The organism is Dyadobacter sp., assembly GCF_017744695.1.
In the GTDB taxonomy this organism is placed as follows: domain Bacteria; phylum Bacteroidota; class Bacteroidia; order Cytophagales; family Spirosomataceae; genus Dyadobacter.
The window spans coordinates 634,384-749,726 of record NZ_JAGIAS010000002.1 but is presented as its reverse complement, the minus strand read 5'-3'; the positions used below and the strand labels follow the sequence as shown (position 1 = coordinate 749,726).

Annotated in this window: 86 protein-coding genes (2 of these 86 only partly in view); 52 read left to right on the top strand and 34 right to left on the bottom strand. The window is 52.0% G+C overall.

The features are described from left to right. From J7619_RS10685 to J7619_RS10675, 3 genes are all read left to right on the top strand, one after another. Positions 1-1,236, top strand: partial view of a TonB-dependent receptor gene (locus tag J7619_RS10685; RefSeq protein ID WP_291197770.1) — the 3' portion only. It extends 1,140 nt beyond the left edge of the window; only the last 1,236 of its 2,376 coding nucleotides appear in the window; its start codon lies off the left edge, out of view; it ends in the stop codon at positions 1,234-1,236. Positions 1,237-1,272: 36 nt separating this feature from the next. Then, the gene (locus tag J7619_RS10680; protein WP_291197768.1) at positions 1,273-2,508 is read left to right on the top strand and encodes a DUF4374 domain-containing protein; all 1,236 of its coding nucleotides are present in this window, start codon (positions 1,273-1,275) and stop codon (positions 2,506-2,508) included. A gap of 125 nt (positions 2,509-2,633) precedes the next feature. Continuing rightward, entirely contained in the window at positions 2,634-3,503 is an 870-nt protein-coding gene (locus tag J7619_RS10675) for an AraC family transcriptional regulator (protein WP_291197766.1), read from the top strand. 121 nt (positions 3,504-3,624) lie between these two features. On the opposite strand, the gene J7619_RS10670 is transcribed toward J7619_RS10675, so the two are convergent. Beyond that, on the bottom strand, positions 3,625-4,065 hold the full coding sequence (locus J7619_RS10670; RefSeq protein WP_291197764.1) for a hypothetical protein: 441 nt from the start codon (positions 4,063-4,065) through the stop codon (positions 3,625-3,627). Positions 4,066-4,336: 271 nt separating this feature from the next. Then, positions 4,337-4,534, bottom strand: coding sequence for a hypothetical protein (locus J7619_RS10665; protein WP_291197762.1), 198 nt, complete (start codon positions 4,532-4,534; stop codon positions 4,337-4,339). Between the two features lie 103 nt (positions 4,535-4,637). Between J7619_RS10665 and J7619_RS10660 the strand changes: the two genes are divergently transcribed. The 6 genes from J7619_RS10660 to J7619_RS10635 all read left to right on the top strand — a co-directional run bounded on the left by J7619_RS10660 (position 4,638) and on the right by J7619_RS10635 (position 15,073). Then, the gene (locus J7619_RS10660; RefSeq protein WP_291197760.1) at positions 4,638-5,189 is read left to right on the top strand and encodes a hypothetical protein; all 552 of its coding nucleotides are present in this window, start codon (positions 4,638-4,640) and stop codon (positions 5,187-5,189) included. Positions 5,190-5,291: 102 nt separating this feature from the next. Next, positions 5,292-7,547, top strand: coding sequence for a CRTAC1 family protein (locus J7619_RS10655; protein ID WP_291197759.1), 2,256 nt, complete (start codon positions 5,292-5,294; stop codon positions 7,545-7,547). A gap of 165 nt (positions 7,548-7,712) precedes the next feature. After that, a complete protein-coding gene (locus J7619_RS10650) occupies positions 7,713-8,294 on the top strand; it encodes an RNA polymerase sigma factor (RefSeq protein ID WP_291198306.1) in 582 nt (193 codons plus the stop codon). Positions 8,295-8,397: 103 nt separating this feature from the next. Further along, positions 8,398-9,384, top strand: a complete 987-nt coding sequence (locus J7619_RS10645; protein ID WP_291197757.1) for a FecR family protein — start codon at positions 8,398-8,400, stop codon at positions 9,382-9,384. Positions 9,385-9,680: 296 nt separating this feature from the next. Further along, the gene (locus J7619_RS10640) at positions 9,681-13,163 is read left to right on the top strand and encodes a TonB-dependent receptor (RefSeq protein ID WP_291197755.1); all 3,483 of its coding nucleotides are present in this window, start codon (positions 9,681-9,683) and stop codon (positions 13,161-13,163) included. Positions 13,164-13,288: 125 nt separating this feature from the next. Continuing rightward, entirely contained in the window at positions 13,289-15,073 is a 1,785-nt protein-coding gene (locus tag J7619_RS10635) for a RagB/SusD family nutrient uptake outer membrane protein (protein ID WP_291197753.1), read from the top strand. Positions 15,074-15,282: 209 nt separating this feature from the next. On the opposite strand, the gene rsgA is transcribed toward J7619_RS10635, so the two are convergent. Further along, positions 15,283-16,347 carry a ribosome small subunit-dependent GTPase A gene (gene rsgA, locus J7619_RS10630; protein ID WP_291197751.1) on the bottom strand — a complete coding sequence of 355 codons (1,065 nt, stop codon included), beginning with the start codon at positions 16,345-16,347 and terminating at the stop codon, positions 15,283-15,285. A 597-nt stretch (positions 16,348-16,944) separates the two neighbouring features. Here rsgA and J7619_RS10625 point away from each other — a divergent pair. Continuing rightward, complete coding sequence (locus J7619_RS10625; protein ID WP_291197749.1) at positions 16,945-17,766, top strand: DUF4349 domain-containing protein; 822 nt, start codon at positions 16,945-16,947, stop codon at positions 17,764-17,766. A gap of 5 nt (positions 17,767-17,771) precedes the next feature. On the opposite strand, the gene J7619_RS10620 is transcribed toward J7619_RS10625, so the two are convergent. Continuing rightward, entirely contained in the window at positions 17,772-19,106 is a 1,335-nt protein-coding gene (locus J7619_RS10620; protein ID WP_291197747.1) for a hypothetical protein, read from the bottom strand. A 199-nt stretch (positions 19,107-19,305) separates the two neighbouring features. Between J7619_RS10620 and J7619_RS10615 the strand changes: the two genes are divergently transcribed. From J7619_RS10615 to J7619_RS10600, 4 genes are all read left to right on the top strand, one after another. After that, the gene (locus tag J7619_RS10615) at positions 19,306-22,365 is read left to right on the top strand and encodes a TonB-dependent receptor (RefSeq protein ID WP_291197745.1); all 3,060 of its coding nucleotides are present in this window, start codon (positions 19,306-19,308) and stop codon (positions 22,363-22,365) included. Between the two features lie 23 nt (positions 22,366-22,388). Further along, on the top strand, positions 22,389-24,059 hold the full coding sequence (locus J7619_RS10610) for a RagB/SusD family nutrient uptake outer membrane protein (RefSeq protein WP_291197743.1): 1,671 nt from the start codon (positions 22,389-22,391) through the stop codon (positions 24,057-24,059). 42 nt (positions 24,060-24,101) lie between these two features. Beyond that, positions 24,102-26,579, top strand: a complete 2,478-nt coding sequence (locus J7619_RS10605) for a hypothetical protein (protein ID WP_409012719.1) — start codon at positions 24,102-24,104, stop codon at positions 26,577-26,579. A gap of 217 nt (positions 26,580-26,796) precedes the next feature. After that, positions 26,797-27,870, top strand: coding sequence for a nitronate monooxygenase family protein (locus tag J7619_RS10600; protein ID WP_291197741.1), 1,074 nt, complete (start codon positions 26,797-26,799; stop codon positions 27,868-27,870). Between the two features lie 8 nt (positions 27,871-27,878). Here J7619_RS10600 and J7619_RS10595 read toward each other — a convergent pair whose 3' ends face one another. From J7619_RS10595 to J7619_RS10580, 4 genes are all read right to left on the bottom strand, one after another. Then, entirely contained in the window at positions 27,879-28,529 is a 651-nt protein-coding gene (locus tag J7619_RS10595) for an HD domain-containing protein (protein WP_291197739.1), read from the bottom strand. 71 nt (positions 28,530-28,600) lie between these two features. Continuing rightward, positions 28,601-29,446: a helix-turn-helix domain-containing protein gene (locus J7619_RS10590; protein WP_291197737.1), complete on the bottom strand. Its 846-nt coding sequence runs from the start codon at positions 29,444-29,446 to the stop codon at positions 28,601-28,603. Between the two features lie 61 nt (positions 29,447-29,507). Next, positions 29,508-33,008, bottom strand: a complete 3,501-nt coding sequence (locus J7619_RS10585; protein ID WP_291197735.1) for a M1 family aminopeptidase — start codon at positions 33,006-33,008, stop codon at positions 29,508-29,510. A gap of 20 nt (positions 33,009-33,028) precedes the next feature. Continuing rightward, a complete protein-coding gene (locus tag J7619_RS10580) occupies positions 33,029-33,925 on the bottom strand; it encodes an ABC transporter ATP-binding protein (RefSeq protein WP_291197733.1) in 897 nt (298 codons plus the stop codon). A gap of 217 nt (positions 33,926-34,142) precedes the next feature. Here J7619_RS10580 and J7619_RS10575 point away from each other — a divergent pair, with 217 nt between their 5' ends. From J7619_RS10575 to J7619_RS10555, 5 genes are all read left to right on the top strand, one after another. After that, positions 34,143-35,615: a sensor histidine kinase gene (locus tag J7619_RS10575; RefSeq protein ID WP_291197731.1), complete on the top strand. Its 1,473-nt coding sequence runs from the start codon at positions 34,143-34,145 to the stop codon at positions 35,613-35,615. Continuing rightward, complete coding sequence (locus tag J7619_RS10570) at positions 35,612-36,328, top strand: LytTR family DNA-binding domain-containing protein (RefSeq protein ID WP_291197729.1); 717 nt, start codon at positions 35,612-35,614, stop codon at positions 36,326-36,328. Before J7619_RS10575 ends, J7619_RS10570 begins: the two co-directional genes overlap by 4 nt. Positions 36,329-36,400: 72 nt before the next feature. Then, positions 36,401-36,805: a hypothetical protein gene (locus J7619_RS10565; RefSeq protein ID WP_291197727.1), complete on the top strand. Its 405-nt coding sequence runs from the start codon at positions 36,401-36,403 to the stop codon at positions 36,803-36,805. Beyond that, positions 36,798-37,463 (top strand): TatD family hydrolase, encoded by a 666-nt coding sequence (locus J7619_RS10560; protein WP_291197725.1) that lies wholly within the window; start codon positions 36,798-36,800, stop codon positions 37,461-37,463. The genes J7619_RS10565 and J7619_RS10560 overlap by 8 nt, the downstream gene beginning before the upstream one ends. Then, positions 37,463-38,197 (top strand): tRNA threonylcarbamoyladenosine dehydratase, encoded by a 735-nt coding sequence (locus J7619_RS10555; RefSeq protein WP_310589804.1) that lies wholly within the window; start codon positions 37,463-37,465, stop codon positions 38,195-38,197. The genes J7619_RS10560 and J7619_RS10555 overlap by 1 nt, the downstream gene beginning before the upstream one ends. Here J7619_RS10555 and J7619_RS10550 read toward each other — a convergent pair. From J7619_RS10550 to J7619_RS10540, 3 genes are all read right to left on the bottom strand, one after another. Then, the gene (locus J7619_RS10550; protein WP_291197723.1) at positions 38,194-38,340 is read right to left on the bottom strand and encodes a hypothetical protein; all 147 of its coding nucleotides are present in this window, start codon (positions 38,338-38,340) and stop codon (positions 38,194-38,196) included. The genes J7619_RS10555 and J7619_RS10550 overlap by 4 nt on opposite strands. Before the next feature lie 12 nt (positions 38,341-38,352). Continuing rightward, the gene (locus J7619_RS10545; protein WP_291197721.1) at positions 38,353-38,883 is read right to left on the bottom strand and encodes a hypothetical protein; all 531 of its coding nucleotides are present in this window, start codon (positions 38,881-38,883) and stop codon (positions 38,353-38,355) included. Positions 38,884-39,043: 160 nt separating this feature from the next. Further along, complete coding sequence (locus tag J7619_RS10540; RefSeq protein WP_106598884.1) at positions 39,044-39,400, bottom strand: helix-turn-helix domain-containing protein; 357 nt, start codon at positions 39,398-39,400, stop codon at positions 39,044-39,046. A gap of 191 nt (positions 39,401-39,591) precedes the next feature. Between J7619_RS10540 and J7619_RS10535 the strand changes: the two genes are divergently transcribed. The 9 genes from J7619_RS10535 (at position 39,592) to J7619_RS10495 (ending at position 52,381) form a co-directional block, all read left to right on the top strand. Beyond that, positions 39,592-40,167 (top strand): RNA polymerase sigma factor, encoded by a 576-nt coding sequence (locus J7619_RS10535; protein ID WP_291197719.1) that lies wholly within the window; start codon positions 39,592-39,594, stop codon positions 40,165-40,167. A 52-nt stretch (positions 40,168-40,219) separates the two neighbouring features. Beyond that, positions 40,220-41,323, top strand: a complete 1,104-nt coding sequence (locus J7619_RS10530) for a FecR family protein (protein WP_291197717.1) — start codon at positions 40,220-40,222, stop codon at positions 41,321-41,323. 119 nt (positions 41,324-41,442) lie between these two features. Continuing rightward, entirely contained in the window at positions 41,443-44,940 is a 3,498-nt protein-coding gene (locus tag J7619_RS10525) for a SusC/RagA family TonB-linked outer membrane protein (RefSeq protein ID WP_291197714.1), read from the top strand. A gap of 10 nt (positions 44,941-44,950) precedes the next feature. After that, positions 44,951-46,477 carry a SusD/RagB family nutrient-binding outer membrane lipoprotein gene (locus J7619_RS10520; RefSeq protein ID WP_291197712.1) on the top strand — a complete coding sequence of 509 codons (1,527 nt, stop codon included), beginning with the start codon at positions 44,951-44,953 and terminating at the stop codon, positions 46,475-46,477. Between the two features lie 22 nt (positions 46,478-46,499). Next, positions 46,500-47,267, top strand: coding sequence for an HpcH/HpaI aldolase/citrate lyase family protein (locus J7619_RS10515; protein ID WP_291197710.1), 768 nt, complete (start codon positions 46,500-46,502; stop codon positions 47,265-47,267). Between the two features lie 11 nt (positions 47,268-47,278). Further along, a complete protein-coding gene (locus tag J7619_RS10510; RefSeq protein WP_291197708.1) occupies positions 47,279-48,745 on the top strand; it encodes a GntP family permease in 1,467 nt (488 codons plus the stop codon). A 31-nt stretch (positions 48,746-48,776) separates the two neighbouring features. Next, positions 48,777-49,631, top strand: coding sequence for an NAD(P)-dependent oxidoreductase (locus J7619_RS10505; RefSeq protein ID WP_291198301.1), 855 nt, complete (start codon positions 48,777-48,779; stop codon positions 49,629-49,631). Positions 49,632-49,667: 36 nt separating this feature from the next. Next, on the top strand, positions 49,668-50,804 hold the full coding sequence (locus J7619_RS10500) for a mannonate dehydratase (protein WP_291197706.1): 1,137 nt from the start codon (positions 49,668-49,670) through the stop codon (positions 50,802-50,804). A 287-nt stretch (positions 50,805-51,091) separates the two neighbouring features. Continuing rightward, positions 51,092-52,381 (top strand): enolase C-terminal domain-like protein, encoded by a 1,290-nt coding sequence (locus J7619_RS10495; protein WP_291197704.1) that lies wholly within the window; start codon positions 51,092-51,094, stop codon positions 52,379-52,381. Here the strand turns inward: J7619_RS10495 and J7619_RS10490 are convergent, their stop codons facing one another. Genes J7619_RS10490 through J7619_RS10475 form a run of 4 tightly spaced genes read right to left on the bottom strand, consistent with a single transcriptional unit; the run spans position 52,382 to position 55,904 of the window. Next, a complete protein-coding gene (locus tag J7619_RS10490; RefSeq protein WP_291197702.1) occupies positions 52,382-53,260 on the bottom strand; it encodes a sugar phosphate isomerase/epimerase in 879 nt (292 codons plus the stop codon). It abuts the gene before it with no gap. A 57-nt stretch (positions 53,261-53,317) separates the two neighbouring features. Next, a complete protein-coding gene (locus tag J7619_RS10485; RefSeq protein ID WP_291197700.1) occupies positions 53,318-54,874 on the bottom strand; it encodes a carboxylesterase/lipase family protein in 1,557 nt (518 codons plus the stop codon). Positions 54,875-54,892: 18 nt separating this feature from the next. After that, positions 54,893-55,444 (bottom strand): hypothetical protein, encoded by a 552-nt coding sequence (locus J7619_RS10480; RefSeq protein ID WP_291197698.1) that lies wholly within the window; start codon positions 55,442-55,444, stop codon positions 54,893-54,895. Further along, on the bottom strand, positions 55,428-55,904 hold the full coding sequence (locus tag J7619_RS10475) for an N-acetyltransferase (protein WP_291197696.1): 477 nt from the start codon (positions 55,902-55,904) through the stop codon (positions 55,428-55,430). The genes J7619_RS10480 and J7619_RS10475 overlap by 17 nt, the downstream gene beginning before the upstream one ends. A gap of 217 nt (positions 55,905-56,121) precedes the next feature. Here J7619_RS10475 and J7619_RS10470 point away from each other — a divergent pair, with 217 nt between their 5' ends. Continuing rightward, the gene (locus tag J7619_RS10470) at positions 56,122-58,317 is read left to right on the top strand and encodes a phosphocholine-specific phospholipase C (protein ID WP_291197694.1); all 2,196 of its coding nucleotides are present in this window, start codon (positions 56,122-56,124) and stop codon (positions 58,315-58,317) included. A gap of 252 nt (positions 58,318-58,569) precedes the next feature. Then, positions 58,570-60,147: a hypothetical protein gene (locus J7619_RS10465; protein ID WP_291197692.1), complete on the top strand. Its 1,578-nt coding sequence runs from the start codon at positions 58,570-58,572 to the stop codon at positions 60,145-60,147. A gap of 80 nt (positions 60,148-60,227) precedes the next feature. On the opposite strand, the gene J7619_RS10460 is transcribed toward J7619_RS10465, so the two are convergent. After that, the gene (locus J7619_RS10460) at positions 60,228-61,109 is read right to left on the bottom strand and encodes a phytanoyl-CoA dioxygenase family protein (protein ID WP_291197690.1); all 882 of its coding nucleotides are present in this window, start codon (positions 61,107-61,109) and stop codon (positions 60,228-60,230) included. A 161-nt stretch (positions 61,110-61,270) separates the two neighbouring features. Between J7619_RS10460 and J7619_RS10455 the strand changes: the two genes are divergently transcribed. Together J7619_RS10455 and J7619_RS10450 are read left to right on the top strand one after the other, a co-directional pair. Next, positions 61,271-62,137: an AraC family transcriptional regulator gene (locus J7619_RS10455; RefSeq protein WP_291197688.1), complete on the top strand. Its 867-nt coding sequence runs from the start codon at positions 61,271-61,273 to the stop codon at positions 62,135-62,137. 78 nt (positions 62,138-62,215) lie between these two features. Further along, positions 62,216-62,434 carry a hypothetical protein gene (locus J7619_RS10450; RefSeq protein ID WP_291197686.1) on the top strand — a complete coding sequence of 73 codons (219 nt, stop codon included), beginning with the start codon at positions 62,216-62,218 and terminating at the stop codon, positions 62,432-62,434. Between the two features lie 380 nt (positions 62,435-62,814). Here the strand turns inward: J7619_RS10450 and J7619_RS10445 are convergent, their stop codons facing one another. Continuing rightward, complete coding sequence (locus tag J7619_RS10445) at positions 62,815-63,333, bottom strand: hypothetical protein (protein ID WP_291197684.1); 519 nt, start codon at positions 63,331-63,333, stop codon at positions 62,815-62,817. A 192-nt stretch (positions 63,334-63,525) separates the two neighbouring features. Between J7619_RS10445 and J7619_RS10440 the strand changes: the two genes are divergently transcribed. Continuing rightward, on the top strand, positions 63,526-64,989 hold the full coding sequence (locus tag J7619_RS10440) for a Gfo/Idh/MocA family protein (protein ID WP_291197682.1): 1,464 nt from the start codon (positions 63,526-63,528) through the stop codon (positions 64,987-64,989). A 51-nt stretch (positions 64,990-65,040) separates the two neighbouring features. Here the strand turns inward: J7619_RS10440 and J7619_RS10435 are convergent, their stop codons facing one another. The 4 genes from J7619_RS10435 to J7619_RS10420 are packed head-to-tail and all read right to left on the bottom strand — an operon-like array spanning position 65,041 to position 70,273. Beyond that, positions 65,041-65,994 carry an amidohydrolase family protein gene (locus tag J7619_RS10435; protein ID WP_291197680.1) on the bottom strand — a complete coding sequence of 318 codons (954 nt, stop codon included), beginning with the start codon at positions 65,992-65,994 and terminating at the stop codon, positions 65,041-65,043. Positions 65,995-66,003: 9 nt separating this feature from the next. After that, a complete protein-coding gene (locus tag J7619_RS10430; protein WP_291197678.1) occupies positions 66,004-67,743 on the bottom strand; it encodes an amidohydrolase family protein in 1,740 nt (579 codons plus the stop codon). A gap of 12 nt (positions 67,744-67,755) precedes the next feature. Further along, positions 67,756-68,106 carry a high-potential iron-sulfur protein gene (locus tag J7619_RS10425; RefSeq protein ID WP_291197676.1) on the bottom strand — a complete coding sequence of 117 codons (351 nt, stop codon included), beginning with the start codon at positions 68,104-68,106 and terminating at the stop codon, positions 67,756-67,758. Positions 68,107-68,140: 34 nt separating this feature from the next. Further along, positions 68,141-70,273: a PVC-type heme-binding CxxCH protein gene (locus J7619_RS10420; RefSeq protein WP_291197674.1), complete on the bottom strand. Its 2,133-nt coding sequence runs from the start codon at positions 70,271-70,273 to the stop codon at positions 68,141-68,143. A 315-nt stretch (positions 70,274-70,588) separates the two neighbouring features. Here J7619_RS10420 and J7619_RS10415 point away from each other — a divergent pair, with 315 nt between their 5' ends. The 15 genes from J7619_RS10415 (at position 70,589) to J7619_RS10345 (ending at position 94,911) form a co-directional block, all read left to right on the top strand. Then, on the top strand, positions 70,589-73,654 hold the full coding sequence (locus J7619_RS10415) for a heparinase II/III family protein (RefSeq protein ID WP_291197672.1): 3,066 nt from the start codon (positions 70,589-70,591) through the stop codon (positions 73,652-73,654). Between the two features lie 138 nt (positions 73,655-73,792). Continuing rightward, positions 73,793-74,398: an RNA polymerase sigma factor gene (locus J7619_RS10410; RefSeq protein ID WP_291197670.1), complete on the top strand. Its 606-nt coding sequence runs from the start codon at positions 73,793-73,795 to the stop codon at positions 74,396-74,398. Positions 74,399-74,445: 47 nt separating this feature from the next. Next, positions 74,446-75,507 (top strand): FecR family protein, encoded by a 1,062-nt coding sequence (locus tag J7619_RS10405; protein ID WP_291197668.1) that lies wholly within the window; start codon positions 74,446-74,448, stop codon positions 75,505-75,507. 196 nt (positions 75,508-75,703) lie between these two features. Next, entirely contained in the window at positions 75,704-79,330 is a 3,627-nt protein-coding gene (locus tag J7619_RS10400; protein ID WP_291197666.1) for a SusC/RagA family TonB-linked outer membrane protein, read from the top strand. Positions 79,331-79,342: 12 nt separating this feature from the next. Continuing rightward, positions 79,343-81,019: a SusD/RagB family nutrient-binding outer membrane lipoprotein gene (locus tag J7619_RS10395; RefSeq protein WP_291197664.1), complete on the top strand. Its 1,677-nt coding sequence runs from the start codon at positions 79,343-79,345 to the stop codon at positions 81,017-81,019. 25 nt (positions 81,020-81,044) lie between these two features. Further along, complete coding sequence (locus tag J7619_RS10390) at positions 81,045-82,352, top strand: metallophosphoesterase family protein (RefSeq protein ID WP_291197662.1); 1,308 nt, start codon at positions 81,045-81,047, stop codon at positions 82,350-82,352. A 48-nt stretch (positions 82,353-82,400) separates the two neighbouring features. Further along, positions 82,401-83,318, top strand: a complete 918-nt coding sequence (locus tag J7619_RS10385; protein ID WP_291197660.1) for a glycosylase — start codon at positions 82,401-82,403, stop codon at positions 83,316-83,318. Positions 83,319-83,494: 176 nt separating this feature from the next. Then, positions 83,495-84,169 (top strand): hypothetical protein, encoded by a 675-nt coding sequence (locus J7619_RS10380; RefSeq protein ID WP_291197658.1) that lies wholly within the window; start codon positions 83,495-83,497, stop codon positions 84,167-84,169. A gap of 27 nt (positions 84,170-84,196) precedes the next feature. Then, the gene (locus J7619_RS10375; protein ID WP_291197656.1) at positions 84,197-85,129 is read left to right on the top strand and encodes a hypothetical protein; all 933 of its coding nucleotides are present in this window, start codon (positions 84,197-84,199) and stop codon (positions 85,127-85,129) included. Between the two features lie 68 nt (positions 85,130-85,197). After that, a complete protein-coding gene (locus tag J7619_RS10370; protein ID WP_291197654.1) occupies positions 85,198-85,782 on the top strand; it encodes an RNA polymerase sigma factor in 585 nt (194 codons plus the stop codon). Then, positions 85,769-87,100, top strand: a complete 1,332-nt coding sequence (locus tag J7619_RS10365) for a hypothetical protein (protein ID WP_291197652.1) — start codon at positions 85,769-85,771, stop codon at positions 87,098-87,100. The genes J7619_RS10370 and J7619_RS10365 overlap by 14 nt, the downstream gene beginning before the upstream one ends. A gap of 231 nt (positions 87,101-87,331) precedes the next feature. Next, a complete protein-coding gene (locus tag J7619_RS10360) occupies positions 87,332-88,549 on the top strand; it encodes a Gfo/Idh/MocA family protein (protein ID WP_291197650.1) in 1,218 nt (405 codons plus the stop codon). 50 nt (positions 88,550-88,599) lie between these two features. Then, on the top strand, positions 88,600-89,577 hold the full coding sequence (locus J7619_RS10355) for an FAD:protein FMN transferase (protein WP_291197648.1): 978 nt from the start codon (positions 88,600-88,602) through the stop codon (positions 89,575-89,577). A 447-nt stretch (positions 89,578-90,024) separates the two neighbouring features. Further along, entirely contained in the window at positions 90,025-93,138 is a 3,114-nt protein-coding gene (locus J7619_RS10350; RefSeq protein WP_291197646.1) for a TonB-dependent receptor, read from the top strand. A 21-nt stretch (positions 93,139-93,159) separates the two neighbouring features. Next, positions 93,160-94,911, top strand: coding sequence for a RagB/SusD family nutrient uptake outer membrane protein (locus J7619_RS10345; protein ID WP_291197644.1), 1,752 nt, complete (start codon positions 93,160-93,162; stop codon positions 94,909-94,911). Between the two features lie 78 nt (positions 94,912-94,989). On the opposite strand, the gene J7619_RS10340 is transcribed toward J7619_RS10345, so the two are convergent. From J7619_RS10340 to J7619_RS10320, 5 genes are all read right to left on the bottom strand, one after another. Beyond that, complete coding sequence (locus J7619_RS10340; RefSeq protein ID WP_291197641.1) at positions 94,990-95,697, bottom strand: hypothetical protein; 708 nt, start codon at positions 95,695-95,697, stop codon at positions 94,990-94,992. Positions 95,698-95,793: 96 nt separating this feature from the next. After that, positions 95,794-97,155, bottom strand: a complete 1,362-nt coding sequence (locus tag J7619_RS10335; protein ID WP_291197639.1) for a TolC family protein — start codon at positions 97,153-97,155, stop codon at positions 95,794-95,796. Then, positions 97,145-100,249 carry an efflux RND transporter permease subunit gene (locus tag J7619_RS10330; protein WP_291197637.1) on the bottom strand — a complete coding sequence of 1,035 codons (3,105 nt, stop codon included), beginning with the start codon at positions 100,247-100,249 and terminating at the stop codon, positions 97,145-97,147. The genes J7619_RS10335 and J7619_RS10330 overlap by 11 nt, the downstream gene beginning before the upstream one ends. Before the next feature lie 8 nt (positions 100,250-100,257). Further along, positions 100,258-101,289 carry an efflux RND transporter periplasmic adaptor subunit gene (locus J7619_RS10325; protein WP_291197635.1) on the bottom strand — a complete coding sequence of 344 codons (1,032 nt, stop codon included), beginning with the start codon at positions 101,287-101,289 and terminating at the stop codon, positions 100,258-100,260. A gap of 104 nt (positions 101,290-101,393) precedes the next feature. Next, positions 101,394-101,957 carry a Crp/Fnr family transcriptional regulator gene (locus tag J7619_RS10320; protein WP_291197633.1) on the bottom strand — a complete coding sequence of 188 codons (564 nt, stop codon included), beginning with the start codon at positions 101,955-101,957 and terminating at the stop codon, positions 101,394-101,396. Positions 101,958-102,169: 212 nt separating this feature from the next. Here J7619_RS10320 and J7619_RS10315 point away from each other — a divergent pair, with 212 nt between their 5' ends. Further along, positions 102,170-102,646 carry a DUF6252 family protein gene (locus tag J7619_RS10315; RefSeq protein ID WP_291197631.1) on the top strand — a complete coding sequence of 159 codons (477 nt, stop codon included), beginning with the start codon at positions 102,170-102,172 and terminating at the stop codon, positions 102,644-102,646. A gap of 36 nt (positions 102,647-102,682) precedes the next feature. Further along, on the top strand, positions 102,683-103,075 hold the full coding sequence (locus J7619_RS10310; protein WP_291197629.1) for a LytTR family DNA-binding domain-containing protein: 393 nt from the start codon (positions 102,683-102,685) through the stop codon (positions 103,073-103,075). Here J7619_RS10310 and J7619_RS10305 read toward each other — a convergent pair. The 6 genes from J7619_RS10305 to J7619_RS10280 form a co-directional block, all read right to left on the bottom strand. Then, positions 103,065-104,315, bottom strand: a complete 1,251-nt coding sequence (locus J7619_RS10305) for a hypothetical protein (RefSeq protein WP_291197627.1) — start codon at positions 104,313-104,315, stop codon at positions 103,065-103,067. The two genes, J7619_RS10310 and J7619_RS10305, sit on opposite strands and share 11 nt — an antisense overlap. A 207-nt stretch (positions 104,316-104,522) precedes the next feature. After that, positions 104,523-105,503 carry an alpha/beta hydrolase gene (locus J7619_RS10300; RefSeq protein WP_291197625.1) on the bottom strand — a complete coding sequence of 327 codons (981 nt, stop codon included), beginning with the start codon at positions 105,501-105,503 and terminating at the stop codon, positions 104,523-104,525. Positions 105,504-105,648: 145 nt separating this feature from the next. Continuing rightward, entirely contained in the window at positions 105,649-106,254 is a 606-nt protein-coding gene (locus J7619_RS10295) for a rhomboid family intramembrane serine protease (RefSeq protein ID WP_291197623.1), read from the bottom strand. Next, positions 106,251-107,222, bottom strand: coding sequence for a DUF2167 domain-containing protein (locus J7619_RS10290; protein WP_291197621.1), 972 nt, complete (start codon positions 107,220-107,222; stop codon positions 106,251-106,253). Before J7619_RS10290 ends, J7619_RS10295 begins: the two co-directional genes overlap by 4 nt. Before the next feature lie 142 nt (positions 107,223-107,364). Next, the gene (locus J7619_RS10285; RefSeq protein ID WP_291197619.1) at positions 107,365-108,789 is read right to left on the bottom strand and encodes a hypothetical protein; all 1,425 of its coding nucleotides are present in this window, start codon (positions 108,787-108,789) and stop codon (positions 107,365-107,367) included. A gap of 167 nt (positions 108,790-108,956) precedes the next feature. After that, positions 108,957-110,198 (bottom strand): Na+/H+ antiporter, encoded by a 1,242-nt coding sequence (locus tag J7619_RS10280; protein WP_291197617.1) that lies wholly within the window; start codon positions 110,196-110,198, stop codon positions 108,957-108,959. 173 nt (positions 110,199-110,371) lie between these two features. Here J7619_RS10280 and J7619_RS10275 point away from each other — a divergent pair, with 173 nt between their 5' ends. Both J7619_RS10275 and J7619_RS10270 read left to right on the top strand, forming a co-directional pair. Continuing rightward, positions 110,372-111,229 (top strand): NAD(P)H-binding protein, encoded by an 858-nt coding sequence (locus J7619_RS10275; RefSeq protein WP_291197615.1) that lies wholly within the window; start codon positions 110,372-110,374, stop codon positions 111,227-111,229. Positions 111,230-111,262: 33 nt separating this feature from the next. Beyond that, entirely contained in the window at positions 111,263-112,072 is an 810-nt protein-coding gene (locus tag J7619_RS10270) for a helix-turn-helix domain-containing protein (protein ID WP_291197613.1), read from the top strand. Positions 112,073-112,128: 56 nt separating this feature from the next. Here the strand turns inward: J7619_RS10270 and J7619_RS10265 are convergent, their stop codons facing one another. Beyond that, the gene (locus J7619_RS10265; protein WP_291197611.1) at positions 112,129-114,255 is read right to left on the bottom strand and encodes a S8 family peptidase; all 2,127 of its coding nucleotides are present in this window, start codon (positions 114,253-114,255) and stop codon (positions 112,129-112,131) included. 34 nt (positions 114,256-114,289) lie between these two features. Beyond that, positions 114,290-115,343 carry the 3' portion of a hypothetical protein gene (locus tag J7619_RS10260; RefSeq protein WP_291197609.1) on the bottom strand. 44 nt of this gene lie beyond the right edge of the window, so the window shows 1,054 of its 1,098 coding nt (coding positions 45-1,098); its start codon lies off the right edge, out of view — the gene reads right to left on this strand; it ends in the stop codon at positions 114,290-114,292.

Here is a 115,343-nt window from a genome sequence, read left to right as displayed (position 1 = left end):
ATATCCGCCAACTATAACCTGGGTCAGGAACAGAATGTAGACACAGTATACCGCCGCTATAACTGGTTTCAGCAATTCAAACAATATGAAGGAAAGGGCAGCGAGCGTGAGAGGTCGCTCTACAAATTCCGGAACAATAATGGCCTGGCCACGGCGAATGTAACCTACCAGATCGATCCACGGCATTCGGTGACGATCAACAATGTATTGAACACGTTCAACCGGAAGGGGGAGGATGAGCTTTTTCCGGAATCGGCAAAATACGAGCAGCCCCGGGTGAACAGGAAGAATGTGCTTGGTTTGGGCTACAAGTTCGACTATAACGAGCGCTGGAATACGTCATTATTCCTGAAACATTTTTCTCAGAACAACAAATTCTCCGTGTCCTATAACCCGACCGGTAACTGGGGCGACGAGGCGTTTTTAGTCCAGAAAAACAGTTTTGAAAAACTGGGATACGGCATTGCTTCCACTTACTTTCTATTCAAAAATTTTCAGCTAAAAGGTTCATTTGAGAAGAGTTATCGATTGCCGGAGACCGACGAGCTTTTCGGGGACCTCCTGAACCTGGAAGGCAACATCGAGCTAGATCCGGAAACGAGCTACAACTACAACCTCGGTTTCAGCTACAACGGCGCGATCAACCGTGTACATCGTTTCAGCGTCGACGCCAACGTACTCTACCGCGACGCCCAGGGATTTATCCGTCCGCGCCTGAATGCGAACCAGACCAAGCAGGTTATGGACAACCTGGCCGATGTGACCAACTTCGGGATCGATGGAGAAGTGCGGTATTCCTATCGCCAGCTTTTCACGGCGGGTGCCAATATTACCTACCAGAATCTTCGCAACAATACCCGTTTCGAGGAGGGTTACACCACAGAGAGCCCGCTTTACCGCGACCGCATCCCGAATATGCCCTTCCTTTTCGGTAATGCGGATGCTGCGGTTTTCTTCAAAGACCTGGGCAAAAAGGGCAATACCCTCACGGTTGGCTATAACCTGCTTTATGTGCATGCCTACTACCTCTACTGGCCGAGCCTGGGCAGCGACAAGCTGGATATCCCGGAGCAGCTGAGCCACGATGTAAACCTGGTGTATGCCATGGCTGATGGCCGGTACAATGTCTCGCTGGAATGCAAAAACCTGCTGGATGCGAAGCTGTTCGATAATTTCAGCTTGCAGAAGCCAAGCCGCGGTTTCTATGTCAAATTACGCTATTTCATCAGTAAATAATCTTTAATAATTCAATCATCCAATCAAAGTAAGAAAATGAAAAAGTCATATTTGAAATGGTTTTTCGTAGTGGGTATGGGCGTAGCATTGGGCGCGTGCAGCAGCGATGACGATACGACCAATCCAACACCGGAACCGGGTACCGGCACGCAGTCTCGCTACGTCGTAGCCTCGGCGCCGATCGGCTCACAAGGCGTTGCGGATTACCTCCTCACCACGGGCGACCTGTCGCAGGGAACCATCAGCACAGTGGGGCAGGGGATCGAGCAGGATGGCTCTTACCGCTATTACCTGACGCATAAGGGCAAGTTTTTCAGCTTGCTGTACGGCCAGGGAAACCCGGGCGCGGTTACCACTTATGCATTGGATGAAAAAGGTGGTTTGGTAAAGACTTCCGACTTCCAAAGCGAAACCGTTCAGGTTTTTGCGCCGGCAGGGGACGATATCCTGACGATCAAAGTCCCGAGAAGCGGTAATGAAAGCGCATCTTGGTTCCGTATTAATGCAGATCAGTCCAAAATTGTAGGCGAAGGTCAGGTGAATATCGTGAAACTCGCGGGCAACGGCGAACGTGCGCACTTTACATGGGCCACGCAGGTGGGCGACAAGATTTTCGCGCCGTATATGAGCATTAAAGGTGCTGCACCGGATGTTTTCGGTACTGTCAATCCGGATAGCAGCTGGATTGCCGTGTTCTCGTACCCGGCTATGACACTCGACAAGGTGATCAAGGATAACCGTACCAGCTTCATCGGTTCTTACTTCAACAACGGTCTGTCAGTCGATGAAAACGGCGATGTATACGCTTTCTCCCCGGCATCGGCTACCAACAGCGGCATGGCCACTTCTACGAAGCCATCGGCATTCGTCCGCATTAAAAAAGGTACTACCGAGTTCGATCAGAGCTATTTCTTTAATGTGCAGGAGAAGTCGGGCGGTTATAAGATTGCCAACCAGACTTACCTGGGCAGCGGCAAGTTCCTGCTATACATGTACGGCGACCTGGGCAAGGCATCGGGAAGCAAAAAACTGGCTATCGCGGATGCATACAACCAGACATTTTCATGGGTAACCGGTGTCCCCGACGTAATCGCGTCGTCATCGGCTTCGTATAACAACAACACTGTCAGTGATGACAAAAAGAGCGTCTTTGTAGGGATCAACACCGATGCGGGCAGTTGGGTGTACACCGTGGATATCGCCACTGCAACCGCCAGGCAGGGCCTCAAAGTCGAAGGCGGGGCTATTACTGCCATTGTTAAGGTCAAATAGTTTGGGTTTTAGAAGTACTACAAACCCCGCCGGCTGTGAAGTGCGGCGGGGATTTGTGTTTTGCGGGATGTGCGCCCGCTGCCGATATTTGAGGCCGGGAAGCGCATTAAGCAGCGAGAAAGGATATGGATTATATAGCAGACAACACGATCGAAGAACAGCAGCGCGCGGAATTTCCCCTGCACGACCTGGGCGACGCTTTTTTTGCCTTGACTACGATTGAAGATGGCGATGAACATTTTTTTAATGGTATGCATCGTCATGACTTTTACGAACTGCTGTGGTTTACCGACATTAAACCGGAGCAGGCACATTACATTGATTTCAACAAATATCCCATCGCGCCCAACCAGGTTTTTCTGCTGCTGCCCGACCAGGTCCACAGCATGGATCAGCGCGAGAAATGCGGCTTTCTGATGGCTATTTCCAAAGATTTTTTCGAGCGGCTCATCGGCAATGATATTTTCAAACTATTCAGGTACTCCACCAATTTTTCCATCACCATACCCGACTGCCGGTTGTCCGTTCTGAGCATGCTGCTGGACCTCATCCGCATCGAATATGACGATGCAAAACGTCCGGCTATTCTCGAATCCTATCTCCGGAGCTGGTTCCTGCATTGCATTGATTTTCAAAATGAAACAGGCGACCTGGCCTCACGCGACCCGCGTCTTCAAATACTGCTGGAATCCATCGAAACCAATTATCGTAAGCAGCGCAGAGCGGATTTTTACGCCAACGAGCTATCTCTCAGCGCCAAGCGCCTCAACGAGCTCACCCGTAGTTCGTTCGGTAAAACCATCAGCCAGATGATCAACGAACGTCTCATCCTCGAAGCCAAGCGCGAAATCGGTTCCGTCCGCAAACCGATTAAGGAAATCAGCTACGAGCTGGGCTTTTCCGAGCCGGCCTATTTCACAAGGTTTTTCGGGAAACAGACGGGCTACGCGCCGGAGGAATTCAGGAAGCGGATGGCGGTGTTGTATGAGGGGTGAGTGATATGACAGTGATAGACTTGCACCTTCAATATTATTTTGTATCTTCGCACTATTCCTTGCTGGCAAGGAACCTACAAAGGTCTCAAACGCTGAACCCGTAATCAGCGTTTTTTTGTTTTCATAGCTTCGACTTCCCGTTCGTTTCTCCACTAATCCAATCCGGACTCTCTTTTATTATTTGAATAGTCCGTTCGGACTGAATTTCATAGGCAGTCACAAATTTAGCTTTCAAATGGCCTGTAAAACGGATAACAACCATGTAACTGTCTTTGATAAACGCGACACGCCGCGCGCCATCATACATCTTTTTGTCTCGATCCCATCCCTGTTTCAAGATAGCGTCCGGGTCGGTCAGCGTGTCTTTAATCCTGAGCATTTTTTCGAGTCTGTTAAAAGAAAGTATCGATTTATCCCTTGCTTTACGGTTGTCGCTTTCGTAAAAAGCATGATTGAACATGTCTTCGAAAAACCTGACCTGGATGCGGTCGAGCGTAAAAATTGGTTTATCGGGATTACAATATTCTTCTTTCCAGAGCAGTCGAAGCTGCTCCTCTGTCATTGAATGCGGCTTAATTCTTTTGTATTCCATATTGCTCGCGAGCTCGCACCGTAGCTGTTAATTCTGCTTCCTGCAACTGAGCGTTGAGCTTAAGGTTAAGAAAAAGGCTTCCTGTTAATACGGCGTTCGTCCTTTTTGCTGCAATATCTTATTTTTCGTTCTGTACTTAATTGCCGCTAACGAACCCGAACGAGCCGTTTGGACATCGCTTAAATTTTTTCCGTTAAAAGCAGTTGTTCGGTTTTTCCGAACAACTAAAATCCCTTTCAAATCACCCCACCCGCAATCCAAAATCAAACCTTTCGCTCACAACCCTCCTCAAAATTCCGATCTGCCCACAGTGGTACATGGTATGCTTCACATTCCAGTCTATCGCTTCGAATTTGTTGGTCGCAACCGGGTGGGGGACAGGAGTAGGTTCCAATGGGTTTTCGAGTTCGTCCAATGTTACGGTTGCAAGTGTCTGCAAGTGACCATTTGAAAATTGCCGGACACATGCGTAAATGGAATATTGATAGAATATCTATGACGAAATTTTTGTAAAAACGCCTACATTTGATGAAAACAGTCAGGTGAAAAAGGTTTTCTCCATCCTTATGTGCGCGTTGCTGCTCTACAATATCATGGGCTTTCCGCTTGTGTATTGGATAGGGGAGTATTTTGCGGATGCGGGGAGTGAGGAAGTTTCGAAAGGATCACGCCTTCCGGATGAGCTGCTGATCATGAAAATCCCGATCATGGTCCCTTACCAGACCGACTGGCAGGTGGCCGAACAGGCCGAAGGACGCCTGCGACGCGGCGACGATTTTTATCAGATCGTCGAACAGCAACTGATGAATGATACTTTGTATGTCAAATGCAAGCTGGACGTTTCTGCCAAGGACCGTTACCTGGACCTCGTGTCGCATGTCGACAAGCATGTGAAAGGCGGCGTCACGGACGGTAAAGGCAAGGCACCACAAGTACTCAAAAACTTCTTAAAAGATTACCTCACTTTTAACAGGAAACACTGGTTTTTTGTCATTGACTGGATCCGGACCGGGACCGGTTTCAAAGGCATTTTACTGACCATACCTTCCATGTTCCTGCACGTTGCCTCGCCTCCTCCCAAGCCTATTTTCTGAAAAAACATCGTACATGAAACACCCCTTTTTGCCGCCGGACGCGCATGGAGGGGTTGCTGCGTGTATGCTTTGTGGTATTCGAAAAAAGCTAACAGATAGAATATGAGGCAAAAATTGATACTTTTTACCGTCGTGCTTACGGGCGCGCTGGCCCTAAGCCTGTGCACGAAGCCGACGTCGGAAGACAAAATGCTGGGCTTGTTGCAGGAGGCGAAACGAAGGGCGTTTAATTATCAGAACAACTTCTGCCCGGATGCCCAGCTGATGTACCTTGATTCCCTGCTGAAATCCATTCCGCCGGGAGAAGTGGCACAGCAATTCAGGGTAAAGCACTTTAAGGCCAACGTATTGCTGCAACTTGGTCGGCCTGACGATGCGATCGCCATCCTCAGAGGCCTGGAACGCAACCCGGGCCCGTTTGAAACCCTGCCGGGCGTCATGCGTAAGGTAACCGATGATATGGCGGTTGCCTATTTGCGTTTTGGTGAGCAGATCAACTGTATCAACAACCATTCGGTGGATGCATGTATACTTCCGATCAGGAATGGTGGGGTACACTGCAATACCAAAGGCTCAAAAGGGACAGTGGATATCTATAAAAGAATGCTGGCTGAAAAGCCGGATGATTATGAAGCATTGTGGTTGTTGAACATCGCGTATATGACGCTGGGTGAGTATCCGGCGCGTGTCCCGAAAACGATGCTGATCCCGTCGATGGATGCCGACGATCCGGTAGCGGTGAAGCCATTCGAGGATATTGCGCCGGATTTGAAACTGGATGTAAGGAACATGGCCGGCGGTGTGATTACCGAGGATTTTGATAATGACGGCTTCCTGGATTTGGCTATGTCCGGCTGGGACCTGAGCGAACCGATGCATTATTTCAAAAACAATGGCGATGGGACATTCACGGACAAATCGGAACACTCGCGGCTGAACAAGTTTACCGGAGGATTGCATATGACGCAGACCGATTTTAATAATGATGGTTTTAAAGACATTTTCGTACTGCGCGGCGCGTGGCTGGGCAGCCCCTATGGCGACCAGCCTAATTCACTCCTTCGCAACAATGGGGACGGCACTTTTACCGATGTGACCATCGACGCGGGGCTGTTATCCATGCACCCGACGCAGACCGCTACCTGGAACGATTTTAACAACGATGGCTGGCTGGATGTGTTTATCGGAAACGAAACGACCATCGGTGCCAATTACCATCCTTGTGAACTGTACCTGAACAATAAAAACGGCACTTTCAGCGAGGTGGCGAAGCAAACGAATTCTGCGATAGCGGCATTTGTGAAAGGCGTGACGTCGGGTGATTACGACAACGACGGCTGGAACGACCTCTTTATTTCGACGCTCAGCGGGCACCGGTTCCTGCTTCGGAACAGGGGTGTCAGCAATGGGAAGATCAGCTTCGAGGACGTCACACAGGCTGCCACGCTCGACAAGGATCAGAACCGCAGCTTCGCGACCTGGTTCTGGGACTATGACAACGACGGCTGGCAGGACATTCTCTGCGGCGATTACACCATGGATTACGCCCTCAGCTATTACGCGGCAGCGGAACGACTCGGCAAGTCGCCGGAATTCCACGGGCAGCCCGTGCTTTACCACAACAACCACGACGGCACATTCACGAACGTCACCAAGGCGATGGGACTCGATAAAACCGGCTTCGCCATGGGCGGCAATTTCGGCGATATCGATAATGATGGTTACCTGGATATTTTCATCGGTACCGGTAATCCAAGTTACAAATCTTTGATACCCAATAAGATGTTTCGGAATGTGGAAGGTAAAAGCTTCGCCGATGTGACGACTTCCGCGAAAGTGGGAAGCTTGCAAAAAGGGCATTCCGTAGCATTCGCCGATATGGACAATGACGGTGACCAGGACATTTACATCGAAATGGGCGGCGCGTATATAGGCGACGCTTATCAAAACTCGTTCTTCCTGAACCCCGGACAAAGCAACAACAACTGGATTTCGCTGGACCTCGAAGGCGTAGCCTCCAACAAGGCGGCCGTCGGTTCGAAGATCAAACTGACTTTTACCGAAAATGGCAAAAAACGAAGCGTTTACCGCGTTGTCTCGTCGGGAGGAAGCTTCGGGTCTCAGCCATTCAAGCGCGAGATCGGTCTGGGGCAGGCGCGGACGATCGACGAGATAGAGATTCGCTGGAATGGTACCGGAAAGGTGCAGAAATTGCAAAATGTCGCGGCCAATCAGTTTATCAAAGTCCGCGAAGGCGTTGCCGCGCCGGAGAAGGTTTTAATCAAAAAGCTGGCTTTCAAGCGTGCCCATGCGCATGAAATGCCGATATGCGTGCCGGTCGCTAAGGCGTCTATCTGAGCATTTTGCCCAACCCCGCTGGCCACAGGCGCATGGTCTGTCCTGCGGGGTTTTTGTTTTTCGTGATGGATAATTATTATGATTAATATCATTAAATTGTAAACGCCTTCCGCTTTTGCCGATGTTTCCCTCAGTTTTTTTAACCTTTTTTCCATTGCTTTGCCCGTGAACCATCCATACAGCAACTATTCCGAACAGGCCTTGATGACGCTGGTATGCGAGCAGGACGAGGAGCTGGCATTCAGGGAGTTGTATCGCAGGCATGTGCGGCTGCTGGTGCATACTGCCATCCGGAAGACGGGCGCGAAGGCGATTGCAGAGGATCTCGTGCAGGAAACTTTCGTCAAGTTCTGGCTCGGGCGCCATAAGTTTGACATTCAGAAAAATATCCAGGCCTATCTCAACGGTACGCTCCGCCATTGCATTATCAACTACTACCACCAGGAGCAGCGCAAGCAGGTATTGACACTAGAAGACGGGGATTTCCTGCCAGACAATGTCACAACCGAAAACCTCGATTTCAATACCCTCAATGAATTCTATGAGCAATCGCTGCTCAAACTCCCTGAAAAATGCCGGGAAGTATTTACGCTCAGCCGTAAAGGATACAGCCTCAAAGAAATTGCAGGCCTGATGGATATTTCGGAGAAAACAGTAGAAGCCCACATCAGTAAGGCCCTGAAAATCCTGCGTGTGGAAATGAAAGACTACATCGCATTGGCAGTACTCATGCTACCGATCATTTGACACATCCAATTTTTTGAAAAAAAATTCCTATTGGAGTAAGGGTTGTTCCCGCTTTTTCATGACTGTACTGTTAGTCGATTAATAAGTGTAAAAACTACACCTAATGAAAAAGCCCCCGTTATCTCCTGAAACCCTTAAAAAATACCTGGCGAACGAATGCTCCGACGAAGAGCGTCGCCTGGTGAACGAATGGTACCAACAACTGGACGAGCCTGCCGACGAGCCCTTTACGGAGGCCGATCAGGACCGGCTGTACAACCGCATCCGATCTTACCTCTCCGAATTGCGCAAGAACGACGGGCCTGCAACACCGGTATATGGCTTGTGGCATTACATCGGGCGCATCGCCGCGGTGCTTGCTATTGGGTTAGGTTTATTATTCTTTTTGTATAAAAAGCCGACGAAAATGGCGCAGCAAAATGACCGGCCGGATGGTGATTGGGTCTCTTACGTTAACGAAAAGCAAAAGATTGTTCCGCACACGCTTCCGGACGGAACCGTCATCTGGCTGCATCCGGGTGCGAAAATTTCTCACAATCATCCTTTTCTGATTCGGGAAGTACTGTTTTCCGGCGAAGGCTTTTTTGACGTGAAACGCGACCCCTCCCGGCCATTCGTGATACATACCGGTGAGCTGCAAACGAAGGTGCTCGGTACCAGCTTTAATGTGCGGGCGATTCCGGGGGAGGCCACGGTCAAGGTGTCGGTCGCGACGGGACGTGTGGAGGTGAGCGATGTGCAACGGAAAGAGCGTGTGGTCCTCAGACCTGAGCAGCAGGTGGTTTTCGAGCCGAAAAGCAAACACCTGGAAGTGCAGAAAGTGCTGGAAAAGGACTCGCACAAAGAACTCTGGCAATCGGCCTCGCTGGTTTTCAATGATACGCCCATGAGTGAAGTGGCTGCGCGCCTGGTGCAGACCTTTCACGTCAAAATCGGTTTTGCGGAAGATGGCCTCGCGGATTGCCGGCTGAAAGTGGATTTCACCGACCAGCGCCTGCCGGAGATCCTCGAGATGATCGATACATTGCTAGGGAGCACCTACCGCATTGAAGGTGATAGCATTACGCTGAAAGGCCAAGGATGCCGTTAATGCTCAATGACAATACCTGACAACACCTGACTAAACCTGACTAAACCTGACCAAACACAACCACCACAAAAGCCAATACATTCCAACCAACCCAAATTAATCCCCTGACAAATAGCATGAAAACATAGCTACCCCTCATCCAGCAACTTTTAGCCACAAAAAAATCAGGAGTGGTTGCGACACCCCTGATCACAACCGGCTAAAACATCCCGGAACGTGCGGTTCACAGGCTCGCCCGAAGGCAGGCTTGGCAGGATAACTATTGTCTGAATTTTAACCCGGTCAACCGTAAAATTATGAAAAAACCTTTTCATCCACGGCATAGATTGCTACTCCATATCATGCGCCTGACTTTTTATCAGTTACTATTGATCAGCCTTTGTTCGGTGGTGGCTGTGGCGAGCCATTCACCGGCCCAGGAATTACTGAATCGTGACGTGACATTGGACCTGAAAAATGTCACGCTCAATGAGGCCCTTGCCCGGCTGGAACAGGGTACGAAGGTGAAATTCGCTTATAGCAGCGGCTTGGTGAACCTTCAAAAGACCGTGAGCATTGATGCCCGGCAGGAAAAGCTCTTTGCGGTGCTCGACCGCCTGCTGTTGCCGCTGGACATTAATTACCGGGTGCGCAACAACCAGATATTGCTTTCCCGTGCGCCGAAAAAAACCAGTGAGGCACCTGTTGGCGCATCGTCCGAGCAGCTTGCGGCAACGGCCGACAGGACGATCAAGGGAACTGTGACCTCGCCCGAAACCAACGAGCCGCTGCCGGGCGTAAGCATTATCCTGAAGGGCACGCAGCGCGGCACGACTACCGACGTTTCGGGGAAATTCCAGCTCGAAGTGCCGGATGAAACCGCGACGCTCATCTTTTCATTTGTGGGTTACCTCTCGCAGGAGGTGATCGTGGGCAACCGCACCGATCTCGCCATTGCATTGCAGCTTGATACGAAGGCATTGGACGAAATTGTGGTGGTAGGCTATGGCACCCAGAAGAAATCGACGCTAACGGGTTCGATTGCAGCAGTAAAGGGCAGTGAAATCGCGGAAAACCCGGTACCGAACGTTTCCGGCTCCATTGCCGGTCGCGTGGCGGGGGTAAGTATGCGCCCGAATGGCGGCCAGCCTGGTTCCGATTCCCCCGAAATTCACATCCGCGGGATTGGTACTACGGGGAACAACAAGCCTTTGGTCGTGGTGGATGGCGTCATTCGCGACAATATCAACCAGATCGATCCCAGTTCGATTGAAACCGTGACGGTTTTAAAGGATGCTGCGGCTGTTGCGCCTTATGGACTCGGCGGTGCGAACGGAGTATTGCTGATTACCACTAAAAAAGGTGCTACCGGTGCGCCCACGTTATCATTCGGTGCCTATTATGGTTCGCAAACACCGACCTATTATCCCAAAATGCTGAGCGCTCAAGATTATATGCGGCTCAAAAACGAGGCATACCTGAACGAAAACCCGACGGGTACGCAACTGCCTTTCGCGACGGATCTGGTCGAAAACTACGCGGACCTGAACCGTCAGGACCCCGACAAATACCCGATCAGCAACACGAAGGACCTGGTGAATATGAATGCGCCGATGCAGAACTACACGCTGCAACTGAGCGGAGGTTCGGAGCGGATCAAATACCAGACGGGTTTCGGTTTCCTGAAACAGAACGGTATGTTCGACCCCGTGAAGTACATGCGTTACAGCTACAATATGAACCTGACGGCCGAGGCGACCAAAACCACCACGGTTTCGCTTTCGCTGATCGGTTCGGTGGAGCGGGTGTCGTCGGTGGATACGGCAGTTTCGGCTGGGAATTTATTCCGTAACGGCTTCAAATACATTCCGATTCGCGCTTTGTATTACAGCAATGGTTTATGGGGCGAATTTGCAGGTAACTCGCCGGTAGGGGTTTTGAATGCAGGTTATACCAAAAACGCGAACAACACTTTGCTGACGACAATCGCTATCGAGCAAAAGCTACCGTTTATCAAAGGATTGAGCGTGAAAGGTACTTTCAGCTATGACCCGGTTCAGCGTACCAAGAAGGGCTATCACAAGCCGTTTTATTATTACACCCAGGACCTGACCACGACGCCTTACACTTACAAACGCGAAATCTCGACAGCGGAAGGAGGGGCGGCCGCATTTTCCTGGCTGGCGCAGCAGTTTATCAAAACCCAGACATTTACATATCAGGGTTACCTTAATTACCACAATACATTCGGCAAGCACGATTTCACCGGCCTGATCGTGGCTGAGGCCCGCAACAATACTTACGAACTGTTTTCGGCCCGCCGCAACAACTTCGCCGTGGACGTGGATGAGCTGAATATGGGTAGTTCCAACAAAAACGACTTCGATAACGGCGGTACCTCATCAACAGGCAGCCAGATCGGTTATGTCTACCGTGTGGGCTATGCGTATGCGGGCAAATACCTGCTCGAAGCTTCGGGGCGCTACGACGGCCACTATTACTTTGCGCCGGGCAAGCGTTGGGGCTATTTCCCTGCATTTTCAGCCGGTTGGGTGATTTCGGAGGAGAATTTTTTGAAGAATGGCTTCAACTGGATCGACAACCTGAAAGTACGCGGTTCGTGGGGTAAATCGGGGAACCTGGCGGGTACGGCATTTCAATACCTGACGGGCTACAACCTCAATGGCAATGCCTATGCATTCGGGCCGGGCTCGATGGTACAGGGTGCGGTGGTGCCCAACGAGGCCAATAAGAATATCACCTGGGAAATTTCCACTAAAACCGATATCGGTCTGGAAGCATCGCTGTGGCGCGGCATGCTGACGATCGAAGCCGATTATTTCCACGAAAAACGCACCGGAATGCTGCTTCCGCCTGCCGTGAGTGTGCCGGTGGAGTATGGCCTTGCGTTGGCCGACGAGAATGGCGGTATCATGGAAAACAACGGGGTGGAATTAAGCCTGGGTACCAACTATCGCTTCCAGAACGACCTTCGCCTGGGTATTAACGGTAATGTGAGTTACGCCAAAAACAAGATGATCAAAGTCTTCGAAACGGCTGCCACGCGCAACAACCCTAACCGCAGCCGCACAGGACGCGCGCTGGGAACGCAGTTCGGCTATAAAACAGACGGATTGTTTACGACCGACGACGACAAGAACGACGACGGCCTGATTAATGCGGCCGACGGCTACAATGTAACGCAGTTCGGAGCATTGCGGCCGGGCGACATTCGCTACGTGGACGTGAGCGGCCCGCAGGGAGTCCCCGACGGCAAGATCGACTCCAACGACGAAGTGGTGATCGGGAAGCCCGTGTATCCGCTGCTTACGTATGGTTTGAATGCAACCGCCGATTGGAAGGGTTTCGACCTGAACCTGTTTTTCCAGGGCTCGTCACTTGCCAGTCTCGACATCCGCCAGTTCCAGACCATTCCATTCAATAATAACAACAGCAATTCGAGCTATGAATATTACGACAACCGCTGGACGCCGCAGACGCAGGGTGCCCGCTACCCGCGCGCTACGCAAGCGCCTTACGCGAACAACACGCAGCTGTCGGACTTCTGGATGACCAGTACGGCTCATTTACGCCTCAAAAATGCCATCATCGGCTACACGCTGCCCAAGAGCCTCACACGCGCCATGGGTATCCAGCATGTGCGGGTATACGCGTCTGGACAAAACCTGCTAACATTCAGCAAGTTGAAGTTTATGGATCCCGAAGTAGGCTACACCGACCGCGAAACAGCCTATCCAAACCAGAAAGTATACGTGTTTGGGCTTAATGTGACATTCTGATCAAAATGACTACTGGAGAAATGAAAGACCATACGGCACCGTCCCCCTGAGCGGAGTCGAAGGGCATTGTGCAAGTAGCCCTTCGACTCCGCTCAGGGGGACAGTACCGCAAAACATTCAAACCAATGAAAAGAATAAGACATACCATATTACTTGCCATGCTCGGCGTGAGCCTTTTCGCGACATCCTGCAACGAGGATTTTCTCGAAAACGATATCAAAAGCCGTCTGACCGACGACATGCAATGGGCTTCGGAAGGTAATGCAGACCTCTTCCTGAACGACATTTACGCCGCGCTCTCCAACAAGTGGAATTCGCCCGATAACCTCGATAACTTCACGGACGACAACGACGCGGGTTTCTATTGGAAATCCTATTCGTGGCGGCAGGGCATCGTGGATCCGGCGGTGAACAACGGCACGCCGATGGACCATGCCAACGGCAATGCCACCGACTACGCTTCGTGGGCCGCCGGTTTTCTTAAAATCCGTAAATGCAACCTGTTTATCCAGAAAATAACCGAAAACTCGGCAAACTTCTCGGAGGCCTATCGCAAAAAGCGGATCGATGAAGTCCGGTTCCTGCGCGCTTATTATTACAGCGAAATGTTCATGCACCTGGGCGGCCTGCCGATCATTACCGAGGTGCTGGACCGCAACACGATGGGGGAGGAAGCGCTCTATCGCTCTCGGAACACCTTCGAGGAGACATTTAACTTTATTACCAAAGAGTTAGGTGAAATTGTGGCCAACAAGGCATTGCCCGTCAAATACAACAATGGCGATGCGGACGCTGGCCGGGCAACGCTCGGTGCGGCACTCGCGCTCAAAGGCTGGCTGGAATTGTACGCGGCAAGCCCGGCTTTCAACGCGGCGACGCCGGCAGCCGGTGCGGACCCGAACAAGCTGGTAGGTTTTGGAAATTTCGATGCCAAACGCTGGGCCACAGCCGCAGCTACCAACAAGCAATTCATGGATACTTATGGGGGTACTTATGCGCTGTTCCCGGATATCAATGCATTCTGGTGGGAGAAAAACGAGTATAACTCCGAGGTGATCTGGGACCGCCAGGTGGTAGCGGTGATTATGGGCTCGAACTACGAGCAATACGGCGGCCCAGTGTGGATCGACGGCGTGTATTACACCTGGGGCAATTACTGCCCGACGCAGGAGCTCGTAGACCAGTTTGCGATGGCCAATGGCAAGCCCATTTCCGACCCGGGTTCCGGTTACGACCCGCAAAACCCCTACTTAAACCGTGAAAAGCGCTTCTATGACTTTATTGTTTATGATGGTGCGCCTTACAAACAGGACTGGATGGCGAAGGTCGATACCATTTACACCCGGATCGACAAGGTAAGGCCATCGAAGAACCAGATCGATTTCGGGACCGACGACGTGGGTAATACGGGTTATTATTTCAAAAAGAAGATCAATCCGTTGAAGCCGCGCGGGGGCGCTGCCAGCGGGCAGAACTACGTGTACTATCGCTATGCGGAAGTGTTGCTGAACTATTCGGAGGCTCAGAATGAGGCTGTTGGGCCGGATGCGTCGGTGTATTCAGCGATAAATGCGATCCGGAAGCGGTCCAATCTGCCTGAGCTCCCGGCTGGTCTTACAAAGGAAACAATGCGCCAGGCGATCCGCCGGGAACGCAGGGTGGAACTGTGCTTCGAAGCCAAGCGGTTTTACGACATCATTCGCTGGGTAGTCGCGGAGGATGTGATGAACAAGGACTTCCATGGCATGAAAATCACCAACACCTCGCCCAACGATAATAAAGGCAAATGGGTGTACGAAGTGGTGGGGTTGAATCACCCGCATGTTTTTACGAAGAAAATGTACATGAACCCGGTTCCGCAACCGGTTGTGGATCAGAACAAAAAGATTGTTCAGAATCCCGGTTATTAAATCAGCGGTTCAACTACAAGGCTACCGTTCACTCGGTCGGGGAGCCCACAGGCATTAGAGAACGGATGTCCCGGACCTTTTAACAGAGTCCGGTCTCCGGACATGATTTCATTGTAGTTTGAGTAAAGAGAGGGGCGGCATGTTCCTCTTTTTCTTTTTGATATACCCCCAAACAGGAGCGCCCCGAGAGGACGCCCCTGAAATTGCTGCTAGTATTTGCGCTGTTTCCGGTATTGAGCTACCTGTTTCGCTATTTTTCCAAACTGCCGCTCGGTGCGTTTCCGCTCGGCGGCGACGGTTTGGTAGTGTGCCTGCTCCCTGCTGATTTTGAGGTAGCTATCGTATACCTCGCGCGGGAGCTCGCCTGCGTGCACGGCGGCTACCACTGCACAGCCGGGCTCGTGCCGGTGCGTACAATCATCGAACCGACACGCCGCCGATAGTTCAGCAAGGAGGGGATGGTAGTCGATGTCCTGTCCGTCGGCTTCCAGCGTCACGCCGAATTCCCGCATACCCGGCGAGTCGATCAGCATGGCCCCGGATGCCAGCGTGACCAGGTGCCTCGAAACCGTGGTGTGCCTGCCTTTATGGTTGAAGCTGCTTACCGCGCCTTCTTCCTGCAATTGATAACCCAGCAATGCATTCACCAGGGTACTTTTCCCAACACCGGACGAACCGATGAGCACATACGTCCGGCCGGGCAGTAAATGCTCGGCCGCCCATTGTTGGAGCCCTTCCCGGCCCGTCGCGCTGAGCAATAGCACCGGGCAATCATAGCCCAACGCGATCACTTCCTGCCGGTACCATTCCGGATCGGCTACGAGATCCTGCTTGTTCAGGAGCACGACAGGCCGGATGTTGCATTGCATGATCTGCGCGATGTAGCGTTGCAAACGCATCGGGTTGAAGTCGCGGTCGAGGCCCTGCACGATAAATGCGGTATCGATATTGGTCGCGATCACTTGTTTTTCGGTCGTCCGGCCGGGCAATTTGCGGCTCAGCTCGTTGATTCGCGGTAGAACGGAGATGATAATGCATTCGCCATCATAGGGTTTGAATGCAACCCAGTCGCCCACTTTGGGTAGGTCCCAATTGTCCGCGCTATTCATCAGCGCACCGGAGAGCATGGCGTCGGCCGGTCCATTGGCTGTGATAAGCTTATGACGGAAACCTTCGATGGCGGTAATGCGTCCCGCTTCGAGTCCCTGCGCCCGGTAAGTATGGAAATTTTGTTCAAAATGGGTATTCCACCCGTATTGAGTTAAAGATGTCATGGTTGTAAAGTCTGAGCTATGGGCAACACATCACCTGTCCGCGCATAGCGTGGAGAAAATTTGAATCAAAGCAGGGGTAATCGCGGGTCCCGAAAAGAAGTTAGTTCAGAAGACCAGCGTCAGGCTGCAATGTCAGCAGATGGGCGATATGTAGTTTCAGACCTTGACATATTGGGTGCAAAGATAACGATTAAATTCGGACGTACGAGTAGCCGCAGCGCGGCACCCTGTTTATAGCCAACGCGGTACGGGTAATGTATTACGGCTCCGTAGGTGCGGCCTAGCGTGTACAGGCGGCACCTACGGAGCCCGGGCGTGTTTTGATCCGGCGATTGCTATAAACAGGATGTCCCTCCGGGCCGGCGAATGCGTAGGCCCGTTTCGCTATAAACAAAAGGCTCCATTTGGGCCGACGTGACGGAGAATGGCAGATATTGCGAAGAGAATCAAGCCGGTAATAATAACACGCCACTCATCGCCACGTGCCGGCTGCTTGGTTTGTTCGTCGTCTTTTTGCATAGCGTAAATTTTGAGAAATCCCTGTTGCATTTGATTAATTACAAATATATATTTAAGAAAATTAAATATAAAACACCTATGAAATGGTTGTCTACTATCGCTATGATCCTGATGCTCGCGGCGTGCAACGGGCGGCAGGGAGAGGAATCTCCGGCAATGGAAATAAGTTTGATGAAGGTGCCGCCACCGCCCAAAGAAACGCCGCCGGGCTCGAAGCCGGGTCAGCGTAAGTTCATCAAGAATGGCAACGTGGAGTTTGAAACCGAGGACGCTGATGCGACGCGTAAAGTAATAATGGCTGCTGTGAGAGCGAATAATGCTTATGTAAGCCGTGATGATGAGCATAGAAGTGAGACAGAAATCACCTACACCATGTATGTACACGTCCCGGCGAAGCGTTTTGACGCATTTTTAAGTTCGGCCACAGCCGGCGTGACAAACTTCCGAGACAGGTCGATATCCAACGAAGACGTTACAGCACAATACATTGATACCGAATCGCGCCTTAAAACTAAAAAGGAAATAGAGGACCGTTATCGAGCATTGCTGAGCAAGGCCACTACGGTGAAAGATATTTTGGAAATTGAAAAGGAGCTGGGTGAAATCAGAGAGGATATTGAATCTTCCGAAGAGCAGTTCCGACAGCTCAATAACGATGTGGAATATTCGACCCTCAAAATTTTGTTTTTCAAACCTTTGGTAACTTCTAACCCATTCTTGCGGGAAGTAGCTGACGCATTCAAAGAAGGCGTAGGGAACCTTCGCGCATTTACCGTGGTGCTGGTAGCGGTTTGGCCTTTCGTGCTGCTTGCTATTGGGCTGGTGATGGCGCTTAACTGGTGGAGAAAGAGGAGGAAAACGTCACCGGAAAAGGCGGCGGCGGAGTTGCCTTCGGAATAGCAGCATTAAAAATTTCCCGCAAATTCTTTCCCCGTTTTCAGATCTTTCAACCGGACCGATCGTATGGTACCGACACCCGCGAACATGATGTCCAGCCCATAAATGTGCCGCAGCGCGTTTTTGTAAGTGTTTTTATAAACTTCTCTGTCGTTGATCAGCAATGTCGCCCGGCGGTTTACGACTTTCATGCCGATGGTGCCGCCGGCTGTGAGGTCGGCTCCGAGGAAATTGGGCCCCTCGGACCGGCCGTCTTTCCGTAGTTCTGAAAATTGCAGTTTACTCCAATGCGCACAGCCGGGTTTCATGATATCGACCATGTGATTGGACGAATCCCCGAACACCGTTACGCGCACCTGCGAGCAGCGTACACCCGGGCGTGCGGGGGAGGCTTTCACGTCGATCAGGAGTTCGAAATTGTCGCCATCAATGCCGGTGAGGTGCGTATTGATGAAATCGACAAAGAATGTCCGATTGGTGTCGACGCCAGCCCGCGCTATTTGGGCGGCGCTGATGCTGTTATAGCCCCCGGTGAAAAGCCCCGGCGCTTCGATGGGGTACACACGTGTGGTATCGTACATCATGTTCGCCGTGGCGGTCCATCCGCTGGTATGCAGGAAAACAGGTACGGTATCCAGCGGCACGCCGGCTTTTTTCAATATGGCCAGACAGCGCCCCGGTACCTCGTAATAGTTTGAATAGACACTGTCCTTGCCGTTCAGACGTACTTTTTCGCCATCTCCGAACTCGATGGTATAATCGTCGGCAAGCTCGGATACATTCCTGAAGTTCCGCACCACAAAAACGGCCGAATGCGGGTTATCTCCTTCCGGGTTTTTACAAAACAGGGTTACTTCCGGTTGGTCGCTTTGCCAGAAAAGGAATCCTTGCCACACTGCAACGGCAATGACGATCAATACAAAAATGGCCATAATTAGCTTCCGTACCAGCGATTTACGGACGGGTAGCTGCTGCAACGGCACGTCCACCGGCCGGAGGACCGCAGGCTGGGGGTTAGGCTGCCGGACAGGCGGTGCAGGTTGCTGCCGCGACTGCGTAAGGATAAACTGATCCCAATCGGCAAAACCGACATACTGCGCCAGCGCGTCACGCGTGGCTTTCTGAGGGTAATACCGGGCGTCCGTTTTAATTTTTCCGAAAATCCTTTTCAAGGTATTCGGGCTGATCTGCACGTGCGTTTTTTTATAAAGGATGCTGCAAAGCCTGATGAAATCGCTGTTCGTCCATTCCGAACTGTCGGGCTTGCCGTAGGTATCCGCCACAAGTTGACAACAGTGATCGAGGTGGTCTAACGAGCTCGCCTTGTCTTGTCCATTCTCCATAATACTCATACAATAAACTTCTGTATGTCAGCTTTTTAGGTTGTCCATAATTTTGGATAGCGAACTGGCTAAGCGCATTTGAAAATCTCCGTATTGTCCAATTTTATATTTGCTCACTCAAATTTTTGATCTGTGCAATCCCAGGGCCCCGAATGGAATTCCCCGGGACAGCTTGAAACCCTAAATATTGGAAAAAAATATGCGACAAAAAATTCTACTTGGCTGCGCCTTGTTGTTTGCTTCAATGGGACCGCTGCTGGCGCAAGTACGGCAGCTTACGGGCAAAGTGACGGACGAGAGCGCAAAAGACCTGCCTGGCGTGAGCATCGTGATCAAAGGAACCCAGCGCGGAACGGTTACAGATACGAATGGTGACTATACGCTTGCATTACCCGATGGCGAGGCCGTTACCCTCACATTTTCATTTGTAGGTTACCAAAGCCAGGACATTGCACCCGGCGCCCGGACAAAACTCAGTATAACCCTCAAACAGAGTGATAATGCACTATCGGAAGTGGTTGTGGTAGGCTACGGTACGCAGAAAAAGAAGGGCCTTACCGGGGCCATTTCCTCGATCGGTGCCCGCGACGTGGGTGGGAGGCAGACGTTACAGGTATCGGAGGCGTTGCAGGGCAGCGTTGCGGGCGTTTCGGTTACGCGCAGCAGTGGTGCGCCCGGCTCGGGTTCGAGCATCCTCATTCGCGGTATTACTACCATCGGTACCAACAGTCCGCTGGTGATCGTGGACGGCGTTCCGGTGGCGAGCATTGATAATGTGAACCCGGGCGACGTCGAGAACATTACAGTGTTGAAAGACGCCGCATCGGCGGCTATTTACGGTTCACGCGGGGCGGCCGGCGTGATCCTCGTCACCACGAAACGGGCCAAAAGCGGGCAGGGGAGCCTTGAATACACCTACGAATACGGTGTGCAGCGACCCACGGCTACACCCGCATATGTAGGCGTGCAGGATTACATGCGGTATTTCAATGAGCAGGCCGTCAACGATGGCGCTACCGCCGGACCGTTTGCCGGTGCTTACGTGGCATCTTACCTCGACAGCAACCGCGTAAACCCCGACCATTTTCCGAATACGGATTGGCAAAAGGCCATTCTCACACGCAAGAGCGCCCCACGCCAGCGACATGACCTCGTTTTTACCATGGGGACAGGCAAAATCAAAACCAAGGCATCGCTGGGATATGCAAGCTCCGGCGCGTTTTATGATAACCGTTCGTACGACCGCTACCTGTTTCGGGCGAATAACGATATGCAGGTGAACGATAAAATCAGCGTGAACCTGGATGTTTTCTACAAAAGGACCACGAACAAAGGCAATGCCAACGAGCTTCCCAGCAACGCTTACAACCCTATCTACGAAGCGCGCATCATGCCGCCTATTTACGACGACGTGTATCAAAACGGCAACCTCGCGGTGGGCAAGGATGGCCGTAACCCGCTCGCACAGATTCGGCAGGGTGGTTTTTCGAGAGGTTTGTATAACCAGATCGGCGGCCGGATGCAGTTCAATTACAAGCCAGTGAACGGCCTCACATTGACCGCCCTGGTAGCGCCCGTATTCGATTTTGATAAAACCAAATTCTTCTCCAAGCAGATCCGTTTCACCAACCCGGACGGTACCATGGGTACGGTGATGAATCAGGCGCGGACGGTGCTGAACGAAGGCCGGTCGGAAGGCGTGACGATCAACGGACAGGTGCTGGCGAACTATGCGAAGGAATTCAATAATGCGCATTCGATTGATATTCTGGCAGGTTTTGAAGAAAATTACCGTTCGCTGGAATCGCTCGGTGCATCGCGGAGCGGGTTTGCATTGACGGGCTTTCCTTACCTCAACTCGGGTTCGACGGAGCTGCGCGATAACAGCGGCAGTGCGAATGAGTCGGGCTTGCATTCCTTCTTCGGTAGGTTGCAGTACAATTTCAAGAGCAAATACTTCGTCCAGGGAAACCTTCGTTCTGACCTTTCGTCGCGGTTTGCATCGCAATACCGGAAAGCCGCTTATCCTTCCGTTTCCGCCGGCTGGACGGTTTCGGAGGAACAGTTCCTCAAAAGCACACGCTGGCTTTCGTTCCTGAAACTCCGCGGCTCGTGGGGGGAGGCCGGTAACGAGCGCCTGCTCGACAAGGATGGTAACCCGGCCTATTATCCTTACATGGCTACCATCGATTTTTCCACTGCCTTGTTTTACCAGAACGGCGGCGTAGTGCCGCTTACCGGCGGAGCACAACAGGTGTATGCGGTTGAGAATATCAGCTGGGAAACCAGCCGGACTGCCGATATCGGCCTAGATGCCGCGTTCCTGAACGACCGTCTCACATTGGCAGCCGATTATTACAAAAAGACCACCACCAATATCCTCCTGCCGCTCGATATCCCGCTTTACATGGGCTATGACAAACCCAACCAGAATGCCGGGACGTTGAATGTGGAGGGCTGGGAGCTGGAACTAGGCTGGCGCGACCGCATCAATAAGCTCAACTACTCCGTTTCAGCGAACCTGTCGGATGCCAAATCGACGGTAGGGGATTTGAAAGGTACCGAGTTCCGGGGTGACCAGATTGTTCGTAATGGTAGCCAGTACAACGAATGGTTCGGGTATATTTCAAACGGGTTATTCCAAACGGTTGACGAAATCAAGGGAGCGCCGGTGCTGAATGTGACTACCAAACCGGGGGATGTCCGTTACGTGGATGTAAACCAGGACGGCAAGATCACGACCGACGATAAGGTGTTGCTCGGAGGCGCATTGCCGCGTTACCTCTACGGCGGTAACCTGCGGGCCGACTATGAAGGTTTTGACGTAGGCGTTACGTTCCAGGGTGTTGCCAAAAAACTCGCGCGGCTGAGCTCCGAGGTGACACAGCCATTCGCAGAGGCATTTGGCAATATGCCGGCTGAAATGGTGGGCAAGTTTTGGAGCAACAATAATACACCCGAGCAGAACCTGAAAGCGACCTATCCACGGCTATCACGCACCTCCAACGGCGCCAACTATGCGCTTTCGGACTACTGGCTGATGAGCGGGGCGTATTTCCGGCTGAAAAACATCACAATGGGCTACACCCTGAAACAGGACGTGCTGAAAAGGACAGGTGTGCAGTCGTTGCGGCTCTACCTTTCGGCCAACGACGTTTTCTCACTCAGCAAGTTTCCCAAATACCTAGACCCGGAATCGGGCAGCTATTCGTACCCGATCGTTGCCACGTTCATGGCTGGTGCCACTATCCGGTTTTAGTAACCCTATTTGATTGATAACACATGAAAAAGACCCTATTCCTGATGCTCCTTACCGGGGCGACGAGTTGTCATACCCTGGACCTCAATCCGCTTTCGGAAGCTTCCACGGGTACATTCTATTCGAACCAGACCGAGCTGGAACTCGCGGTGAACGATTTGTACCGCCTCGCATTCTGGGGCAACGACAACGAGCTGTTCAGCGACAACGAATGGCACCGCGGGCAGCTGACCAACGCCGTGATCGGCGGAACGATGAATGCCGACGACGCCGGCGTGCAGACATTCTGGCTCAATTCCTACAAAGCCATCGCCCGCGTCAACTCGTTTATCGCCAACAAAGAGCGCGCCGCAGCGAATACGCCGCCGGCCGTTATGCTACGCTTGGAAGCGGAAATGCGGCTCATCAGGGCCTACCAATATTCGCGGTTGATCACGCATTTCGGAGACGTGCCGTTGCTGACTACCCCGGTTGCACTGGAAGAATCCTATGGCATTGCCCGCAAGAACCAGGCCGAAATCCTGCAATTCGTCTTCGACGAGCTTGATTTCGCCATCGCTAACCTGCCTGTTTCCTACGGTGCCTCCGAAACGAAAAGGCTGACGAAAGGCGCCGCGCTGGCGATCAAGGCGCGTACGGCTTTGTATACAGGTAAATGGCAGCTGGCGCGAGATGCTTCTAAAGCGGTCATTGACTTAGGAATTTATGCACTGCACAGCAGCTATTCCCAACTTTTTTTGAAGGCCGGCGAGACCAGTAAGGAGATGATCATCAGCATTCCACGTGATGAAAAACAGCAGGTTTTCAATGGCGCGGGTTACGTGCAGGACAACATCTCACGTAATGCGGGTGGGTACGGCGCGCAACTGCCCACGCGTGACATGATGGACGCCTACGAATGCACCGACGGGAAGCCGATCGACGAATCGGCTTTGTATGACCCGAAGGCCCCCTTCAAGAACCGTGACCCGCGGCTGACGGCGACGATCGTGGAGTTCAACACCCAATGGCTGGGCTATAATTACATGCCGCATCCGGATTCCCTAACGGTGTTCAGCTCGAAAGAGAACCGCAGGGTACCCAACAAAGATACCCGCGCCGTGGCCGCATTTGCGAGCTTCACAGGGTTGCTTTGGAAAAAAGGCATCGACCAAACCTGGCCCGACCGGTTGGTGGAGGACAATGATGCGATCGTTATCCGCTATGCGGAAATGCTTCTGACGTACGCAGAGGCCAAAATGGAGCTCGGAGAGATCGATGAAAGTGTTTTGAACACCGTTAACCAGGTCAGGGCCAGGGCTTACGGCGTAAGCGTGGAGCAAACAACGGCTTATCCGGCGGTTACCGTCACCAATGCCGTCGCATTGCGCAAGGTACTGCGCCGCGAGCGCCGTGTGGAGTTCCCGCGTGAAGGATTGCGCTACATGGACCTGATACGTTGGAAGCTGGCCGAAAAGGCATTATCGACGCCGGTCGTGGGCTTGCCCGACCCGGCGGCCCAGAACCGCGCCAAGTGGCCATTCCCGGGTGTTACGCCGCTCGATGACGACGGCCTGGCCGACTATTCGGGCTTCGGAACGGATGTTAAAACGTTGTCCCAGCGGAGTTTCGACAAATCCCGGCAGTACCTGTGGCCAATCCCGGCTGTAGAGCGGCGTGTGAATCCCAACATCACACAGAATACGGGATATTAATCTTAAATTTTCCAATTGATTTTCAAAACAATGAGTCTTTCGATGAAAAGAAATCGAGTGTGGGCGTTTGTGGCCGGTTCTGTGATGGGTATCGTTCAACCGGCGATGGCGCAGATCCCGAAACAACCCTCGTACAGCGGCATCTACCCGCATTTGGCTATGTACAACAATGAAGGGGAATGCGGCACAGGGGCGGTGGTCCCCTGGGCGGGGAAGCTCTGGGCGATTACCTATGGCCCGCATTTGCCTTTCGGCTCGTCCGACAAGCTGTACGAGATCGGCGCCGACCTGACACAGACGGTGCGGCCGGAAAGCATTGGCGGTACGCCTGCCAACCGGATGATCCACCGGGAAAGCAATCAACTTTTTATCGGCCCTTATGCAATCAATGGTAAAGGCGAAGTACGCACGATTCCTGCCAAAGCCATGCCTGGCCGCCACACCGGCAATGCCCGCCACCTGACCGACCCGGCCGGGAAGATTCTTTACGGAACCATGGAAGAGGGTTTTTACGAGGTGGATGTGAAAACGCTTACGCCCAAAATGCTTTACGAGGACGGCAATATCGATCGTGAGAAGGAAACCGACAAGGCAACCTATCAAACCAAGGGCTTGCTCCCGGGGACGCACGGTAAAGGCTTTTACTCGGGTCAGGGTGTAGCGGTGTATTCCAATAACGGTGAGCCGGGACGGAAGGCCGAAATACAGTTCGATATTGAGTCGGGCTCGTTGTCGGAATGGGACGGGAAAAACTGGAAGGTGGTGCGTCGCAACCAGTTTGTGGAAGTGACCGGTCCCGGGGGGATTTACGGCAACCGGAACCCGACTACCGACCCGATCTGGGCTACGGGCTGGGACCACAAATCGGTGCTGGTGGGCGTGCGCGATCATGGTAAATGGAGCTTCTACCGGCTTCCCAAGGCCAGCCATGCCTACGACGGTGCCCACGGCTGGAATACCGAATGGCCGCGCATCCGCGATGTGGGTACTACGGAGCAGCCCGACTACCTGATGACCATGCATGGGATGTTCTGGAAGTTTCCCGAACAATTCAATTCGCAGAATAGCGCAGGCATCCGGCCGCGAACGGCTTATCTGAAAGTAATAGGTGATTTTACCCGCTGGAACGAGCGCCTGGTGTTCGGTTGCGACGACTCCGCCCAGCGCGAATTTTTGAACAAACGCAAGGCCAAGGGTGGGATAGAAGGCCCCGGACAATCCAATTCCAATCTTTGGTTTACACCCCTTAACCTGCCCGACCAACTTGGCCCGAACTCGGCCGAAGGCTCAGTGTGGCTAAATGAAGCGGTGAAGGCGGGACAAAACTCGGAGCCGTTCCTGTTTGCCGGATGGGCGCATCGCGCGGTGTGGGTACGCAATGATGGCGACCGCGAAACGGGCTTTGTATTTGAAGTGGATAAAAAGGGGAACGGAGAATGGTCGGTATTAAGAACGGTGAAAGTGGGGCCCGGAATGGCCTTGAATGCGGATTTCAGCGACGCGGATTCGGGTGAGTGGGTGCGTGTGCGGCCCGATAATGCTACCCGCGCAACCGTTCATTTTACCTATACTGCCGACGACCGCCGCACAGTTACGCCGGTCGCGATTTTCAAAGGCCTGAGCGATGCCCGTTCGGTTACCAGCCATGGAGGATTACTATATGGTCTGGGAGAAAACCGGCGGGTATTAGGGATGGCGGCCACGGATTTCGGCGGTGGGAAGCCGGGAGAGGTCGGTTATTATGAGCTCGACCGCAATATGCAACTCAACCGTCAGGAGGATGCCCGAATGCATGCATTTATCAAAACAAAATTTGCTATTCCTAAACAGGTCGTGACTATCGACGCATCGTCGGTGCTCGTCGTTGATGACAAAGGCCGCCGTTGGCGGTTGCCGCTGGGTAACGAGGCCTTTACGGGCCTCACCAACCACGCCTCGCTGCGCATTTGCCGTGAGGTGGCGACGGAACGCGATCTTTTCAACTGCCATGGCACATTTTACGAACTGCCTGCCGAGAATGCCGATGGCTATGCCAAAATCCGTCCGGTCTCCTCACATAACCTCCGCATCCATGACTATGCTTCCTACCGCGGCTTGCTGGTCATGACGGGCATCGACCCGAAATCAATGCAGAATAGCGAGCATATCATCGTTTCGGCGGATAAAAAAGCGGCTGTATGGGCCGGTGCGATCGATGACTTGTGGAAACTCGGCAAACCCACTGGTCACGGAGGTCCCTGGAAGGATGCGCCAGTGCAGGCAGGCGACAGCTCGGACCCTTACCTGATTGGCTTTTATGATCAGAAAAACCTGAAACTTTCGCATCAAGCGAAGGAGCCTGTGACTTTTACCCTCGAAGCCGACCCGGTAGGTAACGGGCCTTGGATGGCTTACAAAACGTTCACGGTGAGGCCCGGAGAAACCGTTTCATTTGCGTTTCCGCAGAATTTTTCAGCCCGCTGGATCAGGTTCAAGACGGATAAGGCATGTAAGGCGACGGCCTGGCTCGATTATCAGTGAACCCTGCAAGATAATATTATCCAAATCGTCGGGCTGCGCATCAGTCAGCTCGGCGATTTTTATGTTGTTGCAAGCACGAATTGGCTCAAAAAGGGGAGTTCCTTATCTGCGAGCGCGCCATGTCGACGCGAAATTATGATGTAAGTCACGTGAGACCGATCGGTTTCTCTGCTTAATTTGCGCAGCGGGTTTCACTTACCGCCCGCTTACCTGGATTATGTGGAATCGAACCCATGTTTCCCGCGTGCTGGGAATCGAATACCCGATATTACAAGGCCCGTTCGGAGGTAATTTATCGTCTGTGAAACTTGTTTCGACGGTCTCCAACCTCGGCGGAATGGGTGGGTATGGTGCTTATATGCTCACGCCCGACGAAATCATCGCACTGGACAAAGAGCTGAAACAAGCAACTGACAAGCCCTACAACATTAACCTCTGGGTTTCCGACAGCGATTTCTCCGCCGGGGAAGTTTCGGAAGCGCAATTTGAAAAAGCCGCTGCGCTCGTAAAGCCGTTTTTCGACGAAGTGGGAGCTCCCTTGCCTGCAAAACCCAAGGCTTACCCATCCCGTTTCGAGAATCAGGTCGACGCATTGCTAGCCACGAAGCCACCGGTTTTCAGCTTTATTTTCGGCCTGCCTTCGCAAACCATCCTGGAAGATTTTCGTCAAAAAGGCATCAAACTCATTGGCAATGCCACTACGCTCGATGAGGCCATCGCATTGGATAATGCAGGCGTGGATGTGATTATCGCATCCGGTTTCGAAGCGGGCGGTCACCGGCCTTCGTTCCTGGAATCGCCCGAAGCGTCGCTCACGGGCACGTTCGTACTCGTGCAACAGATCCGCGAAAAGGTAAAAACACCCGTAGCAGCCGCCGGCGGCATCGCCGATGCCCGGGGTGTCGCGGCCGCATTCACCCTCGGTGCCGAAGGCGTGCAGATCGGGACGGCGTTTCTGGCGACAGAGGAGTCCGGCGCCACGGAGTATCATCGTAATCTGCTGCATTCGGATGCGGCACGCTACACGACGTTAACGAAAGTCTCGACGGGCCGTCTGGGCCGTGGCATCCGCAGCCGTTTTACCGAAACATTGGCCGGGCATCACGACGAACTATTGCCGTTCCCATTGCAAAATCAGTTCATCGTGCCGCTGCGTAAAGCTGCGACGGAAAAGCAACAGTACGATCTGATCATGTTCTGGGGCGGACAAATCGCGCCGGTATTGAAGCATACCAGCGCGAAGAAGCTGTTTGAAGCAATCGTCGAAGAAGTGCCCGGGTATCTGAAATAACCGGGTGCCTATTCACTCCATGGGGAATGCAAAATGCAGTCGCAGAAGTTCTCGCGCTCAAAATTCGGGATCATATAGGCGCATACATCAGCTTTGATGTTGCCGAACGTCGTCCCGGTTTTGTGTGCGAAACCTGAGAAAAAGGTCGGTATGATCCTGTTTTTGAAATTATTACGGGGAAATGCGGTAATGATCGCTTCGCGCTCGGCTGTGCTGAGATGCTCGTATCCTTCGCCCATTACATCGAGGCCCACACCGGCGTACAACAGCGCTACTTCCGGCTCCTTGTATTCCGCAATGCCGATAGTGGTGTGCAACGCAATAGCATCCCACACCAGCTGCATCGATTCTTTCGGCAGGCCGTTGCTTTTCAGAAAATCGCGGGCGGCGTTGGCGCCGTCGACCTCGAAGCGCTTGTCGGGGCTGCTGTAATGGGGTACCAGTCCCAGATCGTGGAATACGGCGCTGATGTAAAGCAGTTCCGGGTCGTAAACCCGTTTTTCACGGTTTCCGTTGAGCGAGGCGAAGAGAAAAACGCGCAATGAATGGTTGTAGATAAACTCGGTACCATGCTCAAGAAGCAAGTCGGTAGCGTCGTTGGCCAGTTTGCTATCGGGAATACGGATGCCCGCGATGGTATGCAATGCGTTGACAGACATGATTTTGTGTTTTTTTTGTTTTTACAAAACTAGGTCTGTGCCGCGAGCCGGGAAATGTCAGAATCTGCGGATCACCTGCCAAAATTGACGAAGCGCGTGCGGTAATCCTGCGGGGACATCATAGCATTCTTCTTGAAAAAATGACTGAACTGTTCAGGGGTGCTGAAATGCAGCTGATACGCGATTTCCTTCACCGGCTGTGAAGAAAATTGTAATGAGCGTTTGGCTTCCGCGACGATCTGTCCGTTAATGAGTTCCTTGGCGCCCTTGCCTGCGCAGCGCCTGCATATATCGGAGAGCCGTCTCGCCGGGATGTTCAGCTCCCGGGCGTACTCCGCTACCTCGCGCATTTCTCGGAACCTGCGACTAACTAGCTCGATAAACCTCCGGTAAACCTGTTTCTCGTGATGATCAAAGCCGGCACCCGCTTCGGCGTTGATGTTCGCGATTTTGATCATGATGATTTTCAGATAAGCGGCCAGCGCATCGAGTTTGTTGACATAATCTTTCTTCTCAAATTCAATGTATAGCGCATGAAACAGGAGATTCAGCTCCGTCAATGCGGCCTGGTTCACAGGTAGCTGCTGATTGTCGGCTGCATTGTTGAACAGCACGGCCTTGCAGTTGCTGGCACTGTCGGGCGCTTTTTCCCAGAAACAATCGCCAAAGCTCAGCTCATAACCCGTCAGAAGGCTCATGTCAGGAAAGTGGCAGAGTTGCCCTTTTGAGACAAGGAAAAGCGTTTTTCCGGTCAGTTCAAACCGCACATGATCGATTTCGATCACACCGGACCCCTCTTGCAGAAAAAGGATCCGGTGATAGGAGAGCCGCTCAGGTAGCTGGTCTATCCTGCCAGCACGACTGAATTGGCTGATGTGAAATGAGTCTTGAATGTCTTTTTCAAACAGGAGTTCCATACGGGTGGCCGGTGTAGCTAAAATGGAAAGACGAATCGACTACCCAAAGTTCCGCCCGGGCCTAGTTTAATACCGCCACATTGTTATGATCACTTACGTCGAGCACGTATGAAAGCGGATCGAGAATAACCGTCGCCGGGCCGCGTGGTATCATAATGCGGATCACCGACCGGCTTTTCGAAAAATGATGCCGTTGCAGGTAAACGGGTTTTAATGACACGCTATCTGTCGCTATTACTCCGCCGAACACCGCAATTTCGATATCGTCGTCAGGTTGCATTGTGGTGGGTTTTCCCGAGGGCTCATCCGTTTTACGGATATTAATCTCCAAAGTAAGCAGCTGTTGGTTGTTAGGTAATGGCTTGTTTGATAGTATTTTAATATCATTGTCGAACACGATTACTTTCTTGAAAAGCTCGTCGATCAGTCGAACCTGTGTTGCATTTGCTCCGCGTTTCAATGCCTGGATCAGGTCGGCGGGAGCCGGCTTTTTCAGAGGATAACCGTGGCGTGTAACCACTTCCCGCAATGCGCGATTCAAATGTGCTTCTCCCAGCGTTTCTTTGAGGTGGAACAGCGCCAACCCGCCTTTCTGGTAATGCACGAAAGGTTGGCCCGTTGTTTTCCATAATGGCATTTCCTGCTCGCCGGCCGCACTGCGGTAGGCGAAATAGAGCTGGGAATCTTTCAAAAGGTATGGCCGCAGGTACATTTTGCCAAACCGCTTTTCTGTCACGACGGCCTCGGTGTATTTAGCCAATGATTCGGTGAGCAAAGCATAGCCGGGTCCCGACGGGGCGGCTACGCGTCCTGCCCACCATTGATGTGCCGTTTCGTGCGCGGTGGTAGCGTAGGTGAAGTTGAAACCGGCGCTGTCGCTGAGATTGCTCCTGAAGTTGTTCCGCTCCTGGCTGAAAATGAGGCCGGGATAGGCTGTCGCCGAGCCGGGATAATGCGGGATTTCTGCCAGGTTAAGCTCGTGGCGGGTGTACGAGGCAAAATGCGCATTGCCGTAATCCACAGCGTCTTTCATGGCCAACATCATGGCTGCGACATTTTGCGGGTGCTCCGGATGGTGGTATACCCTGAAAGTCGTGCCTTTGTATCTTTCCGTTTTAACAGCGTAGCGGGCCGAACTCAATGCGAACATGTAGGGAATGGGCTCTTGGGATTGGTATTGAAAATAACTCCGGCCGGCCCGGTTCCAGCTTTTCGTTAGCGTGCCTACCGTAACGGCTTGCTGCCCGGCTTCGGTGGAGATCCTGTTTTGAAAATGAATAAAATGGTACGCCCGATCATCTGAGTAGGCCTCTCTGCGTACAGGAAGGCCATTTTGTCGCCGCTCTTCTGCACCTTCAATTTCATAAGCCGCCCGGTATCCGAAATGTGGCAGATATTTTTCCAGCTCAATGTAAGAGCCATTTGCAACAACAGAATGCTCGCTGTTAAAGGTTTTAAAAGCCGACCGGTCGGAGCGGATTGCGAAACGGATCGTCATTTCCTGGCCGGCCGCGAGCGGTCGGTCGGTACGGTACCCATACTGCCCGAAGGTTTCATCCGACGACACCAGCGAACTGTGCTCTGGTACCAGCTCAACCAGTTCGATGTCCGGATCGATTCCGATGCGGAGTTTCGTAATAGGGTGTTCCGACTTGTTTTTAATCCGCATCGAACCTGTTAGCGTGTAGTAGTGACTGGCCGGAAAAAGGTCGGTTTGAAGGTTCAGATCCGTAATCACTGGCTGAGGCAGGTTTTCAAGCGGCTTGTATTTACGCTCATACAATACCCGCCATTTCGCATCGGTGGCGCCAGTCCGGTTAAGGGCCGAATGGCCGGTTTTGAATTGAATGAAAAACCCTGTCCCGATTGCGAATAGGATACAAAGTAATGCAAATGCCGAAGTCCGTCCGGCGATTATCATGCTTATGCGTGCGCGCCAGCTCGCCTGCATATGCCCCGGCCATATGCGCGTACCGATGGTCGCGAGCGCGAGTGCGATCAACGCCCAGTAGAGCATGTACCAGTTAAATGACAGGCCACTGTGCCCGAATCCGTCGAAGTCGGAATAGCGCAGGCGAGGGGCCGTGGCGAAACGGGCAAGGTAGCTTTCGAGACCGAGTTGCCTGCCGAATATGAAAATGCCAATGACCAGGCCGCTGATAAGCATTCCCAGGTATTTATGGTTGACCACCGTCTGAATGAATATGACCAGCATCGTGTAAAGTACCAACGGAAGGCCGGCGTAATAATAGAGCGAGCAATAGGTGCCCCATTCGAAGTTTTTGAATCCTGAAAACCATTGTACGGCTATACCTATCGCAATGTGAACGGTGATCAGGGCGAAAATCCAGACCACCAGCGCGAGGGATTTTGCCATGGCGAATACCGTCACGGAAACCGGCGTGGAGAAAATCAGCTGCTGGATGCCAGTTGTTTTTTCCCGATGGATCAATTCAGAAGCATAAAACAGGATCAGCAGCAGCGCCGGGCGTACGGCTACGAGCTGCTCAGTCAGCAAACCGCTGGTGGCATAGCTCCGCACGCCATATGGTCCGTTGGAAAGGTTTTCGAACAGCTCGATGGCATTGAAAAATACCCATAGGGCAAAAATCAGCGTGGTTATCACCGGGCCGAAAAGTGTTTTTGTTTCGAGGCCAAAAACCCTCCAAAAGACCTGCCGGTGGTAATTGGGCTGGCTGGTACGGGTATTGATAACCCGATAGGCAATGGGGGATGTTGTTTGGACGATCCGCGCTCGGCCAGGAGCGTGATGTTTTTCGGATAGTATCCTGAATTTGAAACGATTATATGCTATTCCCAGCAAGGACAGGGAAATCGTGGCCCAAAGCAGGCGGTTGGCGACGAACATCGGAGTAAGCGGGAACAACTCCTGATTCCGTCGCCAGGCAGGCCAGTTCATGGTTTCTCCAAAAAACGTCGTAAAACCGAACGGATCTATCAGTACCGAAAACCAGCCCGGGCCGCCCGGCGCCGGAACCGAACCCGCCATTACGGGAGAATTGCCGAGAATGGAAGCCGTAAAATAGATGATGAATACCAAAACACCGGCTGTGTATACCCACCGGGTATTGCGCGTGAGCAGAGCGGCGGCAAAAATAATGCTGCAACAAAAAAACACGCCCGGCAGACCGAATAGCAGCAATGGCGCCAGGTAATAGGAAATATGGAAAGGCCCCAGCCGCCCGGGTGGGGCTATGAAAGTGACCATTGCGGCGCCGAACGCCGCGAGGCACATTATCAGAAAGACGGCGGTCAGCAATCCGAGCAGCCGGACAACGAAATAGGGCCGGCGACCGATACTGGTCGTGAAGATTAGCGGCTCCATACCGTGCTGAGCGTCGCGCAGGACCACTGCCGCGCCCGCAAGCGTGCTCACGAAGACGGTGAATAACGAAAGCAGGCAAATGATGAAATTGATCACGTGTGGTGCATTCCGGTGTATTTCATCCCCTCCGAAGTTCCCGAAGGACATCAGCAAGCCCAATATCAGGAATAATAAAGCGGCGACGCGAAAACTGGCCTGCCGGAAATGGTAACTCATTTCGAAGCGAAACGTAGCGCTTAGCATGGCCGCACCTCCTTCCCATCCATGCCCGCGAGCGTCGCAAAATACACATCTTCAAGTCCCGGATCGAATGCCCCGAAGCCATCCCCCGGGCGCTCGTCCGCGCGCACGTGTACCTGAATGCGCCCCGCAACCCTGCGCGTGGAGATCACGTCGACAGCGTTTTGCAGTTCGGCAAGTTCTGCCGGTGTGACGGTTTTGCGCCAGAGCCGGCCGCTTAGCGAATGCGTCAGGACTTCGGGCTTGCCTTCGAGCACGACGCGGCCGGCAGCCAGTACCGCCATTTGAGGGCAGAGGTCGTGCACGTCGTCCACGATGTGCGTAGAGAGAATGACCACGATATGCTCCCCGATTTCGCTCAGCAGATCGTGAAACCGGTGGCGTTCGGACGGGTCCAGCCCCGCCGTGGGTTCATCGACAATCACGAGTTGAGGGTTGCCCAATAATGCCTGTGCGATACCGAAGCGCTGGCGCATTCCGCCCGAAAAAGTGCTTACGGCCTGCTTGCGATGTTGATAGAGGTTGGTGCGCTGCAACAGCGCTGCGACTTGTTCCCGGCGTTCCGGCTTGTAGATCAGGCCCTTTAATACAGCCAGGTGGTCAAGCAGGTTTTCGGCAGAAACGCCGGGGTATACACCGAAATCCTGCGGCAGGTAACCAAGTCTGCTTCTTAACCAATCGGTCTCGCGGAGGATATCCGTCCCGTCGAAAGTCACCAGCCCGCCGTCGGCCCGGGCGAGCGTGGCCAGGATGCGCATGAATGTAGACTTGCCCGCACCATTGGGGCCAAGCAACCCGAACATTCCATTCGGTATTTCGAGCGACACATGGTCGAGGGCGTGGATGCCGTTGGGGTAGGTTTTGGTAAGTCCCTGGATTTTCAGTCTTTGCATGACATGGCTTTTGAAGTTCATGCTCCAAAGATGAATGCCGTCGGCGGGGTATTCAATTAATAGTGAGCAAGGTAAATGCAGCAGTGACGAAGGCGTTTGTCAGCCTGTTTTTGCGTCTGTTTTACCAATATCACCAAAATCGCGCCGGTCGTCATTAATTTTTGAAGACGAGCGTGCGGTGCGGTTTATTTGCAGGATGTTGGTAATAGAAAAGGCAATGGGCGCACTGGCCCGCAGGAAAGATACCTGGCTTTATGTGGGGCTGTTCTGCTGGATTTCGATCGGGTTTACGATCGGGCGGGATGATTACTGGGCGGCATATTTCCAGTCACTGCTGGCTTCGCTGGGGCTATGGTCGCCTGTGCTGGTGGTCACGTGGGTGCGCGAGGGAAGTGGCATGGGGCGTTTTATGGGGCGTAACCGTCGTATCTGGCTGGGTTGTTTTCTGGGGTATTTGCCGCTGTTACTGGCACTTTCGGCGGCATTGCTGGGGCCGGGGCGGCTGATCTGGCCGGTAGTGTTTACCGGCGGGCTTTGCATTGCGGCGCTGGAATGCGTGCTCGCGGTGGAAAGCCATTACATCGGCCGGTTGCGCGAGGTGAAATGGGTACGGAGGCTGAGCCTGGAAAAAGCGGTGCTGATCAGCATCACGGGGCTCGCGCTGCTTTTAGGTGCCATGGCGGTGTCGAGCCTGGATAACCCGTTGTACCATTCGGGGAAGCAACTGCTCATCGGTTTTGAGATTCATTTCCTGAAAATTGCGGCGCGCTTTCCCACTTTTATCAGTTATTCCCTGCAACTGTTGGTTATGTACCTCGCGGGGTATTTTTTCTTTTACATCAACAGCCGGTGGCTTGTCCCTGTGATTTTGAAAGAAAGGGGCATTTTGTATTATGTCCTTTGTTCAAGTGCGCTGATCGGCGTTTTTTACCCGTTTTGGGGGCAGCTGTTGGCTGGTTTGCCTTTTAGCAAAATACTGGGCGGGGTGTTCTCCGCCAATCCGTTTGTGGCTGAAAATGCATTTGGAGCGATGCTGGTGCTGCTGATAAGCCTTCCGGTATTGCTGGCCATCCAATGGGCCAGGCAAAACAGCCTCATTACAGCCTTGCAGCACGAGAAATCATTGGCCGAGCTCGATCTTTTGAAACAACAGTTAAACCCCCATTTCTTCTTCAACACCCTTAATAACCTTTACGCACTGAGCCTGCAACGCTCGGAACAAACCCCGGAAAGTATTTTGCAGCTTTCGGAGCTGATGCGTTATGTGATTTATAAGGCCAGGGAGCCGTTTGTACGTGTGGAAGAAGAGGTGAAATACCTGAACGATTACATCCAGTTGCAGAAAATCCGATTGAAAAGAAGCCTGGACCTGCAATTCGACATGGAAATTGCCGACGGCACAATCCTGATTGCGCCGCTGTTGCTGATTGTTTTTGTCGAGAATGCATTCAAACACGGTGTGGAGAATGCCGAAGGTCCTGCATTCCTGCATATTATTTTAAAAGCGGACTGCCAATCGGTGCGTTTTAACTGCGAAAATTCATACGAACCGGTTTCCAATGTGCAAACAGGCATCGGATTGACTAATTTGCGAAGACGGCTGGCATTACTTTACCCCGGAAGGCACCGGATAACCACCGCTGCGGACAACGGCGTATTTAGGGCCAGCCTGGAAATCGACCTGCTATGAAATTACGCTGCCTGATTGTCGACGACGAACCGTTGGCCCATGATGTGATCCTGAGGTACCTCGAAGACATCCCGTTCCTCGAAAAAGCCGGGCAATGCTACCTGGCTACGGAGGCATTCGCATTTCTCAACCATCATGCCGTCGACCTCATCTTCCTCGACATCCGCATGCCGAAGCTCAGCGGTCTCGACTTTCTGCGCACGCTCAATCAGCGGCCTTTGGTCGTCATCACTTCCGCGTACGAGGAGCATGCGCTGGAAAGTTTCGAACTGGAAGTGGTGGATTACCTGTTGAAACCTTTTCGTTTCGACCGGTTTCTCAAAGCCGCCAACCGCGCATTGGAGCAGCATACCCTGCGCCGCCAGGCGGTACCTGCACCCGCACCGCCAGCCGCGCCGCATGAACCGGAGCCGCTCTATATCAAATCCGACAAGAAACTGGTTCAAATGCAGCTCGACGACGTATATTACCTTGAAAGCCTGGGGAATTATGTGAAAGTATGGGGCCGCGATCATTTCCTGCTCACGCAGCGTACCCTTGGCAGCTTCGAGGAGCAGCTGCCGGCGGACGCGTTTATCAGGATACACAAGTCTTTCATCTTGAATAAAAAATTCGTACATTATATTGAAGGCAATATGATCCGGCTGCTGAACGGGAAGGTATTGCCGCTTGGTAAAACGTTTAAGCATGTGATCAAACTGTTTCCGGGCTGATCCTTGAAATTTTGCCGCTGGCTGGATATATTTGTTTATACACGAATTGAAAGACACCACCCACGCACCAAGATGAATTCACTCGATTACTTACGCGAAGAGATCAGGACCTATTTCCCCGAATCCAAGGAACTACAACTTTCAGAGGCTTTCGACGGACAGCGACGGTTCAATTTTTATTTTGAAATAGCTCCCGAACAACGCCATTTGCTGTATCTGAACTGGGATGGCGATATCGACGGTTTTACCTTGAAATGCCTTGAATTTCCCGATGCCGGTCTGCTAAGAGAACTGGCTGAGGCCTATGCTGAGAAAGGCTCTAAAATGTTTAACATCGGTCAGCCGGTGGCTACGCTTTCCTTTGTTTATCAGGGAAAAGATAACCTGAGGGTACGCAACTATAAAGGCAAATCGCATATCGATTCCCATGAAATATCGGCCCGCAGCCTGATGTATGCGGTGAATCCGTTTGAATGACGCCTGCGCACGGATGTTTGTGGATGTCCATACCCATAGCGCATCGCGCGACCCGGACGTACTTGCTATCGAAAACAGGCATAGCGGGTTCGGAACGCCTGCCGGTAGCCGGTACGTAAGCGCCGGGCTTCATCCCTGGTACATTCGTCGGGAAACGTTTTCCGATGACTTCGACCAATTGAGCGTGTATGCTGCCCGCCCGGAAGTTCTTGCCGTTGGTGAATGCGGCCTCGACAAGCTGGCTACAACAGATTGGGATATGCAATGCCGCGCATTCGAACGGCAGATCGGACTGGCCGGGGAGCTGCGGAAACCGCTGGTGATCCATTGCGTAAAGGCATTTCAGGAATGTCTCGGATTTTTGAGGGAAGCCCGGGTGCCGGTCATTTTTCACGGGATCAATAACCGCCTGGCCGTCATCCGGCCGGTGATCGAGGCGGGTCATTTCCTGTCATTCGGAAAAGCTTTGCTGCACCCGAATGCGGCCATTTTGGAGGCATTCAGGGCTGTTCCGCCGGATCAATTGTTTCTTGAAACCGACGACACCGGTGCCGATATCCGCGAAATCTACAAAACCGCTTCACTGCTGCGGAATATTCCCGAAAAAGAGATTGCTTTGCAGCTCGAATTGAATTTTGATAAAGTATTTAAAAAATAATGATGGAGGAATTTTCCTGGCTTTCCAGGACGGAGTTATTGATTGGAAGGGAAAACCTGGTAAAGCTCAGTCAGGCGCATGTACTGGTGATTGGTTTGGGGGGAGTAGGTTCGTTTGCCGCCGAATTCATATGCCGAGGCGGGGTAGGGACGATGACCATCGTGGATGGCGACGTGGTAGATCCGACCAACCGCAACCGGCAATTGCCTGCATTGGCCACCAATCATGGGCAAAGCAAAGCCGATATCATGGCCGAGCGTCTCAAAGCGATCAATCCGGAACTGACTTTGCACGTGGTGAAAAGTTTCGTCACGCCCGATGCGGTCGAACAAATCCTCGACGCAACCCAATACGACTACATTGTCGACGCCATCGATAGCGTCACCCCCAAGCTGACTTTCCTCACACAGGCGTACAAGCGTAACATACGCATCGTAAGCTCCATGGGCGCGGGCGGTAAAATGGACCCGACGCAACTGAAAGTGGTCGATATTTCGAAGACATACAACTGCCCATTCGCGCAGCAGGTGAGGAAAAATCTTAAAAGAGCGGGGATTTACACAGGTATCAAAGCCGTATTCTCTACCGAAGAACAAATCCGCGAGTCACTCATCCTGACCGACGGCAGCAACTACAAGAAATCCGCATATGGTACGATGCCATACCTCCCGGCGACATTCGGGGCAACCTGCGCGTCGGTGGTGCTTCGGGATTTGATAGGAGTAAGTTATTAATGCACTGTTTTGGTGGCAGCGCCTTTCTTAGCAGATAGTTTTCGTGATTTGAGGAAGGCGCTGAATTCTTTTTCTTCCCTGTCAGTCAGCTTTCTATCGCTCAGCACAAGCTCCTTTTCGTCCATTTTTGTGAAATCTATCATTGTTCAGATTGCTTAAATTGTTTGTCTTAGATAGTGTTTTGTCAGCATCATTGCTTCCCGGGTATCAATAAACATCCGGTTTGGCCCGAAAAGCTTGGCTCCCAGCGTTTTTTGGTAATGTTCAATGAGTTGAGTCTTAGGAACAAAGGAAACTACCCCGTCGTAGTTCAAGTCAAAAGACAGCTTGCATGCAGCTGCGAACAGGTTACCCGCCACACCACAATATAGCTTATTTTTCCCTTTATTCCAGCTCACATTCTCGATTAAATGCATATAAACATGGTCGCCTTTGTCGGCAAGGCTAACCAACCCCTGAATAGTCGAAGGCTCTTGCAATAGCTCAATTTTGAGCACTTGCCTGTCCTTGCGACATAATTCCGAATGCCAGTCGAACAGCCAGTCGATGGCTCTGATTTGAGAGCGTTTTGAACTTTCGGCGCAATTAATACTCGTGCCAAACTCCTCGCGAGTGAGGGAATGTTGAACGGAGCCGGTAAAATGGAGCGAATTGCAGGCAATGCGATGCGGTTGGCTTGAATGCATTGCCGAATTTATTCAGCAGGTAAAGGCATTGCCAATCCGATGTGCAAGCAACATTACCGGATGATCAAATGGTTTTTCGGGCTATCGCATAGCCACTCACAATTTCCGAAGTGATTGTTAACAATTGTTAAGGACCGGACGGGCGGTCATTGACGTTGTGTCATTCCGGGAATTCCATTTCGGTTTCGGAGAAGTGACAGAGGCCGTCGAGGAGCTCGCTAAGCTTGGACCCGGTTTCGGACAGCGTGTATTCGACACGGCTCGGTACTTCGCGGAAATTGTCGTTCCGGATGATCAGCTTGTGCTGTTCAAGCAGTTTCAGGCGATCGGCTAAGATGTTGTCGCTAATGTGTTTAAGGTCTTCTTTCAGCGTCGAAAAGCGGTTGTTGCCTTCCTCAATGCTGAACATTACTTCGGTTAGCCACCGTTTGCTAAGCAGGTTGATCAGTTCGTTCAATGTGCATTTCTCTTCCAGGAACGTCTGATTGTAGTAATTCGTCGAGGTCAGTTTTCTCATAGTGTTAGGCTCATTTATATAGGAGCTACTCACAATTTACACAGATAATGGTCGCTTGTCAACATGCAGGAGTAAGGGTACGGGGAGCGTTTCAGGAATCATTGTGTATTATTTTGATAAAAAAGATGAAAATAGTGGGGTATATATCCTGAAAATGAGTCTCATCTAGAAAAAGTGACAGCTACCACGAGATGAGACCACGCATTACTCCCGATGAAGCTCAGAAACTTTGGAATGACTACCAGTCGGGCGACATGTACGCACTGGCGAATATCATGCAGGGCTACTATTCCGACTTGTTCCATTGGGGGCTGAGGCTGCACGGCGAGCGCGAATTCGTGAAGGATTGCATTCAGGACATGTTCGTGAATCTCTGGAAGACGCAGGAATCGTCGGGGCCCGCCGGGGTAGTATCCAATGTGCGTTCGTACCTGCTCGTGGCGCTCAAAACGCGCATTTTACGAGAACTGTCAAAAAAGCACGTCACGCACCAATCGATGCTGTCGGATGAATATGCATTCTCCGTCGAGTTTTCTTCCGACCTCCGGCTGATCGACGAAGAGCACGAAATATACCAGGTAAGGAAGCTGGAAGGCGTGCTCAACAGCCTCTCCGGCAGACAGAAGGAGTTGATTTACCTGCGCTTTTACCAGAGCCTGAGTTTCGAACAGATCGCCGAGGTGATGAACCTGAGCCGGCAATCCGTTTACAACCTCCTGCAAAAATCGCTCGGAAGTCTGCGGAAGCATTACGACCTGAGTTCTTAGTGGCACCCGTCGATGAGCGTATAGTGTATAACGTAACAGAACTAAAACCGGAATGAAGCCTTACGAATCGTATACGATCGAAGATTTTCTGGAAGACGAGAGCTTCCGGAAATGGGTGCAGGGCCAGGGCAGCACACAGGAAATGTTCTGGCTGTCTTTTCCGGACAAATATCCCGATCGGCGGGAAGCATTCCGGCAGGCCGAGCACCTGATCCGCGCGGCGAATGTAGCCGGAGAGCAGATGGTCGAAAAGGAAATCCGGGCTGAAATTGAGCGGTTTATCGAAAATGTAAGCGGCAGGCACGATCATCTGGAAATTGGTTTTTCGGAAGACGACGAAGAGGAAACCCGCGGCGGTGTTTTCTGGAAAAGATGGTTGGTAGCTGCCGCAGCAGTGTTGGTGCTGGGCGCGGGAATAGGTTGGTATTATTATCAAAACAATGAGACTGAACCGCGGATATCGGCAACCGACACCAGCCCGCCCAATCTTGTGACGACCAGAAATGATAGCGACAACCCGCTGAAAATCACTTTATCCGATGGATCGGAAGTGACGTTAAGCCAGCAGAGCAGCCTGAGGTATCCGTCGGAGTTCGAAGACGGTGCCCGCGTGGTGTACCTCACCGGCGAAGCCCTTTTCTCGGTAAAAAAACAAGGACAGACATTCATGGTGCACACGGGCAAGGTCGTAACCAAAGTGCTTGGTACCCGGTTTGTGGTGAGTGCATTCGACAACGACCGGAATATTACCGTACAGGTTCAAACAGGGAAGGTGTCGGTGTATGTAGACAAGCCTTCGGAAAAGGAAGTGAAGGGCCTCATTATCACGGCCAATCAGGCGGCTGTTTTTGAGAAGAGTGCCAACCAGCTTTCCAAAACGGTTGTCGAAAACCCTGAAAAGCTGCCGAACGGGGCTGTTGAAAGCATTTTGAAATATGATGAAGTACCGCTGCCGGTGATATTGAGGGATATGGAAAAATCGTACGGTATCCCTGTCCAGTTCGACGCCGACAGTTTTTGGGCCTGCAAAATTACGGTGGCTTTCTCCGACGAAAGCATGTATGATAAACTGAGCATTCTCTGCAAAACTGTGTCGGCCAGCTACGAGATCGTCGACGGACAGATCATTGTCAGCGGCAAGGGTTGCAGCAAATGAAAATGGCAGTGGGTTACACTGCCATCAAGGTCGGATCACGAGCGGCCACTCGCCAAAGTTACACGCTCGGTATCTGCAAGTTCCCGGTTAAAAGAACCCTTTAAACCCTGTTCAAAAGTATGAAAAAACGCATTACCAGAAAATTCTGGCTGAAACTTATGAGGTTTTCGATCACACAGAGTTTGGTCATGGCGTTGCTCGCGGGCGTAGCGTATGCGCACACGAGCACTGCGCAGGAGTACCTGAACCGGCGTCTGACGGTCCAGGCGGAAAACCGTGAAATCAAACGGGTATTGGCGCATATCGAAAAGGAAGCGGACGTGCAGTTTGTGTACAGTTCCAATGTACTCGAAGCGTCGAAAAAGGTGACGATCAAGGCGGTGAATACGACCTTGGAAGAGGTGCTTTTTAAGTTGTTGAAACCGCTGAAAATCAAATATGAACTTTCAGGGAAGAAAATCATTCTCTCGTCGGGCGAATTACCGGGCGCCGACAATGGGTTCGTGCTTCCAGAGGGTAATTCGCTTCAACTTTCGCCTAAAAAAAGCCTCTCCGGCAAAGTTACCGATGAAAAGGGGGCCGCATTACCGGGGGTGAATATCATCGTGAAAGGTACCCAGCGCGGTACGACTACCAATTCGGAGGGTACATTTCAGATCGACTTGCAGGAAGGTGACGGGGCGTTGCTGTTCAGTTTTGTGGGATACCAGTCAAAGGAGGTAATCCTGGGAAACCAGACCAGCCTGGTCGTTTCGCTCGTGCCCGAAAGTAAAGCATTGGAGGAAGTGGTAGTGACGGCTTTGGGCATCAAAAAAGCAGCCAAAAGCCTTGGTTATGCCACTGCGAGCGTCCCTGCCGAGGAAATGACCGTGAACCGCACGGCTAATTTTATGAATGCACTGCAGGGAAAGATGGCGGGGGTGAATATTACCTCGTTAGGCTCCGGACCGGCGGGAACGAGCAAGATCCGCATTCGCGGGCAGTCCTCATTTGGTGGAAATAACTCGCCGCTGATCGTAGTGAATGGCGTGCCGATCGATAACAGTAACTTCGGCGCCCGCGGCGATGCGGCCGATAAAGGCTCCAACCGTACTTCCGATAGCGGCGACGGCCTGAGCAGCATTAACCCGGACAACATCGAGTCGATGACCGTGCTGAAAGGTGCCGCGGCGTCGGCATTGTACGGCTCGCGTGCGAAAGACGGGGTGATTATGATTACGACCAAAACACGCGGGGCGGGCATCGGGATCGGCATCGAGCTCAACTCCAATTTTACCACCGAAACGCCGCTGGATTACACCGATTATCAATATGAATACGGACAGGGTGAAAACGGCAAGCGGCCTACCACACCCAATCCAACCTCTGGCCAATGGAGCTTCGGTGAAAAGTTCGAACCAGGCATGACGCAAATCCTTTTCGACGGCGTGGAAGTTCCCTATGTGCCTCAGCGACATCAGATCACCGATTATTACCGCAAGGGAAGTACGTTTACCAACACCATTACCGTATCGTCCGGCGGGGAATTCGGCGGTTTTAGCCTTTCACTTTCGAATCTGGATAACAAGACGATCCTGCCGGGTTCCGGCTATCATCGCAAGACGGTGAATCTCGGTTTTACCCAAACTATGGCCAAAAAGCTGACCATTTCGGGTAACATCAACTATTCCAATGAGGACCGTAAAAATCCGCCGAACATCGCCGAGCAGGATTACAGCCCGGTAGTGCTCTATAATATGGCCAATTCCATGCCGCTCGACTTGCTCGAAAAATATGCGACCGACGCGAACGGCAATGAATATGTATGGTCGCGGTTTACGAACCGTACCAATCCGTACTTCGCATTGAAACGGTTTGAGAACGTTGAAAAGGACCGCGTTTTCGGTAACCTTTCAGTACGGTACAGCTTCACCGACTGGCTTTACGCGCAGGTGCGGGTGGGGCAGGACTACTATTCCCGCGAGCAGGATTACAACCTGCCTACCGGAAGCCAGCGGCAAGCGGCTGCTCCCCAGGGGTTTGTAAATGGGCAGTATGTGCAGGATACGCGCTCCGTCCGCGAGCTGAATACCGATTTTCTGATTTCGGCTAATAAAACGTTCGGCCGTATTGGCTTGAATATCAATGCGGGAGGCAATCAGATGTACCGCAAACTGAGCCGCCATAATGTGTTTGTACAGGATTTCTACGTCCGCGACCTGTACACGATCGGCAATGGTCGCCAGCGCGATGCTACTTATGAGATTTCCAGGCGGCAGGTCAATTCGCTCTACGGCGCTGCCGAAATCTCTTACAATGACTTCCTTTTCCTGAACGGTACCATTCGCAACGACTGGTTTTCGACCCTGTCGCCGGCTAATCGAAGCATTATCTATCCTTCCGTGACGGCGAGTTTCGTGTTCTCACAAGCATTTACCGCGTCGCTGCCGTCCTGGATTTCGTTTGGGAAAGTCCGTGTGGCATATGCCGAGGTGGGTAGTGATACCGACGTACAGCCCTACGCCAACAACTTGTTTTACAATATTAATCCTCAGCAATTCCCGAATCCAGGCGGCGCAGGCCAGCCGTTGGCGACGATCAATGGCTCGACGGTCCCGAACGCCAATTTGCGGCCTATGCGGGTTTCGGAAAAGGAGGTGGGTTTGGAGTTGAAATTGTTTGAAAACCGGCTGGGGCTTGATCTGACCTATTATGACAAACTTTCGTCAGATCAGATCCTCCAAGCGCAGACTTCCGACGCCTCCGGGTATCTCACGCAACTTATCAATGTGGGCAAAGGCCGCAACCGGGGCCTTGAAATGATGGTGAATGTGACGCCGTACCAGACCAAAAACTTCATCTGGAACCTGAATTTCAATGCAGCTTATAATGTGACAAAAACGCTCGACCTCGGAAGCAATGTGAGCGACGCGATGATCACCGTCGGCACGGGTGACTTTACCGGTGAGCTCCGGCAGGTAGTGGGCAGGTCCATGGGACAACTCTACGGTTTCGGCTATCTGCGCGACGATCAGGGCCGGCAGGTATTTGATGCGGGAAACGGCCGACCTTTGCGGACGCCTACGCAGATTGCGTTCGGCAGTGCATTACCGAAGTGGGTAGGGGGCATCACCAACAGTTTTAATTATAAAAACTTCTCGGCTTCGGTGCTGGTCGATTTCAAACTGGGGCATAAGATGATTTCGGGTACCAACCACAACGCGTGGCGGCACGGGCTACTGAAAGAAACCCTGCCGGGACGCGCCGAGGGCTTCATCATCGGCGACGGCGTGAACCCCAACGGTGAGGTAAATCAGACGAAATCGGTGGTGCAGGCCTATTACGAAACGGTGCGTTCGCAGAACATCGCCGAGCAGTTTGTGTACAATGCGGGTTTATGGCAATTGCGGCAGATCACGATCGGCTACGATTTTGCGCGGCTTTTACCTAAAAACATTCCCTTCATTAAAGGTGCGCGCCTGAGCATTGTCTCCAACAATGTAGCGGTCCTCAAAAAATGGGTGCCGACCATCCACCCCGACCAGTTCGGTTTCCCGTCCGACAACCTCATCGGCCTGGAAGCGACCGGCTTGCCTATTACCCGGAGCACGGGTTTCAACCTCAACCTGAAATTCTAAGCGATCGACTATGAAAAAGGCACTACAAATATTAATCAGCGGCATTTGCATGATGGTCATGCATGCCTGCGACAGCGGTTTTGATGAAATGAATATCAATCCCATTGCCCTCACTGCCGTAAACCCCGCCTATCAGCTCAATACCACGATCGTAAACAGCGCGCCGGTCTATGGCAACCTGAGCTACGAAACCACGATTGTCAAGCAAATGATCACACCTTTCAGCGGGCAGGGATCGGCCGCGAATTTTAACCAGGACAATCGCGGCGTAACATCCGGCAACTGGAATACCTATTACCGAACGATTATCAAAGAATTGGCTGATGTTGTAGCAAAAACGAAAGATGATGCCAGCCGCAGTAACCTTTACCACATGGCACGGATCTGGAAAGCCTACGCATTCATGGTACTAAGTGATACTTATGGCAATATTCCATATGCCGAGGCCGGCTCAGGTTTTTTGACCGGCAACACCACACCCGCGTACGACAGCCAGGAGGCCATTTACAACGATATCCTCGCCGAGCTGGATGCTGCCTCCAATGCATTGGACGTTTCTAAAACCGCCGTTTCGAGCGATGTGCTTTATGGCGGGGACGTGTTGAAATGGAAGAAACTGGGCAACTCGTTGCTGCTGCGGGCGGCTATGCGGCTCTCGAAAATCAACCCGACGAAGGCTGCCGAATATGTGGCAAAGGCGGTAATCGGAGGAGTCATGCAATCCAATCAGGATAATGCGGTGATCCGGCATACAGCCAGTTTTACCAATCCGGTCGGAAGTTCGCTGAACGGCGGGCAATCGGCATTCTATTATCTGGACGATGAATTTGTAACCTATTTGGCTACGAACAATGACCCGCGCCTTGCGTCCATCGCTGTGCGTTACGTAGGCGCGCAAAGCGGGGCAGACCAGGTGGAGGCAAAGGCGAACCGGTCGGTGGCGGTGCAGATTGGCATGCCGCAGGGATACGACAATACGACGATCAGCGCGGATGTGGCGGCCAAGAAATTGGCGAGCCTTTGGGATTACAGTCAGCTCGACAGGACACGGATGGCCGGACTAACCGCCCCAAGTTTCCTCGTTACCTACGCCCAAACCCAATTGCTGCTGGCCGAAGCGGTGGTCCGTAAATGGGCGACCGGCGATGCGGCGGCATTATACTCGGAAGGTGTCAAGGCGCATATGCAACAGTTCGCGATGTATGGCGCGGGAACGGCTATTGGCGACGCGGCCATCGCATCGTACGTCACCGCGCACCCGTTGCATGCGGGCAAGGAGCTGGAAGAAATCAATACGCAATACTGGGTAGCGTCGTTTCTGATCGGCCCGGAAGCATTTGCAAACTTCCGTCGCAGTGGTTTTCCGGTTTTGAAACCCAATCCTTACCCCGGCAGCGACCTCAAAACTGAACCATTTATCCGCCGGCTGACCTACACCGACGCCGAATTGAACGTGAACCACGACAATGTCCAGAAAGCGATCGTCGTGCAAGGCCCTGACCTGCTCGACACGCGGGTGTGGTGGGACAAGAAATAGCATTGTATCAACCGATTTTTGAATGAAAAACCTGAAAAAAAGACTGCAAAACGGGGAAACCCTGCATGGCTGCTGGCTCAATACCGGCAGTTCCCTCACCGCTGAGATCGTCGGCCTGGCCGGATTCGATTGGGTGCTGATAGACCTGGAACACGGGGCCGGCTCTGAAAAGGATGTGCTGTACCAGTTGCAGGCGCTCGAACATACGCCCACGGCGGCGATCGTACGCGTCGAAAGCTCCGAAAGCCAGCGGATTCACCGGGTGCTTGATATGGGCGCCGAGGGGGTAATGTGTCCCAAAATCCTGAATGCGGAAGGGGCACGAAAGCTGGTACAGGGCCTGCATTACCCGCCATTTGGCACCCGTGGCGTGGCCAAAATGGTGCGTGCAACGGGATTCGGGCAGCATTTTCAGGAATATTACGACAACAGCCGGGACAGTATCCTGGGCATCGCGCAGATCGAAACCGTGGAAGTCCTCAACCACCTTGGCGCCGTGGCCAATACCGATGGTGTCGACGTGCTGTTTATCGGCCCGGCCGACCTTTCGATGGAGCTGGGTATTTTCGGGCAGTTCGATCATCCGAAGTTCCGGGAAGCCGTTCGCGAAACGTGCGAAGCAGCCCGAAAGGCTGGAAAGGTAGTGGGGATATTGTTTTTCAATACGAACGAATACCAGGCCTACCGCGAATTGGGCATCCGGTTCATCGCCTGTGGTTCCGACGCCACCTTTGTGGCCGAAGGAGCCCGCACGATGGCCAAAAAGCTGAACGATCTCCGCCCATCCTAAACCTGACTTTCATGACTTTAATGACTGTTTTAATCAACGACCCGCTTTTCATTTTGCTCATCGGGGTGATCATCGTGGTAGGAGGCATTATTTTCCTGCAACTGCACCCGTTTCTGGCGCTTATCCTGGCCGCATTTGTGGTAGCGCTGCTCACGCCGGCTGCGTCGGTCGAGGCATTTGCGATCGCGAAGGGATCGTCGCCGGAGGCCGCGGCGGCATTGGCGAAAAAGAGCATAGGCGAGCGCATTGCCACGGAATTTGGCAGTACGTGCGGTAAAATCGGCATCCTGATCGCCATGGCCGCCATTATCGGCAAAGCCATGCTCGAAAGCGGTGCCGCGGAACGCATTGTCCGGTCGATGCTGGCGGTGACGGGCGTCAACAACGCGCCGTTTGCATTCCTGATCAGCAGCTTTTTCCTGGGCGTACCGGTGTTTTTTGACATTGTGATTTTCCTGATGATCCCGCTCGCGAAAGCCGTGAGTATGCGCATCGGGAAGAATTACTTACTGCTCGTACTCGCTATTACCGGCGGTGCAGCAATGGCGAATTCGTTTGTTCCTCCGGCGCCGGGGCCATTGTTCCTGATTGGTGAAATGAATATCCCCATCGGCATGATGATGGCCGGCGGTACATTACTGGGGCTGGTGACGATCACGGCTGGGTTCCTGTTTGCCAAATGGGCCAATGCCAAATGGCCTGTCGAACTCCGTGACTCGCTCGACGCGCGCCTTGCCGACATCCGTTCGCTGGCCGAAAAGGACGACAAGGAGCTGCCGCCGCTGTGGTTCTCGCTGTTACCGGTCACTTTTCCGCTGGTGTTTATTTGCCTGGATAATATCCTGAGATCAATGACCAAATCGGGTGCATTCACCCCCGAGTCTTCCATGGCGCATTTCCTGGTAGATTTTATAGCATTGATCGGCGACAAAAACATCGCATTGGTGGGCGGAGGGCTGATTGCCCTGATACTGCTGGCTGTTCGGAAGAAGGGTAACAAGGAAGACATTTCGGCCTTTGTGCAAGCCGCATTGATGAGTGGCGGGGGCATTATCCTGATCACCGCGTCGGGCGGCGCATTTGGCGGGATTTTGCAGCAAACCGGCATCAGTTCGCGCATTGCCGCGCTCACCGCTGATTACCAGATGACGCTCATTCCGCTCGCATTCGTGATCAGCGCGGTCGTGCGTACGGCGCAGGGCTCAGCGACGGTGGCGTTGATTACCGCTTCCGGTATTCTGTCGGGGATGGCTACCAGCGCCCATTTGGAATATCACCCGCTGTACCTCGGCCTGGCGATCGGCTGCGGATCCAAGCTCGTGCCATGGATGAACGACGCCGGTTTCTGGATCATTGTCAAGATCAGTAACCTCACGGAGCGGGAGGCTCTGAAAACTTTCTCTCCGATGTTGGTGGTCATGGGGTGCGTGGGCCTGGTGGTGCTGATGATCGCGGCGAAGGTATTCCCTTTGGTTTAATCATTTTAAAACAGATAGTTAGTTGAAGAAGATGGAGAAAATCGGGTTTATAGGGCTAGGTATTATGGGTAAGCCAATGGCGCTCAACCTCTTGAAGGCAGGCTTCCGGGTAGGTGTGCTGCGGAGCAGCCAGGCATCCGGTGCGTTGAAGGAGGCAGGCGCCGAGGTATGGCCCGACGCGGCAGCATTGGCGGCCGGAAGCGACGTGATTATCACGATGCTGCCCGACTCGCCGCAGGTCGAAGAAGTGGTCAATGGCGGTATTCTGGAAGGCATTCGCGCGGGAAGTTTATTCATCGATATGTCGACCATTGCGCCGCTGGTTGCCCGGAAACTCTTTGATATCATGCAGGAAAAGGGCGTGGAGGCGCTGGATGCGCCGGTTTCGGGCGGGCAGGTGGGCGCGGAGGGAGCTACACTGTCCATTATGGTAGGCGGTAATGCGCCGGCATTTGCGCGGGCGTTGCCGATGTTTCAGGCGATGGGCAGGAATATCGTGCATATCGGCGAACCGGGGGCCGGCCAAACGACCAAGGCCTGTAACCAGATGATCGTCGGGCAAACGATCCAGGCCGTGGCAGAGGCATTTACATTGGCCCAAAAAGCGGGCGTAGACCTTGCTAAAATGCGGGAAGTGCTGCTGGGAGGTTTTGCGCAAAGCCGTATTCTCGATCTTCACGGTCAGCGGATCATCGATCAGAACTTTAAACCCGGTTTTAAAATCAAACTACATCAAAAAGACATCAACATTGCGCTCAAAACCGGCGGTGCGCTCGATCTCGCGCTCCCGGGAACCGAAACCGTGGCTAAGCAAATGGAAACCGCCATGCAGCAGGGCAACGGTGAGCTCGATCATAGTGCGCTATTTCTCGCATTGAAGGACTAACAGGTTTTGATAATTACACCTTAACCGAATCAGATCATGAAAAGACATCAGTTTGTAAAGGTGCTCGCCTCCGGCTCGGTAGGAGCCGCGGTATTGGGCCAAAATGAGGTAAATGCGGCTGTCCGCCAGACGGAGGCCACAAAAGTTGAACCAAAGAAGGTCTTGATGAAAGTGGGCTGCCAGTCGGGTGGTACCACGGTCGAAAACCTTGAATTTAAGGCACGCCACGGCGTGTACAATATCGACGGAGGCGCCCCGAAAATCATCGAAGGCAAAGGATGGGATCTCGACGATTCCATGCGTAAACGGGAGGCTTGCGAGAAATACGGGATCAGCCTGGATGCCTACCATTGGCCATTGGCTTCTTCGGGAATCGATAAGGCGATTTTTCCGAACGTCATGCTCGGAAAAAGTCCCCAGCGCGACCGCGAGATCGAGCAGTTGCAGCAAATGATCATGGTTGCAGGCAAAACCGGCGTGCCGCTTTTGAACTACAATACCACTATTCTTCCCGTGCTGCGTACAGGCCGTACCACCGACCCGAAACGGGGTAATGCGAGTTACAGTACCTGGAATTACGAAGAAGCATTAAAGCAAAATCACCCCAAAACCATTGCCGGCGACGTCAACATCGATATGATGTTCGAGCGCATTACCTACCTGCTCGACCGCTGCCTGCCCGTTGCCAAGGAGTACAAAGTGAGGCTCGGCAACCACATTGCCGATCCGCCGACACCTGTCGGCTACCGCGGCATCACCCGTTGGAACAGCCCGGATGTTTTTGCGGGGATCAAACGGTTCGCGCAATTGTACGACAGCCCGTGGCACGGGTTCAACTTTTGCATCGGTTCGATTGCCGAAGGTTTGAAGGACCCTAAAACCGAGATTTTGCCGATCATCAAATGGGTGGGCGACCGGAAGCAGATCTTCAATATCCATTTGCGCAACATCAAGGGCGGTTGGAATAACTTCCAGGAAGTGTATCCCGATAACGGCGATATGAATTTCCTGCAATGCGTGCGGGCACTGCGCGACGTCGGTTTCGACGGCATGGTTATGCCCGACCACGTCCCGCACCACGAAGCACCCGGTTCCACCAACGAGGCATTCGCTTTTAGTTACGGGTATATCAAAGGGCTCATACAGGCGGCTGCGGAGGAGGCGAGGAGTTAATGAGTTAATGAGTTAATGAGTGAATGAGTGAATGAGTGAATGAGTGAATGTGTGAAAGAATTTTGAATGATTGAATAGGCATTAATTTAGTTAGGCGACGGTCTTTTAAAATTTTTAAAATTTTTGCCCGGCATACCTTTAATCACTCGACGAACATACAGTTTGTCAATCACTTAAAAATTCATTCACTCATTCACTCATTCACTCATTCAAAATTCACTCATTCCCCGTTCCACGGCGGATCATTCAATCATTCAATCATTCATTCATTCATTCAGCCCGCACCGATGTCCAGAATCCACGAAATTCACATTACACCCATTGCTATCATTGACCCGCCGCTTTTGAATGCTGCGGGCTTGCATGCGCCTTATGCGCTGCGTACGGTTGTTGAAATCGTGACGGACGACCTCATTTCGGGCATTAGCGAAATCCCCGGCAACAGCGACATCGATGCCGCACTGGAAGAAGCCAGGGCGTTGCTGATAGGTCTGGACCCATTCAACCTGAACCTGATCCGGCAGGTACTGACCAATCATTTCGGTACGGAGTCGGCCGCGGCGCGCGGGGATGCTCCCTGGGACCAGCGGAAGCTGGTACATATTTTCAGTTCGGTGGAAGTGGCTTGTCTGGATATTATCGGCAAGATCACCGGCCGGCCGGTGGTGGATTTGCTCGGCGGCAAAATGCGCGACCGCGTACCGTTTTCAGCGTATTTGTTTTATAAATATGAAGGTGCAGGTGGCCCGCTGGAATTCGGTACCGATCCGGACGCCACTGGCTGGGCAGCCGCGCGTCAGGCTGCCGCACTGGATCCCGAAAGCATTGTTGAGCAGGCGCGAGCGATGTGCAAGGAGTTTGGTTTTCAGTCTATTAAATTAAAGGGCGGGGTGTTTGAGCCGCGCGTCGAAGTTGATTCGATGCTGGCATTGCATAAGGCGTTTGGCCCGGATGTACCGTTGCGCGTCGACCCGAATGCAATATGGGAAGTTGAAACGGCGATCCGTTACGGGCGCGAGCTGAAAGGCATCCTCGAATACCTCGAAGATCCCGTGCGTGGCCAGGAGAATATGGCAAAAGTGCGCAGAGAGCTGGGTATCCCGCTGGCAACTAATATGTGTACGACGTCTTTCGGCGATCTTCCGCGAAGCATCGAGCTGCATTCCGAAGATATAATCCTCAGCGATCACCATTTCTGGGGAGGCTTGCAGGCATCGATGACACTTTCAAGCATTTGCCGCACGTTTGGGCGCGGCCTATCAATGCATTCCAACAGCCATTTAGGTATTTCATTGGCTGCTATGGTACATCTTGGTGCGGCATTGCCCGATGTTCCTTATGCCCTGGACACGCATTACCCCTGGCAAAGCGATGAGGTAATTGTGGGTGGACGCATCCAATTCGAGGGAGGCAGCGTGAAAGTCCCGGCCGGCCCAGGCTTGGGTGTAGAGCTGGATCGCAAAGCGCTCCAAAAACTGCATCAGAATTACATCGCCTGCGGACTTAAAAAACGCGACGACGAGATCGAAATGCAGAAAAAGGTGCCCGGCTGGAAGTTCAAGGCTGTTCGCTGGTAGTTAATATTTGGCCATCATGGTGTCGAAAACCTGGCGCTGTTGTTTCAACGCGGCAATCTTGTCGTCGGGATTGGTGTGGCATTCGAGCAATACCCAGCCTTTGTAATCCATTTTGGCCAGATTATCGATCAGCTCGGGGTACGGGTAGTCGGTGCGGTCGAGTTCGCGGACGTGGCAGGTGTCGCCAAAATACTTTTTGACCAGATCGAAATTGTATTGAAAGCCCTGCCCGTTCAGGTCCTGCTTGTTGCAATTCCAGCATATTCTGGCATTGCGGTGATTGGCATAGTCCATAATCTTGCGGATGTTGGGGAGCTCCTGTGTTTCCTCGCCGTGGACTTCCAGCCGGAGTTGCTGGCCGAAATCGGCTGCATAACCTGCTAATCCGTGCAATGCGAGCCCGATTTGTTCCAGTGTCTTTTCGGTAGGCACTTCCTTGTGCAATGCATTGGGTTTCACTTTTACGCCGGTGCCGCCCACATCAGCGCTCAGACGAATGAATTCTTTAGTACGCTCGATTGACGCTTTCAGTTTGTCATGATCGGGATAATCATATTGCTGGTTAGTTCCCAACCCGATGATTTTGACCGGACTGTCGGCAAATTGCTTCCTAACCTCTTTCCGCTGATCGGAAGTGAGGTCGGGCATTACCTTGTGCGCGTGCTCTACGCGCAACTCGACGCCCGTAATGTGGGTTTCGGAAAGGTTTTTGATCAACGTAGGGACATCCCAGTCCTTGCCCCAGAGGTATGTCACAAACCCGAGCTGCATTTTAGGCTTTTTTCCAAAAAAAGGATTAGCCTGCGCGAAATCAGAGAGTAGCGCTGCTCCGGCAGCAAGGGAGAGGTTTTGAAGGAAAGTTTTTCGGTTGATAAACATGGGAAGCCGGTTTGGGTTGACTGGTTACAATCGCTTTAAGCCGGCTTCCAGCCAATTCTACCGTTTGGCGGCCTGTTCAATCTGGAAATCCAGCGCGGCCTGTTCGGCCAGTGGCCCTGCTTTTATTTCGTCGCCAAGTAATATCATTTGGGGGGCATTCGAATTAAATGCGGGCCATTGCGGCAGGCCTGTGCCATTCGGATTCCCTGTTTTGACAAAATTCACCCAATAGGCGGACATGACGTTTGCAATCTGATCGTCGGTTGCTTCCAGTGGCCGCAATGCGCGATCGATGAAACGGAGATTGTCATACGCATAGGCGACCTCGGCTGTGTGGAATGCGCCATAGCGGGCATAGATGCCCCTAGCAGGCAGCTTTCGCGTGAAACGATACAGGTATACGCCTTTGTTCTGCCGCGACTGCGCCAGCGCCCACGCGTAGTTTTGCATACCGAAGCTCCCGTCACGCGCAAGTTCGTTCTGTGAATGGGCCGCTTGTTCGTCGGTTTGGGCCGGGTAGTATTGAAAAAAAGTTTGCGCAGCCGGGCCTAACAGCTGGTTATAAGCAGATTGAAATTCGGCAGCGGTTTTCGGTTTCTCTACCGCATTTTCATTCTGATTCCAACCTGTCAGCAGCGTTACGGGGTTTTGTTTTCCGGCCTGGTAAATGACGGAAATAGGTTCAGGGAGTACAAAACCGTCGACAATCGGCGCCCGGAATGTGAATACCTTTTTGAGGATCACATCGGAAGGAAGCTTCCTGAGCTCTGCCAGAGATGCGGCCCCCAGCTCCTGACCAACCTTCAAACCACCGTTTTCCGCCTGTTTCAACGAAGGATAGTTTCTGCCAAATCCGGCGCCGCTCTCGGCGATTGCCTTGTTGAAAAGCCCTTTTGCCTGTGGGCTCACAACGAGGCAGTTAACGCTCATAGATCCTGCTGACTGGCCTGCAATAGTCACATTGTCGGGATCGCCGCCAAACTGCGCAATGTTCTTTTTTACCCATTTCAAAGCGGCGATCTGGTCCATCAATCCGTAATTCCCCGAGGCATTCTTTCCTGATTCTTTGGTTAATTCGGGATGCGCAAAAAAACCGAATGCTCCCACACGATAATTGATGCTGACGAAAACAACGCCTTTTTTCGCCGTTGCTTCGCCATCATAAATCGCGCATCCTGCGCCGCCGCTCACAAAGCCGCCGCCGTAAATCCAGACGATTACCGGTTTTTTGGCGGCTGTTTTGCCTTGCTTTTCAGTCCATACATTGAGATAAAGGCAATCTTCGCTGATAGGTGTTTCAGGGATCAGAAATTCCGCACTCCACATGCTGAAAGGTGCCGGTTCCCCTTGCACCGGGCTGGGGCCGAACTTGTCACAGGCCAGCACGCCGCTCCACTTTTTTACCGGCTGCGGTGCTTTCCAGCGCAAATCTCCAACTGGTGGTGCCGCAAACGGTATGCCTTTATAAATATTGATCCGGCCATCCGAACTCTTGGTGCCCGAAATCCTGCCACCTTCGACCCGGAGCGTATCGGCAGCCAGCGCGGCGAAATGAAAGCCAGTGAAAACCGCCACCAGCAGGAGGTAGCGAATGGAGAATGCGCGTAAGTTCATTCGACGTAATATGATCGTTTAAAGCGTAAGTTCGATTTTATTTTTGACGTGCTTGCTTTCCTGCTCACGAATAGCGGTATCCTGCATAAGCTCCGCCTCCTTTGATTTTTGCAGCAGCCTGAGCCACCATGACGCTGGTATCAGACCATTGGAATGCAGCTCAAGGCGGATCAGGAACTCCTTCGGCGGGGTACGATGGCCATTCAGATACTGGCTGAGGACGTAAGGTTTCACATCCACATCATCGGCAAATTCCTTATCCTTCTTGTCCTGCGCGCGGATGTATTCATTAAGGAAGTATTGGAAGTTCCAGTGCTCTTTGGGATCGATTTGGTCGATATAGTTGAGTATCTGGTACTTGATTTGCAACATTTTGGATTGTTTCAGCTCTTCCGGCGTGCGATTGGCCATTTGTCTTCGTCGCTCCGCCCAGAATTCTTCTTCTGCCAGACGCTGTTCTTCAGTAGGTGGATCAACCGGAAATACAAAAGCATCAGCAAGCTCTTCAAGTGTATATTCCCTGAATAATCTCTCGATTACTTTTCGTTCACTTTTAGTTGGTGTCCTCATGATATCTGTTAATTAAAATTTCACTATTAGATCCCTCTATAATCATCGAAAAACCGGTATACTTGAAACCATATTCGGAGCGATAATGATCGATTATCTTGGTTTTAGGCCTCAGATAAACAAAACCACCAAATCCGGCTTCGACTGATTTCGAACAAGCGAAAGCAATCAGTGATCCGGCGATCCTTTCGTATCGCTTTCGTCTGCCGGTATGCTCGCTCGCATTCGCAATCAATCGGATCTCTATCGCGCGATTGCTGGCTTGGTAATCAAGAGAAATAAGGCCAAGAATTTCACGCGAGCGAACAAGTTTTAGGCCGTACACTTCGTAGAGAGCTTCTGTTTTCCAATCAAAGTGAAATTGCTTTTTGCCGACCAGCATTACCTCTTTTCTGGAAAGCCTGCTGATGACCGCCGGCAGTCGTTCGCCGGTTAGTTTATCTTCTAAGTAGTACCCCATAAAAATACAAAAAAGTTTACAGATTTGGTAAACATTTTACCGATTTTAATACTGATTTAGACGGCGTAAACGGGCTTTGGTAACAGGGGTAGAGGCACCGATTCGTAAACGGCTAGTTTCGGCGGATTAACGGAATGTGAAATTGTGCAGGGAAATCACGACAGTCGGTTAAATGCAATGCTATTCCGCCTTTTGACTGAAAAACTGATTCAGAAAAATGTCGGAAATAGATCGTCGGAAATTTCTTAAAATATCTGCGGGAGCTGCGGGGGCCGGGGCTGCGTTGAATTTGTTGCCTCCATTAATCCGCAAAGCATTGGCTGTGAAGGCGTACAGTCCTACCAAAACGATCCGCGATGTGCAGCATGTGGTGATCCTGATGCAGGAAAACCGCTCTTTCGACCACTACTTCGGTGCAATGCGAGGCGTCAGGGGTTTTGGTGACCGGTTTCCGATCCCGCTCGAAAGCGGTAAGCGTGCATTTGTACAGTCGGACGGAAAGCGCGAATATTCGCCTTATCGTGCCGATAAAAAGACGGTCAACGCGGCGCTCGTGAACGGAACGCCCCATGATTTTCCTGACACGCAAGCGGCCTGGAATCAGGGTAAATATGGCTTCTGGCCGATGTTCAAGACGCCGTATTCCATGGCCTACTATACGAGGGAAGAAATTCCGTTCCAGTATGCCCTGGCAGAGGCCTTTACGATTTCTGATGCATATCATTGCTCCATCGCGACAGGTACCGACCCGAACAGGATCGTTTTCTGGTCGGGTTCTAACGCAGACCCGGAAAAGCGCGCCGCCGGTATCAATTGTACCGATGCCGATTCCGAACCGGTGAATCTGCGCTGTTGGGTAGAAGGGAAAATGCCCGATCCCGGGTATACCTATCGCGGCAATGCGTTTAAATGGGATACTATCCCGGACGTTCTGCAAAAGGCGGGCGTCAGCTGGCGTATTTACCAGGATCCGAACGATAACTGGACGGGCGCCATGCATGGCTGCCTGGCGTTTGAAAGCTTTCGCACGGCCAAACCTGGTTCGCCAATTTATGAAAACGGTATGAAGCACTGGTCGATCCGCGACTTGACGGAGCACGTGAAAAACAACACCTTGCCGCAGGTGAGCTGGGTGTTGCCGTCACAAAGCAATTCGGAACACCCCAGCGGGCCGTCGAGCCCGAACCGCGGAGGCGATTTTACGCACCAGGTGCTGGCCGCCGTCACCGCTAACCCGGAGGTTTGGAGTAAAACCGTGTTCTTCCTCACGTTTGATGAAAACGACGGGCTTTTCGATCACCTTCCGGCACCGGCCGTTCCTTCTTATAACGCGGACGGATCGCTGGCCGGGAAATCCACGATCGACCTCGCCGGAATGTATTTTAACAATGACAAAGGCATTTCCGATTTTCCCAATCCTTTCCACGAGGCCGACATGAAAAAGGGCGGACCGGTGCGGACACGCATTTACCAGGACAAACGCGACACAATTACAGGCAATGCCCGTCCGTGGGGCATGGGGCCGCGCGTGCCGATGTACATTATTTCGCCTTGGAGCAAGGGCGGCTGGGTCAACTCCGAAATCGCAGATCACACTTCTGTCGGGCAGTTTCTCGAAAAACGGTTCAATGTGGTGATTCCGGCGATCAGTCCGTGGCACCGCTCCGTGAGTAGCGACCTGACTTCGGCGTTCGATTTTGTCACACCGAATGATCCCGTTTTTCCGCCATTGCCGGAAACCGCCGACTATGCGAGCATTGAAGAGGCGTCCCGACAACTCCCCAGGGCTACCGCGCCTGAATCGCCCGGGCCATTATTCCAGGAAAAGGGGACGCGTTACTCACGCGCGCTCCCTTATCACTTGCATACGCACGCGAAGGTAATTTCAAATAAAATTGCGTTGCTGTTTGAAAACAAGGGCACTGTTGGGGCTGTCTTTCATGTATACGACCTCAAACACCTCGACCGGATCCCGCGGCGTTACACCGTGGAGGCGGGGAAGTCACTTTCGGATGAATGGGCGCTTGCTCCTGAATCTGAGGGGTATGGCTTGGAAGTTTTTGGCCCCAATGGTTACTTTCGTTGTTTTTCGGGGACCAGCGCAGGTATGGAGCCCGAAGTAAAGGCGAGTTATGACCCTAGCAAGGGTATGCTACGTCTGGAACTGCGAAACCCCGGCCAATCGGCCGCGGAAGTAACCATAGCAGATAGCTACAATCCATCGAAGCCTGTAAACGTTACGATACCAGCTGGCAAGAGGCTAACCAGAGAGTGGACCTGTGGCAATCAGGGGAATTGGTATGATCTTGCGGTTCGGTTCAAAAACCAGGAAACATATCTGCGCCGTTTGGCAGGGAGGATCGAAACGGGTAAACATAGCATCAGCGACCCGGCCATGGGCACGGAGATTTAAAATATGTTTGTAAATAAAAAATATATTTTCGCAACGCGGACACCCAATTCGGGTGTCCTTTTTTTTGAGCTGCAAAAATAGCTGTTCTAATACGAAAAGCGCTTTTCGTATAACAATGATCGTTATTGATAAACACCCCGATTATCTTGTTCGGATAACCCGTTGCTAATGTTTTATTGATGGATCAACCTGGCGGATCGATGGTCATTGCGGTTCGGATAGGAATTTCTATGTATTTTAATTTCAAGCTATATGAAAACCTTCCCATTATTCAATGCGGAGAGGGCAGGTGTGCTGTCTTTCGTAAAGAAAATTGAATTGGAGAATTTGAAACCGGGGATATTTCCCCGAAACCATTCCCGATATGCATATCCACGATTAAATCTCATTGACTTATTGGTTATTGCCTCATTTTGCTATCTGCTTTTTCCAGTCGCGATTTTTGTGGCCGGTTTTATCCGGGTTGAAATATCCGTCATTCTCATGGCATTGGTTTGTTGTGGATTGTATAACCCAATTCGTAAAGCCACTTTCCCGGCCAATTTTAAAATACATTTCGAAAATATAGCGTCGGAATGGTACATCTGGCGCGGACATCTGGTACTGATCAGTCTGCTGGCGTTGGTCTGGTTGTCATTTTCCAGCATTGGCGGCATTGGCTATCGTAATTTTGATTCAGGCATACGGAGTTCTTTGCTATGGCATCTTGTAACTGGTTCCTGGCCCTTGTATTTTGAGGCGGGTTATTTCGGAAAAGAGTTTGGTGCTATTTCGGACAAGGCCTATGTCTACTACTTTGCCTATTACCTTCCCGCCGCGGTTGCAGGCAAATTGCTGGGCTGGAAAGCCGCAAACCTGGCTCTTTTCGCCTATTCCTGGTTGGGCGCGTCGCTTGCGCTGATGTTCGTGCGCGTGTATGTACGGCAGCGTGGGTACGCAGTTACGCTGATGATTTTTATCGGAATTTGCCTGTTCGGAGGAATGGATTACGTTTGCAACTGGTTGCTGGACCTCACGACAGATCGGTCGGAAATGTGGCTTAGTCCTCTGCATTATTTTTCACACACAAGGAATTTGTTCTGGGCACCGCAGCATTGTTTGCCAACCTGGTTGATAATCGGGGTTATCTTGAACGGCCAACAAATCAACCCGGTTTTGATGCGGATTTTTCCGCTCGCTTGCGTAGCGATGCTGCTATGGTCGCCACTTTGCCTGATGGGGACTGCACCATTTGTTTTAGCCATATTTAAACATCATTGGAGGGAATGGCTGCGTTGGAGTTGGGTGAATGCAATGGCTTGTTTATTGTTTGGATTGCTATCTGCTTTTATTGTTTCCAATGACTTTTCGTTTGGAATGAATTATGCACCGTATGTGATAGAAAAATACTGGATTCAATACGGCCTTTTCCTCGTTGTTGAAATTTTGATATTGTCATCCATATTTATTTTGGGGAATTATAAGATAGCAAGAAATGATATTTTGACCGCTGCATTCGTATCGTTATTCATTATTCCTGTTTTTATACTTGGAAGGTGGAATGATTGGAGTATCAAGCTTTCTATTCCTTCGCTATTCGTATTGTCTGTATTTGCCATAAAGCAAATTATATGGCTGATTGAAAACAAAAGAAAGCCGGCGTTTATTTCGATTTTTATTTTCGCAGCCTGCGCATTAACTCCCCTCGAGGAACTGGTTTATAGCGCGAAAAACTATCGTATTTCGTTTGAAAAACCTCCGCAAATCCGCGACTTTGGGGCTAATTATATTGTTTGGCAGCAACTGGGCGATCCGGAGAGTTTGTTCTTTCGTTACTTAGCCCGGCAATAACCAACAAAAAGGCCACCCATATAAAACGGGCGGCCTTTTATGCGTGTGTGTTAATGAATGCGGATTTAGGAATAGTAGCGTTATGCGTCAAAGAGTAGCGGGAAAAACTGTCCTTTTAATTTTTCCCCTTTCGGGACGACGGGTACTCCGTCGAGTAATTGGGCATTGGTGTCGGACAAGGTACCGTCTGCAAAAACATTGATCACGAATGCGCGCCGGGACCGTTCCGAGCGGTTTTCATACGATCCGTGGACCATCAGGGGATGGTGGAACGTACCATAGCCACGCTTCATTTCGATCGGGATGGGCTTGAACTCTGCTTTTTGCTCGTCGGTCAGGTATTGCATGAGCCCTTCCATATCGCCGGCGAGTTCAGGCTTGTCGAGCAATCCCCAGCGGTGGCTTTTGGGGACATAATAAAGGCAACCGTTCTCGATCAGCGAATCGTCGAGGCCTGTCCAGCAGGTTAGGTGCTGCATCGGGACTGAGCGGGTCCAGTAAGAGTAATCCTGGTGCCATGCTACCACGCCACCGTGCCTCGCCGGTTTACAGAAAAGCTGATCGTGCCAGAAACGCACGGCCTTGTCTCCCAATAACTGGCTGGCAGCCATCACGAAAGCCGGATTCCAGAGTACATCATGAAAGCCCTCCGTCACACGCCACGCACCGAGGGCGTGCAGAAGCACCGCATTGGGGTCGGCGGATTCATTGGAGTGGAATTCGTAATATAAATGATGGCTCGGGTTGGACGGGTCGGTAGCAGCGACCAGTTCCTCGTTCAGGGCTTCTACCTGCCATTCGTCCAGCAGCTTAATGTTGGAGAGGTAGCCATTTTCGTGAAAAAAAGCCACCTGCTCGTCACTCAGGCGATATTGTTCCCACTCATCGCGGCTGGTTGGCTGCTTGAAGAGGTCAGATATTAATTCATGATACCGGGAAAGATCCCGTGTTGCTACTTCCATGATTTCTTGTTCGGCATTAGTTTTAGTGTTACAAATATGACGGATGTCATCTTTTAAGTGGCTTGCTGATTTTGACCAATAACTAACTTATTTTGTATTAACATTGAGATATAAATTTGTAATACTTGCTAAATAGGGTATAAAAAGCTGGTTCAGGAGCAATGAAAGCACAATTTGAAGCATTCCAGCCACTGCCTGACTCGTCGTTCCGCATCTTTGGATATGAGGTAGCGGAGTTTGATGCCCCGTGGCATTACCATCCGGAATACGAGCTGACGGTCATTCTGAAAAGCGAGGGAATCCGGTACGTTGGCAACAGTATGGAGAGTTTCGAAGCGGGTGACCTGGTGCTGCTTGGGCCGAACCTGCCGCATTGCTGGAAGAATACACCCGATAGTGTGGGTACGGCGAGCTCCATCGTTGTGCAATGGCCGGAAGCGTTTATGGGGCACGGGTGGCTGGATGTGGAGGAATTCAAGTCGGTCAGGCGGCTGCTGCAAATGGCAGGGCAAGGTATTCGCTTTAACCAGGAAGTGTCGGCCAGGGTAAAGCCCATGCTCGCCGAAATGCTGGAAATGCAGCCATTTCCCCGGCTGATAAAGTTTCTGGAAGTGCTTGAATTGCTGGCGTCAGTGAAAAGCATCCATTTCCTCTGTGAGCAGGGATTCGCCTATCCGCTCAACTACGAAGACAACCAGCGCATCAATACCGTTTATAACTACATCCGGGAGCATTTCTCCGAACGCATTACCCTCGCCACACTTTCGGACCTCGTGTATATGAGTGAGGAATCGTTTTCGCGGTTTTTCAGTCGGACGATGCAAAAGCCGCTATTTACCTTTTTGAATGAGTACCGAATTAATATGGCTTCTAAAATGCTTATCGAAACCGATATGCAGGTAGCGGAGATCAGTTTTGCCTGTGGTTACGAAAGTCCGCCCTTCTTTTTCAGGCAGTTCCGTAAATTCGGAGGTATGACTCCCGCCACCTACCGCAAGCAATTTCGCACCACCGAAGCCGCAGGATAATCGGTGCACTAAAAATTTTTTTGATCGGAAAAGAAGGCATATTTTCGGAGCATCAAACATCAAAACTCACACTCACTCATGGAAATAGCAAACTTACTTTCCGACATCATTCTCATTGCCTCCGGTGCCTGGATAGTTTTCCAATTGGGGCGCCTTGCATACCGGTCGGTTCGCTTTATTTACAATGCACTCTACGGGGATTTTGTCCTGACCAATCCCAGAACAGGCAAATCGGTTACCCTGGGGCGCCATCATCGGGATGGTCTTTCCCAGGAAATTCAAGATATTCTCGATTGATGCCGGCGCGGCCAAGGGCTCCGGCTCCTTATCCTAAAAGTAAAGCCATTGCAACGATCACCACTGCTTTGAGCGCAGTGATTTTCAGAGTTCCTGACGGCACCTTGAAGGAAATCTTACTCGTAACGGTCGGACTATTGGCCTACTTTGTTTACCATAGTTTTGTGATTCTGAAACGTTTTGTTTTTCACGAAGTTATCCATCTGGTTTCGCTGAACCTTACTGAAAAAAAGGTAGAGAAGTATATTCGGGTGTTAGAAATCGAATACCGGGATCCGGAAACATCGTCGGAAAGACAGACCGAAATCAGGTGCGAAATGAAGCGGTACAGGAGTCAGTTGGCTCAAAAGCGGTTTGAAAGCCTGACCTGACAGAACCTGCTACCGTGCCTTCGTAAACGTTTTACTCAACTTCGCATCAAATGTCACATCCACGACCGGGCCGCCGGAGACCGATTGGTCAAATTTCAGGGTACCGGCCAGATGATCGGGTGTATCAGCGGTTAAGGTCAGGAACTCGTTCTGGGCAGTGCCGGAGTATTGTACGAGCTGGTTGTTCAGGCTGATCCAGTAAAGCAACCGAGGTGCGGCGTCGAGGTCGACCTGCAAGCCTTCAATGTATTGATCCACACAATTCATAGCGCCGCACGACTTGATTTTATCGTCCAGAGAGTTGGTCGTGAATATCAGGCGACGGATTTTTTTGCCGTTGTCGAAACCGTCGGGCCCGGCGATGAAGTAGGCCGACTTAATATTCATATCAAAAGCTTTGCTGCCGGTTTTATAGACCAATTTGCCTTTTCCGACGTCGGAATGGGTCGTGAGCGCGAGCAGGAACAGTGTACAGCCTGCGAGCAGCCAACGGAAATTTGTTGGGCGAAAGTAGAGATGTGTTTTCATGGGACGGGGCGTTTGAGGATGGGTAAAAGTTAGGAAAAAACAGTGATTTTTTTGTTGAATTCCTATCGAGTGGATGGCCATTATTATAATTTTCAGAGTAAATACTTGAAAAAAAGTACTTAGGCGAGTAGTAAATTAAGGTGAAGTACCTGTAATCTGTATATCCATTTCCTAAATCAAAAAATCACGTACATGGAAAAAAAGAATACCGTTCAAGAGCAGCCTTCTTCTTCGCGGAGGGATTTCATTAAAGCGGCCGCGGGTACAGCCGCAGGCCTGATGATTGTCCCGCGCCACGTGCTGGGCAAGGGATACGTGGCCCCCAGCGACAAGCTGACTGTGGCAGGAGTAGGTGTCGGCGGAAAAGGAACGTCCGACATTGCCAATTTCTTCAAAAGCGGTAAAGCCAATATCGGCTACCTGTGCGATGTGGATGACAGACGTGCAGCCACCTCCGTTAAAAACTTCCCACAAGCCAAGTTCTACAAAGACTGGCGGGAAATGTTTGAAAAAGAATCTAAGAATTTTGATGCGGTTTCAGTTTCGACACCCGATCACACGCACGCGGTGGTAGCCATGGCGGCGATGCAACTGGGTAAGCACGTTTACGTGCAGAAACCGATGACCCATGATATTTACGAGGCACGTATGCTCACCGAAGCGGCTGCCAAGTACAAAGTAGTAACCCAAATGGGTAACCAGGGCTCGTCGGGTGACGGTGTTCGCCAGTTGCACGAGTGGCACGATGCCGGCATTATCGGCAATGTGCATACTGTTTATATCTGGACCAACCGTCCGATCTGGCCGCAAGGTATTCCCTGGCCGACCGACAAGCCGGCGGTTCCGAAAGAACTTGACTGGAATCTGTGGCTCGGTACGGCACCTTATAAAGACTACGTAGAGAATCTGATCCCCGGAAGCTGGCGCGGATGGTGGGATTACGGCACGGGCGCATTGGGTGACCTTGGTTGCCACCTGATGGAAGCGCCTTTCCGTATCCTGGATCTGAAATATGCATTGGACATGCAGGCGAGCGTTGGAAGCGTATTTACGGCATTTGGCAAACGGGGTATTTTCCCCGACAGCTGCCCGCCATCAAGCCATGCAACTCTTACTTTCCCGAAAACACCTAAGACAAAAGGGCAAGTGACCATGCACTGGATGGACGGCGGTATCAAGCCTGAGCGTCCCGAAGAGCTCGGCCCTAATGAACTGTTTGGGGACGGTAACAGCGGTATCCTGTTCGTAGGTACCAAGGGCAAAATGATGGCCAGCGAATATGCTGCAAACCCACGCCTGTTGCCGCTTTCGCGCATGGAAGAAGTGAAGGTGAAACAGAAATTTGCCCGGGTGCCCGGTTCGGCGGAAGGCCATTATGCGCAATGGGTTGAAGGTTGTATCGCAGGCTATGGTAAGATGGAGCTGAGTTCGCCGTTCGAAAAAGCGGGGCCATTGACAGAGGCGATCCTGATGGCCAACCTCGCAATCCGCGGTGCGGATATGCCCAAACCGCGTGCAACCGGTAATGGATACGACTATCCGGGAGCCAACCTGAAAATGCTTTGGGATTATAAAAACATGAAGGTGACAAACTTCGATGAAGTTAACCAGTGGGTAAAACGGAATTACCGCGAGGGTTGGAGCCTGGGAGTTTAATGTAATGCAAGATTAGAGAAAAGCCCTTCTGCGTAGGCGGAAGGGCTTTTCTTATGCTATTTTAAAAAGCTTTTTAGCATTATTATAGAGGACTTTTCGTTCGATCTGCTTTGATGCTGCCAGCTTCCGAATTTCGGCGATCGTTTGCGCGCCCTGGCATTTTTCGCCGGAGCCGATGTGATCGTCGCAGTCGCTGCCGTAGAGGAGCTTGTCCTGGTGACGTATCAGAAATGCACGCGCATGCTCCTCGTCGCGGGTCATGGAAAGGAGTCCTGATCCCGCGGACATGTCGCCGTACATGTTTGGGTAGTCACTCAACAGCCTGTCGGTAAGGCCGCCAGGTGTGACTTTGGTTTTGGGATACAAAATGCTTTGGTCGGTATGGCCTTTGTCGATATTGGCCCACCAGGTCTGTGCGTGCCCTATGAAATTCACTTTCGGGTATTTTTCGAGCATTTTAGGGAAACGCTCGAAATTGTAATTGAACATCTGGAACTGCCAATGCATCAGTACCGGCACCTGGTGTTCTTCGGCGAGTTTGTAAATGCGCTGCATTTCCTTTGAATCACAATCCACACCGAATTTCAACTCGCCGATTACACGCCCGCCAAGTTTTAGGTATTTTTCAATTTCCTGAACGGCGTCGGGCAAATCAGGGACTTCATTCGAGCCAAATACAAACTCACCGGGGTATTTTTGGGCAATGCCGTAGCATGCTTCATTGCCTGCGCATTGTGCTTGCAAGCCATTGGTTTTTCCCTGATGCGTGGAAGTCCCGAACGCGGGCGTGCCCGCGGGTAGCAGGATTGTATGCGTAATGCCCATCGCGCGCTGGTGCGCGACGAGCACGTCGTCCGGTCGCGCGGCGTAATGCACATGCTGATGAATATCGATAATAGGTTCCTCAACGGCTGCTCCGGCTTGCGTACCCATAGCGTGGCCAAGCAGTAGCAGCCCGGCACCGGCCAGAAACTCCCTTCTTGATAAATGACTCGTATTGCACATGGTTTGGTTTTATTTGGATACTTGCGAAGGCCGGTTATGTTCCGGTAGCCTGTCGAGGCACGGTTTGATGACCTGCATGGCATTTTCAGCCAGTATTTTCTTTTTGATTTCCAGTGGTAATGTCGAGAATACCAGCCACCCGAGCTGCTGGCGCGGATCACGCATCGGCAAATCTGAGCCATACAGAATGCGGTTTTCTCCCGCGCCTACCACAAGGTACTCGATCACTCCGAGCGGAACGGGCGTCAGGGTGATTTCGGCAAACACATTCGGGTACTTTTTCATAGCAGCAATCGCCATGTCGGCCATTTTGTAGCTGCCACCCGCATGTGCGATCACCCAGCGGACGTCGGGGTATTTCCTCGCAAGCGTTTCTACTTCCAGTAAATCGGAGCGGGAATTGTGGATCAAACCGTAAAATTGATTTTGATTACCATATTCCCACCACACATCGTACACCGGATCGTGGTATTCGAAGCCATAAAACTGATAGGGTTTCATGCCTATGAACCGCTTGTCGGCATACACCTCTGTGATCATTTTGCGCAATTCCTCCTGGCTGTAATGGCTAGGATCAAAAGTAGCGAGGCCCCAGTAACCCTTGGGCGCGACGTCCAGCGCTTCGGCGGTACACGGATTCCCCGCAATCGCATTCTGGCTTACCACGCCATTCCAGCTCATAATGCCGCCACCCTGGTACCCCAGCCGCTTTGCCACGGCAAATATCCCTTTGGGTCCGCCATTCTCCATACGGTACGTCCAGCCGCCGCTATTGAGCCCTTCGTGCAGCATATGCATGTGCATGTCTATCACGGGTACGGGCAGGGGCGAGCCCGCGCGTACCGCCTGCATGAGGATATCCTCGTTTTTGTTTTTGCGTAGTGCAGGTTTCGACGTGACTTTCAACAGCCGCAGCAGGTTGCCGCCGGCGATTTTAGCACGGTCCGCATCGGGAATGGCTGCATAGTCAATGTAAGTCCGGTGGGCGCCGGCCGACATTGCAGGACTGTTTGAGGCAAAAATCAGCTGATCGGTGCAGCCTGTGCGGTGCAGGTATTCAAGGCCTTCGTTGATCTGGAAATTGTCGAAACTGATATGCAGGTTCTTGTATTGCTGCACGAGCGGTAGCACATACCGCTGCTCGTTCCAGACGCCGCCGGTGAGCAGGAGCGGCAGATAAGGGTGGCGATTCAGAAATTCCTCCACGTCCTCCCATGCCCCCAGCTCGCTGGCGGTGGTGATGGTCAGTGTTTTTGTTTTACTCAAATGCGCAAACAACGGTGTGCAGTGCCGCGCTTTCCAGTCCCACGCATTGGTTTTTGGATGAATAGTTACTGCCCTCACGTCATGTTCCGACATCAGTTTACCGAGTTGCCCCGGCTCGGGGAACTCGCCCGTCTGGTGCGGCATCGCATTCCAGACCGGGAACAGGTGCGGATACGGTTTAAGCATCCGATTCAGTTCCAGGTTGGAATACATCAGGTCATAGTTGACCGACTGCGTGTAAGCCACGAGCGCTGCGGAGATCGAGCATTGATCCATGTCGTTCAAGAGATCGTCCAGCCTCCATTTTTCTGCCGGATGCTTGTACTTCCGCGGCCCAATGCGGGTAAAACCGTCAAAATACAGCAGCCCATCCTTGACGACTTCCCGCCCTTCGGTAACAAACCTGGGCAAAACCGATGCTCCAACCCCCAAAATGGCATTGGTTTTCAGGAAATCACGGCGATTAAATGGCTGTTGCGGCATGTGTCAGGTAATTTAAACTTGTGGGGCCCAGTAAGTGCAATGTCCTTCGGGATTTACCGGCCCTGTAAAAAGCAGGCAGCCTCCGCATTCTTTACCTTCCTTCGCCGGAACCCACAATTTACAGTTATCGCATTGGCTGTCGGGCAGGGGCGATTTGTTGGTATAGCCCAAAGATTTGCGCTTTTGCACGTCGGTAGGGTCCACGCCCGTGAGGTCACCGCATGGGTCGGCCACGGGGGTAACGGCTTTGGCGACGGGCTGCTTTTTAGCACCGGCGCAGGCCAGGAGCCATGTTGTGCTACCGGCGGCGCCCCAGGCAAGGCATTGGCGAAGGAAAATTCTGCGGTTGGCAAGTGGGTTCATATCGTTCTGGTGAATGGGTTGGGAACAGGTGTCCTTAATTGATGTTCAGTGCTTTTTTGAGCTCTGAGGCTTGCTTGCGGACGGCATCGGAGCTGTGGTTTTCCAGTTTTTGCAAATGTTTAGAAACCTGCTTTTCCGCTTCCTTTTTGTTGGTTGATTTTTTAATACCCTTCGAAAGTCCCGTCATCGCGGCCACTGCCCATTGCGGATCGGTGGAGGCGGCAGCGGAGTTCAGCAATTCCAGAAGTGAAGCAATATCGCCTTTGCCGTTTCGTGCGCCGGCTATGTAGCCAAAGTCTTCCACCAGTTTGAGTTTCCCTGGTGCAACTGCATCGAAAAAATTGCCCCGGCTTGCCAGTAACTGCGCCATTTCGGGCGATGAGCCGCTTTCGGAACTGAGTACTGCCAACCGCCACGATGCATTCTCTGATTGTTTTTCCGCTACGCCAGCCAACGCGCCCAGCACCTCTTTACCACTGAATTGCCCCGTGCTCAATGCGGCCTGATAAGCCACCTGCGGTGCGGGATCTGCCATCAACCGGATCATTTCGGGCAAAAACGCCGGATACTTTTCGGCGAGGATCACAGCATGTTCACGAACACCCGGGTGAGCGTCGCTTAACGCCTTTTTGACAATCGCCTCATTCAGTCCGTCGAGCGCTTCCAGTGTATAAATCGCGTGAAGGCGTGTCCTCGGGTCAGCATGTGTGGTGGCCATTTGCTGCAATGCGGTAATGACAGATTTTTCCTGTTTTTCAACCAAAAACCGTTGCGCATTCAGCCTCCACCATTGGTTAGGATGTTCTAGCAGGGCTACGAGTTCGGCGGGCGTTTTGGTACGGAGGTCGGGAAGGGTAACGGGCCGCTTTTCTCCCTGTTTCGGGAAAATGCGCCAGATGCGGCCATACTGCTCACCATTAGCAAAATCCATATCCTTTTTGAGATCTTCGGGGATCGAAACGGGTGTTTCGATGTGCTGCCGGTACATATCCACTATATACAGGTAACCATCCGGGCCGGAAGCAAGATTGGCCGGGCGGAACCACGGGTCGGTAGAAGCAAGGAATTCACGGTCTTTTTCAGCGGCGTCGCGGCTGGCAATGAATGCGGGCGAGCCATTGGAAGTGGTGATCACGTCGCGGTGGACGAGGTTACCCATTACTTCGCCTGTAAACACATTGTTTCGAAACTCCTGCGGAAAACCGTCGCCTCCGTAGAAAGTACCGCCCGACGCGCCCGTGAAATGGTCGCGGGCATATTCGGTAAACCCGGTTTTCAGCGAATCATACTTCGCTTGCCGGCGGTCGGAGCGTTGCTGGCGCCAGTAGGGCGTGGCCGATTTCTGGAACATTTCCAGTTCATGGTCGGAAATATTGACGTCGCTGCGGAATGATGGCAGGTAATTGTGCCGGTGCAGGTAGCGCCATGCGATCGGCGACTGCTGGATGTGCAATGTGTTTTGCGTATAAAAACGGTGGCCCCAGTCGTCCATGGCCAACCCGAACTGCCCATTGCCCGACTCGACTTCGAACAGTTTCTTGTCCAGCCTGAACCTGAAATTACCGCCCGCGACATTCAATGGCGGCATCTCGGGCCGGAGCGGGGAGGTGATCATTCCTGCTTGCCCGCTATTATTGGCGTATATCCAGTTGTCGACGCCATACCGCATGCTCGTGATTTGCGCTTCCGAATTTTTGGCAAAAAAGCCGGTGAACAACACCTCGCGGGCATCAGCCTTAAAGTCGCCGTTGGTATCGCGCAGCAGCAGGATATCGGGTGCGGCGCAGACGAGCAGGCCGTCTTTGTAGGGCAAAACGCTGGTAGCGCTGGGCAGGCCTTCGGCGAAAACGTAGGATTTGTCGATCTTACCATCACTATTGGTGTCTTTCAGCAGCCGGATACGTCCTTTGAAATGCCCCGGCTGGGCATCGTAAGGGTAGTCGCCCATTTCCACCACAAACGCATTGCCCGACGCATCGAAGACCAGGTCGACAGGCGACAGCACTTCCGGCTCTGTGACGAACGGTTCGATGCTGAATGCTTCGCGCAGCTGGAACGTCTTCGCCGATTCGGCCGGTGAAAGGGCTTCGGTATACCGTTTTTGGGCGATGGTGTGAAATGAAAGCAGTGTCATAGCGGATACTGCAAGTGTTTTCAACTGCGTCATTGCATGATAAAGGTTAGGAAAAATAGTTTCGTGTACGTGCCCGAATATTGATCAAGATAGAAATTGATCCGGCGACAAACAAATCTATCAAATAACAGTTTAGGAAAAGAACATTTTGTGGGAAAAAAGTTTACAAAAATTAAATATTTTAGTTTACAAAAAATTATTACAAATTTAACTGTCCGTTTCTGACAGAGATAAGTCCTGCCTTGTGATAGCCCATTTGTTACGTCTCTCAGATATTATTTAAGTAAAACCAGCCTTCTTTCGGTGAAAATATTTTGTCAACAAAAATTAAAGCGCATTGCCGGTATAATGTTATTTGTACCCTTGCAGCTGCTGGGACAGGGGGCAATGAACCCGCCTCGCGATGGTTTGGTGATCCCGCCATTTGTGCCTGTTGCTGAACGTGCGCCCCGTTTCCCGCTTAAAACCGCCCGGATGATCTACCGCGAGGCCGACATTATGAAGGCGCGTATGAACCTGCTGCATTATAAGGAGGCGCAAAACGTGCGGGACAGGATATTGAAAGCTGCCGATCCATGGCTTGCCCGGCCCGATTCGGCGATTGTCGCGCTCATGCCCGATGCCCGCGTCCCCCGGGCCTTCGACCTCAACCCGAAAGGCAGCCCGGTACATGGCGATACGGTTTTCAAAGTGGGTGGCTTTTACCCGTGGATCGTCGATCCTGACCACCCGTTACAGGTGAAGTCGCCCATCGATGGGCAGGTTTTTCCTTCAAATGATTACCTGGCTTACTATCGGAGCAGTTTCAGGAACAGAACAGGCCTCGACCGGACTTATGCCGACGATGGCTGGGGCTGGATCGCGCCCGATGGCGAGCGGTACTGGTTTGTGGCCTATGCCAATCAATGGATGTGGAAAGGGCATATTGAACCGGCATTTGCGGATCTCGCGCATGCGTACCTGCTCACGGGCGACAAGCGCTACGCGCACAAGGCCGCCGTGATGCTGTACCGGCTCGGCGAAGTGTACCCTTCGATGGACCATGCGAACCAGTCGCGGTACGGGCTGATGGAAAAGATGAAAGGGCATACCTATAATGGCAAGGTCCTGAACCTGATCTGGGAAACGAGCCTGATCCAGAATGCCGCCGAGGCATATGACGCGGTTTGGGACAGCATTGACGGCGACACGGACCTGCAAAGAGCGACGGGGAAAAGTGGTGGCCAAATACGCGCTTTCATCGAGGCCAATGTGCTGGAAGATGCCGTAGACGCCTACATGCAGCGGAAAATCCAGGGTAACTACGGGATGCACCAGATCGCCCTGCTGTACATTCTGCTGGCAAGGCAAAATATGGGTACCGAAAAGTACCTCCACATGCTGGTGGAAGAACCCGGTGAAAGCCGCGTCCAATCGGGATTACGGTATGCATTGTACAATATGATCTTCCGCGACGGCCAGCCGCTCGAATCGCCGGACTATAACCTGCTGACGGTTCAGAAGATCACCCGATTTGCGGACATGCTGCGTACTAGTGGTACCGATCTTTTTGCCGAACCACGGTTGCGGGGGCTGATCGACAGTCCGCTTGAAATGGTAGCGACCGGGAAAATTACACCCGGCATTGGAGACAGCGGTTCCGTGCTGGGAACATTGGTAGGGCAGGACCCCGACGTGTATCAGGTAGGGTACGGCGCTTATCGTGATCCGCGTTACCTCACCTGGCTGGCGGCTGTCGGCAAAGTCGGTGCGCAGTCGTTTTCTACTTTCGAGTCGCTTTTCCGCGACGCGCTGCCGGACGTGCGGCTGTTGCCAGCCGGAAGGGCATTGCCCGAACGCCGCTCGCATTTACTGGCGGGTTATGGAATGGGGATGCTCAACAACCGTTCCGATGCTGTGGCGCTGACGTTTAACTATGGCTTCAAAGGCACGCATTACCATTGGGACTTCCTGAATTTCGAGCTATTTGCGAACGGACAAAAGATGATGCCCGATCTGGGCTATCCCGATGCGATGAATGAGTATGTGAAGGAGGTGTACACATGGTCGTTTAATTCGGTCGCGCACAATACCGTGGTCGTGGATGCGCAAAGGCAGGTTAGCAATGTGCCCGGGAGATTGCATGATTTTGCCGATGGAAAGTTTGTACAGTCAATGGACGCGTCGTCCGCTACCTATCCGCAAACGACGGCCTATCGCCGGAATATGGTCATGATCGATATCGATAGCGCGCAGAGTTACATAGTTGATTTTTTCAGGGTGGCAGGCGGCAGGCAGCACGATTATGCATTGCACGGCCCGCCGGGCAGCATTACGGCCGAAGGGCAATGGGGCGAAAAGCAGCCCGGTACGCTTGCCGGCGAGGATGTCGCATTCGGGGATGTTTATGATGATGCTAAAATGGGGATTAAGGGATATCAGGGTAGCTATTGGAATTACAAAGGCTCTGGTTATCAATACCTTTTCAATGTTCAAAAATTGAATGGAGATAGAACGGCATTGACTTTCAGTCACGTTTCGGACAAAAGCGCGAAAGTGAAAATCCATATTCTGCCGCAATCCGGGCAGGAAATCCGGATGGCCGATGCCTGGAACAAGCCGAGGGCGAAGAATTACCTTTTGAAGTATATTATTACAAGGCGCAAGTCGTTGGGTAATGAGCCTTTGAAAAGCACTTTCGTGGGTGTGATGGAGCCATTTGCGGGGAACAAGCCTCTGATTAAGGCTGTACGAAAATTACCTGCAAATTATGGTACAGCCGTAGAAGTGGTGCACCAGAATGCAAGGGATGTGGTGATCAGCGATACAACCAACAGGGTCAAAACCATCGCCGGAATTGAAACGGATGCACATGTGGCCGTGGTCCGTTTTGGCGTAAGCGATGCGCCGGAACGGGTGTTTTTTAGTGACGGCAGCTATCTGAAAGTCAAAGGAAGGGTATTCCGGGCTCAGGCGATTAGCGGTATTGTAACGGGTGTGGATGCAAAGAATCGCCGGATATCCGTTGCATTGGAGGGTAAAACGGTTGAAAATATCGAGACAGGCAGGATCGCTCATTTCACCAGTACGCTTCGCCAAACCGAGCATCCCATTCAATCGGCCGCCATTTCCGGGAATGTCCTGACGCTGGAAACAGCGGACGACATACTCATCGGGAAGGTGCATACGGTTCGGAACTCGGCGGATTCGCTGGTGACCGATACGAACCTCCCTTTCGCACCCTTGTACGCGGGAGCGACTATGCTGGACGGCCAGTTTGAACCGATCGGAATACTCGGAACGGTTTCCGGTAATGCATTGAAGCCGGCGGGTAAATCGGCGCGCGTACCGGCAGACGGCGCCGATATCTGGATCTCCAATATCGGTGTGGGTGATCGCGTGCAGATCAAGGCCCGGTTTGATTGGGAACGTTAAGATTTTGTTAACGCCGGGCCGGGTAGCGGATCATTCTGTATTATTAGCAGTATATCATGATATTGTTTGATTTTTTGGTAGTATTTCAAGTAAAAAAATCAGTATATCGTGGTAATGTTCCCAAACCGCTGATCTCCATTGAAAGAAGCAAATGCCGATATGCTCTTGTGGAGCGCCTTCCAAAATGGCGACAGGGAGGCATTTGCCTCGATTTACCAAAAATACATTGACGAACTGCTGAGCTACGGCTACCGCGTCACGTCCGACCGGCAGTTGATACGCGATAGCGTGCAAGACCTTTTTCTGCATATATGGCTGCGCCGCGGCAACCTGGCCGCGACCGATTCCATCAAATTTTACCTTTTCCGCTCATTGCGTAACCGCATTATCCGCAACCTCGAAAAGCACCCCGAACGCCTGCATGCCGATATCGGGCTGGTAACCGAGCCCGCTGAGGATAGCAATGCATTCGAAGCCGCTATTTTCGGGCATGATGGCCCTTACGATAGTTACGAAAAACTGGCAGAGGCTATCAACCGCCTTTCGCCGCGGCAGCGCGAGGCTGTCCAGCTACGTTACCTGCATGGTTTTTCGCTCGATGAAATTGCAGAAATGATGCAAATGAACAACCAGTCGGTGCGTAACCTGCTGCACCGGGCCATCACCCAGCTGCGGCTTTTCTTCGAAACGGCGGGCGGGTTGCTTGTTTTTCTCTCCACTTTACAAAATTTTTCAGGTCGCTGAGTACAAACCGGCATTCGCCCGATTTAGGGGTTTGAAAGGTTTTGACCATGACAGAAAAATACCAGACCTACACATTAGCCGATTTTATCCAGGACGATGCCTTTATTGAATGGGCCAAATCGCCCGACGCGGCGGGAGACGCATTCTGGCAGCAGATAGCGGCATTGTACCCGCACCAGAAGGAGGTAATCGCGCAGGCGCGGCAAACCATCCTGAACCTTGCCGAGCTTTCCCGTCCGGCGTTCGATGAGCAGGAGGCAGGGTTGATCTGGGCCCAGATAAGCGGACAAATGGACGAAATGCCGGTTCCGGCACGTGCATTCCGGCCGAGCTGGTTGCGCTATGCCGCCGCCGCTGTGGTGGTGCTGATGACGGCCTGGGGAATCCGCCACTGGTACCGCGGGCCGGAAACCCTGTATGCGCAACGTACCGGACAGATTGAAAACGTGCGCGAAGAAATCAATGAAACACGGGCGGAGAAGATCGTCCGGCTCCCCGACGGCAGCCAGGTAACGCTCGCGCAGGGCAGCCGTATCAGTTTTTCAGAAAGCATGGACGGTACCAGGCGGGAGGTATACCTTTCGGGTGAAGCATTCTTTGATGTAAAGAGAAACCCTTCCAAGCCATTTTTGGTGTACGCCGGTGAACTCACTACCCGCGTGCTGGGGACGAGCTTCACGGTGCGGTCGTTCGAAGAAGAAAACGTCGCATCCGTGCAGGTACGTACGGGGAGCGTGTCCGTGGAAGCCCGAGCGCCGCGCAAGACGCAATCGGTGGTACTCTCTCCGAACCAGCAGGTGTCATTCTTCCGGAAGGAAGAGCGGTTGAGTATGGGGCTCGTGAAAGCGCCCCAGCCGGTGATCCCGCAAGCCGAACTGGCCCGGTTTACATTCAATAACGCGCCGGTAAGCACCATTTTCGACTCACTCAGCAAGGCTTATGGAATTGAAATTGTGTATGACAAAGAGGCAGTGGCCGCATGCAGGCTCACGTCGTCGGTGCAGGAAGAGTCGCTGTATGAAATACTGGGCGTGATTTGCGAAGCCATTGAAGCGGATTACCAGGTAACCGGCGCGAAGATCCGGATTTCCGATCCGCATTGTAACTGACTATCCTATTAACCCTAATCCTAAACCCCCCGATCCCTCTATGACCCGATAGCCGTCCATTACCCACAAAAAAGCCGGCAACGGTTCCAGCGTTACCGGCTCAGGCTCCTTACCGAATGTACTGTGAACATCCGACCCTCTCGGGATGCAAGGAGTGTTATTGTCTCATTTCAAAACAAGAACCGGTTTAAACGTAATGAAAAAAAAGCTATTTAACTATCAAATACTCTACCGACTGATGCGCTTTTCCTTCATGCAGCTCTGTATAGCAGTGAGTATTGCAACCGTTTCGATAGCGGGAAAGGTAGGTGCGCAGGATCTGTTGAGCCGTCGTATCAGCCTTAGCGTACAGAACCAGAGTGTGGTGCAGATCCTCTCGACCATCGAGAAACAGGCGAATGTCCGGTTTACCTACCGACCCGAACTGATTACCGAAAGCCGCAAGTATTCCTTTGAAGTGACCGAGGAGAAGCTCGCCAAAGTTTTGGATGATATACTCGATCCGATGCGGTTGAAATACAAGGTAATGGGCAAGCAGATTGTGCTCACGCCGGTAAAAAACGGCGGAGACTCGTCGTTGAACGGGGAAGTGCTGCCGGAACTCCGCGCGGCCCCCACGCGGACCGTTACAGGAAAAGTAACTTCTTCAAAAGACGGGGCGCCGCTGCCCGGCGTAAACATCCTCGTTAAAGGCACGCAAACGGGTACTTCGACCGACGTGGCCGGTAATTTCTCCATTGACGTACCCGGCCCCGATGCGGTGCTGATCTTTTCCTACATCGGTTTCAACAGCCAGAGTGTGGAAGTAGGTAGCCAATCGGTGCTGCATGTGAGCTTGCAGGAAAGCGTGGAAACCCTGAAAGAGGCCGTAGTAACGGCGATGGGCATCACGCGCGACAAGCGTTCGCTCGGCTATTCGGTGGGTAATGTGCAGGCCGAGGCGCTGACGCAAACGCCCCAGAACAACGTCCTGAATGCATTGTCGGGCAAGGTGGCCGGCGTGCAGATTTCACAGATGGACGGTACGGCAGGTTCGACGGTGAACGTCATTATCCGTGGTGCCAACTCGCTGAACAACGATAACCAGCCGCTGTTTGTGATCGATGGTGTGCCGGTAGCCAACAAGCTGGACAACAGTTTCGCCGGCGCCGACATGGGTAATGCGATTTCGGACATTAACCCGAATGATATTGCCAATGTGTCGGTACTCAAAGGCCCTAGTGCTGCGGCATTGTACGGCTCGCGGGCGGGTAACGGGGTAATCCTGATCACGACCAAATCGGGGCGGGGTGGGAAAAAAGGCCTGGGCGTTTCATTGAATACGGCGATGGTGCTTGAAGTGCCTTTGCGTTATGTGCCGGTGCAGAACAAATTTGGTTCGGGCAAAAGCGGAGCGCATATTCTGGAAGAACAGGAGAATGAAAGCTGGGGCCCGCGACTGGATGTGGGCGAGCAATGGGTGCAATGGAACAGCAATGGGCAGAAGGTGCCGCTGGTTTCGCATCCCAGTCGTTTCAAGGATTTTTTCCAGACAGGTACTACCAATACCAACAACGTGTCGGTGAATGGCAATTATGACAAAGGCAACTTCCGCTTGTCGGTCGGCAATATGAAAAACAAGGGTATTGTGCCCAATACCGACCTTTCGAGGCTGACTTTGGCATTGAATACGACCTACAATATCACCGATAAACTGCGTGCACAGGCCAATTTCAACGTGTCTGAATCGGGGTCCGACAACCGCCCGCTCATCGATGCGAGCCGTAACTCGCCGGTAAGGAGCATTTATGAAATGGGTGCACAGGTGAATATCCTCGATTTAAAGGACTATTGGATGCCGGGGCAGGAGGGTCTTCAGCAGCGGGTGTATAAAACCAAGCAGAACAACCCGTATTTCATCGCCTACGAAAATCCGACGGGTTTCAAACGTAACCGCACCGTAAGCAAGCTGCAACTCGATTATGACATTACCAGCGAGTTTTCGCTCATGGGACGTTTCTCGCGTGACGCGTACGAGGAAAAGTTAGAAGCCAAAAAGGCTTACAGTAATTATGAGGCTGTAAAAGGTGGTTATGAAGTCGAAATGAACGACCGCAAGGAGACCAACCTCGATTTCATCGCCAGCTGGAAGAAAAACTTCAACGAAACTTGGAGCCTCAATATCCTGGCGGGTGCCAACAGGCTTGAACAGCGCTCGAATTTTATTAATAATGCCACCACAGAGCTCGTTTCACCGGGCTTGTACACCATTGCCAACGGAGCGCCCGGGACGATCACCTACAACAGCCAGTGGACGCATAAGTTGCTCTATGGCGTGTATTCGTCGGCTTCCATTGGTTTCAAAAACTACGCATTCCTGGATTTGACCGCCCGTAACGACTGGTCGAGCACGCTGCCGAAAGACAACCGTTCGTATTTCTATCCATCCGCGTCGTTGAGTGTGATCCTTTCGGACGTGTTCGCATTGCCTTCCTGGATTTCGCTCGCCAAGTTCCGCGCCGGATCGGCACAGGTGGGTAACGACGTGGCGCCTTACAGCCTTCGCCAGACCTACCTGGCCGACACCGACTGGGGCCCAACCAAGCGCATGTACCAGAATGATATTTTGAAAAATAATAACCTGAAACCGGAGATATCCAGTGCCAACGAGATTGGTCTCGATTTGAAATTCCTGAAAAACAGGCTGGGCGTTGAGGGTACCTACTATGTTCGGAATAACAAAAATCAGGTGCTAACGATCGGTATCCCCATCGAATCGGGTTCCAGCAGCAAGCTGATCAACGCAGGTCTCGTGCAGAGCCGCGGGTTCGAACTCGGCATTAATGCAACGCCGGTGGAAGGCCGTAATTTCAATTGGGATGTGAATGTGTCGTTCACACGTAACCGCACGCGCATCAAGCGTCTGGCTGAGGGGATTACCTACTTCTCGTTCAACTCGTACAGCGGCGCGGAGGTGCGTACGTACGTGGGGGGCGACGTGGGCGATATTTACCAGCAACCCATGCTGAAAGTGACCGACCGGAACTCGCCTTACTACGGTTATCCGATCCTGACCAGCGGCGGTTTGTACCAGACCGACACCGATATTAACCATATCCAGAAGATCGGCAACTACAACCACGACTTCCTGATGGGCGTTCAGCAGACCTTCCGCTACAAGAATTTCAGCCTTTTCGCGAATATCGACTGGCGCCAGGGGGGCTCGTTCTATTCCAATACGATGATGTTTCTCGGCAACAATGGCCAGCTCGAAGAGTCGCTGTCCGGTGTTCCGTACGACAAAAACACGCCGATCGACCAGCAGATCAAGGCCAATCCCGAGGTATTTCTGGGTAAATGGGTAGGTGGCCGCAATGCGGAATACGGCGGCTTCGATGCGTGGACCGGCGCTAAAAAGACCACCCGCGTGCAGGATGCCAGCTTTAACGTGGGCGTGCGAACTGCCAAAGACGCAGAGGGTAACACCACTTACATCGAAAACCTCGGTGGCGCCAATACCGTCTGGCTCGACCCGTTCAACGCCTACCGCTATTCGACGCGCCCTTTCCCCAGCGAGAATATGTACAGCGCCACTTATGTGAAGCTGCGCGAGGTGGCTGTTACCTACCATCTGCCCAAAGGCCTGACCGACAAACTGAAATTGCAGAACGCATCGGTGTCCATCGTGGGTAATAACCTGTTCGAATGGACCGCCGCAGGCGTGAGTATCGATCCCGAGCGAGCATTCAGGCAGGATGGTTCGGCGTGGATGCAGGGGGTTGAATACTATAATGTAATGCCGTGGACCGGCTCGGTGGGTTTGAAGCTGAATGTAGATTTTTAAACGATTGTGATCATGAAAATTTCCAAAGTGATATATAGCCTGGTGGCCGTCTTCGGTCTTCTCCTGACGAGCTGCGAGGATTTAAGTGAGGTTAACCAAAACCCCAACAGCCCGGAGGAGGTGTCGGCGAACTACATCATGAGCTACGTGCTGACGCATTCGGCCAAGGCCTATTATGCGCTCGGCGCGGAAGGTTCGGACCTTTCGGGGGCGATGCAGTACATCCAGATGGGGACCAACGAAGGCGCTATGAAAGTGAACCAATATGGCTGGGCTGCGGCGAGTTGGTCGGAATACTATAATATTTTGAAAAACAATGATTTGATGTACCAGGCCGCGGTGCGTGACAACAATCGTTTCTTCCAGGCGATAGCCCTAACCATGAAATCGTTCGTATTTGGTTTAATGACGGACCTTTTCGGTGACATTCCCTATTCGGAAGCACTGCAAGCCGCCAGTGAGCAATATTATCCCAAATACGACAGCCAGCTCGACGTGTACAAAGGCATTCTCACCGATCTCAAAACCGCTTCCACTTTGCTGGGCGGCCTGGGCACTGCGGACGTGGTGAGCGCCGGATCGGATGTGCTGTATGGCGGGAAGGCAGCCAACTGGAAGAAGTTTGCCAATGCATTGCGGATGCGTTATGCATTGCGGCTGTCGGCCAAGAAAGCGGAGGCAGCAGCAGCCGGTATCGACATTGGAGCTGAATTTAAGGATGCGGCAAGCGCCACATTTGCAGCCAATGCCGACGATGCTGCGCTGGCTTTCATTGGCACCACCAAAGACAACTCGGCTGCCGGCGGTTTGCTGAATGCCAGTAACCCTTTGTATTATATCAAACCATCCAAACCGTTTGTAGATAAGCTCACTGCCCTTGGCGATCCACGCCGCGACCGCTGGTTCCAGCCCGTGCTGAACAAATGGGACGCCAAAGCCGCCACATCTACGGACAAAACTGTGACCAACGCGTTTGGTGAAACATTCACAGTGAAGTACATGCCTGCCAAAGCGGGCGCTAATGTGGACACGTCGCTTTACGTAGGCCTGCCCGTGGGGCTCGCGATCGTGGACGCGACAGGTTATAACAAAGGCGACGATGGCGCAGCTTATAATCCCGAACGCAGCCCGTACATTTCGTTTCTGCACAGCCGCTACCGTATGAATACGGAAGCCTACGTGAAAATGAACCTCATTACCTACGCCGAGGTCGAGTTTATGCTTGCCGAGGCGGCGCTGGATGGTAGCTGGGGTGCTTCGGGGACTGCCGAAGATCATTACAAGAGTGCGATCAAGGCGTCCATGGACAAATACAATGCGCAGGTAGCGAGCGGTTTCAGTTTCGATCAATACTATGCGCAGGCGGCGGTAAACCTATCGTCGGCTTCCAATAAGCTGGAAAGGATTTCGGAACAGAAATGGATTGCCGGCTGGCTGAGCGTCGAACCATGGTTCAACTGGCGGAGAACGGGCTATCCGGCGCTTAAAACCGGCCCGGCCGCACAGTTCGGGGCGGCTATTCCGGTGCGTTTCGTATACCCGATCGCCAATGCGGATGTCAAATACCTGGTCAATTACAATGCCGCGGTGGACAAATTGGAACCGACCAACTTCGTGCCGACGGGTCAGAGTAAAGACCATCAATATTCAAAAATGTGGCTGCTGAAAGGTACTTCGGCGCCCTGGTAATCGTTCGGCTCAGGCCGGTTTTAGTATGTATTTAAAAAACAGCATTTCAAAAATCGTTGCAACGGGCGCTTTGGCCTGGTGGGCGCTGGCGGCGGCCGCGCAAAATGGAGAAACCTATCCGCCGACGACGGCACCCGATCGCATTGTGCTCAATGTGACGGCCGATCCATCGACGTCGATGGCAGTCAACTGGCGGACTTCCGAGGCGGTGTCGGAAGGTTTCGCCGAAATTGCGGTAGCAGAGGCGGATCCGCGGTTTGTGTCAAAGGCCAGTAAGCTCAAAGCGAATACCCAAAAGCTCGTTTGGGAGGATACGCCCACGGCCTATTACCATTCCATTATTTTCGAAAACCTGCAACCCGGTACCAAATATGCGTACCGGGTAGGCGGGGAGCAGGGATGGAGTGAATGGATCCATTTCACTACGGCAGGTACCCGCGATCAGAAACTGTCTTTTATCTATTATGGTGATGTTCAGGTGAATATTTCTTCGCTATGGTCGCGCGTGGCGCGTGAGGCATATGCGAAGGCGCCCGACGCGCGCCTGGCGATCTATGCGGGCGACCTGATCAACAAAGCCAACCGAGACGTAGAATGGGGCGACTGGTTCCGGGGCGGCGGGTTCATCCATTCCATGATCCCGGCATTTCCCACGCCCGGCAACCACGACCATTTCGACACGCCCGAAGGTATCAATACGACTTCCGTGTTCTGGCGACCGCAGTTTACATTGCCCGAAAACGGCCCGAAAGGCTTGGAGGAGACCTGCTACTATGCAGATGTTCAGGGGGTAAGGTTCATTTCATTAAACTCGGATCAGGTGGATGTTTCGGAGAAATGGACGGAGGTGCAGAAGGAGTGGCTGGAAGGCATACTCAAAAACAATCCGAACAAATGGACGGTGGTCACATTCCACCACCCGATTTTTTCGCCCAAAACCACCCGCGACAACAAGCGTATGCGCGAGACTTTCAAACCGTTGTTCGACCAATACAAAGTCGACCTCGTACTGCAAGGCCACGACCATACTTATGCGCGCGGCATGGCCAATATCCCGATGGCCGAAAAAGGGGCGCAGTCGGGGACGATGTACGTGGTATCCGTCAGCGGCCCGAAAATGACGGATTCGAATGTCGACCGTGCTGCGTGGATGGACCGCTCCGCCATTTACACCCAACTGTTCCATGTGGTGAATGTAGAAGGCGGTAAGTTGTCATTCGATACCTATACGGCCACAGGGGAGCTTTACGATGCATTTGATTTGATTAAACAAAAGGGAAAGATTAACCGCATCGTAGAACGCGTTCCGGCGAACCTATCCGAACGACGCTGACAATACCTGACCACGCTTGACAACACCTGACCACTTCTGACCATACCTATGAAACGCATCGCCCTTTTTGTTTCTTCCGCGCTACTGGGGACGTCATTGCTAATGGCGTTACGCCTGCCGATTTCCGACGAATTCCCCGCTGAAATTATCAAGTTCAAAGCGTATGCCGGCAATCCGCTCTTCAAAGGGACGGGCGACCCGCAAACCTGGGACGAGAAGATCCGCGAGCGCGGGTACATTCTGCGCGAGGGCAATAAATATTACATGTGGTACACCGGCTACACCAAAGCTACCGGAAACGACATGAAGTACCTCGGCCTGGCGACTTCCGACGATGGTCTGACATGGGCCCGTTACCCGAAAAACCCGATCCACACGACTTTGTGGGTGGAAGATATGTGCGTGGTAAAGGACGGGAACACCTACTACATGTTCGCCGAGAGTAAAGACGACATCGCCCATTTGCTGATTTCCGCCGACCGCATTCATTGGAAAGGCCAGGGGGCGATCGACATACGCCTCCAAAACGGTTCCCCCATCAGCAAAGGGCCTTATGGTACGCCGACGGTCTGGAAGGAAAAGGGAGTATGGTACCTTTTTTATGAACGCAACGACGCCGCCGTGTGGCTCGCCACGAGCAAAGACCTTAAAACCTGGACGAACGTACAGGACGAACCGGTGCTGAATGCGGGCCCTGAAAAGTACGACGCATTTGCCGTCGCATTCAACAAGATCATTCAATACAAAGGATTGTATTATGCCTATTACCATGCGTCGGCGTTCAAAGACTGGCGCGAGTGGACGATGAATGTGGCCGTTTCGAAAGACCTCGTCCATTGGAGCAAATACGAAGGAAATCCGATTGCCGGCAACGATTCTTCCAGCGGTTTCCCGGTTTTCGACGGCAAGCAATGGCGGTTTTACACCATGCACCCCGAGGTACGGGTTTATTTCCCCGAAAAATAGAATGCCTCTCTTAGATTAAAGCATTGCGACCCCGGTTGCAATGCTTTTTTGTTTGAAACAGAAAAAAAACGATGGCAACCGCCACGCTTGAAACGCGGGTGAGTGTCTTTGGTATTGGAAAACATCAAGAAAGGGTTATCTGACTGAATTTGCCGGCATTCTGACTTCTGCTAGCCATGAAAAAGTTGTTATTATTTGTAGTTTTGCTGGTCGCCGGATTAGGGCAATACGGGTGTTCGAAAGACGACAAAGAACAGCTGGACCCCAAACCCGAGCCTGTCCGCCTCGATAAAGACACTGTCTCGAACTGGCTATTTAAGCGCTCGTTTCGAATCACCGATGCATGGCGGTTTAACGGCAACGATTCGGTGGACGTTTTTAAGCAGGATACCCTGTTGAGGGTGTTCGCAAACGCCGCTTTCCTTAATTTTTTCATCAGTAATGGCAGCGGCCAGCTCATGTTTCACAGTGGTACCGAGTTCCCCAATCGGGAGATACCGGGAGTTGCCCGCACGTTCAGTCTGAATATCAGGATTTATTTACCCACCGAAATGAATATGAGCTGGGACGAAGAAAGGGGAACACTGGCTATTGAAACCATGCGGACATCGACGTATTTCCCGATGATCGTACCGGGTAAGAAGGGTTATCTGGATCCGGGTAGTTTCAATGTGAAAATGTCCCAGAAACAGGCCCCGTTGGCTGCTATCAAGCCCAGCATGCGGTTTATTTTTGAAGATGACGACCCGAAATTAGGTAAGGTTACTTACAAAATTACGATGAAGCCGCTGTACGAATACTATCGGGAGCCCTATCAGCAAGTGTTTGCCAGTTTTGTAATGTTTCCTTAAATGAGTGATTGTTAGTGATTTATAATTATGAAAGCCCACGCTCTGTCAATTTTCCTGGTACTCGCGATCACAGGCTGCAACAACCTGAACGATCTCCGTCCGACCGATCCGTACCCGGAGATTCCCGAGGCGACTGTGAAAACGGTGAAGGACAAGTTTCCAAAAGGCGAAGAACTCGTTTTCAAGCCTGTGCTGGAAGATAAGATTTGGGAGGTGAAGCTGAAATCGGATGCCGATCGCTATACATCGCTGGTGGATTACGGAAAGATGTGGGAGACATTCAAGGTATCACCTAATGGCATTCCTTCCGCATTGGCAGAATCTTTGGCAAAAACGGCATTCAAGGATGGCACATTATCAGCGCATTCTACGGCATATTTTGCCACTACAATATCTAATAAGCTGATTTACAACTATAAAGGCGAGAATTATTCCTTTGAATGGACCGGCCTTACCTCGAATTCCAATAGTTCGGCAACTTTCGACCGATCCCTGTATCGGGTGACTACCTACGAAATCGGCGATTTGCCTGCCGCCGCCAGGGATACGATCCAGAGCAGACCGGGTATGACCTTTGTCTCCGGGAGTATTTGGGTAGGGCTCGACGAGACAAAACGCTATTACGTGGTGGCCAATCAGAAGAACGTTGACAGAACAGACCGGATTTCAATGATCTTCGATGCCAACGGTAAACTGCAATGGAGCGGGACAGATTATTTTAAGACGGGTGCGCCGGACTCAAGCTGGCAGCTCGAAACCGTTCCGGCTGAGATCGAACAATACGTCGCCGGTGTCCCGGAATTGGCGGGTTCTCAGTACGAATCAAAGAGAATCCACAATGTAAGGGGGAGACTAAGCTACTACTTCGTACTGAGGGTGGACAGCGTCTCCTGGTGCGAGCTCTATTTTGATCAGAATTTCAGCATGTTACATAAAAAATATTCTGTAAGATTAAATTAAAAAATAGTAATTAATTAAGTTTAAGTTACTTACAGGTTAAGTTTTCTTTCCTGAACCCAACGTCCCTGATGAAATTCTTTCTCTCTAAAAAGTACGACAGCGTAACGAGCCTCGTGAAAGCCTGCCAGAACCAGGACCCGAGGGCGCAGACCGTATTTTACGAGCGATACAAGGCCCGAATGACCGGCATTTGCCGTCGCTATGCGCGGACTGTCGCCGAGGCCGACGATATTTTTCAGGATGCATTTGTAAAGATTTTTAACAATATCAAAGATTTGAAGGAACCCGAGGCCGTGGACGGCTGGGTGAAAGTGACGGTGATCCGGACGGCCATCAACTATTATAACCGCACCACCCGGCAGCAGGAGCTGCAAAGCTCGCTCGATGGCGTGGAGTGGCAGGTGGAATCGGACGATTACGTGCGCATGATCGATCAGATGAACGTCCGCGATCTGGTAGACCTGATCAACGAGTTGCCCGATAAATACAGAACGGTAATCAACCTGCATCTGATCGACGGCTATACACACACCGAAATTGGTGAAATGTTGTCCATGTCGGATGCAACGGCCCGGTCGCAGTTCATGAGAGGACGTAACCTGCTAATGAAAAAATTGGAACTAAAAGGAATAGTACATCATGAAAACTTCTGAGGACAAATTGAACGAAGCGTTGCGCGACGTCCTCAAACGCAAGTTTGATGACTATGAGGAACAACCCAACGCCAACGCGCTCGAACGCATACGTGCACGTGTGAAGCCCGCGCGTACGGGAAGATACTGGTGGTTTACCGGCGCGCTGATGCTGCTTTTCGTTTCCGGGATCCTGCTCAGCCGCTTCGTGGGCGACGGCAAAGCTTCGTTCGTAGTTTCGGAAAAACCGGTTGCACATGCTGCTGACGAGGCAGCACCAGCGGTAGCTGGCCACGCAAAACCCATGGAAGAGGCGGTTAGCGCTTCGAAAGCGCTTTCGGCCCAATCGCTTTCACGCAAAACGATCTGGAAAATCCCTGTTTCGAGACCGGAAAAACGGGTTAAAAGTGTTTTTGTGAAAGACCTGGGAGGCCAACCGGAAGCGAAAGTGCATCGCGGGCAGGCAGGCAACGCCCCGGGCGCCACTGTAAGCCGGTATGAAGGATTGCCGCCGGTGAAAGCCAACCATGCTACGGAGACAGCACCGGATTTCGGCCCCGTTGCCGACCGTATAGATGCTACATTGGTGGAGGAAGAGCCGGGCCTCGTGGATTCGGCCATGACGGCCATGCCGTTGGAAGAACTGGCGTCGATGTCTTTGAAAGAAGTATCGATTCCGTTGCATTTGCGTGGGGTGGTCGCGCCGGCGTACAAGCCCGCGAAGGTGATCGTCACCAATCCGGCGCGGATTGCATGGCTCTTCAATGCGGCGGCATTGCATTCGTACCAGATATTGACAGTGCCATCGTCGGCGGCACAGGATTTTCAGAATTTCAGCTTCCCGACATTGTTTACGGCCCGGTCGATGGGCTATAAGGTGAGCGGTGGTGTAGAGCGGAACGGCATTCAGTTGCAGCTCCATTTCAGTAGCTTCCGGCAAACGTATTCCTATGAAATCGCTAATAATAGCTACCTCGTCAAACCCGACGATAAAGGACAATACGAAACCGTGCGCCAGGGCGACAGGGTAGAGGAGAACCGGAAATTTTCGATGCTGGGTATCGGCGTTTCCAGGCAGCTGCGTTGGGGGCATTCGCCGGTCAGCCGGTTTTATGCCGCTTTCGGAGCGGAGTATTCACATGATTTAAAGAGTAGCCAAAGCCTCGGGTGGATTAGCCTCGGCTTGGGAAAACAATTTGCCGTAAGCCGCCATACAGCGTTCAGCATTGGACCATTCGCCGAGTTTAGTCCGGTGAAGGTCAAAGGTACCGAAAACCCGTTCTACTATCAGCCGTACCGCGTGGGGATATCGGCAGGGCTTCGTTTCGTGCGACCCTGAACCGCTCACAGGTCAAGTCCCGGTAACCACACTACCGGGACTTTTTTATGCCCCGATTTTTTTCTGAACCGCTTTCGTTTCGATCTGATTAAAAAATACTTACATTTACGGGCACGTGCCCGTAAATGTTTTTTATGTTTTCTTGACCGCCGACCATAGACCATACTGACTATTCCTGACAACGCCTGACTATACCTGACTATACCTGACAACACCTGACCATCCTACCCCATGACCCCATCACCCACAAGAAGAGATTTCATTGCAACCGGTCTGGCCGCGATGGCCGGAGCTGGGCTTTCTGCTGCGTTTTCGCCGGTATTCGGAAAAGCGGTGAAGCCGGCCGACAAGATCCGCCTTGGTATTATCGGCACCGGTTCGAGAGGCTCCGGCCTGGCGACGCTCATCCGCGAAATGCCCGATTATGCGTTGGTTGCCTGCTGCGATATCATCCCCGAAAACCTGCAAAAGGGCCTGAGCCTCGCCGCCGGCAATGCCAAAGGCTATACCGATTACCGAAAGCTGCTCGATGACAATTCCATCGATGCCGTCGTGATTGCTACGCCGCTTTACCTGCATTACCCGATGGCCGTGGCCGCGTTGCAGGCTGGAAAGCACATTTATCTTGAAAAATCGATGACCTACGACATCCCGCAGGCGATCGATCTGGTGAAAAAGGTCAAAGCTTCGGGGCTTGTGTTTCAAATCGGGTACCAGTACCGCTATTATGGTCTTTACCACCGGGTGAAAGAGATTATGAAGGAAAACTGGCTGGGGAAAATCACGCATTTCGAATGCCAGTACAATCGCAATTCGAACTGGCGCTTTCCGGTGAAAGACCCGAAAATGGAACGCGCGATCAACTGGCGCATGTATCGCGAGTACTGCGGTGGCCCGCTCTCGGAGCTTTGCGCGCATGAGATCGACGTCGTCAATTACCTGACCGACAGCCACCCGGTGAAGGTGGTCGGCCTGGGCGGTATCAACTACTGGAAGGATGGCCGGGATACCTACGACAACATCCGAACCGTTTACGACTATCCCAACGGCGTGAAAGCAAGCGTGACCTCGGTGTTGTCCAATGCCTATAATGGTTACAGCATCCGCATTCTCGGCGATAAAGCGACGGTCGAGATCCTTCGCGACAAGGCATTCATTTATCCGGAAATCACCAACAACGCGAAAGGCGTGGTCGATGGCGTTACCGGCGCCACCATTGCTGTTAAGACGCAGGGTAAAGGTGTGGAGGTGAAGTTCGGCAAGGCAGGTGAAGAACAACTGGAACCTACCGTGTTTGCCCTGAAAGATTTCGCGGAATGTGTGAGAAACAAGAAGGAGCCGATTTCAAACGTCGAAACCGGTCGCGACGGCTCTATTGCGATTCATATGGGCAATGCGGCAGCCGATACCGAGAAGGTACAACACTGGAAACCTGAATATTCGGCCTGATGAAACGGCGGCGGCAGTTGGTTGGGCTGGGGATAGCAGTGTGCTTTGTAATGAGTGCATTACGTCCCGCGACGATACCCCGTGTCCACCGGATCAGCGGCCAGGCACAGGGTACCACCTATGCCGTTACCTGGTATGCCGATGGGGTATCAGTAACCCAAATACAGATAGACAGTATTTTCAAAAGCCTCGACGCATCGCTCTCCATCTATCAACCAGGCTCATTGATCAGCCGGTTCAACGAATCGGAGGGAGGCATAGAAATGGACCGGCATTTGGCATTTGTCGTAGAGAAATCCATGCAGATTTACCGGGAAACAGGAGGCTTGTCCGACATTACCGTGTATCCGCTTGTACGCGCGTGGGGTTTTGGAGTAAAAACTGCGGACGCGATGCCCGACAGCGCTGCCATTCGACTGCTACTGCGATGTGTAGGATCTGATAAATTGAAGATCGCGGGCGGCAGGCTCGTGAAAACGGTTCCTTGCGTTCAGATAGACGTCAACGGTATTGCGCAAGGCTATTCGGTGGATGTGGTGGCGAAGTTCCTGGAAGCGCGCGGAATCGAAAATTATATGGTGGAAGTGGGAGGGGAGATCCGCACCAAAGGCCGCAAACAGCCTGGGAATGAGCCGATGAAGATTGGTATTGAAACGCCCTCGGCCCATGCTTTCGACGCACCGGCCATTCGCGAGGTGATCAGCATCGGTAATGGCGCGGTTACCACTTCGGGTAGCTACCGCAAGTACAGGGAATCGGGCGGCAAGCGGCTTTCCCACATTATCGATCCCCAAACCGGTTTTCCCGTCCAGCGCGAGATCATCAGTGCAACCGTAGTGGCCCCCGAAGCGATCACCGCCGACGGCTTCGACAACGCGCTGCTCGCCGCGGGCGTCGACGGGGCGTTTGAAATACTCCGTACTCACCCGGAAATGGAAGCGTATTTCATTTATCGGAAACCGGACGGTACCGTTGGCGATACGGCTTCGGCGGGGTTCGGGAAGTACATTGTGTTGACGGCCGAGTGAATAACAGCGAAGCGCAACGCTAGCTTAGCCCCGGAGGGGCGTTCTGTTTGTAGCATAAATTGCCAACCGAGGTATTGGGCTCCGGAGGAGCCTCCTGAATGCCCCCATGTCGTCAAACAGGACACCCATCCGGGGTGAAACGTTAGTCGCAACATATTGCTATAAACAGGTTGCCTCCCGGGGCGGCACTTGGGCCAACTTTGCGTTCTTGCTTCATAACCAGCATTTTCCCTTTTCGAGAACGTTATCGGTACTATTTCCGGCAAATGCCATGGATACCTATTAAAATCCTTGTAACATTGTTATAAGCCAAAATTAAATACTGCCGGATGCCTGAAACGCATCATAAATAACTTCGCAGCCGCATTGCGTAGGAAGGGCTACCATGTCCCGATTTTGGCTTTCCGTCCCGGAGAATTTCATTTTTCATTTCCTAACCATAATCTTATGCATGTAAAACTACCCACCCATCCCTGGGCCCGTATTCTTGTTCTTTTCGCATGCCTCAGCCCGTTATGGCTCCACGGACAAAGTCTGAGGGATGTTACCGGCGTGATTACCGACAGTTTGAACAAACAGGGCCTGCCCGGCGTCACCGTCGTGGTGAAAGGTACGCAGCGGGGCACTACTACCGATGCCGAGGGGCGTTACGCTGTGCAAGCGGCTCCGTCGGATGTGCTGACATTCAGCTATGTAGGTTATGTGACGAAGGAAGTGGCTGTCGGGAACCAGTCGGTGATTGAAATTGCCCTGCAACCAAGTACCAACGCACTCGATGAACTGGTGGTAGTCGGCTATGGCACGATGAAGAAGAGCGACCTCACCGGCGCGGTGATCCGCATCGATTCGAAGACATTCAAGAACCAACCGATGACGCAGCTTACCGATATGCTGACGGGCACCGTGGCGGGTTTCAATGCCAATCAGGCTACCTCGGCGGCGGGAGGAAGCTCTTTGCAGATTCGCGGACCGAAGTCGCTGACAGCCAATTCGAGCCCGATGGTGGTGATGGACGGCGTGATCTTCAACGGCAGCATCGCCGACATTAACCCGGCCGACATTGAAACCATGGACATTCTCAAAGACGCCAGCTCTGCGGCCGTCTTTGGTGCGCGGGCCGCAGGAGGGGTAATCCTGATCACGACGAAAAAAGGTGCTACGGGCAAACCGGTTATCAATGTATCGGCCAACGTCGGTACCGCGCAGACGACCCATGATTTCAAGCCTTTTGACAAAGATGGCTATCTTACTTTCCGCCGCGACCTGCTGCGTGCTACCAATCCCGACCGTCCGTCTTTTTATTACGACAATCCGGGTGCGCTACCGGCGGGTGTCTCGCTCGAACAATGGCGCACTGCGAGTAACAACCCGCAAGCCGACAATACCCAGGAATGGCTCAGCCGCCTGCGCTTTTTTCCGATCGAAACCGAAAACTATCTGGCCGGGAAAACGGTGGATTGGTACAAAGAGGTGATCCGCACTGGATTGCGGCAGAACTACGACGTGAGCATCGGCGGCGGTTCGCAAAATGTGACTTACTACTGGTCACTGGGCTATCAAAACAACGAAGGCATATTGAGAGGCGACAAATTTTCGACGATCCGTTCGCGCCTCAATGTGGACTTCAAAGTGACGGACTGGCTTAATGTGGGGGTAAACAGCCAGTTTGCCGACCGCGACGAAAGCACCGTTCCGGCTAATCTGGGGCAAATGTTCATCATGAGCCCGTATGGTTCAATGTTTGACGAGAACGGTAATGCCATGTGGTACCCGAACAGTTTCGCGGTGGCCAATCCGCTGATCAATTATTATGGCCAGGACAGGATGAAAAAGGTCAACACGCTGTTTGCCTCGCTGTATGGTAAGATTAAGCTGCCTTTTGGATTTGATTACAAAATATCCTTCCAGCCGCGGTACGAGGCTTCGAAGGATTACAATTTCTGGTCGTCCAACACCCTCGATGGCGGCTCCACGCGCTCCGGCGGGTACAGCACGCGGGCGGACGCGTCCACGTACGAGTACATTCTCGACAACCTCCTGCATTGGAACAAGCAGTTCGGGGTCCACCAGTTCGATGTAACGTTGCTGTACAGCGCCGAGCGTAACCGGGGATGGTATTCCAAAATGGCGAACCAGGGTTTTGTGCCCAATCAGAACCTGGGCTTCCACGGGATGCAATACGGCACCAGCCCGGCCATGGAGACGAACGACACCCAGATTACCGGCGACGCGGCCATGGCGCGGCTCAATTACACATTGTTTGATAAATACCTGATCACGGCGTCGGTTCGCAGGGACGGCTTCTCGGCATTTGGTACCAAGCAACCTAGGGCGGTTTTTCCCGCTGCCGCCGTGGCCTGGAAGATTTCCGAGGAGAAGTTCTTCCACATCGATTTTGTGAGCCAGATGAAGCTCCGCTTGTCATGGGGCGTGAACGGTAACCGGGATATAGGGGCTTATTCGGCGCTGGCGCAACTGCTTTCGGCGATGTATTACGATGGTACGAATGTGCAAGTGGGCGTTTACAACACTTCGCTCGCGAATCCAAACCTGGTTTGGGAGAAAACGAAGTCCATCAATATCGGTATGGATCTGAGTTTGCTTAAAAACCGCATCGATCTGAGTATGGAGTATTACGATATGACCACTACCGATCTGCTCATGAAACGCCTTTTACCGGAGATTACCGGTTTCAAGGACATTACCACCAATCTGGGACTCCTGGGCAACAAGGGTTTTGAAATGACCATCAACACCATCAACACCGAGCAGGCCAATTTCTCGTGGCGCAGCGGGCTGGTGTTTTCTTTTAACAGGAACAAAATCAAACGGTTGTTCGGTGATTACAAAGAGGAGACCGTGGATGGTAAAACCGTTACGAGGGAGCTTCCCGATTATTCCAACGAATGGTTCCCGGGGCAGGCGATTGACCGTGTTTGGAACTATAACGTGACGGGCATCTGGCAAACGGCCGAAAAGGATGCCGCGGCGGTTTACAAATTGCAGCCCGGTGATTTTAAAGCGGAGGATGTGGATGGCAACGGCAAGTACGAGGCGTTGCTGGACAAGCAGTTTATCGGCTATCGTCAGCCGCGTTTCCGGATCGGCTTGCGGAATGAATTTACATTCTGGAAAAACTTCACCGCCAGCATATTTCTCCGGAGCGAGCTGGGGCATATTGCACCCTTCGCGGAGGGCCTGCGCGCAGGTGGTTCCGATACCTACGACCGCCGGAATACGAACGATTTCCCGTACTGGACGCCCGATAATCCGACCAACGAATATGCCAGGCTGAATACCAACACCAATGTTTTCGGGGGTGGGATCAAGGTTTACAAAAAGCTTTCGTTCCTGCGCTTGCAGGATTTGAATGTGGGCTATTCGTTACCGGCCGATCTTTCCAAGAAGCTGAAAGTGAACAACGTCCGCGTTTTCGCTTCCGCGCGTAACCTCCTCACGTTCACCAAATGGCCGGGTTGGGATCCCGAAGCCTGGGATAGTGACGGTACCAACGTTCCGATGCCCAAAAATTTCACCGTCGGGCTTAATCTCTCATTGTAAACGGCTACTAACCTGAGCATTATGAAAATCTTTCGATACCTCATATTATTTGTTTTGCTGCTAAGCCAGTCGGCCTGCGACAAGGACTGGCTGAAACCGGAACCGCTGTCGTTTTTCAGTCCGGAGAATGTATTCGTGGACAAGGCCGGGATGGAGGCGTTGCTCATTACCATGCGCAAGGACCTGAAAAACGAAAGTACCGGCACGATGCCCAACCTGACGATGGAATTTGCAGCCTCCGACCTGGCCTCGCCCTGGTCGCAGCTTGATTTTTACAACCTGACACCGAATACCGACCAGTACTACCGCTTCCTGACGATGTTTACGGTTATTTATGCTTCCATAAAAAACTGTAATGTGCTCATCAGCAGGATTGACGATATCAAGTGGCCCTCGGATCAGGAGCGGAATGCTATCCTCGGGGAGGCGCTCTGGCATAGGGCTTACTGGTATTACCGCCTGGTAAATTCCTATGGCGATGTGCCGTTTCTGAGCGGTGAAATACAGGAAGCCAAGCTCGATTTTAAAACCCACAGCCGCTGGACAATCCTGGAAAAGATCAAAACAGACGTTGAATTCGCCGCCGAATGGCTACCGGTCACTGCAAAACCGGGTGTGATTACCAAAGGCGCGGCGAATCATTTACTGACCAAGATCTACCTCGCCAATCTGGAATACGACAAGGCCATTGAGGCTGCCAACAAGGTAATTAACGGTCCGTATGCCCTGATGACCCAACGTTTCGGGATCGATGCGACGAAAGGTTATCGTAACCTGATCTGGGACTTGCACCGGGCCAAGAATTTCAGCATTGCTCAAAATACGGAGACGATCCTGGCGTCTATCGACCGTTACGAGGCGCCGCCGGCCGCGCGCTCCGTAGGGTTGTATACGATGCGGCTTTACAATTGCCAGTGGTTCCAGCCGCAGGTGCTCGACAGCCAGGGCAAGCCGGGCATGGTTGCCAGCGGTCCTATGTACGATTCGCTGGGCAGGGGTAATGCCAACATCCGGTTAACGGGCTACTATCAGTATGATATCTGGGCATATAAAGGCAGCACGTGGCGCAATACGCCCGATTTACGGCGTGCCGATATCAATTGGGTGGATATTCATGAATTGAAATACAACAACCCTGCATCCGTCGATTTTGGAAAGCCGGTTAATACTAAATTTCTCGCCGCGCAGGTGGATACGTTCAAGCACGTATACGCGATGCCGCATTACATTATGTACAATCCGCAGGACGACCCGAAAGCGACACCCATGGGCGGTAATGGCGACTGGTATATTTTCCGCCTGGCCGAAACCTATCTGCTCCGCGCCGAGGCCTATTTCTGGAAGAATCAGCCAGCATTGGCGGCGGCTGATATTAATAAAGTCCGCGAGCGCGCAAATGCATTGCCCATTGCGGCAGGCGAGGTGTCGATCGACTTTATCCTGCATGAGCGTGCGCGCGAGCTGTTTGCCGAAGAGCCGCGGCATTCGGAACTGGTCAGGATTTCGTATATCATGGCCAAAGCCGGCCTGAACGGGTACAGCCTGACCAATTTTAGCGAAAAGAATTACTATTTCGACCGGGTAATGCGGTATAACAATACCTACGAGAAGAAAATACAACTGCTGGGCAACACCGCGAATATGGCGCCATTTCACGCGCTTTGGCCGATCCCTTCGCTGGTGATTACAGCTAATACCAAGGGTGTAATCAACCAGAATGTCGGGTATGATGGTGCGAGCCGGAATGTCCCGCCGCTGACGAAGATCGAGTAAAAGTGTATTCGCATTGAAAGGTAAAAGGGCCATCACGCACACGTGATGGCCCTTTTTTGGGAATAGTATTAGATTTTATCAGAACAGAACTGGTCTTTTCGAAACATAAACCGTGCCGCTCCGATTGACCTGGTCGCAAAATTCGAAGGTATTTCCCTTCCCGCACAGTGGTGCGGAGCCGGTCACGTAGAGCCGCGATTTTTCATCAAAATATACGCTCACTAACTGATGCCGGGCGGGAAGTTCGATTTTTCGTCCACTTTCAGATTTAATGCCGATGGTGTGAAGATAGCCCTCCTCGGTCTGAATCAGGTCGATTTCAAACCGGATGCCGTTGCCGGAGTAAGCATAATTGATAGGTACCTTAAAATCTTCCATATCCCAACGCGCCGTAGACCGCTCCCAACGCAGCCCGCGATCCGTACTGAACCAGGTGGGTAGCATGCCGAATTTATTGTCGAACACGCTGGCGCCGGTTCTCTGGGTTTCCATCACATAGAGTGTATCCTGCTTTTCCATAAAGGCAAACAGGCCTACGCGGGCATTGTAGTTGCCCTTTGTCCAGCTTTTGCCCTTATCGGTTGTTACAAACACTTCGAAGCCGGTTGTAATGGTGAGCGTATCGTCGATGTTACCGTGTACCGCCTTGATATCACGGTTATCCGGCGACCTTAATACGTACCAGTCGGGGTGTTTGAGCATGGTCTCCGGTGCCGGCGCGTCGTTATCATCGCGGCAGCCAAGGAATGTCAGGAGCGAGAGCAGGATTATAAATGATTTTTTCATGGATAGCAGATAAGCATAAGTTTTGTATCGGTTACAATTTAACTACTGTACTGCTATCCTGTACGGGGTCATCGTGAATTATTTGTTAATTTTTTATCACTCCCCCGCCAGCCGCTGCAAATCCGAATAGGCCAACCGGTAGTTCAGCTGCGCCGCGAGCAAATCGGCTTCGGCTTTGGCCAGCAGCGAACGCGTGTTGAGGATGTCCGCTTCCAGGTTCAGGCCGGACGCCTGCTTGTCGGATTGCACTTTGAGCTCTTCCGCGCGGTATTTGACCGCTTTCTCGGCGACGGCGATCAGCGCGGTCGCTTGCGTGAGCTTGCGGTGGGTTTTCGAAACATCATTTTTGACCTGATTTTGGGTATTAATCAGGTTTTCGCGTGCCTGCTGGCTCAGGAAATGCCGTTGGCGGATAACCTGCTTGTTGGATACCAGGTCCTGGATATTCCATTTAAGTTGCGCGCCGACAAACGGATTGTTGTTCGGGAAAAGCAGGTTACCGGTCTGGTAGGAATAACCCGCTACCAGGCCGATGTCGGGCCGGTTGCTTTGCTCAGCCGCGCGAATGGCCTTCTGCGTTTTGATTTCCGTCAGACTCGCGATTTTGATATCGTAGTTGGTCGTGGCCGCGTTCGTCAAATAGCTATCCAGTGAGCCGACAGCCGTAGCTGCGGCAGCAGCGGGAGGAATGGCGATGCCGGCGACCGGCGCGAGCGTGATACTATCCGCGTCGATGCCGGTTAGTTGTTTCAAATCGGCGGTGTAGTCTTCGGTTTGAATGCGGAGTTTCAGGAGATTTTGCTCTTCGTCGGCAATATTCGCTTGCAGGCCGGCTTTGTTTACGTCGATGGTTTTACCTGAAAGCAATGCACTTTCCACATCATACAGTCGCATTTGCGCCAGCTTGATTTTCGCATTCGCCTCGTCCTGCTGCTTTTGGGTGATCAGCAAACCATAATACACTTTCTCGATCGCCTGCCTGATTTGTAACGATGCCCTGGATTGCTCGTGGCGCGCCAGCTCGACATCCGTTTTAGCCACTTCGATGCCGGTCTTGATCTTCCCAAGCTGGGTAATCGGCTGGTAAAGTGTTACACCTGCATTGAAATTGTGGTGTTTACCCAAAGGAAAAGTCTTTTCCTCATTGGGCAATGCAATGCTCGTTCCGCCGAGGGGCAGCGCGCCGAATGAGCCCTGCTCGATCACCAGCTGGCCAAGATTGGCATTGTACTGGTAAGACGAGCTCACCGACGCGACCGGGTATCGCTTGATCGCGTCTTCGGCTACTTTAGCTTCCTTTTCGGCTACCTGCAACTTGCGCACATTCAGCAGATGGTTGTTCTGCAACGCCATTTCCACGGCCTGTTCGAGCGTAAGCGGTTGCGCCTGCTGGGCATACGCGGGAGCAAGGGCAGCCGCGCAGAGTGTGAGTATCGGGAATATCAGCTTAGTTTTCATGGTGTTCAGCAACAGGTGTTACCATCAGGTCTTTTTTATCATGCGGTTTGATCATCGCGATGTACAGCACGGGCACCGTGAGCAGCGCCATCACCATCGACCAGATCACCCCGACGGCGATTACGCTCGCGAGCGGGCTCCACATCGGCGAACCCGACAGGATCATCGGCAGCACGCCGATCGCCGCGGCCATCGCTGTTAGGAATATCGGGCGCAAACGACGCTTACCGGACTCGATGGCGGCCGTGCGGATGTCCATGCCGTGGCCCAGCAGCTCGTTGGTATGATCGACCAGGATGATCGCATTCCGTACGACGATCCCCGAGAGGCTGATCAGGCCCACAAATGCAGTGAAACCGAAGTTGTTATGCGTGATATAGAGACCCACCAATGCGCCAAACAGGCTGAGCGGAATCGTGAGCATCACGAGTGCGGCTTCTTTGAGGCTGCGGAACTGAAACAGCAGGATGAAGAAAATCAGTACGAGGCTGATCGCTAGCACGACCATCATCTGACTGAACGTCTCGTTTTTGTTGAACTGCTCGCCGCCGTATTCGATCCGGTATCCTGCGGGTAAAGGAATGTCGGCGATTTTGCCCTTCACTTCCTTGACCAACTCGGCAGGAAGGACGTCGTCTTCGGTTTCACTCAGGATGGTGAGCGTCCGTACGCCGTTTCGGTGCATGATCTTGCCGGTTTGCCATTGCGGTTTCAGGTCGGCGATCTGGCGCAAGGGCACGTTGGCATCGGTTACCGGCGAGGCCAGGTAGATATTTTCCAGGTTATCGGACGACTGGCGGTTACGCTCGTCGAGGCGGAAAACAATGTCGAGCGGGTTGTTGCCTTCATACATCGTCGAAATGGGGGCGCCGTTGAAACCGGTATACACCATTTGTGAAATGCTGCCCGTAGTAAAGCCGAGCTTGTTTGCCTCGTCTTTGAGCTGAATGCTGATGCCGTAATAATCCTCGCGGAAATCAGGGCGGACCATCGCGCTGCCTTTCGCACTTTTGAGAATTTCCTGCACCTGCAAACCGATTGCTTTGAGGCGGGCAACGTCGTCGCCCACAATGCGTACTTCCACCGGTGATTTATAAGGCGAGCCCTGCTGCATCAGTTTTACCTGCGGCGAACCTTCGGGGATCAATGCGGCCACCTTACCTTCAAGTTCGTGCGCGAATGCCTCGGCTGTTTTCTCGTCGGTGGTATTGATCAGGATTTGTGCATAGTTGGTGACAGGCACTTCGGGCGAGAAGTTATAGTAAAATCTCGGTGCGCTTGTTCCGGTGAACGTCGCGTAGGAGGTTACACGCGGGTCGCCTTTCACGAGTTTCTCCGCTTTCAGGATAGCCTGGCCGGTTTGGTCAAGCTTGGTGCCGGTCGGCATCCACAGTTCGATCACAAACTGGTTCCGTTCGGCCGCCGGGAAGAACTTTTGCTTAATGCCCTGGTATACAAAAAGCGACAGCACTACGGTGAGCAAACTGACGCCAATCGTCAGTCCTGAATGCCTCACGCACCATTCGAGGGCGGCATTGTAGCCGTTCTGCATGCGGTCGAGCAAGGTAATGCGTTTCTTTTTATCGGCTTCCTCCGCGCTGTGGTCGTGGAGGCCTTTTTTGATGAAGGTATAGCAGAGTAGCGGCGTCAGGATCATCGCCACGATGAACGACGCTGCCAATGCAATAGCGACCGTCACGGGCAACGCGTGGATGAATTCGCCTACGGAGCCAGTCAGGATAACCATCGGCATGAACGAGGCGATAATGGTTACCGTAGCGGCAAGGACCGGGATGACCAGGTCGGTGGCGCTGCGCCAGGCGGCTGTCCAGCGGTCGATGCCCTCGTCGAGCAATTCCACGTAATTATCCGCGATCACAATGGCGTCGTCGACCACCATACCCAGCACGACGATCAATGCGGCGAGCGACACCTGGTGCAGCTCAATGCCAAATGCATTCAGCAACGCGAACGTTACCGCGATCGTCATCGGGATGGCCATTGCGGCTACGGCGGCAATGCGGATCGGCAGGAGGAGGATCACGACGATCACTACCGAGAAAATGGCCAGGAAAAATTCACGGATAAAGTGCGTAATGTTTTCATCGACGAGCTTCGGCTGGTTGACGATCGTCGTCAGGGTGACGTCCGCGGGAAGCAACTTCTCTACCTCGGCCAGTTTTTCGTTTACCTCTTCCCCGAACTTCACGATGTTGTTCCCTTCCTGCATCTGGATGGCGAGCATCATCGCATTACGGCCATTTACGGTGGTTTTGCTGGTCGGTTCCGCATATTCACGGTTCACCTGCGCAATGTCGCCCAGCCTGATCAATTCCCCGGTTTTCGAGGCGCCTACGATCTGATTGGCGATCTCGTTTTCGGTATTGTAATAGCCCGACGTGTACAGTGGCGTCTGGCTTGTTGCGGTTTTGATATCTCCTGTCGGACTAATCACATTCTGCGATTGCAGGACCTGCACGACGGACGACAGCTTGACATTATATTGAGAAAGCTTCTCGGAGCTTGAAGTGACCGTGATCTGCTCTTTCTGCTCACCGATGCGCTTGATTTTGGACACTGATTTGACGGTCCGGAGAACGTCCTCCAATTTCTGGGTATATTCTTTGAGCTGCGCATAGGTCGCCTTGTCGCTTTCGATGCCGATCACCAGCGCTTCGGTATCACCGAAATCGGAGTTCACGATCGGGCCGCGGACGCCTTTGGGGAAATCTACTTGCTTGGCTACCAGCAGCTGGTGGCGCAGCTTGCTCCAGAACACATCCGGGTTCTTTACATTTTCACCTAATTCCACATTCACAACCACCATGCCGTCCTGGGAAGTCGAATAGGTTTTGTCCTTGCGGATTTCTTCAAACTGAAAAAGATATTGTTCGAGTTTCTTGGTCACCTGGTCTTCCACTTGCGCGGAGTTGGCGCCGGGGAAATAGGCGAGGACCAGACCTTGCCGGACGGTGATTTTCGGGTCTTCACGCCGGGGCATGTTCAGCAGCGAATAAACGCCTACCGCAAACACCAGCAGCAATACCGACAGCGTCACCTGCGGATATTTCAGGGATGATTTGACAAAGTTCATAACGCAGCTTATTGGGTGATGGAAATGGCGGTGCCGTCGGTGAGTTTGTGCTGCCCGCCGGTTACCACTCGGTCGGTTTCGGTGATGCCGGAAGTGATCTCGATCTGGTTGTCGGTCAGTTGCCCGAGGCTAACTTTTCGCTTCAACGCGATTTTGCGGTCGGGATCGGCCACGAAAACGTAGCTCTGGTTGTCGAGGTCACGCAGAACGGCCTCGGTAGGCAGTACCAGCGCTTTTTTGGACTGGTTGGATGCCAATGTCACTTCGGCGATCATGCCGGGACGGATCAGCAGTTTGGGATTTTGGAGGGCTATTTTAATGGTAAATGCCCGGGAGGCTGCATCGGCGGCAGAACCTACTTCGATCACTTTTCCTGTAAACGTCTCGCTCAGCGACGATACAAGTACTTTCGCGTCCTGGCCGAGTTTGATATTGTGCAATTCACTTTCGGGAATATACGCATTCACTTTCACCGTGCGGATGTCCGACACGACGAACAGCGGGGTACCCACGCCGACGATCTCACCGACCTCCGCCATCTTTTTCAGCATGACGCCGCTGATAGGGGCAAACAGCTTGGTATCCGAAAGGTTTTTCGCATGGAGCTTCTCCTGCGCACGTGCCTGCTGCAAGCCGAAACCGACTTTGGCAAAATCGCTTTCGCTGAGGCTGCGACGGTTGTGCATTACTTTCAGACGGTCGTATTCGTCCTGTACCTGAGCTACTTGCACGTCGGCTATTTCCTTGGCAATGCTGTAATTACCGGGATCGAGGCTTGATAGCAGCTGACCTTGCTTCACCAGCTGGCCTTCGGCGGCGGCGATGTAGTTGATCTTTCCGCCGACCATAAAACCGAGGCGTACCGTTTTGTTGCCTTCGATGTTGCCGCTGACAGAGATCTGGTTGTTGGCGGAAATGTTCTGCGCCTGCCTGGTTACGACCGGTAGCGGCTTTTCAACAGATTTGGCCTGGTCGGCGGGTTTGTTACAGCCCGCGAGCGTAGCCATCGTGAGAATGAGATAGATAGGATTGCTTTTCATAAGAATGGACGACCGTTAGGTTTAATATCCTGGTGCAAAATTGGCCCCGATTGATGGCAATGCTTTTGATCTAAATCAAAAAGTAACCTAATATTGAAAAAATATCAAACTTTTCCCGCTCTGATCCGGCTCAGCGTCTCCTGTGTAATGCCGAGATAGGAAGCAATATGCCCTAACGGCACCCGGAGCATAATGTCGGGGAATTTTTCGAGCATCGAATTGTAGCGTTCCTGTGCCGATTGGAACTGGATCGAATACAATTTATCCGAAAATGTTTTCACGGCATTGATCATCACGAGACGGCTCAGTTTCTGCAACGCCTGGGAGCCGTCGATGACTTTTTCGAGGTCGGGATAAGGAATGGTCCGGATCGTGGCTTGTTCCAGCACTTCGACACCGTAGGGCGACGGGCTGTTGAAAAAAGCACTTTCGATGGAGACAAAAAAAGAGCCTTCGACCATAAATGAATGGGTGATATCCTTGCCGTCTTTAATATAGTAGGTCCGCACAACGCCCTTTTCGACATAAAACACTTTTTGCGAAAAGTTGCCCGGGGATAACAACGGGTGGCCTTTCGGTAATTCTTCCTGCCTGAAAGCTCCCTGCACCTGTGCTTCCATTTCGGGGGACAATATGATGTGTTGTTTCAGGTAGAGAATCAGATCCATAGGGAAAATACAATGACCGGCGGCCTTTAAGCGATGGTTCTAACATAGCTATTTCCCGCGAGATCCCCGCGGATTGTGCCGGATTTAGCTCGGGTTTCGCCGGGTTTAAACCCAAACCTGCCTGATGTGTAGTGGATTACACGGGCCGTTGGATCTGCATTAGTTTTGAAATGTCAAACGACTACTATACATTTTTTAACTAAATCATTTCCATGAAAACTTTCAAATTACTTACCATCCTATCCGTTTTAAGCATCACTATCTTTTCCGGTTGCAGCAAAAAGAACGATGACGTAAATCCTGACCCGGCGACTGGCACGGTGGGGTTCAAAGTGAAGGTGGACGGCAAGGAGTACGCCCCGGATTACGCCTATGCGTTGGCGAACTTCCCAGCCAACGATCTCTATTACGCGATTTACGGACTCGACAGCAAAACGAGTGATATAGTGGCCATTGCGTTGCCCAAGACAGTGAAGGAAGGTACATTTCCAATTGAAAAGGTGAATTTTGCGATGGCGACATTCAATAAGCAGGATTTCTCCACGATAAACGGCGGCAGCGGCACGATCACCATCACCAAGAGGACAGATACGAACGTTCAGGGGACTTTCAGCTTCACGGCCGTCGACGCAACGGGCAAACTATCACGCACACTGACGGACGGCAGTTTTAACGTGAATGTACGCTAGACTGCCGCAATCTGTCATTTCTTCCCCGACCTCAGTATGAACACTTTTGCTTCCTTTAATCCGCCCGTTGGCCAGGAGAGCGCCAAACAGCCTGCCAACATATCAGTCCATTTTATGGGCAGGACCATTACCATCGGTGCCGAAAACATCACCTTCCTCGAAGGCGATGGTAACTACACCTACGTATATACCTGTGCGGGCAGGAGATACCTGATCTGCAAAACACTGAAATGGCTGGCCCGCAAGCTCGATAATAACTTCATCCGCGTACACAAGTCGTTTCTCGTGAACGCCGACTACGTGATTAGCTGCGCAGAAGACGGTCGGGCCCTTAAAATGCGCTGTGGTAACGAAGCGGTGGTAAGCCGTCGTAAAACAAAGGAAATCATCGGCATTTTCGGAGAGCGGGTGCAGCGTATCAGCGCGTGAGCAAGCCTTTTTCACCAATCATTTTGACCAACGCGTCCGAAATTTTCGCATGCCCGGATGCCTTGATGTGTCCGTCGACCGGATAATAATCCCGAGCTGTGAGGAATTCGTCGGTGTGCAGGAAAAACAAATGCTGATCGCCGTTTTGCTGCGCTTCCGCCTCAAATGCGCGGATCATTTCGGGGCGCGTATAGCGGCCGTCGAGGTGCATCACCACGATATTGCCTTTGTAAAACTTCCGGATCTTGGCCAGGGACTTGAAGAAATATGTTGCCTGGTACTTCGCTTCCGCGGGCGTTTTAATGTCCGGCGGCGTCACGACGTCGAGTTGCGTGCCTTTCACCCAGGACGACAATGCGCCGCCGATTTCCCGGCTGACTTCCACGGGGCTGGTCCAAATGCGTTTGAGCAAGTCCTTTTCGCGGACGAAAAAGTAGGTGTAGCGCATCGGGTAGTAAGTTTCGTTGATGCGGTTGAAAGTCGCGGTGTTGGCAAACGACCGCGGCGTCAGCTGTTGCGGCTCGTTGCGCGGTTCATTGCGGGCTTCGTTTTCTTCGAGGTCGTTATCACAGTATTGCAGCACGACCAGCCTGACGGAATCCCGCTTGATTTTGGAGAAAAGCAGCATTTCGCGGTATGTGCCGTAAGACGAAATCCCGGCATTCAGGGTTTTAACGCCCAGCTTCCGGCCAGTCAGGTCGGCGTAGGTCTGGTTTTCGTCCACGCCCCATCCCATGGTAAATGAATCGCCCAGAAAAACCAGTTCGGGTTTATCGAGAGAGCTTTCGTCATCGCGTACGCCAAAACTGTTGATTTTGAATGTATTGCTATATTCCAGGCTGGAATGCACGCCTTCGCTGTTGGGGCGTAACACATAGCCGAGGTCGGGCGAATAGCTGGCGAAATGCCGGTTGAATTGGATCACATCACGGTAATTGATCCACTTTTCAAGTACACCCACTTCATGCCGGTCGGTTTTCTGATTGACTTCGATCGTGTGCCGGATGTAAAACCAGGAAGCCGTTTCCGCAAGCACGAGGATCAGCAGCGCCGTCCAGAAAGGCATTTTCAGCAGGCGGGTAACGGACCAGCAGAGGAGTACAAATGCAATGGGAACCAATGCTTTGAATAGCAGGATGGTCGAAACGAAGTGTGTGAATAATTGCCATCGGTACACTGTAATGGCCAGGAGCAGATAACCTGAAAACACGGCAATCGCCCCGATTTGTTTTTGCGTCATAGAATCACTGTAAGGATTTAGGTGCGGCAATTTAACCGCTTACTCAAAATCTAGACACACAAAATGATCGATATATTTCATGTTATTCTCTTATTTTTTATAAAATATTTATAATTAATTGATAGTCTGGCTGCTAGAAAGTAAGAGATGTAAAAAACGGGTTACACTCTCGTATAACCCGTTTCTGTGTAGCAGTATGTGCTGAAATTATTTCAAAGCCTCGCGGATCGCGGCACCTGCTTGAAGGAGCGCACCTTGTACGGCTGGGACATTGGCCAGTGGGTTGAGCAAGCCATAGTCGTGGATCAGACCCTGGTATCTTGCCAATGTGGTTTTAACGCCGGCAGCTTCCAGTTTGCGGGCATATGCCTCGCCTTCGTCACGGAGAACGTCGTTTTCAGCGGTTTGCACCAGGGCAGGGGGCAGGCCTTGCAACTGTTCGGCCGTAGCTTGCAATGGGGAAGCGTAGCGGTGTTTTCTTTCTTCGGGGTTGGTGGTGTAGTTATCCCAGAACCATTTCATCATGTTTTTGGTCAGGAAGCGGCCTTCGGCAAACTGGTTGTAGGAAACAGTTTCGAAGTTCGCGTCGGTTACCGGCCAGAGCAGTACCTGCAATTTGATTTCGGGGCCGTTGTTGTCTTTGGCTTTCAAGGCAGTAACGGCCGCCATATCGCCGCCTACGCTGTTACCGGCCACTACCAGCCTGCTGCCATCCACGTTGATTTCGTCGCCATGTTCGGCCACCCATTTGGTTGCCGCGTATATTTCATTGATCGCTACCGGATATTGTGCTTCGGGTGACGGGGTATAGTTCACAAATACGGCCGCAGCACCGGAATACACTACCAGGTCGCGGACAATGCGTTTGTGGGTAGGAAAATCACCCAATACCCATCCGCCGCCATGGATGAAAATGAAAACCGGCAGTTTTTCGGTGGTGCCGGCAGGTTTTACAATGTCGAGTTTAACGGTAAGGCCGTCTTGTGTAATGGTTTTCTCGCTGGTTTCGATACCGGACAAATCCACTTCCACGGAATTTTGCGCACCTACGAGCACATTACGCGCATCTGCGGGGGAGAGTTGTTCCAATGGAGTGCCGCCTCCCGAGTTCAGGGCATTAAGGAAGGTTTTTACATCTTCAAAAATAGCAGGGTCGTTGACTGGGTCGATGATATTCAGAGTTTCCATGATCTTAAAGGTTTTTGAGATTGAGTACTTGCTACGTTTTGTCTTGTTGCGATTGATTTGATACGACAAAACTAGACCAGCGGGAAAGCGGAAACATTAACCTAGGTTAAGAAAAATGGAAACTGGGAAAAAAGTTTGAATCAGCTCAATCTAAGAAAGGAGCTTCTACAATCCTGTTCAGGAATGTCCGAAGGCTTCCGGGATGGACTACAAACATGTACGCCAGCCCGAAAAGAGCACCATACAAATGCGCATCGTGGCCAATATTGCTGTCACCCTTTTTACTTTGATAATAGGAATAACCGAGGTAGCCGAAAGCGAAAAGGATAAAGTAAATGGGTATGATGAATTTCAGGTAAATCACCGACCACGGTTGAAACAGTACCATGACGAACATGATCGCCGACACAGCGCCACTTGCACCCACCGCGGCATACTGCGGATTAGCTTTGTTCTTCTGATACGACGGAAGCGACGAGAAGAGGATCGCCATGATGTAGAACATCACAAATTCGGCGGGAGAAAGAATGCCCCTCTCAACTTCCCTGCCGAAGAAAAACAGCGTGAGCATATTAAAAAGAAGGTGACCGGCGTCGGCGTGTATGAAGGCGTGACTGACGAGCCTGTACAGTTGCGACTTGTCCTGCTGCATTTGGTAGGGTACCAGTGTGAGCCGGTCGAAACCCTCCCTATTGGAAAAACAAAACAGGGAGAGTCCGACGGTCAATGCGATTATTCCTAATGTGATCAACTTTCTGACGTAGGTTCGGTGTCGGATTCGTTTGATTCGGCTATTTCAGGTTGGGGCTGCTGCGGTTCTTTTTTGCCGAACAGGCCTGCTACTCTTTTGCGGATCGCTCCGAAGAATACGCCGATTCCTAATATTACCAGTTTGATATTTTTGAGAAGGAGGGCGAGTATGCCTGCTTTTGCCAGCAACTTGCCTGCAACCAGGCCACCGATCGTGTAAGCGGCGACCTCGTCTACATCAGGATCAAAATCGATATAACGGCTTCCTTCTTTAAACTTGGCGATATGGATGATGTCGGGAATGTGTTGCTTGATATCCGAAATTTGACCGATCGTGCCTACCGCATTGAGACTCAGAATGCCCCGGCGGCCGAGGATGCGTACGTCGTAGTTGAGTGTCGTGTCGATAGCGTCTCCAAAAACCATTGACTTTGCCCAATGAAGAATATTATTTCCCTTATCATAGTACGGCTTAGCAGCCCAGCCGATCATATGGATAGGGCCATAGCCCTGTTTCTGACGCTCCTCGTTATCAGCGGCTTCACTGTCTTTCATTTCGTCCATCATTTCATCGTAATCGATATCGGCAGCGTCTTCATCCTTGACAAATCCGGATTTTTCATAAGAGACAATAAATGCCCAGGCGGCAGGATCCGCGATTGAATAGTCCTGCTTTACGACCATTCCGAGTATATCGTCTCGCCGTGGATTCCCCCAGAAGTCGAATATGACGAATTCGGCGTCCGACTTGGGCATAAATTTGTAGCCTGCCGGTATTGTCAGTTTTACTTCGGAATTGACGTCCAGGGAGCCTGTCTGATACTTTATTTGCTTGTCGCGTTCGATCACTTTTTGAAGTTCGGCTTGTGCGCTGGCCTGTGAAGTATCAGCAAGAGTGGTGTCGGTTTGGGCCCATAGCAGCGAAGAAGAAAGCAAAATGGTAAAAAGCACTGATAGAAATCTGATCATAGGAAGGATGAGTTAGTAAGTATTCTGCGAAAATAATGGAAATTTCCGCGACTGCGGATTTTAAGTAACCGATTGGATAAGTTATTTCGGGAGGGATGTTTTCACATCTATATGCAATAATGAGTGTTGATGAATAATTGACCTACTTTACCTTCTTCATCTCGGCCGCAAACAGCTCCACGTCGATCAATGGAATCTTCGCTTGATAGCTTTTATTCAATACTTTAATCACCTCATTGGCAAGTACAGCCTGGCCTATTGCGGTGGGGTGAATGCCGTCGGCGGAAAAGAAATTTCCGTTGGGGTAGGATGGATCGATGCGGAAACCGTCGTCGGTGATGTAAGCGCCGTTGACGATTTGTTTGTAAATGCTGTAAAAATCGACTATTGGATGGCCGAATTCGCGGGCATAGGCGGCAATTTCGGAGTCGTTGTGCCATTCGGGCTTCGAGATTTCGGCCGGTAGGATCACGTCGTATTCTTCCAGCGTTTCAAAAGGGCTGCCGTTGAGGACATTGATGACGTTAAAAGTCGGTAGAAATATCGTTTTGTTATCCGCCAAAACGCTTCCGGAGCCCCAATTGGAATAGATCGGATTTTTTGTCCGCTTAGCGAGTCGCTTTAATGTAAACCATTTGAAATAGGGAAAGTCAAGCACATCCGGGATGGTCATGTGAACGTACCGGGCATTCTTCTTCCGAAAGTATTCGATCGCCTGGCGCTCGGGTAAAACTTCTCTGGAACCCATAATCCCTGACTGCCCTCCGCCGATGTATGCCATCGTGAAAAGGTCGGCGTTGAGGTCGATCATGCCGATGTCCGGATCCATTTGATTTAAATGCGCCCAGACATTCGGCTTTTCCTTGGGAACGATTCGGTTAATCAGTGCAAGGGGCACCATTCCGGTCGTCCACAGATAGTTAGCAGTAAGCGCCGAAGTGGGTATGGGGCTATTTTTTGCGAAATCAATGACTTCATTATAAAGTGTATGCAGATTTAATACATATTTAGTAACACCATTCCCCGGGACGGAAACATTATGCACCACTCCGCCAGCATATGGTTTCATTCGCATAGTTTTTTGATCGCTGAATGCAAGGTTGTTAGTAACCTTTGACCAACTCGGCAATGTTGAGCCAGGATCCTGCACAATGTACCCGGATCCATTGCCTTCTTCTTTCTCAAAAAGCCCCGGATCGAAGCGAGCAAGGCCCATTTGCCGGGCAACCAGGTTAGGGTAGGAGGTAAGCTGCCCTTGCCGGCACAAGCCGCCGTCCCTGTAACCGGCTGCGCGCGCTTCGCCTATCACCATCAGTACGGGTTCTTTGCCGGAAGCGGTTTTAAGGCTTCCAAGGTCGACGGAACCCGGTTTGGGTGCCCAACTGAAAGATGGGTCGGCTTTAACCGGCCTTGTTATTTCTGCTACGATCAGCGGATTCAGGGAGTCGAGCGGTTTGGCCATAAACTCCGGCTCTTGGGGCTGGATGTCTTGTCTTGCCACATTGGAACAAGCGAGAAACGTAAATGCGGAAAGTACCGTAGACAAAATGGTAATGTGTGTTTTCATGATAACCAAGTTTAGCAGTATCAGAATGTTACCAAACCGGACGAGAATAGCACGCCCGGCCACGTCGATTTAAATCGATATGGCGCTAAACATAGATAGGTTCAAAGTGCTAAACTATTTTTCCGTGTGGGGAACCATCAACCGGCGTCCGATGAATTATCAAACGTCTAATCTCCCAACCGCTTCACAACCCAGGGCAGCGTCAGCCCTTGTCCGATCAGCGTAAATAGTACCACGGCCACGGAAATGAAGATAATCGCGTCGCGCAGGGGGAAGGGCGTGCCGTCGTGCAGGTGCGTGGGAAGACCGATGGCGATGGCGAGCGAGACGATGCCGCGCATGCCCGACCAGCTGATAATGAGGCTATTTTTGAAATCGAGCAGGGCGTTTTCGCTGATCCGGCTGTGTCCGCGTTCAAAGCCTTTTTGGAGGTTGGCTCTTTGCCAGAAAACCCGCACCATGCGGAGTACTAGCGCGATAATGGTGATAATCAACGCGTAACCGATGTAGGGAAGGAGCTGGTCGCTGCTGATGTTTTTGATTACATAGGGGAATTGCAGGCCGATCAGGATAAATATGAGCCCGTTGAGCAGGAAAATGATGATTTCCCAGATGGTTTTGGACTGCGTTTTGAGGCGGTCCGGGAAAATCTTCTTGCTGTAATCGGCGATACCGAGGCCGAGGATTACGACCGCGATCACACCCGATACTTCGAGCTCTTCTGCGACCCGGTAGGCGACGAACGGCATCAGGAGCATCATGCCGATGGTAGCCTGCGCATTGTGGTGAATCCGCATGATGATAGCGCCGAGAATGCGCGCGATCACAATCCCTATAATGGCGCCGCCGAGCAGCAGCACGGCAAATTCGGCGGTGGCCCGCCAGAATATAAATGCGGAGCCTGTTACGGCGGCGACCGAAAAACGGTACGCGACCAACGCGGACGCGTCGTTCACCAGGCTTTCTCCTTCCAGAATGGTATTGGTTTTGGAAGAAAGACCAAGACCCTTGGTAATGCTCATGGCGGCAACGGCGTCGGTGGCCGACAATATGGAGCCCAGCACGAATGCCAGCGGCCAGGTCATGCCCGGAATCAGGTAGTGAGACACGACCGCAATGCCGGACGCTGTGATGAAGACGAGCGAAATGGCAAGAGTACTGATGGTATTGATATTCGTTCGGAAATCCTGGAAATTGATGTTGAATGCCGCGTCATACAATAATGGAGGCAGGAATATCAGAAATACGACCTCAGGGTTGAGCTCGATTACCGGCAACGTGGGAATAAACCCGATGGCAATCCCGGCGGTGATCAGCAGGACGGGGTAGGGAATCCTGATGCTGTCGGCCATGGCTGAGAGGCCGATCATAATGGCCATGATAAAGATGACGATACTGTAATTCTCCATAATGCTGAACGGAATCTTCGGACGTCCGGGCTACCGGGCGTGTAATCTCAAATCTAAGGATGATTGTGAAAAATTAAGTTTACCGGGGGCCGAAAAGTCAGGGCTGTCGGTTTTGTTCTATTTTGAGGGACGGGCGGAATCTAGTTTTGCTTTAAACTAAAACAAACAAAACAATGATAGCCATCACCGGAGCAAACGGGAACCTCGGGAAAGCCACCCTTTCATTTTTATTGAAAAAAACAAAACCGGAAAACATTGTCGCGGTCGTGCGCGACGCCGGCAAACTCAGCGAGTATGCGGGCTCGGGCATGCATATCCGCGTGGCTGATTACGAAGACCAGGAATCGTTGGAGCGTGCGCTGACCGGCGTGCACAGGTTATTGCAGATATCGGCCTCCGCCACGGGCGTGCGTGCGATGGCGCAGGAAACGCGGGTGGTTCATGCCGCGGTGAAATGCGGTGTGCAAGAGATCGTTTATACCAGCACGCTTTTTCCGGAGGAGTCGGCGCATTTCCACGCGGCACACATTTGCCGGAACACCGAGGCGCTGGTCCGCCAGAGCAGTATGCGATACATATTCTTCCGGAATAGCATGTATCATGAGACGATCCCGCTGTTTATTGGTGAAGCCATGGGCGACGGTCGGATTTTCTATCCGTCGGGCAACGGACGGGTAAGCTTCGTGTCACGGAGGGACATTGCCGAGGCATTGTCGCATGTGCTTACCGGACCTGCATTCAATAATGCGATACACGACATTACCGGGCCGGAAGCGTTCAGTTTTGCGGATATCGCATTGGAATTAAAGGATATAGCGGGCTATCGGGATGCAGCCCATACCGATATTTCGCCGGAAGATTACCGGAAAGGGTTGCTCGGTTTTGGTTTGGACGAAGAGGAAGCCGGCTTTTACGCCAGCATGGCCGACAGCATTCGGGCCGGGGAGTTCGAAAAGACGCACCATTCGCTGGAAGGGTTTCTGGGACGCAAACCGCTTGGCGTTCAGCAATATCTCAGGGGATTGTTTTAAAAAATAGGTAACTTGCTCCCATACCCGATAGCCATGAAATACCATCAGATCCAGCCGCCGCCGCATTTACGGGACTACGTCCGGTACTATTGGGCACTCGAAAGTTCGGGTCGGCCCGACGAGCAGGCGCATTTTGTGACCATCGCCGACGGTTCTCCGGGCATCATTTTCCAGCAATCGCCGGGGGCGTCGTTTCAGGAGGGGAAGGAACTGGCGTCCATCTTCCTGTACGGGCAGTCGACCGCGCACACCCGCATCGTTTCGCCGGCCACTTTCAGTACGATCGGCGTCTACTTTTGTCCGCATGCCTTGAAATCCATTTTCGGTATGGATTCCAAAGAACTGACTGACGACTGCCTCGACCTGGACCTTTTGCTGAATGGCAGGCGACTCATGGAAAGGCTCGAAAGTGCCGCCGATGTGGAAGCCAAGGCCAATATTCTTTCCGAATGTCTCTGGGAACAAATATGCCGCAACGATCACGCGCTGCAATCCGCCACGCGTTACGCATTGCAACGGATCATCCGGTCGCAGGGTGGTGTTTCGATGAAAGATCTCCGGCTCGAACTGCAAGTGTCGGAACGCACGCTGGAACGGCGCTTTCAGGAAGGAATCGGTCTGTCGCCCATGCTATTTGCGCGGATATGTCGGTTTCAGGCGTCGCTCAATCAGCTTCGCAACCATTCCTACGACAAACTTTCCGACATCGCCTTCGAGCAGGAATACGCCGATCAATCGCATTTCATCCGCAATTTCAAAGAGTTCACCGGGCTGACGCCCTTCCAGTTCAGAAAAAGCATTCAGGAGACGGTGGAGAATTTCCCGGTGCTGGTTCAGTCGTAGGACATAAAAAATGGGTGCCGGTTTCCGGCACCCATTTTCATTATCACAACAATAATCTACTTTTTAACGATCTTTTTCGTCAGGACTTTCTGGTCGGAAACTACGCGCAGAATGTAGATTCCCGGTGTTGAGTTTCTGATGTCCACTTCCATTTCAGACTGGTTTTTGAAAGGCCTGTTGAACATTGCCTGTCCGTCGCCGGCCACGACTTCCACCTTACCCGAGGGAATGCCATCGAGCTTCACGTGGAAGAGGCCTGTGCCCGGGTTGGGGTATACGGCGTTTTCGGGGAGTTCGGTTGTACTTTCCGTACCGATTGGCATAGGATAAGTAACAACTGCTCGTTCAACCGGGCGTAGTCTGGCAGCGTAGTCGTTGGTGCAACCTTCAACATAGCCGCGGAATTGCGAATCCCTCGTTGCAGTAAAGCCTGTCGTCATCACCACTTCGTCGCCCGCGTGATATATTGCGTGCGCATTGGAATCTAGCGTGTTAGCCAACGTAATAACGGATGATGCCTGCTCTGTAACAGATGCAAAGCTGTTTACAGGAGAGACAATATTCCGGCTTGCAACACATTCTTTGAGGCCTGTTATAACGATCGAAAAGTTTTGTCCCGTGCCTATGGAACCTTTATGATTTACTGTAAGCGTGTAAACTTGTCCGGCAACGGGGTTCGGGATTTCGATCTTTTCCGTATTATCCCGGTTGTTGTCGCCTTGTAGGGCAGGGTTTGCTTTGGCGCTGGTTTTTCCGTTCGACCAATCGAGTTTCCATGGGAAGTAGGTGGCGCTGTTTGCGGAAAGCCGAAGGTCAAGATCGTTGACAAGGACGGAAGTTGTGTCATTGTTTAGTTTAACCGGACCAGGTGGGTCGGTCCACGAGATTGTAGCAACAAGTGGCTCCGAGCCGTCGGCAACGATTTCGCGTGAATAGGAGTAGCCATTTAGGATTTTGTCTTCAGATATCAGCGACTTACCTCCGTTGTTGGTAATCGTATTTGCTGCCTTTTCTACATCCATTAAACCCCAGCCAAAAGTAACATCTGGACCAGGATTGGGTCCTGCTTCTTTGGCCGAATTGGCAATGAGGGCCTTAACAGTGGCTCCCCTCATGAATCTCGAATTGATGTTCGTGAAATGTTGTTGGAGTAATAGTATTGATCCGACAACAGCAGGCGAGGCGAACGATGTACCGTCACCATCATGGTAAGTATTGTCGCTGGGAGTTGATGAGCTGGGAAGGTAGGCCATCGTAGAAAACACCCCTACGCCTTTGGCGGAAATATCGGGTTTTATACGACCATCATCAGACGGGCCGGGAGTAGTACCCCACGTGCCACCCGGATAGGACATTGCCACGACGGAACTAGGACCGGTATAGCTATTAGCTTGTTCCACGGATGCCACAGAAATGCCGTTTTTTTCAGGCGCATTCACATCGAGGGTTATGTCATTTCCACAAGACCAAACTGACAAATAGTAAGGGGCATTGAACATGATCGCATCCTGGTTACGTCTCGCCGAGTTATAGTCTCCTCCATAATTTCCATAAGAATGGTTAGAGACAAGGAGGCCATTACTTGCCAGTGTCGTTTGCCGCGTTTCAATATTAGATGTCGTGTAGACATTTACATTAGACTTGGGCGCTATCCCGCGGGCTTTCCCTGACTGGAATACTCCCGAAGCCGCAATTGTTCCCGTAACATGTGTTGTGTGGTTACTGACAGATGTCGCTATTGGGTCCATGTATAACACCCTATTCTCAAAGGCCTCATGAGTTGCGCGAATATTTTGCTCAAAAACTACTGCGGTCATACTTTCTCCGTTGACATTTAAGCCTAGTGAGCCACCGGTATACAGCTTATCAGCTCCCATCATCTTGGATGAGCCCGCATTAAAAGTCTCCTGATAAATAGGTTTCATATCAGCAGTAACGCCAATCAATTCTTTCTTCCCACCGTTAGGCAAATCGATAGAAACGGCCCAGCCGTTAATTTGGGCAAGCTCCAGCAGCCTTTTTCTTTCGACCTCGTACTTTGCCTTGAACTCCTCACCCATCTTCCGAAGGGTGTCAATATTCGTTGATTTCTGTATTTCCCGTATTTCCTCTTCGGTCTGGGCAAATGTGGCCAGAGATGAAAAAAGAAGTAGGAGAACTATCTTAAATTTGATTGATCTCATAATTCAACTATTATAGTTTAAGAGAAACTCGGGTTTAATTTTTTTCAGTTGAACGTTCTGTTGTTCTCTTGAACTCGTTGAATTGTTGTTGCAGATCTTGTAGTTTTTTGTTTTGCTCAATCAGATATAGGGTCAGTTCTTCAATTTTTTCCTGCTGAACTTTTGCAATTTCGCCTAAGCTAAGACCGCTTTCCTCCACTGTTTTTGCAGAAGGAACATTGGGTAAGTGGCCATTTTTGTTGATGTACTTTTCAACAGATGCGAGATCCTTTAATTGATAACCAGGTGCAAAAACATAATCAGCCCAGCCTGTGCGAATCCGTACTTCTTCTGTCAATATGCCACCCTTTACAAACAGTTTGTAAGCACTCACATCCGCTGTGCCCACAGTAGTTGGGAAAGTAGATGTGCTTACGCCAACCTTTCCATTAAAAATCAGTGTGCCATTGGAGAAATCGCCCTTTATAAGCGGATTGGATGTATTAGAATTGGCTATGTACAACTTATTGCTCCCTGTCTCCGCTGAACCGGCAGCTGTACCTATGAATATGTTGCCATTTCCCGTTATGTTTCCCGACCCGGCATTAATCCCAAGAGCGACATTGGCCTCCCCGGTTGTATTACTGAAACCGGCATTATTCCCCAGAAATAAGTTTGAATTACCTGTGGTGTTGTTGTATCCGGCCTGTAAGCCCAGAGCCACATTCCAGAAGCCGGTCGTGTTAAATTTCCCTGAGAGGTTACCTACGAAAGTGTTGAACCCGCCGGTCGTATTGGTATAACCTGCATGATATCCGACGAAAGTGTTGGAACTCGCAGTGGTGTTACTATAACCACTGTACGCACCCACAAATGTGTTCAACTTGCCAGTTGTGTTAACTGGTCCACTATTTGCACCGAAAAATGAATTTTTTGCTTCCGTTGTTACAGCGCCTGCATTGTAGCCAACGTAGGTTCCCTCACTCCCTCCCGTCCCCGCACCGGAACCATCATACGTAACCGTTCCTGAAAAGCTTTGCGTACGTGCATTGCGTGACGAATCCTGCGAAACCGATTGTGCATTAGCTGAAAGGGAGGTAAAAGATAGC

Coding starts and splice junctions, on each gene's coding strand:
- J7619_RS10680 (WP_291197768.1), top strand. CDS start 1,273: ATGAAAAAGTCATATTTGAAATGGTTTTTCGTAGTGGGTATGGGCGTA.
- J7619_RS10675 (WP_291197766.1), top strand. CDS start 2,634: ATGGATTATATAGCAGACAACACGATCGAAGAACAGCAGCGCGCGGAA.
- J7619_RS10670 (WP_291197764.1), bottom strand. CDS start 4,065: ATGACAGAGGAGCAGCTTCGACTGCTCTGGAAAGAAGAATATTGTAAT.
- J7619_RS10655 (WP_291197759.1), top strand. CDS start 5,292: ATGAGGCAAAAATTGATACTTTTTACCGTCGTGCTTACGGGCGCGCTG.
- J7619_RS10645 (WP_291197757.1), top strand. CDS start 8,398: ATGAAAAAGCCCCCGTTATCTCCTGAAACCCTTAAAAAATACCTGGCG.
- J7619_RS10640 (WP_291197755.1), top strand. CDS start 9,681: ATGAAAAAACCTTTTCATCCACGGCATAGATTGCTACTCCATATCATG.
- J7619_RS10635 (WP_291197753.1), top strand. CDS start 13,289: ATGAAAAGAATAAGACATACCATATTACTTGCCATGCTCGGCGTGAGC.
- rsgA (WP_291197751.1), bottom strand. CDS start 16,347: ATGACATCTTTAACTCAATACGGGTGGAATACCCATTTTGAACAAAAT.
- J7619_RS10625 (WP_291197749.1), top strand. CDS start 16,945: ATGAAATGGTTGTCTACTATCGCTATGATCCTGATGCTCGCGGCGTGC.
- J7619_RS10620 (WP_291197747.1), bottom strand. CDS start 19,106: ATGGAGAATGGACAAGACAAGGCGAGCTCGTTAGACCACCTCGATCAC.
- J7619_RS10615 (WP_291197745.1), top strand. CDS start 19,306: ATGCGACAAAAAATTCTACTTGGCTGCGCCTTGTTGTTTGCTTCAATG.
- J7619_RS10610 (WP_291197743.1), top strand. CDS start 22,389: ATGAAAAAGACCCTATTCCTGATGCTCCTTACCGGGGCGACGAGTTGT.
- J7619_RS10605 (WP_409012719.1), top strand. CDS start 24,102: ATGAAAAGAAATCGAGTGTGGGCGTTTGTGGCCGGTTCTGTGATGGGT.
- J7619_RS10600 (WP_291197741.1), top strand. CDS start 26,797: ATGTGGAATCGAACCCATGTTTCCCGCGTGCTGGGAATCGAATACCCG.
- J7619_RS10595 (WP_291197739.1), bottom strand. CDS start 28,529: ATGTCTGTCAACGCATTGCATACCATCGCGGGCATCCGTATTCCCGAT.
- J7619_RS10590 (WP_291197737.1), bottom strand. CDS start 29,446: ATGGAACTCCTGTTTGAAAAAGACATTCAAGACTCATTTCACATCAGC.
- J7619_RS10585 (WP_291197735.1), bottom strand. CDS start 33,008: ATGAGTTACCATTTCCGGCAGGCCAGTTTTCGCGTCGCCGCTTTATTA.
- J7619_RS10580 (WP_291197733.1), bottom strand. CDS start 33,925: ATGCAAAGACTGAAAATCCAGGGACTTACCAAAACCTACCCCAACGGC.
- J7619_RS10575 (WP_291197731.1), top strand. CDS start 34,143: ATGGGCGCACTGGCCCGCAGGAAAGATACCTGGCTTTATGTGGGGCTG.
- J7619_RS10570 (WP_291197729.1), top strand. CDS start 35,612: ATGAAATTACGCTGCCTGATTGTCGACGACGAACCGTTGGCCCATGAT.
- J7619_RS10565 (WP_291197727.1), top strand. CDS start 36,401: ATGAATTCACTCGATTACTTACGCGAAGAGATCAGGACCTATTTCCCC.
- J7619_RS10555 (WP_310589804.1), top strand. CDS start 37,463: ATGATGGAGGAATTTTCCTGGCTTTCCAGGACGGAGTTATTGATTGGA.
- J7619_RS10550 (WP_291197723.1), bottom strand. CDS start 38,340: ATGATAGATTTCACAAAAATGGACGAAAAGGAGCTTGTGCTGAGCGAT.
- J7619_RS10545 (WP_291197721.1), bottom strand. CDS start 38,883: ATGCATTCAAGCCAACCGCATCGCATTGCCTGCAATTCGCTCCATTTT.
- J7619_RS10540 (WP_106598884.1), bottom strand. CDS start 39,400: ATGAGAAAACTGACCTCGACGAATTACTACAATCAGACGTTCCTGGAA.
- J7619_RS10535 (WP_291197719.1), top strand. CDS start 39,592: ATGAGACCACGCATTACTCCCGATGAAGCTCAGAAACTTTGGAATGAC.
- J7619_RS10530 (WP_291197717.1), top strand. CDS start 40,220: ATGAAGCCTTACGAATCGTATACGATCGAAGATTTTCTGGAAGACGAG.
- J7619_RS10525 (WP_291197714.1), top strand. CDS start 41,443: ATGAAAAAACGCATTACCAGAAAATTCTGGCTGAAACTTATGAGGTTT.
- J7619_RS10520 (WP_291197712.1), top strand. CDS start 44,951: ATGAAAAAGGCACTACAAATATTAATCAGCGGCATTTGCATGATGGTC.
- J7619_RS10515 (WP_291197710.1), top strand. CDS start 46,500: ATGAAAAACCTGAAAAAAAGACTGCAAAACGGGGAAACCCTGCATGGC.
- J7619_RS10510 (WP_291197708.1), top strand. CDS start 47,279: ATGACTTTAATGACTGTTTTAATCAACGACCCGCTTTTCATTTTGCTC.
- J7619_RS10505 (WP_291198301.1), top strand. CDS start 48,777: ATGGAGAAAATCGGGTTTATAGGGCTAGGTATTATGGGTAAGCCAATG.
- J7619_RS10500 (WP_291197706.1), top strand. CDS start 49,668: ATGAAAAGACATCAGTTTGTAAAGGTGCTCGCCTCCGGCTCGGTAGGA.
- J7619_RS10495 (WP_291197704.1), top strand. CDS start 51,092: ATGTCCAGAATCCACGAAATTCACATTACACCCATTGCTATCATTGAC.
- J7619_RS10490 (WP_291197702.1), bottom strand. CDS start 53,260: ATGTTTATCAACCGAAAAACTTTCCTTCAAAACCTCTCCCTTGCTGCC.
- J7619_RS10485 (WP_291197700.1), bottom strand. CDS start 54,874: ATGAACTTACGCGCATTCTCCATTCGCTACCTCCTGCTGGTGGCGGTT.
- J7619_RS10480 (WP_291197698.1), bottom strand. CDS start 55,444: ATGAGGACACCAACTAAAAGTGAACGAAAAGTAATCGAGAGATTATTC.
- J7619_RS10475 (WP_291197696.1), bottom strand. CDS start 55,904: ATGGGGTACTACTTAGAAGATAAACTAACCGGCGAACGACTGCCGGCG.
- J7619_RS10470 (WP_291197694.1), top strand. CDS start 56,122: ATGTCGGAAATAGATCGTCGGAAATTTCTTAAAATATCTGCGGGAGCT.
- J7619_RS10465 (WP_291197692.1), top strand. CDS start 58,570: ATGAAAACCTTCCCATTATTCAATGCGGAGAGGGCAGGTGTGCTGTCT.
- J7619_RS10460 (WP_291197690.1), bottom strand. CDS start 61,109: ATGGAAGTAGCAACACGGGATCTTTCCCGGTATCATGAATTAATATCT.
- J7619_RS10455 (WP_291197688.1), top strand. CDS start 61,271: ATGAAAGCACAATTTGAAGCATTCCAGCCACTGCCTGACTCGTCGTTC.
- J7619_RS10450 (WP_291197686.1), top strand. CDS start 62,216: ATGGAAATAGCAAACTTACTTTCCGACATCATTCTCATTGCCTCCGGT.
- J7619_RS10445 (WP_291197684.1), bottom strand. CDS start 63,333: ATGAAAACACATCTCTACTTTCGCCCAACAAATTTCCGTTGGCTGCTC.
- J7619_RS10440 (WP_291197682.1), top strand. CDS start 63,526: ATGGAAAAAAAGAATACCGTTCAAGAGCAGCCTTCTTCTTCGCGGAGG.
- J7619_RS10435 (WP_291197680.1), bottom strand. CDS start 65,994: ATGTGCAATACGAGTCATTTATCAAGAAGGGAGTTTCTGGCCGGTGCC.
- J7619_RS10430 (WP_291197678.1), bottom strand. CDS start 67,743: ATGCCGCAACAGCCATTTAATCGCCGTGATTTCCTGAAAACCAATGCC.
- J7619_RS10425 (WP_291197676.1), bottom strand. CDS start 68,106: ATGAACCCACTTGCCAACCGCAGAATTTTCCTTCGCCAATGCCTTGCC.
- J7619_RS10420 (WP_291197674.1), bottom strand. CDS start 70,273: ATGACGCAGTTGAAAACACTTGCAGTATCCGCTATGACACTGCTTTCA.
- J7619_RS10415 (WP_291197672.1), top strand. CDS start 70,589: ATGTTATTTGTACCCTTGCAGCTGCTGGGACAGGGGGCAATGAACCCG.
- J7619_RS10405 (WP_291197668.1), top strand. CDS start 74,446: ATGACAGAAAAATACCAGACCTACACATTAGCCGATTTTATCCAGGAC.
- J7619_RS10400 (WP_291197666.1), top strand. CDS start 75,704: ATGAAAAAAAAGCTATTTAACTATCAAATACTCTACCGACTGATGCGC.
- J7619_RS10395 (WP_291197664.1), top strand. CDS start 79,343: ATGAAAATTTCCAAAGTGATATATAGCCTGGTGGCCGTCTTCGGTCTT.
- J7619_RS10390 (WP_291197662.1), top strand. CDS start 81,045: ATGTATTTAAAAAACAGCATTTCAAAAATCGTTGCAACGGGCGCTTTG.
- J7619_RS10385 (WP_291197660.1), top strand. CDS start 82,401: ATGAAACGCATCGCCCTTTTTGTTTCTTCCGCGCTACTGGGGACGTCA.
- J7619_RS10380 (WP_291197658.1), top strand. CDS start 83,495: ATGAAAAAGTTGTTATTATTTGTAGTTTTGCTGGTCGCCGGATTAGGG.
- J7619_RS10375 (WP_291197656.1), top strand. CDS start 84,197: ATGAAAGCCCACGCTCTGTCAATTTTCCTGGTACTCGCGATCACAGGC.
- J7619_RS10370 (WP_291197654.1), top strand. CDS start 85,198: ATGAAATTCTTTCTCTCTAAAAAGTACGACAGCGTAACGAGCCTCGTG.
- J7619_RS10365 (WP_291197652.1), top strand. CDS start 85,769: ATGAAAACTTCTGAGGACAAATTGAACGAAGCGTTGCGCGACGTCCTC.
- J7619_RS10360 (WP_291197650.1), top strand. CDS start 87,332: ATGACCCCATCACCCACAAGAAGAGATTTCATTGCAACCGGTCTGGCC.
- J7619_RS10355 (WP_291197648.1), top strand. CDS start 88,600: ATGAGTGCATTACGTCCCGCGACGATACCCCGTGTCCACCGGATCAGC.
- J7619_RS10350 (WP_291197646.1), top strand. CDS start 90,025: ATGCATGTAAAACTACCCACCCATCCCTGGGCCCGTATTCTTGTTCTT.
- J7619_RS10345 (WP_291197644.1), top strand. CDS start 93,160: ATGAAAATCTTTCGATACCTCATATTATTTGTTTTGCTGCTAAGCCAG.
- J7619_RS10340 (WP_291197641.1), bottom strand. CDS start 95,697: ATGAAAAAATCATTTATAATCCTGCTCTCGCTCCTGACATTCCTTGGC.
- J7619_RS10335 (WP_291197639.1), bottom strand. CDS start 97,155: ATGAAAACTAAGCTGATATTCCCGATACTCACACTCTGCGCGGCTGCC.
- J7619_RS10330 (WP_291197637.1), bottom strand. CDS start 100,249: ATGAACTTTGTCAAATCATCCCTGAAATATCCGCAGGTGACGCTGTCG.
- J7619_RS10325 (WP_291197635.1), bottom strand. CDS start 101,289: ATGAAAAGCAATCCTATCTATCTCATTCTCACGATGGCTACGCTCGCG.
- J7619_RS10320 (WP_291197633.1), bottom strand. CDS start 101,957: ATGGATCTGATTCTCTACCTGAAACAACACATCATATTGTCCCCCGAA.
- J7619_RS10315 (WP_291197631.1), top strand. CDS start 102,170: ATGAAAACTTTCAAATTACTTACCATCCTATCCGTTTTAAGCATCACT.
- J7619_RS10310 (WP_291197629.1), top strand. CDS start 102,683: ATGAACACTTTTGCTTCCTTTAATCCGCCCGTTGGCCAGGAGAGCGCC.
- J7619_RS10305 (WP_291197627.1), bottom strand. CDS start 104,315: ATGACGCAAAAACAAATCGGGGCGATTGCCGTGTTTTCAGGTTATCTG.
- J7619_RS10300 (WP_291197625.1), bottom strand. CDS start 105,503: ATGGAAACTCTGAATATCATCGACCCAGTCAACGACCCTGCTATTTTT.
- J7619_RS10290 (WP_291197621.1), bottom strand. CDS start 107,222: ATGATCAGATTTCTATCAGTGCTTTTTACCATTTTGCTTTCTTCTTCG.
- J7619_RS10285 (WP_291197619.1), bottom strand. CDS start 108,789: ATGAAAACACACATTACCATTTTGTCTACGGTACTTTCCGCATTTACG.
- J7619_RS10280 (WP_291197617.1), bottom strand. CDS start 110,198: ATGGAGAATTACAGTATCGTCATCTTTATCATGGCCATTATGATCGGC.
- J7619_RS10275 (WP_291197615.1), top strand. CDS start 110,372: ATGATAGCCATCACCGGAGCAAACGGGAACCTCGGGAAAGCCACCCTT.
- J7619_RS10270 (WP_291197613.1), top strand. CDS start 111,263: ATGAAATACCATCAGATCCAGCCGCCGCCGCATTTACGGGACTACGTC.
- J7619_RS10265 (WP_291197611.1), bottom strand. CDS start 114,255: ATGAGATCAATCAAATTTAAGATAGTTCTCCTACTTCTTTTTTCATCT.